The sequence below is a fragment of the Escherichia sp. MOD1-EC6475 genome (assembly GCF_003046645.1).
Classification (GTDB): Bacteria; Pseudomonadota; Gammaproteobacteria; order Enterobacterales; family Enterobacteriaceae; genus Escherichia; species Escherichia ruysiae.
Genome location: NZ_PZKQ01000031.1, coordinates 1 through 98,096 on the forward strand (window position 1 = coordinate 1; position 98,096 = coordinate 98,096).

The 98,096-nt window shown below is 51.0% G+C and carries 97 protein-coding genes, 1 tRNA gene and 5 pseudogenes; 60 read left to right on the forward strand and 43 right to left on the reverse strand.

All coding sequences use genetic code 11. The annotated features are described in order from the left end of the window. The 8 genes from A7589_RS11010 to A7589_RS11045 all read left to right on the forward strand — a co-directional run. Window positions 1-186, forward strand: a 186-nt coding sequence (locus A7589_RS11010) for an IS1 family transposase (protein ID WP_235613311.1), incomplete at its 5' end; no start/stop codon positions are given. 104 nt (window positions 187-290) lie between these two features. Continuing rightward, entirely contained in the window at window positions 291-692 is a 402-nt protein-coding gene (locus A7589_RS11015; protein WP_000220145.1) for a YjfI family protein, read from the forward strand. Between the two features lie 18 nt (window positions 693-710). Beyond that, a complete protein-coding gene (locus tag A7589_RS11020; protein ID WP_000511940.1) occupies window positions 711-1,409 on the forward strand; it encodes a PspA/IM30 family protein in 699 nt (232 codons plus the stop codon). Between the two features lie 50 nt (window positions 1,410-1,459). Next, on the forward strand, window positions 1,460-2,119 hold the full coding sequence (locus A7589_RS11025) for a YjfK family protein (RefSeq protein ID WP_105282472.1): 660 nt from the start codon (window positions 1,460-1,462) through the stop codon (window positions 2,117-2,119). Window positions 2,120-2,136: 17 nt separating this feature from the next. After that, window positions 2,137-2,535 (forward strand): DUF350 domain-containing protein, encoded by a 399-nt coding sequence (locus A7589_RS11030; protein ID WP_000547757.1) that lies wholly within the window; start codon window positions 2,137-2,139, stop codon window positions 2,533-2,535. A 9-nt stretch (window positions 2,536-2,544) separates the two neighbouring features. Then, window positions 2,545-3,183, forward strand: coding sequence for a DUF1190 domain-containing protein (locus A7589_RS11035; RefSeq protein WP_000101664.1), 639 nt, complete (start codon window positions 2,545-2,547; stop codon window positions 3,181-3,183). Window positions 3,184-3,185: 2 nt separating this feature from the next. Beyond that, window positions 3,186-4,349 (forward strand): glutathionylspermidine synthase family protein, encoded by a 1,164-nt coding sequence (locus A7589_RS11040; RefSeq protein WP_000943939.1) that lies wholly within the window; start codon window positions 3,186-3,188, stop codon window positions 4,347-4,349. Window positions 4,350-4,432: 83 nt separating this feature from the next. After that, on the forward strand, window positions 4,433-6,058 hold the full coding sequence (locus tag A7589_RS11045) for an isovaleryl-CoA dehydrogenase (RefSeq protein WP_010357341.1): 1,626 nt from the start codon (window positions 4,433-4,435) through the stop codon (window positions 6,056-6,058). Window positions 6,059-6,174: 116 nt separating this feature from the next. Here A7589_RS11045 and yjfN read toward each other — a convergent pair whose 3' ends face one another. Further along, on the reverse strand, window positions 6,175-6,450 hold the full coding sequence (gene yjfN, locus A7589_RS11050; protein WP_000811566.1) for a DUF1471 family protease activator YjfN: 276 nt from the start codon (window positions 6,448-6,450) through the stop codon (window positions 6,175-6,177). 148 nt (window positions 6,451-6,598) lie between these two features. Next, on the reverse strand, window positions 6,599-6,928 hold the full coding sequence (gene bsmA / locus A7589_RS11055) for a biofilm peroxide resistance protein BsmA (RefSeq protein WP_000254627.1): 330 nt from the start codon (window positions 6,926-6,928) through the stop codon (window positions 6,599-6,601). Window positions 6,929-7,109: 181 nt separating this feature from the next. On the opposite strand from bsmA, the gene yjfP reads away from it, so the two are divergent. Continuing rightward, complete coding sequence (gene yjfP / locus A7589_RS11060; RefSeq protein ID WP_000571045.1) at window positions 7,110-7,859, forward strand: esterase; 750 nt, start codon at window positions 7,110-7,112, stop codon at window positions 7,857-7,859. Here yjfP and ulaR read toward each other — a convergent pair. Both ulaR and ulaG read right to left on the reverse strand, forming a co-directional pair. Then, complete coding sequence (gene ulaR, locus A7589_RS11065) at window positions 7,856-8,611, reverse strand: HTH-type transcriptional regulator UlaR (protein WP_000133631.1); 756 nt, start codon at window positions 8,609-8,611, stop codon at window positions 7,856-7,858. The genes yjfP and ulaR overlap by 4 nt on opposite strands. A 108-nt stretch (window positions 8,612-8,719) precedes the next feature. Beyond that, window positions 8,720-9,784, reverse strand: a complete 1,065-nt coding sequence (gene ulaG / locus A7589_RS11070; RefSeq protein ID WP_010357344.1) for an L-ascorbate 6-phosphate lactonase — start codon at window positions 9,782-9,784, stop codon at window positions 8,720-8,722. A 354-nt stretch (window positions 9,785-10,138) separates the two neighbouring features. On the opposite strand from ulaG, the gene ulaA reads away from it, so the two are divergent. Genes ulaA through ulaF form a run of 6 tightly spaced genes read left to right on the forward strand, consistent with a single transcriptional unit; the run spans window position 10,139 to window position 14,545 of the window. Next, a complete protein-coding gene (gene ulaA, locus A7589_RS11075) occupies window positions 10,139-11,536 on the forward strand; it encodes a PTS ascorbate transporter subunit IIC (protein WP_001355100.1) in 1,398 nt (465 codons plus the stop codon). 15 nt (window positions 11,537-11,551) lie between these two features. Next, window positions 11,552-11,857, forward strand: coding sequence for a PTS ascorbate transporter subunit IIB (gene ulaB / locus A7589_RS11080; protein ID WP_000218362.1), 306 nt, complete (start codon window positions 11,552-11,554; stop codon window positions 11,855-11,857). A gap of 9 nt (window positions 11,858-11,866) precedes the next feature. Then, complete coding sequence (gene ulaC, locus A7589_RS11085) at window positions 11,867-12,331, forward strand: PTS ascorbate transporter subunit IIA (protein WP_000776505.1); 465 nt, start codon at window positions 11,867-11,869, stop codon at window positions 12,329-12,331. Window positions 12,332-12,344: 13 nt separating this feature from the next. Beyond that, on the forward strand, window positions 12,345-12,995 hold the full coding sequence (gene ulaD, locus A7589_RS11090; protein ID WP_000056749.1) for a 3-keto-L-gulonate-6-phosphate decarboxylase UlaD: 651 nt from the start codon (window positions 12,345-12,347) through the stop codon (window positions 12,993-12,995). A 9-nt stretch (window positions 12,996-13,004) separates the two neighbouring features. Next, a complete protein-coding gene (gene ulaE, locus A7589_RS11095; protein ID WP_000949498.1) occupies window positions 13,005-13,859 on the forward strand; it encodes an L-ribulose-5-phosphate 3-epimerase UlaE in 855 nt (284 codons plus the stop codon). Beyond that, on the forward strand, window positions 13,859-14,545 hold the full coding sequence (ulaF, locus tag A7589_RS11100) for an L-ribulose-5-phosphate 4-epimerase UlaF (protein ID WP_001170834.1): 687 nt from the start codon (window positions 13,859-13,861) through the stop codon (window positions 14,543-14,545). Before ulaE ends, ulaF begins: the two co-directional genes overlap by 1 nt. Window positions 14,546-14,672: 127 nt before the next feature. Here the strand turns inward: ulaF and yjfY are convergent, their stop codons facing one another. Next, window positions 14,673-14,948 (reverse strand): DUF1471 family protein YjfY, encoded by a 276-nt coding sequence (yjfY, locus tag A7589_RS11105; RefSeq protein WP_000492914.1) that lies wholly within the window; start codon window positions 14,946-14,948, stop codon window positions 14,673-14,675. A 326-nt stretch (window positions 14,949-15,274) separates the two neighbouring features. Here yjfY and rpsF point away from each other — a divergent pair, with 326 nt between their 5' ends. The 4 genes from rpsF to rplI are packed head-to-tail and all read left to right on the forward strand — an operon-like array spanning window position 15,275 to window position 16,714. Next, the gene (gene rpsF, locus A7589_RS11110) at window positions 15,275-15,670 is read left to right on the forward strand and encodes a 30S ribosomal protein S6 (RefSeq protein ID WP_001216676.1); all 396 of its coding nucleotides are present in this window, start codon (window positions 15,275-15,277) and stop codon (window positions 15,668-15,670) included. A gap of 6 nt (window positions 15,671-15,676) precedes the next feature. Then, complete coding sequence (gene priB / locus A7589_RS11115; protein ID WP_016159978.1) at window positions 15,677-15,991, forward strand: primosomal replication protein N; 315 nt, start codon at window positions 15,677-15,679, stop codon at window positions 15,989-15,991. Between the two features lie 4 nt (window positions 15,992-15,995). Beyond that, window positions 15,996-16,223 carry a 30S ribosomal protein S18 gene (gene rpsR / locus A7589_RS11120; protein WP_000135199.1) on the forward strand — a complete coding sequence of 76 codons (228 nt, stop codon included), beginning with the start codon at window positions 15,996-15,998 and terminating at the stop codon, window positions 16,221-16,223. A gap of 41 nt (window positions 16,224-16,264) precedes the next feature. Next, a complete protein-coding gene (gene rplI / locus A7589_RS11125) occupies window positions 16,265-16,714 on the forward strand; it encodes a 50S ribosomal protein L9 (RefSeq protein ID WP_001196062.1) in 450 nt (149 codons plus the stop codon). A gap of 100 nt (window positions 16,715-16,814) precedes the next feature. Here rplI and A7589_RS11130 read toward each other — a convergent pair whose 3' ends face one another. From A7589_RS11130 to A7589_RS11155, 6 genes are all read right to left on the reverse strand, one after another. Continuing rightward, window positions 16,815-18,092: an MFS transporter gene (locus A7589_RS11130; protein WP_001033619.1), complete on the reverse strand. Its 1,278-nt coding sequence runs from the start codon at window positions 18,090-18,092 to the stop codon at window positions 16,815-16,817. Between the two features lie 92 nt (window positions 18,093-18,184). Beyond that, a complete protein-coding gene (locus A7589_RS11135) occupies window positions 18,185-20,257 on the reverse strand; it encodes an FAD-dependent oxidoreductase (RefSeq protein ID WP_108188834.1) in 2,073 nt (690 codons plus the stop codon). Further along, window positions 20,254-21,795 carry an acyl CoA:acetate/3-ketoacid CoA transferase gene (locus tag A7589_RS11140; RefSeq protein WP_001226968.1) on the reverse strand — a complete coding sequence of 514 codons (1,542 nt, stop codon included), beginning with the start codon at window positions 21,793-21,795 and terminating at the stop codon, window positions 20,254-20,256. The genes A7589_RS11135 and A7589_RS11140 overlap by 4 nt, the downstream gene beginning before the upstream one ends. A gap of 9 nt (window positions 21,796-21,804) precedes the next feature. Further along, window positions 21,805-22,581, reverse strand: a complete 777-nt coding sequence (locus A7589_RS11145; protein ID WP_016159981.1) for an enoyl-CoA hydratase/isomerase family protein — start codon at window positions 22,579-22,581, stop codon at window positions 21,805-21,807. Between the two features lie 9 nt (window positions 22,582-22,590). Beyond that, window positions 22,591-23,433: a sugar phosphate isomerase/epimerase family protein gene (locus A7589_RS11150; RefSeq protein ID WP_001205236.1), complete on the reverse strand. Its 843-nt coding sequence runs from the start codon at window positions 23,431-23,433 to the stop codon at window positions 22,591-22,593. Window positions 23,434-23,442: 9 nt separating this feature from the next. Further along, window positions 23,443-24,234, reverse strand: coding sequence for a 3-ketoacyl-ACP reductase (locus tag A7589_RS11155; RefSeq protein ID WP_108188835.1), 792 nt, complete (start codon window positions 24,232-24,234; stop codon window positions 23,443-23,445). Window positions 24,235-24,445: 211 nt separating this feature from the next. On the opposite strand from A7589_RS11155, the gene A7589_RS11160 reads away from it, so the two are divergent. Continuing rightward, window positions 24,446-25,093: a TetR/AcrR family transcriptional regulator gene (locus tag A7589_RS11160; protein WP_021551493.1), complete on the forward strand. Its 648-nt coding sequence runs from the start codon at window positions 24,446-24,448 to the stop codon at window positions 25,091-25,093. On the opposite strand, the gene ytfB is transcribed toward A7589_RS11160, so the two are convergent. Next, a complete protein-coding gene (gene ytfB / locus A7589_RS11165) occupies window positions 25,077-25,715 on the reverse strand; it encodes a cell division protein YtfB (protein WP_001119466.1) in 639 nt (212 codons plus the stop codon). The genes A7589_RS11160 and ytfB overlap by 17 nt on opposite strands. A gap of 216 nt (window positions 25,716-25,931) precedes the next feature. On the opposite strand from ytfB, the gene bamJ reads away from it, so the two are divergent. Then, a complete protein-coding gene (gene bamJ / locus A7589_RS11175; RefSeq protein WP_000211237.1) occupies window positions 25,932-26,552 on the forward strand; it encodes a BamJ family beta-barrel-assembly machinery protein in 621 nt (206 codons plus the stop codon). Window positions 26,553-26,860: 308 nt separating this feature from the next. Next, the gene (cycA, locus tag A7589_RS11180) at window positions 26,861-28,273 is read left to right on the forward strand and encodes a D-serine/D-alanine/glycine transporter (protein ID WP_000228361.1); all 1,413 of its coding nucleotides are present in this window, start codon (window positions 26,861-26,863) and stop codon (window positions 28,271-28,273) included. A 44-nt stretch (window positions 28,274-28,317) separates the two neighbouring features. Here cycA and ytfE read toward each other — a convergent pair whose 3' ends face one another. From ytfE to qorB, 3 genes are all read right to left on the reverse strand, one after another. Continuing rightward, the gene (gene ytfE, locus A7589_RS11185) at window positions 28,318-28,980 is read right to left on the reverse strand and encodes an iron-sulfur cluster repair protein YtfE (protein WP_000331457.1); all 663 of its coding nucleotides are present in this window, start codon (window positions 28,978-28,980) and stop codon (window positions 28,318-28,320) included. A 107-nt stretch (window positions 28,981-29,087) separates the two neighbouring features. Further along, window positions 29,088-30,053 (reverse strand): DMT family transporter, encoded by a 966-nt coding sequence (locus tag A7589_RS11190; protein WP_010355954.1) that lies wholly within the window; start codon window positions 30,051-30,053, stop codon window positions 29,088-29,090. Window positions 30,054-30,161: 108 nt separating this feature from the next. Then, window positions 30,162-31,022: an NAD(P)H:quinone oxidoreductase gene (gene qorB, locus A7589_RS11195; RefSeq protein WP_000560594.1), complete on the reverse strand. Its 861-nt coding sequence runs from the start codon at window positions 31,020-31,022 to the stop codon at window positions 30,162-30,164. Window positions 31,023-31,110: 88 nt separating this feature from the next. Here qorB and A7589_RS11200 point away from each other — a divergent pair, with 88 nt between their 5' ends. Next, on the forward strand, window positions 31,111-31,491 hold the full coding sequence (locus tag A7589_RS11200; RefSeq protein ID WP_010355951.1) for a winged helix-turn-helix transcriptional regulator: 381 nt from the start codon (window positions 31,111-31,113) through the stop codon (window positions 31,489-31,491). Between the two features lie 128 nt (window positions 31,492-31,619). Here A7589_RS11200 and cpdB read toward each other — a convergent pair whose 3' ends face one another. Beyond that, window positions 31,620-33,563, reverse strand: coding sequence for a 2',3'-cyclic-nucleotide 2'-phosphodiesterase (gene cpdB / locus A7589_RS11205; protein WP_105282478.1), 1,944 nt, complete (start codon window positions 33,561-33,563; stop codon window positions 31,620-31,622). A gap of 170 nt (window positions 33,564-33,733) precedes the next feature. On the opposite strand from cpdB, the gene cysQ reads away from it, so the two are divergent. Continuing rightward, a complete protein-coding gene (cysQ, locus tag A7589_RS11210; RefSeq protein ID WP_000893402.1) occupies window positions 33,734-34,474 on the forward strand; it encodes a 3'(2'),5'-bisphosphate nucleotidase CysQ in 741 nt (246 codons plus the stop codon). On the opposite strand, the gene A7589_RS11215 is transcribed toward cysQ, so the two are convergent. Beyond that, on the reverse strand, window positions 34,464-35,021 hold the full coding sequence (locus A7589_RS11215; RefSeq protein ID WP_000175264.1) for a YtfJ family protein: 558 nt from the start codon (window positions 35,019-35,021) through the stop codon (window positions 34,464-34,466). The two genes, cysQ and A7589_RS11215, sit on opposite strands and share 11 nt — an antisense overlap. Window positions 35,022-35,345: 324 nt before the next feature. Between A7589_RS11215 and A7589_RS11220 the strand changes: the two genes are divergently transcribed. Continuing rightward, window positions 35,346-35,552: a DUF1107 domain-containing protein gene (locus A7589_RS11220; protein ID WP_000689228.1), complete on the forward strand. Its 207-nt coding sequence runs from the start codon at window positions 35,346-35,348 to the stop codon at window positions 35,550-35,552. Window positions 35,553-35,611: 59 nt separating this feature from the next. Here A7589_RS11220 and paeA read toward each other — a convergent pair whose 3' ends face one another. Beyond that, a complete protein-coding gene (gene paeA, locus A7589_RS11225) occupies window positions 35,612-36,955 on the reverse strand; it encodes a polyamine export protein PaeA (protein ID WP_000935031.1) in 1,344 nt (447 codons plus the stop codon). 187 nt (window positions 36,956-37,142) lie between these two features. Then, a complete protein-coding gene (gene msrA, locus A7589_RS11230) occupies window positions 37,143-37,781 on the reverse strand; it encodes a peptide-methionine (S)-S-oxide reductase MsrA (RefSeq protein ID WP_016159990.1) in 639 nt (212 codons plus the stop codon). Between the two features lie 205 nt (window positions 37,782-37,986). On the opposite strand from msrA, the gene tamA reads away from it, so the two are divergent. From tamA to A7589_RS11250, 3 genes are read left to right on the forward strand one after another with little or no spacing between them, the layout of a single operon-like run. Continuing rightward, a complete protein-coding gene (gene tamA, locus A7589_RS11240) occupies window positions 37,987-39,720 on the forward strand; it encodes an autotransporter assembly complex protein TamA (RefSeq protein ID WP_108188836.1) in 1,734 nt (577 codons plus the stop codon). Next, on the forward strand, window positions 39,717-43,496 hold the full coding sequence (gene tamB, locus A7589_RS11245; protein WP_108188837.1) for an autotransporter assembly complex protein TamB: 3,780 nt from the start codon (window positions 39,717-39,719) through the stop codon (window positions 43,494-43,496). The genes tamA and tamB overlap by 4 nt, the downstream gene beginning before the upstream one ends. Window positions 43,497-43,498: 2 nt before the next feature. After that, on the forward strand, window positions 43,499-43,843 hold the full coding sequence (locus A7589_RS11250; RefSeq protein WP_001219162.1) for a gamma-glutamylcyclotransferase family protein: 345 nt from the start codon (window positions 43,499-43,501) through the stop codon (window positions 43,841-43,843). A gap of 375 nt (window positions 43,844-44,218) precedes the next feature. On the opposite strand, the gene ppa is transcribed toward A7589_RS11250, so the two are convergent. Further along, window positions 44,219-44,749 carry an inorganic diphosphatase gene (ppa, locus tag A7589_RS11255; RefSeq protein WP_000055074.1) on the reverse strand — a complete coding sequence of 177 codons (531 nt, stop codon included), beginning with the start codon at window positions 44,747-44,749 and terminating at the stop codon, window positions 44,219-44,221. Window positions 44,750-45,057: 308 nt separating this feature from the next. Between ppa and ytfQ the strand changes: the two genes are divergently transcribed. The 5 genes from ytfQ (at window position 45,058) to A7589_RS11285 (ending at window position 50,299) form a co-directional block, all read left to right on the forward strand. Further along, on the forward strand, window positions 45,058-46,014 hold the full coding sequence (gene ytfQ / locus A7589_RS11265; RefSeq protein ID WP_000265933.1) for a galactofuranose ABC transporter substrate-binding protein YtfQ: 957 nt from the start codon (window positions 45,058-45,060) through the stop codon (window positions 46,012-46,014). Window positions 46,015-46,227: 213 nt separating this feature from the next. Continuing rightward, on the forward strand, window positions 46,228-47,730 hold the full coding sequence (ytfR, locus tag A7589_RS11270; protein ID WP_000205783.1) for a galactofuranose ABC transporter, ATP-binding protein YtfR: 1,503 nt from the start codon (window positions 46,228-46,230) through the stop codon (window positions 47,728-47,730). Window positions 47,731-47,743: 13 nt separating this feature from the next. Then, the gene (ytfT, locus tag A7589_RS11275) at window positions 47,744-48,766 is read left to right on the forward strand and encodes a galactofuranose ABC transporter, ATP-binding protein YtfT (RefSeq protein WP_123058199.1); all 1,023 of its coding nucleotides are present in this window, start codon (window positions 47,744-47,746) and stop codon (window positions 48,764-48,766) included. Continuing rightward, entirely contained in the window at window positions 48,753-49,757 is a 1,005-nt protein-coding gene (gene yjfF, locus A7589_RS11280; protein ID WP_000596003.1) for a galactofuranose ABC transporter, permease protein YjfF, read from the forward strand. The genes ytfT and yjfF overlap by 14 nt, the downstream gene beginning before the upstream one ends. A 26-nt stretch (window positions 49,758-49,783) precedes the next feature. Next, window positions 49,784-50,299, forward strand: coding sequence for a DUF2569 domain-containing protein (locus A7589_RS11285; RefSeq protein WP_000263318.1), 516 nt, complete (start codon window positions 49,784-49,786; stop codon window positions 50,297-50,299). A 39-nt stretch (window positions 50,300-50,338) separates the two neighbouring features. Here A7589_RS11285 and fbp read toward each other — a convergent pair whose 3' ends face one another. Beyond that, complete coding sequence (gene fbp, locus A7589_RS11290) at window positions 50,339-51,337, reverse strand: class 1 fructose-bisphosphatase (RefSeq protein ID WP_000853756.1); 999 nt, start codon at window positions 51,335-51,337, stop codon at window positions 50,339-50,341. 175 nt (window positions 51,338-51,512) lie between these two features. Between fbp and mpl the strand changes: the two genes are divergently transcribed. Beyond that, entirely contained in the window at window positions 51,513-52,886 is a 1,374-nt protein-coding gene (mpl, locus tag A7589_RS11295; RefSeq protein WP_001219776.1) for a UDP-N-acetylmuramate:L-alanyl-gamma-D-glutamyl-meso-diaminopimelate ligase, read from the forward strand. A gap of 85 nt (window positions 52,887-52,971) precedes the next feature. On the opposite strand, the gene yjgA is transcribed toward mpl, so the two are convergent. Beyond that, window positions 52,972-53,523 carry a ribosome biogenesis factor YjgA gene (gene yjgA / locus A7589_RS11300; protein WP_000166265.1) on the reverse strand — a complete coding sequence of 184 codons (552 nt, stop codon included), beginning with the start codon at window positions 53,521-53,523 and terminating at the stop codon, window positions 52,972-52,974. Between the two features lie 93 nt (window positions 53,524-53,616). On the opposite strand from yjgA, the gene pmbA reads away from it, so the two are divergent. The 4 genes from pmbA to A7589_RS11325 all read left to right on the forward strand — a co-directional run bounded on the left by pmbA (window position 53,617) and on the right by A7589_RS11325 (window position 56,125). Continuing rightward, window positions 53,617-54,969, forward strand: coding sequence for a metalloprotease PmbA (pmbA, locus tag A7589_RS11305; protein ID WP_001162191.1), 1,353 nt, complete (start codon window positions 53,617-53,619; stop codon window positions 54,967-54,969). 55 nt (window positions 54,970-55,024) lie between these two features. Continuing rightward, window positions 55,025-55,411 carry a cytochrome b562 gene (gene cybC / locus A7589_RS11310; RefSeq protein WP_001232262.1) on the forward strand — a complete coding sequence of 129 codons (387 nt, stop codon included), beginning with the start codon at window positions 55,025-55,027 and terminating at the stop codon, window positions 55,409-55,411. Window positions 55,412-55,602: 191 nt separating this feature from the next. After that, complete coding sequence (locus A7589_RS11320) at window positions 55,603-55,845, forward strand: type II toxin-antitoxin system RelB/DinJ family antitoxin (protein ID WP_000212715.1); 243 nt, start codon at window positions 55,603-55,605, stop codon at window positions 55,843-55,845. After that, window positions 55,835-56,125 carry a type II toxin-antitoxin system RelE family toxin gene (locus A7589_RS11325; protein WP_001105430.1) on the forward strand — a complete coding sequence of 97 codons (291 nt, stop codon included), beginning with the start codon at window positions 55,835-55,837 and terminating at the stop codon, window positions 56,123-56,125. Before A7589_RS11320 ends, A7589_RS11325 begins: the two co-directional genes overlap by 11 nt. On the opposite strand, the gene nrdG is transcribed toward A7589_RS11325, so the two are convergent. From nrdG to treR, 5 genes and pseudogenes are all read right to left on the reverse strand, one after another. Beyond that, window positions 56,126-56,590 (reverse strand): anaerobic ribonucleoside-triphosphate reductase-activating protein, encoded by a 465-nt coding sequence (gene nrdG / locus A7589_RS11330; RefSeq protein ID WP_001106233.1) that lies wholly within the window; start codon window positions 56,588-56,590, stop codon window positions 56,126-56,128. It lies immediately after the preceding gene. 187 nt (window positions 56,591-56,777) lie between these two features. After that, the gene (nrdD, locus tag A7589_RS11335; RefSeq protein WP_000187804.1) at window positions 56,778-58,916 is read right to left on the reverse strand and encodes an anaerobic ribonucleoside-triphosphate reductase; all 2,139 of its coding nucleotides are present in this window, start codon (window positions 58,914-58,916) and stop codon (window positions 56,778-56,780) included. A gap of 393 nt (window positions 58,917-59,309) precedes the next feature. Beyond that, on the reverse strand, window positions 59,310-60,965 hold the full coding sequence (gene treC / locus A7589_RS11340; RefSeq protein WP_000183358.1) for an alpha,alpha-phosphotrehalase: 1,656 nt from the start codon (window positions 60,963-60,965) through the stop codon (window positions 59,310-59,312). Between the two features lie 49 nt (window positions 60,966-61,014). Then, window positions 61,015-62,436, reverse strand: a complete 1,422-nt coding sequence (gene treB, locus A7589_RS11345; protein ID WP_108188838.1) for a PTS trehalose transporter subunit IIBC — start codon at window positions 62,434-62,436, stop codon at window positions 61,015-61,017. A gap of 118 nt (window positions 62,437-62,554) precedes the next feature. After that, a pseudogene (gene treR / locus A7589_RS11350) lies at window positions 62,555-63,505 on the reverse strand (trehalose operon repressor TreR); the annotation flags it as partial. Window positions 63,506-63,676: 171 nt separating this feature from the next. On the opposite strand from treR, the gene mgtL reads away from it, so the two are divergent. Next, a complete protein-coding gene (gene mgtL, locus A7589_RS11355) occupies window positions 63,677-63,730 on the forward strand; it encodes a mgtA regulatory leader peptide MgtL (protein WP_001387276.1) in 54 nt (17 codons plus the stop codon). Window positions 63,731-63,870: 140 nt separating this feature from the next. Further along, a complete protein-coding gene (mgtA, locus tag A7589_RS11360; RefSeq protein ID WP_000471854.1) occupies window positions 63,871-66,567 on the forward strand; it encodes a magnesium-translocating P-type ATPase in 2,697 nt (898 codons plus the stop codon). Window positions 66,568-66,612: 45 nt separating this feature from the next. Here mgtA and A7589_RS11365 read toward each other — a convergent pair whose 3' ends face one another. From A7589_RS11365 to pyrL, 5 genes are all read right to left on the reverse strand, one after another. Then, window positions 66,613-67,068, reverse strand: a complete 456-nt coding sequence (locus tag A7589_RS11365) for a transposase (protein ID WP_001130090.1) — start codon at window positions 67,066-67,068, stop codon at window positions 66,613-66,615. A 66-nt stretch (window positions 67,069-67,134) separates the two neighbouring features. Then, the gene (locus A7589_RS11370; protein ID WP_000047542.1) at window positions 67,135-67,521 is read right to left on the reverse strand and encodes an enamine/imine deaminase; all 387 of its coding nucleotides are present in this window, start codon (window positions 67,519-67,521) and stop codon (window positions 67,135-67,137) included. Window positions 67,522-67,593: 72 nt separating this feature from the next. Further along, on the reverse strand, window positions 67,594-68,055 hold the full coding sequence (gene pyrI, locus A7589_RS11375; RefSeq protein WP_000148581.1) for an aspartate carbamoyltransferase regulatory subunit: 462 nt from the start codon (window positions 68,053-68,055) through the stop codon (window positions 67,594-67,596). A 12-nt stretch (window positions 68,056-68,067) separates the two neighbouring features. Further along, window positions 68,068-69,003, reverse strand: coding sequence for an aspartate carbamoyltransferase (pyrB, locus tag A7589_RS11380; RefSeq protein WP_000013052.1), 936 nt, complete (start codon window positions 69,001-69,003; stop codon window positions 68,068-68,070). 2 nt (window positions 69,004-69,005) lie between these two features. Then, window positions 69,006-69,140, reverse strand: a complete 135-nt coding sequence (gene pyrL, locus A7589_RS11385; RefSeq protein WP_001296693.1) for a pyr operon leader peptide — start codon at window positions 69,138-69,140, stop codon at window positions 69,006-69,008. 260 nt (window positions 69,141-69,400) lie between these two features. Here pyrL and tabA point away from each other — a divergent pair, with 260 nt between their 5' ends. Beyond that, a complete protein-coding gene (gene tabA / locus A7589_RS11390) occupies window positions 69,401-69,853 on the forward strand; it encodes a toxin-antitoxin biofilm protein TabA (protein WP_000583474.1) in 453 nt (150 codons plus the stop codon). A 45-nt stretch (window positions 69,854-69,898) separates the two neighbouring features. Here the strand turns inward: tabA and argF are convergent, their stop codons facing one another. Beyond that, window positions 69,899-70,903 carry an ornithine carbamoyltransferase gene (gene argF, locus A7589_RS11395; RefSeq protein WP_000012938.1) on the reverse strand — a complete coding sequence of 335 codons (1,005 nt, stop codon included), beginning with the start codon at window positions 70,901-70,903 and terminating at the stop codon, window positions 69,899-69,901. Between the two features lie 161 nt (window positions 70,904-71,064). Between argF and rraB the strand changes: the two genes are divergently transcribed. After that, complete coding sequence (gene rraB / locus A7589_RS11400; protein ID WP_000002947.1) at window positions 71,065-71,481, forward strand: ribonuclease E inhibitor RraB; 417 nt, start codon at window positions 71,065-71,067, stop codon at window positions 71,479-71,481. A 45-nt stretch (window positions 71,482-71,526) separates the two neighbouring features. Here rraB and A7589_RS11405 read toward each other — a convergent pair whose 3' ends face one another. Then, window positions 71,527-72,030, reverse strand: coding sequence for a GNAT family N-acetyltransferase (locus tag A7589_RS11405; RefSeq protein ID WP_108188839.1), 504 nt, complete (start codon window positions 72,028-72,030; stop codon window positions 71,527-71,529). A 192-nt stretch (window positions 72,031-72,222) separates the two neighbouring features. Between A7589_RS11405 and A7589_RS11410 the strand changes: the two genes are divergently transcribed. Continuing rightward, window positions 72,223-73,410: a YjgN family protein gene (locus tag A7589_RS11410; RefSeq protein ID WP_001014716.1), complete on the forward strand. Its 1,188-nt coding sequence runs from the start codon at window positions 72,223-72,225 to the stop codon at window positions 73,408-73,410. Window positions 73,411-73,459: 49 nt separating this feature from the next. Here the strand turns inward: A7589_RS11410 and valS are convergent, their stop codons facing one another. The 3 genes from valS to pepA all read right to left on the reverse strand — a co-directional run bounded on the left by valS (window position 73,460) and on the right by pepA (window position 78,431). Beyond that, entirely contained in the window at window positions 73,460-76,315 is a 2,856-nt protein-coding gene (gene valS / locus A7589_RS11415; RefSeq protein ID WP_000416371.1) for a valine--tRNA ligase, read from the reverse strand. Next, a complete protein-coding gene (gene holC, locus A7589_RS11420) occupies window positions 76,315-76,758 on the reverse strand; it encodes a DNA polymerase III subunit chi (RefSeq protein WP_000786391.1) in 444 nt (147 codons plus the stop codon). Before holC ends, valS begins: the two co-directional genes overlap by 1 nt. Window positions 76,759-76,919: 161 nt before the next feature. After that, window positions 76,920-78,431, reverse strand: a complete 1,512-nt coding sequence (gene pepA / locus A7589_RS11425; protein WP_000397162.1) for a leucyl aminopeptidase — start codon at window positions 78,429-78,431, stop codon at window positions 76,920-76,922. Between the two features lie 153 nt (window positions 78,432-78,584). Between pepA and ytgA the strand changes: the two genes are divergently transcribed. The 3 genes from ytgA (at window position 78,585) to lptG (ending at window position 80,880) form a co-directional block, all read left to right on the forward strand. After that, window positions 78,585-78,635, forward strand: coding sequence for a protein YtgA (gene ytgA, locus A7589_RS23250; RefSeq protein WP_211180521.1), 51 nt, complete (start codon window positions 78,585-78,587; stop codon window positions 78,633-78,635). A gap of 62 nt (window positions 78,636-78,697) precedes the next feature. Beyond that, window positions 78,698-79,798 carry an LPS export ABC transporter permease LptF gene (lptF, locus tag A7589_RS11430; RefSeq protein WP_000584137.1) on the forward strand — a complete coding sequence of 367 codons (1,101 nt, stop codon included), beginning with the start codon at window positions 78,698-78,700 and terminating at the stop codon, window positions 79,796-79,798. Continuing rightward, window positions 79,798-80,880: an LPS export ABC transporter permease LptG gene (gene lptG, locus A7589_RS11435; protein ID WP_001182249.1), complete on the forward strand. Its 1,083-nt coding sequence runs from the start codon at window positions 79,798-79,800 to the stop codon at window positions 80,878-80,880. The genes lptF and lptG overlap by 1 nt, the downstream gene beginning before the upstream one ends. 121 nt (window positions 80,881-81,001) lie before the next feature. Here the strand turns inward: lptG and A7589_RS11440 are convergent, their stop codons facing one another. Together A7589_RS11440 and A7589_RS11445 are read right to left on the reverse strand one after the other, a co-directional pair. After that, a complete protein-coding gene (locus tag A7589_RS11440) occupies window positions 81,002-82,504 on the reverse strand; it encodes a helicase HerA-like C-terminal domain-containing protein (protein WP_001294529.1) in 1,503 nt (500 codons plus the stop codon). A 116-nt stretch (window positions 82,505-82,620) separates the two neighbouring features. Then, window positions 82,621-82,752 (reverse strand): annotated as a pseudogene (locus A7589_RS11445) (alcohol dehydrogenase); the annotation flags it as partial. Between the two features lie 152 nt (window positions 82,753-82,904). Between A7589_RS11445 and A7589_RS11455 the strand changes: the two are divergent. Both A7589_RS11455 and A7589_RS11460 read left to right on the forward strand, forming a co-directional pair. Then, a tRNA-Leu gene (locus A7589_RS11455) sits at window positions 82,905-82,989 on the forward strand. A 163-nt stretch (window positions 82,990-83,152) separates the two neighbouring features. Then, window positions 83,153-84,418, forward strand: coding sequence for a tyrosine-type recombinase/integrase (locus tag A7589_RS11460; protein ID WP_023142081.1), 1,266 nt, complete (start codon window positions 83,153-83,155; stop codon window positions 84,416-84,418). A 38-nt stretch (window positions 84,419-84,456) separates the two neighbouring features. Here A7589_RS11460 and A7589_RS11465 read toward each other — a convergent pair whose 3' ends face one another. The 4 genes from A7589_RS11465 to sid form a co-directional block, all read right to left on the reverse strand. After that, window positions 84,457-86,223 carry a GmrSD restriction endonuclease domain-containing protein gene (locus A7589_RS11465; RefSeq protein ID WP_063081156.1) on the reverse strand — a complete coding sequence of 589 codons (1,767 nt, stop codon included), beginning with the start codon at window positions 86,221-86,223 and terminating at the stop codon, window positions 84,457-84,459. 416 nt (window positions 86,224-86,639) lie between these two features. Next, the gene (locus A7589_RS11475; RefSeq protein ID WP_000446131.1) at window positions 86,640-87,212 is read right to left on the reverse strand and encodes a phage polarity suppression protein; all 573 of its coding nucleotides are present in this window, start codon (window positions 87,210-87,212) and stop codon (window positions 86,640-86,642) included. Between the two features lie 73 nt (window positions 87,213-87,285). Next, a complete protein-coding gene (locus A7589_RS11480) occupies window positions 87,286-87,786 on the reverse strand; it encodes an ogr/Delta-like zinc finger family protein (protein ID WP_000638635.1) in 501 nt (166 codons plus the stop codon). Continuing rightward, window positions 87,783-88,517: a capsid size-determining scaffold Sid gene (sid, locus tag A7589_RS11485; protein ID WP_001283027.1), complete on the reverse strand. Its 735-nt coding sequence runs from the start codon at window positions 88,515-88,517 to the stop codon at window positions 87,783-87,785. The genes A7589_RS11480 and sid overlap by 4 nt, the downstream gene beginning before the upstream one ends. A 552-nt stretch (window positions 88,518-89,069) precedes the next feature. On the opposite strand from sid, the gene A7589_RS11495 reads away from it, so the two are divergent. The 12 genes and pseudogenes from A7589_RS11495 to A7589_RS11550 form a co-directional block, all read left to right on the forward strand. After that, a complete protein-coding gene (locus A7589_RS11495; protein WP_001149156.1) occupies window positions 89,070-89,336 on the forward strand; it encodes a helix-turn-helix transcriptional regulator in 267 nt (88 codons plus the stop codon). Between the two features lie 2 nt (window positions 89,337-89,338). Next, a pseudogene (locus A7589_RS23675) lies at window positions 89,339-89,665 on the forward strand (ash family protein); the annotation flags it as partial. 24 nt (window positions 89,666-89,689) lie between these two features. Then, the gene (locus tag A7589_RS23680) at window positions 89,690-89,887 is read left to right on the forward strand and encodes a host cell division inhibitor Icd-like protein (RefSeq protein ID WP_001365039.1); all 198 of its coding nucleotides are present in this window, start codon (window positions 89,690-89,692) and stop codon (window positions 89,885-89,887) included. Next, window positions 89,880-90,167, forward strand: coding sequence for a derepression protein (locus tag A7589_RS11505; protein ID WP_001244665.1), 288 nt, complete (start codon window positions 89,880-89,882; stop codon window positions 90,165-90,167). Before A7589_RS23680 ends, A7589_RS11505 begins: the two co-directional genes overlap by 8 nt. Further along, complete coding sequence (locus A7589_RS11510; protein ID WP_000459294.1) at window positions 90,160-90,615, forward strand: hypothetical protein; 456 nt, start codon at window positions 90,160-90,162, stop codon at window positions 90,613-90,615. Before A7589_RS11505 ends, A7589_RS11510 begins: the two co-directional genes overlap by 8 nt. A 135-nt stretch (window positions 90,616-90,750) precedes the next feature. Continuing rightward, the gene (locus A7589_RS11515; RefSeq protein ID WP_000856729.1) at window positions 90,751-91,071 is read left to right on the forward strand and encodes a DUF5375 domain-containing protein; all 321 of its coding nucleotides are present in this window, start codon (window positions 90,751-90,753) and stop codon (window positions 91,069-91,071) included. A gap of 14 nt (window positions 91,072-91,085) precedes the next feature. After that, on the forward strand, window positions 91,086-93,419 hold the full coding sequence (locus tag A7589_RS11520; RefSeq protein WP_108188840.1) for a primase-helicase zinc-binding domain-containing protein: 2,334 nt from the start codon (window positions 91,086-91,088) through the stop codon (window positions 93,417-93,419). Between the two features lie 120 nt (window positions 93,420-93,539). After that, window positions 93,540-93,962 (forward strand): hypothetical protein, encoded by a 423-nt coding sequence (locus A7589_RS23255; protein ID WP_225087906.1) that lies wholly within the window; start codon window positions 93,540-93,542, stop codon window positions 93,960-93,962. A 127-nt stretch (window positions 93,963-94,089) separates the two neighbouring features. Then, window positions 94,090-94,680, forward strand: a pseudogene (locus A7589_RS11530) (DUF4942 domain-containing protein); the annotation flags it as partial. 69 nt (window positions 94,681-94,749) lie between these two features. Continuing rightward, a complete protein-coding gene (locus A7589_RS11535) occupies window positions 94,750-95,145 on the forward strand; it encodes a DUF6088 family protein (protein WP_000152740.1) in 396 nt (131 codons plus the stop codon). Then, window positions 95,138-96,085 (forward strand): annotated as a pseudogene (locus tag A7589_RS11540) (nucleotidyl transferase AbiEii/AbiGii toxin family protein). The gene A7589_RS11535 and the pseudogene A7589_RS11540 overlap by 8 nt, the downstream one beginning before the upstream one ends. 488 nt (window positions 96,086-96,573) lie before the next feature. Further along, a partial coding sequence (locus tag A7589_RS11550) for an AAA domain-containing protein (RefSeq protein ID WP_286174496.1) occupies window positions 96,574-98,096 on the forward strand: 1,523 nt, incomplete at its 3' end.

Sequence of the window (98,096 nt, forward strand, 5' to 3'; positions counted from 1 at the left end):
GGGGGCCGGGGGGAGGGGAGGCGGGGGGGGAGGAGGGGGCGGGAGGCGGAGCGGGGTGAGCGGGATAAGCTGGGGCGGAGACAACAGGTGGCGAGGCTGGGGCGGGAGTCGGTGTGGTGCTCAAAATCGGTGGAGCTGCATGACAAAGTGGTCGGGCAGTATCTGAACATAAAACGCGAGCAGTAAGTTGGAGGCATTACCGTTTTTTTTTATCTATAGCTGGTAAGATAATTACGCTCTATAAATATTCATTTTATTAATAATTAAATTTAATCTATATGGAATAATATATGACATGGAATCCGTTGGTGCTGGCGGCGGCGCTGCAAGCTGTACCTGAACAAAATATTGATATAACAAATAGCGAAAACGCATTAATTATTAAAATGAATGATTATGGCGATTTGCAGATCAATATTCTTTTTACTTCTCGCCAGATGATTATCGAAACCTTCATTTGTCCGGTTTGTTATATCAGCAATCCAGATGAATTTAATACCTTTCTATTAAGAAATCAGAAGATTATGCCGCTGTCATCGGTAGGGATCTCCAGTGTGCAACAGGAAGAGTATTACATCGTTTTCGGGGCGTTATCGCTTAAATCTTCCCTTGACGACATTCTGCTGGAGATAACCACACTGGTGGATAACGCCTTGGATCTGGCTGAAATTACTGAAGAATATTCACACTAATTACAAGGATTCGTATGTATGGGGATTTTAAAAAGTTTATTTACGCTGGGTAAATCATTTATCGCACAGGCGGAAGAGTCCATTGAAGAAACCCAGGGTGTGCGGATGCTGGAACAACATATTCGCGACGCTAAAGCTGAACTGGATAAAGCCGGAAAATCTCGCGTCGATCTGCTGGCGCGAGTGAAATTAAGCAACGACAAACTGAAAGATTTACGCGAACGTAAAGCGGGTCTGGAAGCCCGTGCGCTGGAAGCGTTGAGTAAGAACGTTAATCCGTCGTTGATTAACGAAGTTGCTGAAGAAATCGCGCGTCTTGAGAATCTCATTACCGCTGAAGAACAAGTATTGTCGAATCTGGAAGTCTCCCGCGATGGCGTAGAAAAAGCGGTTGCGGCGACGGCACAGCGTATTGCCCAATTTGAACAACAAATGGAAGTCGTTAAGGCCACTGAAGCTATGCAACGTGCGCAGCAGGCTGTGACGACATCTACAGTCGGCGCGTCTTCCAGCGTTTCGACAGCGGCAGAGTCATTAAAACGCCTGCAAACGCGTCAGGCTGAACGTCAGGCTCGACTGGATGCCGCCGCACAGCTGGAGAAAGTCGCAGACGGTCGCGATCTTGACGAAAAGCTGGCGGAGGCCGGAATTGGCGGCACCAATAAAAGCAGTGCCCAGGATGTGCTGGCGAGACTGCAACGCCAACAGGGTGAGTAATTTTTTTGCCAGCCTCACTGCAAGGCTGGCAACTATTTTAAGGATAAAATATGTCTGGTTTTTTCCAGCGCCTGTTTGGCAAGGATGATAAGCCTGCTATCGCTCGCGGTCCGCTGGGACTCCATCTCAATAGTGGTTTCACGCTCGACACGTTAGCGTTTCGTTTGCTGGAAGAGGCATTGCTGATCGAGTTACCGGGTGAAGAATATACCGTGGCCGCCGTCAGCCGCATCGATCTGGGCGGCGGTAGCCAGATTTTCCGCTATTACACTTCCAGCGATGAATTTCTGCAAATCAACACCACCGGCGGCGAAGATATTGATGACATTGATGATATCAAGCTCTTTGTCTATGAAGAGAGCTACGGTATCAGCAAGGAAAGCCACTGGCGCGAGGCGATCAACGCCAAAGCGATGGGGGCGATAACCCTAAACTGGCAGGAAAAACGCTGGCAGCGATTTTTTAACAGCGAAGAACCGGGATATATCGAACCCGTCTACATGCTGGAAAAAGTAGAAAATCAAAACCATGCCAAATGGGAAGTGCATAATTTTACCATGGGCTACCAACGGCAGGTGACCGAAGATACTTACGAATATTTGCTGTTAAATGGTGAGGAATCATTTAACGACCTCGGCGAGCCGGAGTGGCTATTTTCTCGCGCGCTGGGTGTCGATATCCCACTGACATCACTTCATATTATTGGTTAATTACAGGGACGTTTATAATGCATATACTGGATTCACTCCTTGCTTTTAGCGCCTATTTTTTTATCGGCGTAGCTATGGTGATTATCTTTCTTTTTATCTATTCCAAAATTACTCCGCATAATGAATGGCAGTTGATCAAGAATAATAACACTGCGGCGTCGCTGGCGTTCAGTGGCACGTTGTTGGGTTACGTTATTCCATTATCCAGTGCGGCAATCAATGCGGTGAGTATTCCAGATTATTTTGCCTGGGGCGGAATCGCACTGGTGATTCAGTTACTCGTTTTTGCTGGCGTCAGACTTTATATGCCGGCATTAAGCGATAAAATTATTAATCACAACACTGCGGCAGGAATGTTTATGGGAACCGCCGCGCTGGCTGGCGGTATTTTTAACGCAGCTTGTATGACATGGTAATGGACGATCATGGCCAGAAAACGCAAATCAAGAAATAACAGTAAAATTGGTCACGGAGCGATCAGTCGCATTGGTAGACCGAATAATCCTTTTGAACCGCGTCGCAATCGCTACGCACAAAAATACTTAACGTTGGCGCTAATGGGCGGTGCTGCTTTTTTCGTATTGAAAGGATGTGCCGATAGTAGCGACGTCGATAACGACGGCGACGGAACGTTTTATTCGACAGTGCAGGATTGTATTGATGATGGTAATAATTCAGACATCTGTGCGCGTGGCTGGAACAATGCCAAAGCGGCATTTTATGCCGATGTTCCGAAGAATATGACTCAGCAGAATTGTCAGTCTAAGTACGAAAATTGCTACTACGACAATGTTGAACAGAGTTGGATCCCGGTCGTTTCTGGATTTTTGTTAAGCCGGGTGATTCGTAAAGATCGCGATGAGCCGTTCGTCTATAACAGCGGAGGATCCTCATTTGCTTCGCGCCCCGTCTGGCGCAGCACTTCCGGTGATTACTCCTGGCGCTCCGGTTCTGGTAAAAAAGAGTCTTACTCCTCGGGCGGCTTTACCACCAGAAAAGCCTCAACGGTTTCTCGCGGCGGCTATGGTCGTTCTTCCAGCGCCCGTGGGCATTGGGGAGGGTAATTATGCTGAGACATAACGTCCCTGTACGGCAGGATCTTGACCAGATTGCCGCCGACAACGGTTTCGACTTTCATATCATCGATAATGAGATCTATTGGGATGAGAGTCGAGCCTATCGCTTTACTCTGCGCCAGATAGAAGAGCAGATCGAAAAACCAACCGCAGAGTTACATCAGATGTGTCTTGAGGTGGTGGAGCGTGCCGTTAAAGATGAACAGATCCTGACGCAACTGGCGATCCCGCCGTTGTACTGGGATGTGATCGCTGAAAGCTGGCGTGCGCGCGATCCTTCGCTGTATGGCCGTATGGATTTTGCCTGGTGTGGTAATGCGCCGGTGAAGCTGCTGGAGTACAACGCCGATACGCCGACTTCGTTGTATGAGTCGGCATATTTCCAGTGGCTATGGCTGGAGGATGCGCGGCGCAGCGGCGTTATTCCACGTGACGCCGATCAGTACAATGCCATTCAGGAACGCCTGATCTCGCGCTTTAGCGAGCTTTATAGCAGGGAGCCGTTTTATTTTTGCTGCTGTCAGGATACCGACGAAGACCGGACTACCGTGCTGTACTTGCAGGACTGTGCTCAGCAGGCAGGGCAGGAGTCACGGTTTATTTATATTGAAGATCTCGGTCTGGGCGTCGGCGGCGTGTTGACCGATCTTGATGATAACGTCATCCAGCGCGCATTTAAGCTGTATCCGCTGGAGTGGATGATGCGTGACGATAATGGTTCTTTGCTGCGCAAGCGCCGTGAGCAATGGGTGGAGCCGCTATGGAAAAGCATATTGAGCAATAAAGGGTTAATGCCGCTGCTGTGGCGTTTCTTCCCTGGGCATCCTAACCTTCTGGCATCCTGGTTTGAGGGCGAAAAACCGCAGATTGCCGCTGGCGAAAGCTACGTACGTAAACCGATCTACTCGCGCGAAGGTGGTAACGTCACCATTTTCAACGGTCAGAATAATGTCGTTGACCATGCTGATGGTGATTACGCCGATGAACCGATGATCTACCAGGCGTTTCAACCGCTGCCGCGATTTGGCGATAGCTACACACTGATTGGTAGCTGGATTGTCGATGATGAAGCGTGCGGAATGGGGATCCGTGAAGATAACACGCTGATCACTAAAGACACCTCGCGTTTTGTTCCGCATTACATTGCTGGTTAAGAATGTTTTAGCAATCTCTTTCTGTCAGGAATCCGTGGCAGTGACCATACTAATGGTGACTGCCATTGATGGAGGGAGACACAGTGCACTGGCAAACTCACACCGTTTTCAATCAACCGATACCATTAAATAACAGCAACTTATACCTGTCTGATGGCGCGCTCTGCGAAGCGGTAACGCGTGAAGGTGCTGGCTGGGATAGCGATTTTCTTGCCAGTATTGGTCAGCAACTAGGAACGGCTGAATCCCTTGAACTGGGGCGGCTGGCAAATGTGAATCCGCCTGAATTGTTGCGCTACGATGCGCAGGGACGCCGTCTGGACGATGTGCGTTTTCACCCTGCCTGGCACCTGCTGATGCAGGCGTTATGTACCAATCGGGTGCACAATCTGGCCTGGGAAGAAGACGCTCGCTCTGGCGCATTTGTGGCGCGGGCGGCGCGTTTTATGTTACACGCGCAGGTTGAGGCCGGATCGTTATGCCCGATAACCATGACCTTTGCCGCCATGCCATTGTTGTTACAGATGCTACCTGCGCCGTTTAAGGACTGGAGCACGCCGTTGTTGAGCGATCGCTACGATTCCCACCTATTACCCGGCGGGCAAAAACGCGGCCTGTTGATTGGCATGGGAATGACGGAAAAGCAGGGCGGCTCTGATGTTATGAGCAATACCACTCGGGCAGAACGTCTGGAAGATGGCTCTTATCGGCTGGTGGGGCATAAATGGTTTTTCTCGGTGCCGCAAAGCGATGCGCATCTGGTGCTGGCGCAGACCACGGGTGGTTTGTCCTGCTTTTTTGTGCCGCGCTTTCTGCCTGATGGGCAACGGAATGCGATTCGCCTGGAGCGGCTGAAAGACAAGCTGGGTAATCGCTCCAACGCCAGTTGCGAAGTGGAGTTTCAGGATGCCATCGGTTGGTTATTGGGTCAGGAAGGAGAAGGTATTCGCCTGATCCTGAAAATGGGCGGGATGACGCGTTTTGATTGCGCCTTGGGTAGCCATGCCATGATGCGCCGTGCATTCTCGCTGGCGATTTATCATGCACATCAACGCCATGTTTTTGGTAATCCATTGATCCAACAGCCCCTTATGCGTCATGTCTTAAGTCGCATGGCACTTCAGCTTGAAGGGCAAACGGCGTTGCTGTTTCGTCTTGCGCGAGCGTGGGATCGGCGTGCCGATGCTAAAGAAGCCCTGTGGGCGCGCCTATTCACTCCAACGGCGAAGTTTGTGATTTGCAAAAGTGGTATGCCGTTTGTGGCCGAAGCGATGGAGGTGCTGGGCGGCATTGGTTATTGCGAGGAGAGCGAGCTGCCGCGTCTTTACCGGGAGATGCCGGTAAATAGCATCTGGGAAGGCTCTGGCAACATCATGTGTCTGGATGTTCTGCGTGTGCTCAATAAGCAGGCTGGTGTATACGATTTACTGGCGGAAGCGTTTATGGAAGTGAAAGGGCAGGATCGCTATTTTGATCGCGCGGTTCGTCGATTACAGCAGCAACTGCGCAAACCGACTGAAGAGCTTGGGCGAGAGATCACTCATCAGCTATTCCTGCTGGGTTGCGGCGCACAAATGTTGAAATATGCTTCACCGCCAATGGCGCAGGCGTGGTGTCAGGTGATGTTAGATACGCGCGGCGGCGTACGATTGTCAGAGCAGATCCAGAATGATTTATTACTGCGGGCGACGGGAGGTATGTGTTTGTAAGCGTTCATGCGTGATGCGATGCTGTTTTCGCTTCACTAAATGAAGTGTATGAGATTTGTAGGCCGGATAGGGCGCAGGCGCCGCATCCGGCATTGTTCATTCGATGTTGATGACATTCATGCATACAGTATCGCCTGTACACGCCAGTTATCGGGCTGCTGGTCTTCGTACATGGTAATAATGCGATACCATGACGCCCCCTGTTCATCGGCCTTTAACGCCACGATACGTTCCACGTCCTGCGGATCCCCTGAAATATTGCTAACCGAGATCTGACCTATTTCATTCAGGCCCGTCACGCAGTCAGCACTGGCGAATTCTGCAGACTGTGCCGTGGCGCTCGCAGGATAAGTCACTAATTGTAGCGAGGGTGAGGCAAGTAATTGTTTCATCGTCAGCTCCATTTTTCGTTTCCCCACATGTTGCAGGGCATTCCATCGCGGTAATAAACGCCCGAGCTTCCAGTCGGTAATTTATTGTGCACAGGTAAACGCATAGGGACGCAAAGCAATGTAAAGCTTACTATGTAAGTTGTCTGATTTATTTACGGTATAAAATGGCTTGTGAATACCACTGTCCTGTCACGATGGTTTCATCCACCATGACGACAACGTAATAATCAGCTTTTGCAGCGACAGCTTTCGCCCTGATTTCTGCTAATGCGTCATCCGGAGAACCCCGAACCATCGTGCTTACGCTACCTATTCGCTGCAACCCCTGGGTTTGGTCGCGGCGAATTTCTTGCGGATGGTCTGTTACTGGTGGTGCTGGCTGTGGCGTACCTTGCAGTGCGCTACAGGCGCTTAACATCAACACCAATAATAAACTGGCAAACCGGGAAATAACGCTATTACGTTTCCTGCTAACCATAGTGTAGTGCCTTATTAATTTAACTTTGGGGGAATGTTCCCGAATTGTTACCTGGTACGCGATTTTCGAATGAAAACGTGGCGAAAGCGTAATCCACATCTCAACATTATGAACTAATACTGCCAGCAGAAACTTGTGCTAAGGATTTGTTCATGTCATACCAGACCCAAAGGAGAAACAGATGATTGAATTAGAATCGCGCGTGCTGGCAGATATTCCCGTTCTTCACGCTTATCCCACAGGGCAAAAAGAAACCCCGTTACCATGCGTGATTTTTTATCACGGCTTTACTTCATCCAGCCTGGTGTATAGCTATTTTGCCGTCGCGCTGGCGCAGACTGGTTTGCGGGTGATTATGCCGGATGCGCCCGATCACGGTAGCCGTTTTAGTGGCGACGCACCGCGACGGTTAAATCAATTCTGGCAAATCTTGCTACAAAGTATGCAGGAGTTCACTACCTTACGTGCGGCAATAGCCGAAGAAAAATGGCTGCTTGATGAACGTCTGGCGGTTGGTGGCGCATCGATGGGCGCGATGACGGCGCTGGGGATTACCGCTCGCCACCCAACGGTGAAATGTACTGCCAGTATGATGGGCTCGGGCTATTTCACATCGCTTGCCCGTTCACTGTTTCCACCGCTAATACCTGAAACGGCAGCACAACAGAATGAATTTAATAATGTTATTGCGGCACTGGTGGAGTGGGAAGCGACAAACCACCTGGAACAACTCGGGGACAGGCCGCTCCTGCTGTGGCATGGCCTTGACGATGATGTAGTGCCTGCCGACGAATCACTACGTTTGCAGCAGGCATTAAGAGAAACGGGACGGGATAAACAGTTAACCTGTTCATGGCAGCCAGGCGTGCGCCACCGTATTACACCCGAGGCGTTAGATGCCGCTGTGACATTTTTCCGCCAACATCTTTAAACACGCAGAATGCTGACCCCTTGCGCTTCCAGTTGTTGCAGGATTTCTGGGTTAGCATTTTTGCCGGTGATCAGCATATCGATTTGATCGGCACGGCTAAAGAGCATCCCCGCGCGTTCGCCAATCTTGCTGCTATCAACCAGTACCACCAGTTTCCCTACTACACTCAGCATTTTCTGTTCTGCCATCGCCGTCAGCATATCAGTTTTATACAATCCTTCCGCTGTTAGTCCTTTGCCACTGGTAAACATCCAGTGCCCGGCATAGAGGCTGTTTTCGCTGCCCTGTGGGCTTAAGGTGATGGACTGACTTTTGTTGTATTGCCCGCCCATGATGATCACGCTGTCATGTTCCTGATCGATCAGGTAATTCGCCAGCGGCAGATAATTAGTGATAATTTGCACTGGCTTGCCACACATTTCCCGCCCAAGCAGGAATGCGGTGGAACCGCAGTTGATGACCACGCTTTCGCCCGGATTGACCAGCTGCGAGGCCGCTTTAGCGATACGTACCTTTTCATCGTGATTTTGCGCCTGATGCAGATTCATCGGCGTCCAGCGCGGTCGCTGCTGGGTAATGGCTTCTGCGCCATTGCGCACTTTTTTCAGTTTGCCGCTTTCGTCGAGTTTATTGATATCACGCCGCGCGGTAGCTGGCGAAATTCCCAGACGCTCAACGACTTTCTCAACAGTCACAAAGCCCAGTTGTGCGAGCATTTCCAGGAGGATTTGATGTCTTTGTGCTTCAGTCATGAGCTATTCCGATAAAATTTGATTTTTTTAGATGATATTTGAAATAGCCAGGAAATACTACGCCGGATAGCGCGAACATCTCTACGCTATCCGGTATAAACGACACGATTACAGGAACGATTTGAACGGCAGATCCGGTTCAATAGTGAAGCAATCGTCAAAACCACGCGGATAGTGGTACTCGAAGTTGTCTTTATCCAGTGGCCAGGTGAACTTGCCACCAACCTGCCAGATAAACGGCTTGAAGCCATACTTCAGGCGGTCTTTTTTCATTTCCCACAGCACGCGGATCTCTTGCGGATCGGCCTGGAAGTTTGACCAGATATCGTGGTGGAACGGGATAACCACTTTCGCATTCAGGGCTTCACCCATACGCAGCATATCGGCACTGGTCATTTTGTCGGTAATACCGCGCGGGTTCTCACCGTACGATCCTAACGCCACGTCGATCTGATGCTCGTTACCGTGCTTCGCATAGTAGTTAGAGTAGTGGGAATCGCCGCTGTGATAAAGGGAACCGCCAGGCGTTTTGAACAGGTAGTTCACCGCGCGATCGTCCATACCATCTGGCAGTACGCCCGCCGCTTTTTGATCCGCAGGCAGGGTAATCAGTGCAGTACGATCAAACGCGTCAAGCGCATGAATTTCAATGTCTTTCACTTTTACTACATCGCCTGGTTTGACCACGATGCAACGTTCTTTCGGCACGCCCCAGCCAATCCATAAATCCACGCAGGTTTTCGGCCCGATAAACGGTACGTCATCAGCGCAGTTTTGTATCACGGCGGCTGCCACGTTCACGTCGATATGATCGTTGTGATCGTGCGTCGCCAGCACGGCGTCGATTTGGCGAATAGCAAACGGATCTAGAACAAACGGCGTGGTACGCAGGTTTGGTTGCAGTTTTTTCACGCCCGCCATGCGCTGCATCTGGTGACCCTGTTTCATCAGCGGGTTGCCGTGGCTTTGTTTGCCAGTACCGCACCAGAAATCGACGCAAACGTTGGTGCCACCTTCTGATTTCAACCAGATCCCGGTACAGCCGAGCCACCACATCGAGAATGTGCCTGGTGCGACCTGCTCCTGTTCAATTTCTTCATTCAGCCAGCTACCCCACTCCGGGAAAGTACTCAGGATCCAGGATTCACGGGTGATACTTTTCACTTTACTCATCGCCATTTACCTTCATGATGGTTCAATTCGAATCAATAATTGATTTGTTTTGATTAATCCTGACACTATTTTTTCAGGAAGGCAATGACCATTTTTTGACTTTTGGCCTGGGAAGTTGTTGTGAATTTTGGCTGTGGAAAGATTTAATGGAATGTGCAATAAAGTTAACTTAATGAATTTAAATGATTAATTGTTTCTTTATGTGAATCGCATACTTTCGTTGTGGAATTATTTGCGTGTCGCGTCACATTTAATCATAAATAATCTTGTTGTGATTACTTTTGAAAATTAGAGTGAGTACACAACATTCCGGGTGTGTGGAATACCCGGTTACCTCTTCTTCAGGAGATCGTTATGGAGATCCTCTACAACATCTTTACCGTGTTTTTTAACCAGGTCATGACCAATGCCCCATTGTTGCTGGGTATTGTGACCTGTCTGGGCTACATCCTGCTGCGCAAAAGTGTCAGCGTGATTATCAAAGGTACGATTAAAACCATTATTGGTTTCATGTTGTTGCAGGCAGGATCCGGCATCCTTACCAGCACCTTCAAACCGGTAGTGGCGAAAATGTCGGAAGTTTATGGCATTAACGGTGCGATTTCAGATACCTATGCCTCAATGATGGCGACCATCGAACGTATGGGTGATGCCTATAGCTGGGTGGGTTATGCGGTGCTGTTGGCTCTGGCGTTGAACATCTGTTACGTGCTGCTGCGTCGAATTACTGGCATTCGTACCATCATGCTGACTGGTCACATTATGTTCCAGCAGGCAGGGCTGATTGCGGTAACGCTGTTTATCTTCGGCTACTCCATGTGGACGACCATTATCTGCACTGCGATTCTGGTTTCGCTCTATTGGGGCATCACCTCCAACATGATGTACAAGCCGACTCAGGAAGTGACGGACGGCTGCGGTTTCTCCATTGGTCACCAGCAGCAGTTTGCATCATGGATTGCCTACAAAGTCGCGCCGTTCCTGGGCAAGAAAGAGGAGAGTGTTGAAGACCTCAAACTGCCAGGTTGGCTGAATATTTTCCACGACAACATTGTCTCCACGGCGATTGTGATGACCATCTTCTTTGGCGCCATTCTGCTTTCCTTCGGTATCGACACCGTACAGGCGATGGCAGGCAAAGTGCACTGGACGGTCTATATCCTGCAAACCGGTTTCTCCTTTGCGGTAGCGATTTTCATCATCACTCAGGGCGTGCGCATGTTTGTGGCGGAACTCTCTGAAGCGTTTAACGGTATCTCCCAGCGCCTGATCCCGGGTGCGGTTCTGGCGATTGACTGTGCGGCTATCTATAGCTTCGCGCCGAACGCCGTGGTCTGGGGCTTTATGTGGGGCACCATCGGTCAGCTGATTGCGGTTGGCATCCTGGTTGCCTGCGGCTCTTCGATCCTGATTATTCCTGGCTTTATCCCAATGTTCTTCTCCAACGCCACTATCGGCGTGTTCGCTAACCACTTTGGCGGCTGGCGCGCGGCGCTGAAGATTTGTCTGGTGATGGGGATGATCGAAATCTTTGGCTGTGTCTGGGCGGTGAAACTCACCGGTATGAGCGCCTGGATGGGCATGGCGGACTGGTCAATTTTGGCACCGCCGATGATGCAGGGCTTCTTCTCCATCGGTATCGCTTTTATGGCCGTCATCATTGTCATTGCACTGGCTTATATGTTCTTCGCTGGCCGCGCACTGCGCGCAGAAGAAGATGCAGAAAAACAACTGGCAGAACAGTCTGCTTAATAAGGAGTTTTGATTATGACCGTACGTATTCTGGCTGTGTGTGGCAACGGACAAGGTAGTTCCATGATCATGAAGATGAAAGTGGATCAGTTTTTAACCCAGTCGAACATCGACCACACGGTAAACAGCTGCGCGGTTGGCGAATACAAAAGCGAGTTGAGCGGCGCGGATATCATCATCGCTTCTACGCATATTGCGGGCGAAATCACCGTTACCGGCAACAAATATGTCGTTGGTGTGCGCAACATGCTCTCTCCTGCCGACTTTGGCCCGAAACTGCTGGAAGTGATCAAAGAACATTTCCCGCAGGACGTGAAGTAAGGACGCGCCATGAAATTACGTGATTCGCTGGCGGAAAATAAATCCATTCGTCTGCAGGCCGAAGCTGAAACCTGGCAGGACGCGGTGAAAATCGGCGTTGATCTGCTGGTGGCTGCGGATGTCGTCGAGCCGCGTTACTACCAGGCGATTCTGGATGCGGTTGAACAGCACGGCCCGTACTTCGTGCTCGCACCAGGCCTGGCAATGCCGCACGGACGCCCGGAAGAGGGCGTTAAGAAAACCGGCTTTGCACTGGTGACGCTGAAAAAGCCGCTGGAGTTCAACCACGAAGATAACGACCCGGTAGATATCCTCATCACCATGGCGGCGGTCGATGCCAACACTCACCAGGAAGTGGGCATCATGCAAATCGTCAACCTGTTTGAAGATGAAGAGAATTTCGACCGTTTACGCGCCTGCCGTACCGAGCAGGAAGTACTGGATTTAATTGACCGCACTAACGCGGCTGCTTAAGAAGGAATTGAAGATGTCATTACCCATGTTGCAAGTCGCGCTGGACAACCAGACTATGGATAGCGCCTACGAAACCACTCGCCTGATTGCCGAAGAAGTCGACATTATCGAAGTGGGCACCATTCTGTGCGTGGGCGAAGGCGTGCGTGCGGTTCGCGATCTGAAAGCACTCTACCCGCATAAAATTGTGCTGGCAGACGCCAAAATTGCCGATGCGGGCAAAATCCTTTCTCGTATGTGCTTCGAAGCCAACGCTGACTGGGTGACCGTGATTTGCTGCGCGGATATCAACACCGCCAAAGGCGCGCTGGACGTGGCGAAAGAGTTTAACGGTGATGTGCAGATTGAACTGACCGGTTACTGGACCTGGGAACAGGCGCAGCAGTGGCGTGACGCAGGCATTGGGCAGGTGGTTTATCATCGCAGCCGTGACGCGCAGGCCGCCGGCGTGGCCTGGGGCGAAGCGGACATTACCGCGATCAAACGCCTTTCCGATATGGGCTTCAAAGTGACCGTCACCGGTGGCCTGGCGCTGGAAGATCTGCCGCTGTTCAAAGGCATTCCGATTCATGTGTTTATCGCAGGTCGCAGCATCCGTGATGCCGCTTCTCCGGTTGAAGCCGCACGTCAGTTCAAACGTTCCATCGCCGAACTGTGGGGCTAAGGAGCGGATATGTTGTCCAAACAAATCCCGCTTGGCATCTATGAAAAAGCACTCCCCGCCGGGGAGTGCTGGCTGGAACGGCTGCAACTGGCAAAAACGTTAGGCTTCGATTTTGTCGAGATGTCGGTGGATGAAACTGACGATCGCCTGTCGCGCCTCGACTGGAGCCGCGAGCAGCGTCTGGCGCTGGTGAATGCGATTGTTGAAACCGGCGTGCGCGTGCCGTCCATGTGCCTTTCTGCTCATCGTCGTTTCCCGCTGGGCAGTGAAGATGACGCGGTGCGGGCGCAGGGGCTGGAGATCATGCGTAAAGCTATCCAGTTCGCCCAGGACGTCGGCATTCGCGTGATCCAGCTGGCGGGCTATGACGTTTACTATCAGGAAGCCAATAACGAAACGCGTCGTCGTTTTCGTGACGGTCTGAAAGAGAGCGTTGAGATGGCAAGCCGCGCGCAGGTGACGCTGGCAATGGAGATCATGGATTACCCATTGATGAACTCCATCAGCAAGGCGCTGGGCTACGCGCACTATCTCAACAACCCGTGGTTCCAGCTCTACCCGGATATCGGCAACCTGTCGGCGTGGGACAACGATGTGCAGATGGAATTGCAGGCCGGAATAGGGCATATCGTCGCGGTGCATGTGAAAGACACCAAACCGGGCGTCTTCAAAAACGTGCCCTTTGGTGAAGGCGTGGTGGATTTCGAACGTTGCTTTGAAACGCTCAAACAGAGTGGTTATTGCGGGCCTTACCTGATTGAGATGTGGAGTGAAACGGCGGAAGACCCGGCGGCGGAAGTGGCGAAAGCGCGTGATTGGGTGAAAGCGCGCATGGCCAAAGCAGGTATGGTGGAGGCGGCATAATGCAAAAGCTGAAACAGCAGGTGTTTGAAGCCAATATGGATCTGCCGCGTTACGGGCTGGTGACCTTTACCTGGGGCAACGTTAGCGCCATTGATCGCAAGCACGGGCTGGTGGTGATCAAGCCCAGCGGTGTCGCCTACGAAACCATGAAAGCGGACGATATGGTGGTGGTCGATATGAGCGGCAAGGTGGTGGACGGTCAGTATCGCCCCTCATCAGACACCGCGACGCATCTCGAACTCTACCGCCGTTACCCGTCGCTTGGCGGCATCGTGCATACCCACTCCACTCATGCCACCGCATGGGCGCAGGCGGGGCTGGCAATTCCGGCGTTAGGCACCACGCACGCTGACTACTTCTTTGGCGACATCCCGTGTACGCGTGGATTAAGCGAAGAAGAGGTGCAGGGCGAGTATGAACTGAACACCGGCAAAGTGATTATCGAAACGCTGGGCGATGCCGAGCCGCTGCATACACCGGGAATTGTGGTGTATCAGCACGGACCATTTGCCTGGGGGAAAGATGCTCACGATGCGGTGCATAACGCGGTCGTGATGGAAGAAGTGGCGAAGATGGCGTGGATTGCGCGCGGCATTAACCCGCAGCTTAATCCCATCGACAGCTACCTGATGAATAAACACTTCATGCGTAAGCATGGTCCCAATGCCTATTACGGGCAGAAGTAAAACACGTGCTGCGGAAATTTCCTTCTTCGGGAGATAACTGGTCTGATTCCGCAGCCGTTTTCAAAAAAAGCCCCCTGAGAAGGGGGCAAAGCAAACTATGGCAATGTTTCGTTGGTTATACCTGGTGCTAGCGATAAATATCCGCGCTGGCGTGCATGTTGCCGTTACTCCCCGGTTCCCGCATCAGAATCACGTGGTAGTACGTTGCGCCTTGCGCATCTGTCTCTTCATTCAGTGCCTGGCGAGCTTCACTTTCAGTGGCGAAGTTATGGTTGATATAAATCACGCCTAAGCTCTGTACGTCGTCCATATTTCTGGCCTGGTGGTTATTAATTTCAATGGCTGCCCATGTATTTGCACTTAGCAAAAGCACAGCCAGAAGGGCTAAAACACGGCTGAACATAGATACCTCCTCGACGGCTGTCTTTGTGTGCTCTCCTCTGTGATGATCTTCTGATTTAATTTTAATCAATGATAAAGAAGTTGATGGTGACCATTTCTGATGCAGTTGTTCAAAAAAACACCGTAATGGAATGTGATGAACTTCAAATCAGCGGGTTAGTACGATTTGGCGAAAGGTGAGATTTATTTGTCGGCTGGCCTTGAGTTTAGCGGGGTATACCAGTACTATAACGCGTCATTTTTCAGCCGCCCTTTAACACGTTCCTTGCCTCCATGGGCTGCGGCTGACCCAGACAGGAGGCTGAATAATCCGTAAGGAGCAATTCGATGCGTCATTACGAAATCGTTTTTATGGTCCATCCTGACCAGAGCGAACAGGTTCCGGGCATGATCGAGCGCTACACTGCTGCCATCACTGGTGCAGAAGGCAAGATCCACCGTCTGGAAGACTGGGGCCGCCGTCAGCTGGCTTACCCGATCAACAAACTGCACAAAGCTCACTACGTTCTGATGAACGTTGAAGCGCCGCAGGAAGTGATCGATGAGCTGGAAACTACCTTCCGCTTCAACGACGCCGTTATCCGTAGCATGGTAATGCGTACTAAGCACGCCGTTACCGAAGCATCTCCGATGGTTAAAGCGAAAGACGAGCGCCGTGAGCGTCGCGATGACTTCGCAAACGAAACCGCTGATGATGCTGAAGCTGGGGATTCTGAAGAGTAATTTCTGATGACCAACCGTCTGGTGTTGTCCGGCACCGTGTGCAGGACTCCCCTTCGAAAGGTCAGTCCATCAGGAATTCCTCACTGCCAGTTCGTGCTTGAGCATCGTTCTGTGCAGGAGGAAGCCGGTTTTCACCGGCAGGCGTGGTGCCAAATGCCCGTTATCATTAGCGGACACGAAAACCAGGCCATTACTCACAGTATAACGGTCGGCAGTCGCATAACCGTTCAGGGGTTCATTTCATGCCACAAGGCAAAGAACGGACTGAGCAAAATGGTTTTGCATGCCGAGCAGATTGAATTGATAGATTCTGGAGACTAGCCATATGGCACGTTATTTCCGTCGTCGCAAGTTCTGCCGTTTCACCGCGGAAGGCGTTCAAGAGATCGACTATAAAGATATCGCTACGCTGAAAAACTACATCACCGAAAGCGGTAAGATTGTCCCAAGCCGTATCACCGGGACCCGTGCAAAATACCAGCGTCAGCTGGCTCGCGCTATCAAACGCGCTCGCTACCTGTCCCTGCTGCCGTACACTGATCGCCATCAGTAATCGGTCACGGTCCATTAATACGACTTTGAGAGGATAAGGTAATGCAAGTTATTCTGCTTGATAAAGTAGCAAACCTGGGTAGCCTGGGTGATCAGGTAAACGTTAAAGCGGGCTATGCTCGTAACTTCCTGGTACCGCAGGGTAAAGCTGTTCCAGCTACCAAGAAAAACATTGAATTCTTCGAAGCACGTCGCGCTGAACTGGAAGCTAAACTGGCTGAAGTTCTGGCAGCAGCTAATGCTCGCGCTGAGAAAATCAATGCACTGGAAACTGTTACCATCGCGTCTAAAGCTGGCGACGAAGGTAAACTGTTCGGTTCCATCGGTACTCGCGACATCGCTGACGCTGTAACTGCAGCTGGCGTTGAAGTGGCTAAGAGCGAAGTTCGTCTGCCGAACGGCGTTCTGCGTACCACTGGCGAACACGAAGTGAGCTTCCAGGTTCACAGCGAAGTATTCGCGAAAGTGATCGTAAACGTAGTAGCTGAATAATTCGTTATTCAACGAGACGTAAAAACGCCGACCATTGGTCGGCGTTTTGCTTTATAGCGAAAGCGTTACAACTGGAGTATAACGCTCTGATATCTATTAATTAGCTTGTCGCTAGCTGTACTTGCGGTTCTTCATCTTTAACTTTGATAAGCGTCCACAATGCAATAGCGCCAATAATGTCAAAGAAAGCCAGAGCAATAAAGAACGGTGCGAAGCCGATAATGTGAACGAATGCCCCGATGAACAGGTTGAAAATCAACTGACCGCTCCACGCACAGGCTCCAGCCATACCCACTGCGGTAGCCACTTCGTCTTTTTTGAACAGATCGCCGCCCAGAGTTGCTGCCACAGTAGAAAGGCATTGATGCGAGAACGCGCCAATACTAATCAGTAACACGGCAATGTAGGGATTTTCGACAATACTCACCAGACCAATCGTCATCATAATGACGGCAGCGATAGTGAAGGTAATTCTTCGTGAATTGATTAAACTCACGCCGCGATCATGGAAGAACTTCGCGACAAAACCACTGGCTAAACAGCCAAGGTCGCCCAACAGGAAAGGTAGCCAGACGAACATCGCAATTTCTTTCAGGCTAAAATGCAGCGTTTCAACAAAGAAAATTGGCACCCAGAAGTTAATGGTTCCCCATGCCGGGTCAGCGAGAAAACGCGCGATGCCAATCCCCCAGAAATTACGTTGGCTGAGGATATGCTTGATTGATGTTTTTTCTTTCTTATCTGTTTTAAGATGCTGTTCTTGCCCTGATTCAATATAGTGGCGCTCTTCATCAGAAAGGCGTTTGGCATCTTTTGGATCTTTATAACAAAAGAACCAAAATAAAGCCGCGAGCAAAGCAAGGCTACCTGAGACAATAAACGCAAATTGCCAGCTATGAAACATAATGCACCAGGCAATTAGCGGTGGTGCAAGCATCGCGCCGAGTGAGGTGCCCATATTGAAAACACCTGTTGCCACGCCACGCTCTTTTGCCGGGAACCATGTTGATGCGGTTTTTACACCGGCCGGAATTGCCGACGCTTCGCTGAAACCCATCAGGGCGCGCATAAATGCCAGACCTGACCATGTTCCGGTCAGCGCATGACCCATTGTTGCCAGCCCCCATACTGCGGCGCAAATCGCAAAACTCAATTTCAGACCAACAGTGTCAATAAAGAATCCCATTACCGGTTGACCCAATGTATAGGCCAACTGGAATGCACTGACAATCCATGAATATTGCTCTTTGGTTATTCCAGTTGTCTCCATAATAGTTGGAGCTGCAATACCTAACGCCGTTCTGTCCAGATAATTGATTACAGTGATAAAGCATACGAGGGCAATCATATGCCACCGGTAATTCTTTATTTTATTCATGTTTAAACCTTTTAATTATATTAATAAACCCTGGTTGTTGGTAATTCCGTGTAATAGTTAATAAAAATCAGGTACAGAGAACATATTAAAAATTATTGTGTGTAAATCTCTCCCTTTAGAAAATCTGGCCAGTTTTTTTCAAAGTAAATACCATTAATACGCGGTAGCACACGTAACGACTTCACTTCAGTAATAAAAGAGTCTTGTGAATAATGAATAGTTAATTTGTTATTTTTATCGTCAGCGAGTTCAGAGCGAAAATGCCATTCTTCTTTTGCACCCTGACGAGTTTGCGGTAGACATTCGCCTTGTGGATCAATAACCATCCGCGCCCCACGGCTGCCGCCGCCTGCATCAATATAATGCGTCAACTGTGTCAATACGGCGGCAGACGTCAGCGCCATATGCCGCCACATAAATAGCTCGGCAATTTCGCCAACATGGTTGATGGTCAAACCGTGTTGTTGCACAAACTCACTTAACAGCAGGGCGTCACGGGCGGCGTGACGAACTTTATCGGCATGACAAATAAATCCGGCGTAATCAGACATTCGCGCCTGGATTTTTTCTTTCACCGCAGCCAGCGCCATTCCATTTTCGTTTGCCAGCGCCTGAGTGATGATCTCTCTGATTGAATTTAGTGCCGGAGATGCCAATTGTGCGACATCATCTTCAACAGATCGCTTTTGTGTGCAGCCAATAAAACGCGCCAGACGCACGGCAAAAACTTGTCCGGCATTCAGCGCCGCGCCGCCAGGTCGGGTAACACCGTGAGTTCCGGCGACTTCTCCCACCGCAAAACAACCGGGCAGAGAAGTTTGCCCCCAGATATCAACCTCAATGCCGCCATTCATATGCTGATTATTCATGGCAAACTGCAACGGCTGTGTGGTGAGATCGTAACCGTGCATCTTATACAGCGAGATGGACAGCGGATTCATTCGTTGCAGGCGTTCGATGGGCGATGGCGCCAGAGCATCGTTATTTTCCAGATACGTGCGAACGTCGTCGTCCAGTCGATCTAATGAGAATGGCAAATCACCAGGCACCGCTTCAGGATTTCGCTTGAAATCCATAAAAACCTGGCGGCCTGATTGCTGCTCTTGCGCCACTGCCATATCCAACAAGCTGGAGCCAAAACCCATCACCCGCGTGGCGTGGAACGGCCACTGATAGCCTTTACGGAAGATGTTTGAAGCCAGTTCCTGGGTGGTGCGATAGTAATCCGCGAGGAAGTTATACTCGTTGCCCTCGGCATCCACGGAATAGATATACGGGATCACCTGCACATAGGTGCCGGACAAATTCCACGGAAACGTGCTGCGCGGCGTGCCTATACCAAACTGGCTTTCGGTCAGATTGGTTAGCGTCAGACCTTCTTCCAGCGCCAGCCCCAGCGAGCCAAAGCATTTATGCGGATAAACACTGTCGCGATAAAGCTCGCCCGGCCCGCCTGTTGCCAGTACCACATTGGGCGCAGTGACAATTGCCAGCCCCCACGGGTTATGGGCGCGGGAACCGGTTGCGAGGATAGCCCCGGCCACACGATCTTCGCCGTTTTCACCGCGTTGATGCAGCAGTTTAATCACCGTTGCACTGGTCAACAGTGGGATGGCGAGGCGCTGCACTTCTTCGAGCAATACTTTCACCATCAGACGAGAAGTGCGCGGCCCACAGGAGGTTGCGCGTCCGGCTTCGTCATGGTCGGTCTGATAACGGAGAATTGCACCATAGCGATCTTCCGGTAATTCCAGACCGAGATATTGCAGCCCGCCAAGGGTATGTAGGGAACCGACCGCTTCGACATACGCCGTGTCGTGATCCATCGCACCGCCGCTCGCCAGTGCTTCAGCAAGTTTTGCGAAGTTATCGCCGTTGCCCGCCGTTGCGGCGGTAAACAGCGTCTGTTTATCGGAACCGGAGCAGGCCGATGTTCCCATGTATAACCCGGCGGTGGCGATTAGCACATTTTGCTGGCGACGTTTCAGTTCAACCGCCGCACGTAATCCTGCCGCGCCGCTACCAACGACCAGAGCATCAACTTGCCAGAGTGGGTAATCAACACCGTCCACCGTGACAATTGACGTTGGCTCTGCTGACACAAAACCCTTCGGGAAAGTGACGTGCGTCAGCGCATCGAGGATGGCGTCATCAGTCTGGCTCATGCGTCCTCCATTGGCGTAAACAGGCTACTTTCCATCAGGCGCGGCTGGTTGATAATTGGACGGAAAGCCATGAACGGCAGAATGTCGCGGTCAATCTCCACGCCCGGCGCGATTTCAATTAATTCAACGCCTTCTGCCGTTAACTGGAATACCGCACGTTCAGTGATATACAGTACTTCCTGACCGCTTTGCTGTGCGTAGGCGGCGCTAAAGGTGATTTTTTCCACCTGAGTAACCAGTTTAGGGATTTGACCTGACTGGGCGATATGCAAGCCATCTGGTGTTACATCAATCTTGCTGCCTTTGGCGTCGAACGTGCCGCAGAACACCACCTTACGGGCGTTTTGCGCAATTTCGAGAAATCCACCGGGGCCGATTAAATTGCCGTTCAGGTGTGAGACGTTGACGTTACCATGTTGATCCATCTCGCCCATGCCGAGGAAAGTAATGTCGATGCCGCCGCCGCTGTAGAACTCGAATTGATCCAGCGAAGGGATAATGGCGTCGGCGTTACGGGCGCAGCCGAAAAACGCGTCATCCAGCATCATACCGTTATGCACGCCTTGCTCGACGCTTAGCCATAAACTTTGGTAAGGAACGCCTTCACGCAGCGCAACCCCAGGAATACCGCCGGGGATACCAAAGCCAAAGTTGGTTGAAGCGCCTGCCACCAGCTCGCGCGCTGCCCGACGGGCAATTAAGCGACGTACCGGATGACTAACCAGTTCAATAGCGTCGTTAGAACCCAGACGGCGATGTTGACCGCTGATCGTCAGGTCGTAACCGCCAAGATAGGTTTGCGGTTGTTCGCGGTATTCAACGATGCCATCAACCAGAATCCCCGGTAATTTGACCCGACGTGGTTCAATAGCGCCAGCTTCCAGTACATCGCGCACCTGTACGAACACTTTGCCACCGCTGTTGTGTGCTGCCAGCGCCATCGAATAGCTATCCATATCAATCGCTTCTTCTTCGAGGCTGACGTTGCCACGCGGGTCGGCATAAGTGCCCCGCAAAATGGCATAGTCCACTTTGAAAGGGCGATAGCGGAGTTTGGTTTCGCCATCAATTTCGATCAGTTCTACCAGATCCTCGGTGGTGCAAGCGTTCGACTTTCCGCCGCCATTGCGTGGATCAACAAATGATCCCAGGCCAACGTGGGTAAAAAGTCCCGGACGTCCGGCACCAATTTCCCGCAGCAATGCCTGAATCACACCGCCTGGGAAGCAGTAGGCTTCAATGGCATTGTTCTTCACCAGTTCCTGCATTTTGGGCGACCAGGTAAAGTGTCCGGCAATAATGCGTTTGAGCATTTCAGCATGAGCGAAGCGGTTCGTGCCTTTGCAGTCGCGATCGCCAATGCCCAGCGAGTGGATTAGCGTCAGGTCGCGTGGATGTCCGGTTTGCAGGAAGCGCGCTTCAATGGCTGCCAAAATATGGTCGGCTTCCACCATGCCGCCGCCGTTACCGCTAATGGCAATGGTTGCACCATCCTGAATTTGCGCCGCCAGTGCCTCGGCGGTTGTTATCTTACGCATACAATTTCCTTATTGATTATGGAAGCTCACGCTACTTTTTTCGGCAAATGCCTGCGTCGCCTGCTGGCAATCCTGAGTGGCGGACATTAATCCAGCCAGTAACTGGTGTGGGTATTCAGCGTGTTTATTTTCCAGTGCCAGAATCAGCTGCTTAATATGCGCCAGTGCCACCGGACCACATTTTTCCAGCTGCGCTAACTGGTTCGCCATCCAGCTTTCCACCTGTTCTTTTTCTACTACTTCATCAATTAAATTCGCCGCCTGGGCTTCATGCGCCGTCAGACGTTTACCTAGCATCAGCATCTGGCGACCGACCACCGGGCCGACCTGATTAAGCACGCGTTCAATGCCCATCCAGCCAGGCACCATGCCGAGCATGACTTCCGGGTTAGAAAATTTCGCGCTGGGGCGAGCGATTCGAATATCGCAGCACAAGGCAAGTTCAATACCGCCGCCGATGGTATGACCGTTGAGATTCGCAACCGTTAATTGCGGTAAATTGCGCAGGCGATTAAAAACGTCATTACCGCGTTTAATCCATTTTCTGCCCATATCTAATGGCGAATAGGCCGACCACGATTTAATATCACCGCCCGCACAAAAGAATTTATCGCCGGTTGCCGTTAATTCGACTAATCGTAATGTGGTGTCGTTTTCAATTTCATTTAAATAATGGTCGAGAGATTCAATCATCTCTTCGTTAATAGCATGACATTTATCTTCACGGTTCAACGTCAGACGGCAGGAAGCCGCCGCTCTGCTGAACAGAACGGGTTGGTCACTCATGATTATTCCTTAGCAATAATGCGCGATGCGATCGACGCTAATATCCAGCGTGCTGTTAATATCTTTCTGCCACCAGTACGGTGAGAATATTTCCAGTTCAATAGCGCCATTAAATCCGGCGTTTTCAACCAGTCGACGAATTGACGGAATATTTATCACGCCATCTCCCGGCATTCCCCGGTCATTGACCAGATCGGTGGTCGGCACTAACCAGTCGGAAACATGAAATGCGAGAATACGTTTTCCGGCGCGCCGGATCTGGCTGGCCAGATCCGGATCCCACCAGACATGGTAAACATCCACAGCCACGCCGAGGCCAAATTCGCCATCGGGATCGAGTTCATCACACCAGTCCAGCGCCTGGCGTAACGTGCACAAACAAGAGCGATCGGCGGCGGTCATTGGGTGCAGTGGCTCCAGCGCAATCGGCACGCCAACTTCTTTCGAATGTGGCAGTAACTGGCGTATCCCTTGTTTCACCTGTTCCCGTGCTTCATACAGATCTTTTGTGCCCTGGGGTAAGCCGCCAACCACCTGCATATAACAGGCGGCGTTCAGCACCGCTGCGTCGTCCAGCGCCCGGCGGTTATCATCAATCGCCAGTTTGCGCTCTGCCAGCGTCGGCGCGGTGTAGTAGGTGCTACGACATAAACCGGAAACGCTCATGTTACTGGCGGCAAGCTGACGGGCGATCTGCTGAAGATCTTCGCCCTGCAACTCTCTGCGCCAGGGGGCGATCGCACCTATACCGCGTGCGGCGCAGGCATCAATAATGGCGGGTAGCGGGGTTTTATAGCCCAGCGTCGCGGTATTGATGCTGAATAAATCCGGGCGTTGTAACAGATCTCTCATGGTTCAGCCTCAGAAACGCGGCATACTTAAGCCACCGTCGATGGCGACGGCCTGACCACAGGTGTAAATCAGTTTGCCTTCCGCCATCGCGCGGACAGTGGAGGCGATATCAGCCGGATAACCCCAACGTCCCCACGGCACCAGTCCCTTAGCGATCAGTTCGTCGTAATAAGCCGTTGCCGGAATAGTCATATCGGTTTTGATTAGACCAGGGCGCACTTCATAGACGCCAATTTGTTCGTTGCAAAGGCGAGCGGCAAACAGACGAGCAGCGGCAGAAACGACGGTTTTAGCGATGGTATATTCGCCGCGATTCATCGCCAGCATGATGGCGTTGATTGAGCTGACAAAAATAATCGAGCGGTGCGGGAATTCTGTTTCTGGTTTTGGCTGTGCGAGCAGACGTTTACTGAATGCCTGTGCGAGGAAGAACGGCGCGCGGGTGTTAATAGCAATGTTTTGGTCGAAACTGTCTGGTTCGAGGTCGAGGAGATCACCGCGTTTTTTCACAGAAATGCCCGCGTTATTGAGCAGGCAGTCCAGACGCCCCCACTGATTTTGCGCCGCGTCGAGCATCTCTTCATGCAGGGAGAGATCGCCAACATCGGCAGAGAAGCAAATCACTTCCACGCCTTCTGCCATACATTCCTGTTGCGTGGCATGTAATTTTTCTACGCTGTCGGCATCGGGGCGATCGTTAATCAACAGATTAAATCCGCCACGGGCAAGCTCCAGCGCACACCCCTTACCAATGCCACGTGCGGCTCCAGTGATGACGGCAACAGGACGAGTGGATTTCATACAATAGCTCTCTTTTTGAATATTGTTTCCCTAAGTGACGATTAGCTTGCGACGTGCGGCAAGAAAGATCAACCATCTGGTTGGTTGATATGCGATAGTGATCACAGGACATTTGATAACCCGATGAAAGTACGAGTTTTTAGCCTTTTTACTGGAGCTTCTAATTAATCGGGTTAAGATAGTCATCTTGAAGAGGTCGTGGGGAAGCGTTATGTATCTTGATACCAGCAACGTACAGAGCCTGAAGGAAAAGCTGCTGTTATGTGCGGTTAATGAATTTGCCGAATATGGTTACGAAGGAGCCAGAGTCGATAATATTGTTAAGGCCGCAGGGTGCAGTAAACAGACGGTTTATCACCACTTTGGTAATAAAGAAAATTTATTTATCGAAGTGCTGGAATATACCTGGAACGATATTCGACAAAAAGAAAAATCCCTGGATGTTTCAGGTCTTCCTCCACAAAAAGCAATTGAAAAAATCATCGATTTTACCTGGGATTATTACATTGCTAACCCCTGGTTTTTAAAAATTGTGCATAGTGAAAACCAGAGTAAAGGTGTGCATTATGCAAAATCACAGCGTCTTTTAGAAATTAACCATGCGCACTTGCAGTTAATGGAATCTTTGTTGGCTGAAGGGAAGAGACTCAATATTTTTAAGGCTGATATCGACCCGTTGCAGGTGAATATTAATATTGCCGCGCTCGGGGGATATTATTTGATCAACCAGCATACGCTTGGCCTGGTTTATCACATCAGTATGGTTTCACCGCAGGCGCTGGAAGCCAGACGTAAGGTCATCAAAGAGACGATCCTTAGCTGGCTTCTCGTTGACCCTTCATCTACCGCGCACGAATAAAACTGCCATCCGGCTGGCGGGTAAACAGAACCTGTTGATTATTCCCCGTATCAATGGTTAAGCCCGTCACTACGCCGCTGGCGTTCTGGCGGATTTGTACCAATTGCCCATTTTGCAAATTACTTAGCGGCTTGCCCGCGCCTTCGACCTGCGCCATCGCATAGACATCGGTAGCGGGTAGTCCGTGGTCGCGGAACAATTGCGCCATCGTTTTACCCGGTTCGACACGATAAGAGCGCCACTGATTATCAATTCCACCATCTGGCTGGAAAGGTTGCGTTTGCGAAGTTTGTGGCTGATCTTCCGGCTGGCCTTCCTGTATCGGTTCAGGGGCGACCGGAGCCACCTGATCAGGATCATTTTGTGGGGTAACTAATTGCGCCCGCAGTTGTTCTTCCGTTGGCGGTTGTGATTGCGACTGAATATCCAGCTGCGCTTCACGCGTCACCACCGGCGCGTTGGGCGTATCATCAGACGGAAGCAGAAAACCGACCACCAATACAATGGCGGCAATAATGATCCCCCGACGATGCATCGGCGGCAGCGGGTCCATGAAGCGAAAATTGTCCGGCGCGTGCCAGACTTTCTCCAGGGTTGGTTTTAGTTCAAAGCGCCCGGGCATGGTTTCCTCCTGCTCCGCGTCTTGTTCCTCAATTATAGCCTATGAATAAGCTAACGCTATGATGTCCGTGGTAAACCCGCCTTTATTATATTCATACGGGATATTGCTATTGTTTCTTTTTCCCCGTGATTTGTCATCATTCCCGCGACAAAGTTTTACCCAAGGAAGTGTGGCTGATATGCTGCCGCTACTTTATACCCGAAGAAAGGAAATACGATGACCACTCCAACTTTTGATACCATCGAAGCGCAAGCAAGCTACGGTATTGGTTTGCAGGTAGGGCAACAACTGAGTGAATCTGGTCTGCAAGGGCTGCTGCCAGAAGCACTGGTTGCGGGCATTGCCGATGCGCTGGAAGGTAAACATCCGGCTGTTCCGGTTGATGTGGTGCACCGCGCGCTGCGTGAAATTCACGAACGTGCTGATGCCGTTCGTCGTCAGCGTTTCCAGGCGATGGCTGCCGAAGGTGTGAAATACCTCGAAGAAAACGCCAAAAAAGAGGGCGTGAACAGCACCGAATCTGGCCTGCAATTCCGCGTGATCAATCAGGGCGAAGGCGCAATTCCTGCGCGCACCGACCGCGTTCGCGTTCATTACACCGGTAAGCTGATCGACGGTACTGTATTTGACAGCTCCGTTGCCCGTGGTGAGCCGGCTGAATTCCCGGTTAACGGCGTGATCCCAGGCTGGATTGAAGCACTGACTCTGATGCCGGTGGGTTCTAAATGGGAACTGACCATCCCGCAGGAACTGGCTTATGGCGAGCGTGGCGCAGGCGCGTCCATCCCTCCGTTCAGCACCCTGGTGTTTGAAGTCGAACTGCTGGAAATCCTCTAAGCAGCGCATTCTGTTCCCCTCGAGCCAGAGGGGAGCAGGCATTCAGCAATAACCCCTTCAGTTTGCCAAACGACGCTATTTTGTGTTGCAAAGACCACGTAAGCGTGTATTTTTGTGAGCTGTTTCGCGTTATCACCGTGATATGACACTCACTTTAAACATTAAATTAACATTAGATCTAAATCTTAGTATTCATCCCGCGTATTGTTACCTAATATCGATGAGTCCCGATACAGATTCGTCGTATCATAGACTGACTAAAGGCCGCAGAGCCTGAACAACACAGACAGGTACAGGAAGAAAAAAACATGGTAGATCAGGTAAAAGTCGTTGCCGATGATCAGGCTCCGGCTGAACAGTCGCTACGGCGCAATCTCACAAACCGACATATTCAGCTTATTGCCATTGGCGGTGCCATAGGTACAGGGTTGTTTATGGGTTCCGGTAAAACAATTAGTCTTGCCGGGCCGTCGATCATTTTCGTTTATATGATCATCGGTTTTATGCTCTTTTTCGTGATGCGGGCAATGGGGGAATTGCTGCTTTCGAATCTGGAATATAAATCTTTTAGTGACTTCGCTTCCGATTTATTGGGTCCGTGGGCAGGATATTTCACCGGCTGGACTTATTGGTTCTGTTGGGTAGTTACTGGTATGGCGGATGTTGTCGCTATTACCGCTTATGCGCAGTTCTGGTTCCCGGGGCTTTCTGACTGGGTTGCTTCGTTATCCGTGATCATTCTGTTACTGGTTCTAAACCTCGCCACGGTAAAAATGTTCGGTGAGATGGAGTTCTGGTTTGCGATGATCAAAATCGTCGCCATCGTGTCGCTGATTGTCGTTGGTCTGATCATGGTGATGATGCACTTCCAGTCTCCGACCGGTGTGGAAGCGTCGTTCGCGCATTTGTGGAATGACGGTGGCTGGTTCCCGAAAGGCTTAAGCGGCTTCTTTGCCGGATTCCAGATAGCGGTTTTCGCTTTCGTGGGGATTGAGTTGGTCGGTACAACGGCTGCGGAAACGAAAGATCCGGAGAAATCACTGCCACGCGCAATTAACTCCATTCCGATCCGCATCATTATGTTCTACGTCTTCGCGCTGATTGTAATTATGTCCGTGACGCCGTGGAGTTCTGTGGTCGCGGAGAAAAGCCCATTTGTTGAACTGTTTGTGCTGGTGGGGCTGCCTGCGGCGGCAAGCGTGATTAACTTTGTGGTGCTGACCTCTGCGGCTTCTTCTGCTAACAGTGGCGTATTTTCTACCAGCCGTATGTTGTTTGGTCTGGCACAGGAAGGCGTCGCGCCGAAAGCGTTCGCTAAACTCTCTAAACGCGCAGTACCAGCGAAAGGGTTGACCTTCTCCTGCATCTGTCTGCTCGGCGGCGTGGTGATGTTGTATGTGAATCCAAGCGTGATTGGCGCGTTCACGATGATCACGACAGTTTCCGCGATTCTGTTTATGTTCGTCTGGACGATTATCCTTTGCTCATACCTTGTGTATCGCAAACAGCGTCCTCATCTGCATGAGAAATCAATCTACAAGATGCCGCTCGGCAAGCTGATGTGCTGGGTATGTATGGCGTTCTTTGTGTTCGTGGTCGTGTTGCTGACACTGGAAGATGACACTCGCCAGGCGCTGCTGGTTACCCCGCTGTGGTTTATCGCGCTGGGGTTGGGCTGGTTGTTTATTGGTAAGAAGCGGGCTGCTGAACTGCGGAAATAACCGCATTATCATGCTGGATGGCGCAATGCCATCCAGCTTTTAGATCACTCACCCGCCAGCGCGCGCGGGAACAGTACATTGTTTTCCAGGCTGATATGCTCCATCAGGTCATCAATCAATTCATTGATACCGTTATACATCGCTTTCCAGGTGGTGCAGGCTTCTGGCGGCGGTGTGACGTTATTGGTAGTGTGTTTGATCACTTCCAGCAGTTCGCCCGCTTCATCGTGCTCGCTTTCCATTACGCTGATTGGCCCCATTGCCTGGCTGCCCATGCCTTGTTTGATCATCGGGAAGAGGATCTGCTCTTCTTTCATCATGTGGCTGGAAAGCTCTTCATGCAGCATGGTCAGGTATTTTGTCAGCCCTTTTGGCACGCTCGGTTTGTCGGCGTGAACGCGCTCGACTTTAGTCGCTTGCAGAATCAGCTCCGGCAGTTGCTCGCGGTGACGATCGTGGTAGCGCACGATGATATGGTCGATGATTTCTGCCAGCGGGGCGCTACGCCAGTCTTTCTCAATCGGTTGTTCAGCAAGCTTTGCCAGTTCAGCTTCAATGACCTCAACATCCAGCTCTTTACGTGCCGCCGCGCGCGCCAGCGTCTGCTTACCGCCGCAGCAGTAATCCATATCATATTTACGAAACAGAGCCGAAGCGCGAGGAATAGAGAGCGCCAGTTCACCTAAAGGTTGGTCGCGATAAGCCATAGCTGATACCTCATTCTTAATAAGATAAGATGTATTTTAGATGCATCTTTAAGTTAAAAGCTATAACCCTTACGTAGCAGAGGCTTATTTAACTCACAGCCAGCATGTCAACTTTCTGAGACAGATTCAGTTAAAGGCTTTTCCGGTTTTGCTCTGACTGCAATGACCACACCAACCACTAACAGCGCGATACCGCCCAGCGTCATCAGCGGCGGTATTTGCTGACGCAGCAAAAAGGTGTACAGCAAACCTGCCAGCGTTTCGAAAACAATCAACGGTCCGAGGATAACCGTCGGTAATCGCTGGCTGGCGACGTTCCAGCAAAGTGCGCCAACCCATGAGCAAAGCACGGCGATAGCAATCATCAGGCTAATAAATACCAGCGGACGGGGGCCAAAAGGTAGGGAGAAGTCCGGCGTTTGCGTATTTAGCCAGTAACAAGCGACGAAATAGCCGATGAGCGAAACCGGCAGCGTGACCAGCGCCTGCGCCGTCGCCCACATCATTGGATGTTTGTCTGGGTTTTCCCGCAGCCAGCGGGCGTTGCGTAGGGCATACCACGCCCAGCAGACCACGGAAACTAACGCCAGCACGATACCCGAGGTATAACGTGCCCAGTCAAAATTGGGGAGTCCGTGGTTTAACTCAGCAATATTCACACACGCCAGGCCGATGCCAATACAAACCAGCGCCGGAGCGAGTTTTCCCCATGCGAGTTTGCCGTCGCGCTGGCTATAAAGCAGATTGGCGAAGACAGGAATAACCACCGGCAGGGTGCCGATAATCATCGTGGAAACAGGCGCGCCGGTACGTTGAATGGCACTGGCAAGGCAAAAATAATAAATCAGGTTGCCCATCATGGTGAGCATCAAGGCGGTAAACCAATCGCGACGCGCCAACTGACGCAGACGCACGCGCCCCAGCCAGGCAATGGGTAGCGCAATTAACCCTAACGCCAGATAACGCCCCATCGACTGCAACATCGCCGGGTATTCCGGCACGATCAACGGCCCGACAAAAATAAGCCCCCACATCAACCCTGCTAGCAGGGCGTACAGCACGCCGCTAATCATCACTGGCATCCACTGGTCTGTCAGAAGAAATGTTCAGGAAGCAGACATGGTTGCTCCCGGCATCCCGTCATTATCAGAGAGGATGCGGGAGGATGCCACTTTAATTAACTAGTTATTAACATTAAAAAGATTGCTTACGCTTTCGGCTAACGTTGTCGTTGGGCGACCAATCAATTTGCTCAGCGTTTTGCTGTCATCAAACAGACCACCTTTCGATGCGCCAACGTCAGAATCAGCCAGCATGTCCGCCAGTCCGACAGGAAGACCAACGCCTTTCAGCGCAGTGGCGAAATCGGCTTCGCTCAGGTTCTGGTAGGTAACCGGCTTGCCGCTCTGTTTGGTCAGCTCTGCCGCTAACTGTGTCAACGTCCAGGCACTATCGCCCGCCAGTTCGTAAACCTTGCCTTCGTGACCGGCTTCGCTAATCACGCGCGCGGCAGCGGCTGCATAATCTACCCGCGTTGCTGAGGCAATTTTGCCATCGCCCGCCGCACCGATGAATACGCCGTGCTCCAGTGCTGCCGGGGCGCTGGCGAGGTAGTTCTCGGTATACCAGCCGTTGCGCAGCAGGGTATAAGCGATGCCAGAATTAGCCAGCATTTTCTCCGTCTCGATATGCTCAGCAGCCAGGCCGAGCGGAGATTTATCTGCGTGCAGCAGACTGGTGTACGCAATAAATTTCACGCCAGCCGCCTTTGCGGCATTAATAACATTACGATGCTGCGGGGCACGTTGACCCACTTCGCTGGAAGAGATCAGCAGCAGTTTTTCCACGCCCTGTAGCGCAGATGTCAGTGCGGCTTCATCGCCGTAGTCAGCCTGACGCACGGTAATGCCTTGCGCGCTCAATGCCTGGGCTTTTGCCGGATTACGTGCGATAGCCACTATTTGGCTGGCAGGGACGGTTTTCACCAGGGACTCAATAACATAGTGACCAAGTTGGCCGGTTGCGCCGGTAATAGCGATCATGGGAAGTCTCCATCGTTTTGTCTTGTGTTTAAATACGCTACCACCTAAACTTACTTTTAGTAAGTACGTACAAAAAGGTAAGTGTGAAATGAGTCAGGTTAGTCTGTCGCAACAACTGAAAGAGGGAAATCTCTTCGCTGAACAGTGCCCGTCGCGCGAGGTGCTGAAACACGTTACCAGCCGTTGGGGGGTATTGATTCTGGTGGCGCTGCGTGAAGGCACTCATCGTTTCAGCGACCTGCGCCGTAAAATGGGCGGGGTGAGTGAAAAGATGCTTGCGCAGTCGTTACAGGCGCTGGAGCAGGATGGGTTTCTTAACCGTATCTCGTATCCGGTGGTGCCGCCGCATGTGGAATATAGCCTCACGCCGCTGGGCGAGCAGGTGAGTGAAAAGGTTGCTGCGCTGGCGGACTGGATTGAGATTCATCTGCCAGAGGTGCTGGCGGTGCGGGATGAACGTGCGGCATAACTGCCGGATGCGCTGCGCTTATCCACCCTGCGCTTCATGACTTGTAGGGCGGATAAGATACGTCAGCATCGCATCCGCCAATAAGTGCCGGATGCGGTTGATGATTTGTAGGTCGAAAAAGATGTGTATTACTGACTCAAATCCACCTGATAAATCGCAAATCCGATATCATCGGTCGCGACTTTTTTCATCGGATATTGCCCTTTCTCTTTAATAAACGCAGCGGCTTTATCTGACGGAGAAGTTTCGAAACGGATATCCAGTTTCTTATCGCCGGGAATCGGTGCTAAACGCCAGTTGTTATCTGCCGCCGGGTGAATTTCCCCCGCACGCTTCGACTCTTCTGCAATCCACGCTGCCAGCACCGAGCGGTTTTCATCCGGTGAAGCAAAAGCAATATGGCTGTCACCCGTACCGGCAAATTTGCCGCCGTAAGCGCGATAGTTATTGGTGGCAACGAGGAACATGGCATTCGGATCAATCGGTTTGCCATTAAAGGTCAGGTTCTTAATCCTTTCCGCATTAGCATTAACCACCTGACATTCGCCGTCATAGCGGGCGGGCTGGGTGACGTCAATCTGGTAATTCACGCCATCAATAACATCAAAGTTATAGGTGCGGAAACCATCCCAGTTGATGAGTGACTGTGGTTTCGTGCTGTTGGGGTCAATCTGATTAAACTGTCCGGCAGAGCACTCCAGCCACTCTTTCACCTCTTTACCGCTGGCTTTCACCACGATCAGCGTATTGGGGTAGAGATAGAGATCGGCGGCGTTGCGGAAGGTAAGCTGGCCTTTTTCCACTTCAACATAGCTGGCTGGGTCGTTTTTGCGACCGCCAACTTTAAACGGCGCAGCAGCAGAGAGCACCGGCAGTTTTGCCAGATCGGGATCGCCCTGGATGTAATGTTCGACATACGCTTTTTGTGCGTTGTTCACCACCTGCACGGTCGGATCGTCCTGCACCAGCGCCAGATAGCTATACATATTGTCGGCAGATTTTCCAATCGGCTTGCTGACAAACTGGCGTGTGGCGTTGTGATCGGCTTTAAGCGTATCGACCAGTTTGCTATCTTCCGCCGCAAGGGATTTTTTATTGGCGATGTCGTAAATCGGCCGTGCTTCCGCTTTCGCCTGCGTCACCTGCCATTTTCCGCTGTCATTATCGAGTTGCAGATCAACCACGCCGAGATGATCGCCCCACATGCCAGGCATCACTGCTGGAACACCGTTAATCGTGCCTTTGGCGATATCTACGCCTTTGATATCAGCAAAATCTTTACTCGGGAAAACGGCGTGAGCATGACCAAACATAATGGCGTCAACGCCCGGAATTTCACTGAGATAATAAACTGAGTTTTCCGCCATCACTTTATACGGATCAGCAGACAAGCCAGAGTGCGCCAGAACGACAACAACATCGGCACCTTTCTCGTGCATTTCCGGCACGTACTTGCGTACCGTTTCAGTGATATCGTTAACGGTAACTTTGCCGGATAAATTGGCCTTATCCCATCCCATGATCTGTGGTGGTACAACACCGATGTAGCCAATCTTAAGCGTCTGTTTATTGCCGTCTTTATCGACCACTTCGGTGTCTTTAATTAAATACGGTGTAAACATCGGCTGTTTGGTTTTAGCGTCGATGACGTTGGCATTCACATAGGGGAATTTTGCTCCAGCCAGCGCATTTTTCAGATAATCCAGACCGTAGTTAAATTCATGATTGCCGAGTGTGCCAACGGTATAATCCAGCGTATTCAGCGCCTTATAGACCGGATGAACATCACCTGCTTTTAATCCTTTCGCCGACATGTAATCTGCCAGCGGGCTACCCTGGATCAGGTCACCGTTATCGACCAGTACGCTATTTTTCACTTCGTTGCGCGCGTCATTAATCAGGCTCGCGGTACGTACCAGTCCAAATTTTTCTGTGGATGTATCTTTGTAATAATCGAAATCCATCATGTTGCTATGCAAATCAGAGGTTTCCATTATGCGGAGATCGACTGTTGCCGCATTCACACTGGCGGCAATCAGCGTAGCAAGAAGCGTTGCACTAAACTTAACCATCTGGGCATCCTTTTATGAACAAGAAGATGAGACGTCTTTCATACGGAGCGTGAAGGATGCCATAAATAATAAATCAGGAAACGATGACGCCATCACAGTTGGCGGATTCTGTAACGATAGGGTATAAGTAAAACAACAAGTTAACACCACTGAAACAAAAGAGGTGGAGAATGTTAGAACAAGTATGTCAACTCGCACGGAATGCGGGCGATGCCATTATGCAGGTCTACGACGGGACAAAACCGATGGACGTCGTCAGCAAAGCGGATAACTCACCGGTGACGGCGGCGGACATTGCCGCGCACACCGTAATCATGGACGGTTTACGTACCCTAACGCCGGATATTCCGGTTCTTTCCGAAGAAGATCCTCCCGGTTGGGAAGTCCGCCAGCACTGGCAACGTTACTGGCTGGTAGATCCGCTGGACGGCACCAAAGAGTTTATTAAACGAAATGGTGAATTTACCGTTAACATTGCGCTGATCGACAAAGGCAAACCGGTATTAGGTGTGGTGTATGCGCCGGTAATGAACGTAATGTACAGCGCGGCGGAAGGCAAAGCCTGGAAAGAAGAGTGCGGCGTGCGCAAGCAGATTCAGGTACGCGACGCCCGTCCGCCGCTGGTGGTCATCAGCCGTTCCCATGCGGATGCTGAGCTGAAAGAGTATCTGCAACAGCTTGGTGAACACCAGACGACATCCATCGGCTCTTCATTGAAATTCTGCCTGGTGGCGGAAGGTCAGGCGCAGCTCTACCCGCGTTTCGGGCCGACGAATATTTGGGATACCGCTGCCGGCCATGCCGTGGCTGCAGCTGCCGGAGCACACGTTCACGACTGGCAGGGCAAACCGCTGGATTATACTCCGCGCGAATCCTTCCTGAATCCTGGATTCCGGGTTTCTATTTATTAAGCAATTTATGCAGCAAGTCCATGACTTGCTGCACTTCTTGCTGGGTTAACGCCCCGTCCTTCGCCCATTGCACGCGACCGTCTTTATCCAGCACGGCAATGGCGGAACTCTCTTCATCCAGTTGCCAGGCTCCGCGCGCGACGCCATTGCTGTCGACAATAAACTGCGACCACGGATAGAGCTTTTTATTGCTCTCCAGGCTGCTGCGTACAAACATACCGGAACCAGGGATTGCGTCGTCGGTGTTGACAATGGTGGTCGTCTGGTAGCGATCGTGCGGCAATTTCGCCGATTTAATTGCTTCAATCAGCGTCGCATTTTTCTCTTTTGCGGAGGTGCGACCGGCAATATGTTGCAGTACTCGCACTTTTCCCGCTAACTGCGCACTGTTCCAGGTTTTGTAGCTAAACTGATCTTTATCAAACACCAACTCGCCACGATCGGTAATACCAATCGGCGGTACGCGCTGACCAGTTTCGAATTTATGTGCGGAGGCCATCATCGGCAGTAGCAAGCAAGTCAGCGCGAGAATCTTGCGTAGGGTCATAGTGTTTCCTTCTTATCGTATGCAGGTGATCCGACCACTTGGGTCTGGCTTTTAATCATATGTGCTATTTATCGAATTTCCCGCAAGTGCGGTGCCAGTTTGCGGACAAGCGCACAAATCATATGAAAAATGAATGTTTATACTGAAGATTGTGGTTAGGAGAAAAGATAATTCTGAATAATTGTAACAGTAGGGTAAAAAAAATTATACACGCTGGAAACATTACCCCGATAGTCTATAGTCATTAGGCATTAAAATTTGCGCCTCATAATAGTTGGGCCGATTGTGGCACCGCAAAGGCGTAATACTCAGCAGGAGACAACAATGAAAATTTTCCAACGGTACAACCCACTTCAGGTGGCGAAGTACGTGAAGATCCTGTTCCGTGGACGGTTATACATCAAGGACGTTGGCGCTTTTGAATTTGATAAGGGTAAGATTCTTATCCCAAAAGTGAAGGATAAACTGCATTTGTCAGTGATGTCCGAAGTTAACCGTCAGGTTATGCGTCTGCAAACAGAGATGGCTTAACCAAGTGCTATGCAGTAATAAGACGGCTCCTGATTCAGGAGCCGTTGATGTTTCTGGGGTTATGCGACGCTTTCTTCTTTATCTTTGGCGTCAGGCAGTTTTGGCGAAAGGGCGGTGGCTTTACTGTCGATTCGCGTAACCAGTAGCTGGTCGATGCGGTAGTTATCAATGTCCACCACTTCAAATTTGTAACCGGAGAACTTCACCGAATCAGTGCGTTTCGGGATCTTACGCAACATAAACATCATAAAGCCGCCGATGGTTTCGTAGTTGCCCGACTGCGGGAACTCGTCGATATCCAGCACGCGCATCACGTCGTCAATCGGCGTACCGCCATCGATTAGCCATGAGTTCTCATCACGCGCTACAATCTGTTCTTCCAGTCCCTGACCAACCAGATCGCCCATCAACGTGGTCATCACGTCGTTGAGGGTGATGATTCCCACCACCAGTGCGTACTCGTTCATGATTACCGCAAAGTCTTCACCCGCAGCCTTAAAACTTTCCAGCGCCTCAGAGAGGGTCAGCGTATCAGGCACAATCAGCGTGTTACGAATTTGCACGCCGCTGTTCAGTGCCAGGCTTTGATTGGCCAGCACGCGGTTCAGCAGATCTTTTGAATCGACATAACCGATAATGTGATCGATATCTTCATTACAGACGAGGAATTTCGAGTGCGGATGCTCCGCCACTTTATTCTTCAGGCTTTGCTCATCTTCATGGAGATCGAACCAAATCACGTTTTCACGTGGCGTCATGGAAGACGGCACGGTACGGGATTCCAGTTCAAACACGTTTTCGATCAGTTCGTGTTCCTGTTTACGCAATACACCAGCCAGTGCACCGGCCTCCACTACTGCGTAGATGTCATCAGATGTGATGTCATCTTTACGTACCATTGGCAATTTAAAGATACGGAAGATCATGTTCGCCAGGCCGTTGAAAAACCACACCAGAGGGGTGCAGACGAACAGGCAGAAGCGCATCGGGTTGATGATACGCAAAGCCACAGCTTCTGGCGCAATCATACCGATGCGTTTCGGGGTTAAATCCGCAAACAGAATAAACATGCCAGTCACTAACGAGAAAGAGAGAATAAAGCTCAGTTGCTCAGAGAGTTCCGCCGATATATAGCGGGAGAACAGGCTATTAAAAGCCGGAGAGAACGCCGCATCACCGACGATACCGCCGAGTATTGCCACCGCGTTCAGACCAATTTGCACCACGGTAAAGAACATGCCGGGATTTTCCTGCATATCCAGAACGCGCTGGGCGTTTATATTGCCTTCATCAGCCAGCAGTTTAAGTTTGATTTTGCGTGAGGCGGCAAGCGAGATCTCGGATATCGAGAAGAACGCACTCACAGCGATCAAGCAGAGTATGACTAAAATACTGTTTAACATATCTTATCCGACCGTTCAGGTCAGATCCTCGGAAGGGGAAGTTGATTAATTTGTGCGAAATACACATTGAAAGCCGGCTCGAAGAGAGTGAACCGACATTTTCAGTGGCTAGTATAGCGTAAGGTACTGTAAAGTCGCCAGAGGGTTAAATTTTTGCTTCATTTCGCTTTAGTTCTGCCTTTTATTGCTACGCTTCAGGCGGCAGGCAAACGCCGATCCCACCAATTCCGCAATAACCATACGGGTTTTTATGCAGATATTGCTGGTGGTCATCTTCGGCATAATAAAACGGTGTCGCGTTGGCGATCTCGGTGGTTATTTGACGATCGTCATCGGCGGCAAGCATCGCGGCCTGAAAACGTTCCAGACTGGCGCGGGCGGCAGCATCCTGTTCTGGTGTTAGCGGATAAATCGCGGAACGATACTGCGTGCCATGGTCATTGCCCTGACGCATCCCTTGTGCGGGATCGTGATTCTCCCAAAATACTTGTAACAGTTGTTCGTAGCTGATCACTGACGGATCGTAAACCACGCGTACCGCTTCGGCGTGGCCGGTATCACCAGAACACACTTCCCGATAAGTCGGGTTTGGCGTGTAACCGCCGGTATAACCTGCGGCGGTGCTGTAAACACCGGGAAGTTGCCAGAAAAGGCGTTCCACGCCCCAGAAACAGCCCATAGCAAAAATGGCGATTTCCATTCCGTCAGGCACATTTGTCATTGAGTGACCATTGACTGCATTCAGCGTGGCTACGGGCATCGGGGTATTACGTCCAGGAAGGGCATCGGCGGGGGAAACCAGATGCTTTTTATCAAATAAACTCATGGTATCGCTCTCCCGAAAATCGGTCTTTGGGGTTTAGGTTGTAACAAGAGACGTATTTGCACACAATAACTCTCGTGAATGTGTATAAAGTAAAACATAAGAAATATTTTGGATTTAGTCTGCTTTTAAATCCATATTGCTGGTTTTTTGTTAAGCCGTTTAACGGGGTTCCAGGGGCAGGAACAAAGGATATTCAGGAGAAAATGTGCGCTATATCCGACAGTTATGTTGTGTAAGCTTACTCTGTTTTGGTGGTTCTGCTATCGCCGCGAACGTCCGTCTACAGGTCGAAGGGTTATCAGGGCAGCTGGAAAAAAATGTTCGTGCACAGCTTTCTACGATTGAAAGTGATGAAGTGACGCCAGACCGGCGATTTCGCGCGCGTGTCGATGATGCCATCCGCGAAGGCCTGAAGGCGCTGGGCTATTACCAGCCGACCATTGAATTTGATCTTCGCCCACCGCCAAAGAAAGGGCGACAGGTTTTGATCGCCAAAGTCACGCCCGGCGTGCCCGTTTTGATTGGCGGCACCGATGTTGTGCTGCGCGGTGGAGCACGGACCGATAAAGACTATTTGAAGTTGTTCGATACTCGCCCGGCTATAGGCACGGTGCTGAATCAGGGCGACTACGAAAATTTCAAAAAGTCCTTAACCAGCATCGCGTTGCGCAAAGGCTATTTCGATAGTGAATTTACCAAAGCCCAGTTGGGTATTGCACTTGGCTTGCATAAAGCCTACTGGGATATTGATTACAACAGTGGCGAACGCTACCGCTTTGGGCATGTGACCTTTGAAGGCTCACAGATCCGCGATGAGTATCTGCAAAACCTTGTTCCGTTTAAAGAAGGTGATGAATACGAGTCAAAAGACCTTGCAGAGCTGAACCGCCGTCTCTCCGCCACTGGTTGGTTTAACTCGGTGGTGGTTGCACCGCAGTTTGATAAAGCGCGAGAAACAAAAGTATTGCCACTTACCGGCGTCGTTTCGCCGCGCACGGAAAACACGATTGAAACCGGGGTCGGGTACTCCACAGACGTAGGTCCACGTGTCAAAGCCACGTGGAAAAAGCCGTGGATGAACTCTTACGGTCACAGCCTGACCACCAGCACAAGTATCTCTGCACCGGAACAAACCCTCGATTTTAGCTATAAAATGCCGCTGCTTAAGAACCCGCTGGAACAATATTATCTGGTACAGGGCGGTTTTAAGCGCACTGACCTGAACGATACCGAGTCTGACTCCACTACGCTGGTGGCTTCTCGCTACTGGGATCTCTCCAGCGGCTGGCAGCGTGCCATTAACCTGCGCTGGAGTCTCGACCACTTTACCCAGGGTGAAATTACCAACACCACGATGCTGTTTTATCCTGGGGTGATGATTAGCCGCACGCGTTCTCGTGGTGGCCTGATGCCAACCTGGGGCGACTCGCAACGCTACTCTATCGACTACTCCAACACGGCCTGGGGTTCAGATGTCGATTTCTCCGTTTTCCAGGCGCAGAACGTCTGGATCCGCACACTGTACGATCGCCATCGTTTTGTTACACGCGGCACGCTGGGCTGGATTGAAACCGGTGATTTCGACAAAGTACCGCCGGATCTGCGTTTCTTTGCCGGGGGCGACCGTAGCATTCGTGGCTATAAATACAAATCTATCGCCCCGAAATACGCCAATGGTGACCTGAAAGGGGCATCGAAACTGATAACCGGATCGCTGGAGTACCAGTACAACGTGACCGGAAAATGGTGGGGGGCGGTGTTTGTTGATAGCGGCGAAGCGGTAAGCGATATTCGCCGCAGTGACTTTAAAACCGGCACCGGGGTTGGTGTGCGCTGGGAATCACCAGTCGGGCCGATCAAGCTCGATTTCGCCGTTCCGGTCGCTGACAAAGACGAGCATGGTTTACAGTTTTACATCGGTCTGGGGCCAGAATTATGAGTTTATGGAAAAAAATCAGCCTCGGCGTGGTTGTCGTCCTCTTATTATTGCTGGGGGCGGTGGCATTTCTGGTGGGCACTACCAGTGGTTTGCATCTGGTATTTAAAGCGGCAGATCGCTGGGTGCCAGGGCTGGACATCGGTAAGGTGACTGGCGGCTGGCGCGATCTCACCTTGTCTGATGTTCGTTATGAGCAGCCAGGCGTAGCGGTAAAAGCAGGCAATCTGCATCTGGCAGTCGGGCTGGAGTGCCTGTGGGACAGCAGTGTTTGCATTAACGATTTGGCGCTGAAGGATATTCAGGTCAACATCGACAGCAAAAAAATGCCCCCTTCAGAGCAGGTTGAAGAAGAGGAAGACAGCGGCCCGCTGGATCTCTCCACGCCGTATCCCATTACCCTGACGCGGGTGGCGCTGGATAACGTCAATATCAAAATTGATGATACTACGGTGTCGGTGATGGACTTCACCTCCGGTCTGAACTGGCAGGAGAAAACCCTGACCCTGAAACCGACATCGCTGAAAGGCCTGCTAATTGCCCTGCCGAAAGTGGCGGAAGTGGCGCAGGAAGAAGTGGTCGAACCGAAGATTGAAAATCCGCAGCCGGATGAAAAACCGCTCGGCGAAACGCTCAAAGATCTCTTTTCTCGCCCGGTATTGCCGGAAATGACCGACGTGCATTTGCCGCTCAATCTGAACATTGAAGAGTTTAAGGGCGAGCAATTGCGCGTGACGGGCGATACGGACATTACCGTGCGCACCATGCTGCTGAAAGTGAGCAGTATCGACGGCAATACCAAACTGGACGCGCTGGATATTGATTCCAACCAGGGGATCGTTAACGCCAGCGGTACGGCGCAGCTGTCCGGTAACTGGCCGGTGGATATCACCCTCAACAGCACACTGAACGTGGAGCCGTTGAAGGGTGAAAAAGTGAAGCTGAAAGTAGGCGGTGCGCTGCGCGAACAACTGGAGATTGGCGTTAACCTTTCCGGTCCGGTTGATATGGATCTGCGTGCCCAGACGCGGCTGGCGGAGGCTGGACTGCCGCTTAACGTCGAAGTGAACAGCAAACAGCTTTACTGGCCGTTTACCGGCGAGAAGCAGTATCAGGCGGACGATCTGAAACTGAAACTCACCGGCAAAATGACCGATTACACGCTCTCTATGCGCACGGCAGTGAAGGGACAGGAGATCCCGCCAGCCACCATTACCCTCGACGCGAAAGGTAATGAACAGCAGGTGAATCTCGACAAACTCACCGTCGCGGCGCTGGAAGGGAAAACTGAGTTGAAAGCGTTGCTCGACTGGCAGCAGGCAATTAGCTGGCGTGGTGAGTTAACGCTTAACGGCATTAACACCGCGAAAGAGTTTCCGGACTGGCCGTCGAAACTCAATGGTTTGATCAAAACGCGCGGCAGCCTGTACGGCGGCACATGGCAGATGGAGGTGCCGGAGCTGAAGCTGACCGGTAACGTTAAACAGAACAAAGTGAACGTTGAAGGTACGCTGAAAGGCAACAGTTATATGCAGTGGATGATCCCTGGTCTGCATCTGGAACTGGGATCAAACAGTGCCGAAGTGAAAGGCGAACTGGGAGTAAAAGATCTCAATCTTGATGCCACGATCAACGCGCCAGGTCTGGATAACGCGCTGCCAGGACTGGGCGGTACAGCGAAAGGGTTGGTGAAGGTTCGCGGTACGGTGGAAGCACCGCAGTTGCTGGCGGATATCACCGCGCGCAGCCTGCGCTGGCAGGAACTCTCCGTGGCGCAGGTTCGCGTGGAAGGCGATATAAAATCCACCGATCAGATTGCGGGTAAACTCAACGTGCGCGTTGAGCAAATTTCGCAGCCGGATGTGAATATCAACCTCGTCACCCTGAATGCGAAAGGCAGCGAAAAGCAGCACGAGCTACAACTGCGGATTCAGGGTGAGCCGGTTTCCGGACAGCTCAATCTGGCGGGTAGCTTTGATCGTAAAGAAGAACGCTGGAAGGGAACACTTAGTAATACCCGCTTTCAGACGCCAGTCGGGCCGTGGGCGCTGACCCGCGATATTGCGCTGGATTACCGCAATCAGGAGCAAAAAATCAGCATCGGGCCGCACTGCTGGCTTAACCCGAACGCGGAACTGTGCGTGCCGCAAACCATTGATGCCGGGGCTGAAGGGCGTGCGGTGGTGAATCTCAATCGTTTCGACCTGGCCATGCTGAAACCGTTTATGCCGGAAACGACTCAGGCAAGCGGTATCTTCACGGGGAAAGCGGACGTTGCCTGGGACACCACCAAAGAGGGGCTGCCACAGGGCAGCATCACCCTTTCCGGGCGTAACGTGCAGGTGACGCAAACCGTCAACGATGCGGCGCTGCCGGTGGCGTTTCAGACGCTGAATCTGACGGCGGAGTTGCGCAACAACCGCGCCGAACTGGGCTGGACCATCCGCCTGACTAATAATGGTCAGTTCGATGGACAGGTGCAGGTGACTGATCCGCAAGGCCGCCGCAATCTTGGTGGCAACGTGAATATTCGCAACTTTAACCTCGCGATGGTAAACCCCATCTTTACCCGTGGGGAAAAAGCGGCGGGGATGGTGAGTGCTAATTTACGTCTGGGCGGTGATGTACAAAGCCCGCAGCTTTTTGGTCAGCTCCAGGTTACGGGTGTGGATATCGATGGCAACTTTATGCCGTTTGATATGCAGCCGAGCCAGCTTGCGGTCAACTTTAACGGTATGCGCTCGACGCTTGCGGGCACCGTGCGAACCCAGCAAGGTGACATTTACCTGAACGGGGATACAGACTGGAGTCAGATTGAAAACTGGCGCGCGCGGGTAACGGCAAAAGGCAGTAAGGTGCGGATCACCGTACCGCCGATGGTGCGCATGGATGTGTCGCCAGATGTCGTATTCGAAGCCACACCAAGCCTGTTTACCCTTGATGGTCGCGTTGACGTACCGTGGGCGCGCATTGTGGTGCATGATTTGCCAGAAAGTGCGGTGGGCGTCTCCAGCGATGTCGTGATGCTCAACGATAATCTGCAACCGGAGGAGGCGAAAACTGCGTCGATTCCGATTAACAGCAACCTGATTGTCCACGTCGGCAACAACGTGCGCATTGATGCCTTTGGTCTGAAAGCGCGGCTGACGGGCGATCTCAATGTCGTACAGGACAAACAGGGGCTGGGGCTGAACGGACAGATCAACATACCGGAAGGGCGCTTCCATGCCTATGGTCAGGATCTGATCGTTCGCAAAGGCGAGTTGCTGTTCTCTGGTCCACCGGATCAACCGTATCTTAATATCGAAGCAATTCGTAACCCGGATGCTACAGAAGATGACGTAATCGCCGGTGTTCGCGTCACTGGACTGGCGGATGAACCGAAAGCGGAGATTTTCTCTGACCCGGCGATGTCGCAACAGGCTGCGTTGTCTTACTTGTTGCGTGGACAAGGGCTGGAGAGCGATCAGAGCGACAGTGCGGCGATGACCTCGATGCTGATTGGTCTGGGGGTTGCACAAAGTGGTCAGATTGTGGGTAAAATCGGCGAGACATTTGGCGTAAGTAATTTAGCTCTCGACACCGAGGGAGTAGGCGACTCCTCCCAGGTGGTGGTCAGCGGCTATGTACTACCAGGTCTACAAGTGAAATACGGCGTGGGGATATTTGACTCTATAGCAACACTCACGTTACGTTATCGCCTGATGCCAAAGCTATATCTGGAAGCCGTGTCTGGTGTAGATCAGGCACTGGATTTGCTCTATCAGTTCGAGTTTTAGCGATGCGAATATTTGTCTACGGCAGTTTACGTCACAAACAAGGCAACAGCCACTGGATGACCAATGCCCAGTTGCTGGGCGATTTCAGTATCGATAACTACCAGTTGTATAGCCTGGGCCACTATCCAGGCGCAGTTCCGGGAAACGGAACGGTACACGGTGAAGTTTATCGTATTGACAACGCCACGCTGGCCGAACTTGATGCCTTGCGCACCAGGGGCGGTGAATACGCGCGCCAGTTGATTCAGACGCCGTACGGGAGTGCATGGATGTACGTTTATCAACGACCCGTCGATGGATTAACGCTGATTGAAAGCGGCGACTGGTTAGACAGGGATAAGTCATAATATAAACACGCCACCTTCGGGTGGCGTTGTTTTTTCGAGGTATCTCGCATTCTTTTTTGTAATTCCCCCACCTTTTGATTTTCTCTCCGAGCCGCTTTCCATATCTGTTAACGCATGAAAAACTCTGCTGGCGTTTACAAATGCGCAGGGGTAAAACCGGGGCACGCTTTGAACGGTGAGTATGAGTGAGGTCGGCTAACTTCCAGCAAGTGGCTATGAACAGCAAAATGGTGGTCGAGTTTAGCTTGTTCTTACCGTTCAAGCCTTTCAACTGCTGAGAATAATGATAGTGGAATAGATAGTTTATATATTGCGGGCATAAAAAAACCCTTACTAACCGAAGCCCGGCGTTCAGGGTTATTGCGCTAGAAGAACTTATTTATTCTTTGCGCGCTCGAAGGAAGCAACGATTTCAGCTTTAGCGGCTTCGGCGTTATCCCAGCCGTCAACTTTAACCCACTTGCCTTTTTCGAGGTCTTTGTAGTGCTCGAAGAAGTGAGCGATCTGAGCCTTCAGCAGTTCCGGCAGATCGTTAACGTCTTTGATGTGATCGTATTCTTTGCTCAGCTTGCTGTGCGGAACAGCAACCAGTTTCGCATCTTCACCGGCTTCGTCGGTCATTTTCAGAACGCCAACCGGACGGCAACGGATCACAGAACCCGGCTGCAGCGGGTACGGAGTCGGAACCAGTACGTCAACCGGGTCACCGTCCAGAGACAGGGTGTGGTTGATGTAACCGTAGTTGCACGGATAGAACATCGCGGTGGACATGAAGCGGTCAACGAACAGTGCGCCGCTCTCTTTGTCGATTTCGTATTTGATCGGATCTGCGTTAGCCGGGATCTCAATAACAACGTAGATGTCTTCCGGCAGATCTTTACCCGCAGGGACGTTGAGTAAGCTCATGTCTGTTTCCTTTAAAATATGTGGCAAACAAGTGCCGAGTATTATAGCCAACTCGCGCCGAATGTCTTCGCTTGTTTTCGTCCTCATATTCCTTTTTCGCCAGTTTTAAGACGGCTCGTGGAGCAGGAACATCCATAACCGTAGCCGCATTTTTCATAGTGATATGAAAGCGATTACAAACTTGTGATTAACGTTTTATTTACTTTTTTGAAGTGTGATGTAACGCAATCCGTTACATAACGAATTGTCTATAGTTTTTTCGCGAACATCTTTTCACCAATAATAACTATCCCGACGAGGACAACCCTATGTGGAAACGCTTACTTGTAGTCTCTGCAGTCTCGGCAGCCATGTCGTCTATGGCGTTGGCCGCTCCATTAACCGTAGGATTTTCGCAGGTCGGATCAGAATCCGGCTGGCGCGCCGCAGAAACCAACGTGGCGAAAAGTGAGGCCGAAAAACGTGGTATCACGCTAAAAATTGCCGATGGTCAGCAAAAGCAGGAAAACCAGATTAAAGCGGTACGTTCCTTCGTTGCACAAGGGGTAGATGCGATCTTTATCGCTCCAGTGGTGGCGACGGGTTGGGAGCCGGTATTAAAAGAGGCGAAAGATGCCGAAATTCCGGTCTTTTTGCTCGACCGTTCCATTGATGTGAAAGACAAATCTCTCTATATGACCACTGTCACCGCTGACAACATTCTTGAAGGTAAGCTGATTGGTGACTGGCTGGTAAAAGAAGTGAATGGCAAACCATGCAACGTGGTGGAGTTGCAGGGCACCGTTGGGGCAAGCGTTGCCATCGACCGTAAAAAAGGTTTTGCCGAAGCCATTAAGAATGCGCCAAATATCAAAATCATCCGCTCGCAGTCCGGTGATTTCACCCGCAGTAAAGGCAAAGAAGTTATGGAGAGCTTTATCAAAGCGGAAAACAACGGCAAAAACATCTGCATGGTTTACGCCCATAACGACGACATGGTGATTGGCGCAATTCAGGCAATTAAAGAAGCGGGTCTGAAGCCAGGCAAAGATATCCTCACGGGTTCCATTGACGGCGTGCCGGACATCTACAAAGCAATGATTGATGGCGAAGCGAATGCCAGCGTTGAACTGACGCCAAACATGGCCGGCCCGGCCTTCGACGCGCTGGAGAAATACAAAAAAGACGGCACCATGCCTGAAAAGCTGACGCTGACCAAGTCCACCCTTTACCTGCCTGATACCGCAAAAGAAGAGTTAGAGAAGAAGAAAAACATGGGGTATTGAGGGGCATCAATACCTGATGCCGACTTGTGGGCCGCCGGATAAGGCGTTTATGCCGCATCCGGCGGTTGTACAGCACCGGACTTAACACCGTGCACAATCTGTCCCCCTCGCCCCTTCGGGGAGAGGGTTAGGGTGAGGGGGACAAACGGCGCAGCTCTTAACATCAGGCACGATCTATTCCCAGACTTTTAGAGCGTGGCTAAGGGGGAAACCATGACGACCGACCAACACCAGGAAATCCTCCGTACCGAAGGATTAAGTAAATTTTTCCCCGGAGTCAAAGCGTTAGACAACGTCGACTTCAGTCTACGGCGCGGTGAAATTATGGCGCTGCTCGGTGAAAACGGAGCCGGTAAATCGACGCTGATCAAAGCACTTACCGGTGTCTACCACGCCGATCGCGGTACTATCTGGTTGGACGGTCAGACTATCTCACCAAAAAACACCGCCCACGCACAACAGCTAGGCATCGGCACCGTCTATCAGGAAGTCAACCTGTTACCCAACATGTCGGTAGCCGACAACCTTTTTATCGGCCGCGAACCTAAACGTTTCGGCCTGCTACGCCGTAAAGAGATGGAAAAGCGCGCTACCGAACTGATGGCATCTTATGGCTTTTCCCTCGACGTGCGTGAACCACTCAACCGCTTTTCGGTGGCGATGCAGCAAATCGTTGCCATTTGCCGGGCCATCGATCTCTCCGCCAAAGTGCTGATCCTCGATGAACCCACCGCCAGTCTCGATACTCAGGAAGTAGAGTTGCTGTTTGGCCTGATGCGCCAGTTGCGCGATCGCGGCGTCAGCTTGATCTTCGTTACGCACTTTCTCGATCAGGTTTATCAGGTCAGCGATCGGATCACTGTCTTACGCAACGGCAGCTTCGTTGGCTGTCGGGAAACCCGCGAGCTACCGCAGATCGAACTGGTCAAAATGATGCTTGGGCGCGAACTCGACACCCACGCGCTACAACGTGCCGGACGGACATTACTTAGCGACAAACCCGTTGCTGCGTTTAAAAATTACGGCAAGAAAGGAACGATCGCGCCGTTTGATCTCGAAGTGCGCCCGGGCGAGATCGTCGGACTGGCAGGCTTGCTGGGATCGGGTCGTACCGAAACCGCTGAAGTTATCTTCGGAATCAAACCCGCCGACAGCGGCACTGCGCTGATCAAAGGCCAACCACAAACGCTACGATCGCCACATCAGGCTTCGGTACTGGGCATTGGTTTTTGCCCGGAAGACAGAAAAACCGATGGCATCATCGCCGCCGCCTCGGTGCGCGAAAATATCATCCTTGCCTTACAAGCCCAGCGCGGCTGGCTACGACCGATCTCTCGCAAAGAACAGCAAGAGATTGCCGAACGTTTTATCCGCCAGCTTGGCATTCGCACCCCTTCCTCCGAACAGCCAATAGAGTTCCTCTCTGGTGGCAATCAGCAAAAAGTGTTGCTCTCACGCTGGCTGCTGACTCGTCCGCAATTTCTGATCCTCGACGAGCCAACGCGCGGTATTGACGTGGGCGCCCACGCCGAGATCATCCGCCTGATTGAAACACTTTGCGCCGACGGTCTGGCTTTATTAGTAATTTCTTCCGAACTGGAAGAGCTGGTGGGCTATGCCGATCGGGTGATCATCATGCGCGATCGCAAACAGGTGGCGGAAATCCCGCTGGCAGAACTCTCCGTTCCGGCGATCATGAACGCCATTGCGGCGTAAGGAGAACAGTGTGATGCCTCAATCTCTCCCTGACACCGCGTCGTCGAAAAGGCGTTTTCGCTGGCCGACGGGAATGCCTCAACTGGCGGCGCTATTGCTGGTGCTGCTGGTCGATAGTCTGGTCGCCCCACATTTCTGGCAGGTGGTGCTTCAGGATGGGCGTTTGTTCGGTAGCCCTATCGACATTCTTAACCGTGCGGCTCCCGTTGCGTTACTGGCGATTGGCATGACGCTGGTGATCGCCACTGGTGGGATTGATCTCTCCGTAGGCGCGGTGATGGCTATCGCCGGAGCTACAACTGCCGCGATGACGGTCGCGGGATTCAGCCTGCCGATTGTTTTGTTAAGCGCCCTGGGCACCGGCATTCTGGCAGGATTGTGGAATGGCATTCTGGTGGCAATCCTCAAAATTCAGCCGTTTGTCGCCACTCTGATCCTGATGGTTGCCGGGCGCGGCGTGGCGCAATTGATCACCTCCGGGCAGATCGTCACTTTCAACTCACCAGATCTCTCGTGGTTCGGCAGTGGATCGCTGCTGTTCCTGCCAACGCCAGTCATTATCGCCATGCTGACGCTTCTCCTGTTCTGGCTGTTGACTCGCAAAACGGCGCTGGGGATGTTTATTGAAGCCGTTGGTATCAACATTCGGGCAGCAAAAAATGCCGGAGTGAACACTCGGATCATCGTCATGCTCACCTACGTGTTGAGTGGGCTGTGTGCGGCAATTGCGGGCATTATCGTGGCTGCGGATATTCGCGGTGCGGACGCCAATAACGCCGGATTATGGCTGGAACTGGACGCCATTCTCGCGGTTGTGATCGGCGGTGGATCGCTGATGGGCGGGCGTTTTAACCTGCTGCTTTCGGTAGTGGGGGCGCTGATCATTCAGGGAATGAACACCGGGATTTTACTTTCGGGCTTTCCGCCAGAGATGAACCAGGTGGTGAAAGCGGTGGTGGTGCTTTGCGTGCTGATTGTTCAGTCGCAACGCTTTATCCGTCTGATTAAAGGAGTACGTAGTCATGATAAAACGTAACTTACCACTGATGATCACCATCGGCGTTTTTGTGTTGGGCTATCTCTACTGCCTGACGCAGTTTCCCGGTTTTGCTTCTACGCGAGTGATCTGCAATATCCTGACCGATAACGCCTTTTTGGGGATCATCGCCGTCGGTATGACCTTTGTGATCCTCTCTGGCGGTATCGATCTCTCCGTCGGTTCGGTGATCGCTTTTACCGGCGTGTTTCTGGCAAAGGTGATTGGCGACTTTGGAATTTCACCACTCTTGGCCTTCCCACTGGTACTGGCGATGGGCTGTGCATTCGGCGCATTTATGGGGCTTTTGATCGACGCGCTGAAGATCCCGGCATTCATCATTACCCTGGCGGGAATGTTTTTTTTGCGTGGCGTCAGCTACCTCGTTTCGGAAGAATCGATCCCGATTAACCATCCCATTTATGACACACTCTCTGGCCTTGCGTGGAAAATTCCCGGCGGCGGTCGCTTAAGCGCGATGGGGCTGCTGATGCTGGCGGTCGTGGTTATCGGTATTTTTCTCGCACATCGCACCCGCTTTGGTAATCAGGTGTATGCCATTGGTGGCAACGCTACATCAGCGAATCTGATGGGGATTTCCACCCGCAGCACCACGATTCGCATTTATATGCTTTCCACCGGACTGGCGACACTGGCGGGGATTGTCTTCTCTATTTACACCCAGGCCGGATACGCGCTGGCTGGCGTAGGTGTGGAACTGGACGCTATCGCCTCCGTGGTGATTGGCGGTACACTTTTAAGCGGCGGCGTTGGGACAGTATTAGGAACGCTGTTTGGCGTGGCGATTCAGGGACTCATTCAGACTTACATAAACTTTGACGGTACGCTGAGTTCATGGTGGACGAAAATCGCTATCGGAATTTTGTTGTTTATTTTTATTGCCTTACAGCGTGGGTTAACGGTGCTGTGGGAGAATCGTCAGAGTTCGCCAGTAATAAGAGTGAGTCCGGAAAATACAATAAAAGAGTAAATTCACTGATATATAAGGATATTTTTATGTGGGCAAAGGAAGGTGAGGGTTTAAGTACAACATGCAAAAGTTGTGGTGTGGATGTTTTACCACCTGATGATTATTGTAGAAGCTGTGATGATAAAAAACTTACGGGGATTGGCGGTTGGCTGTATTTACCTGCTATTTCTTTAGTGCTGGTGATTATTTCGAGCATTTATTCTTTTGTACGAACATGGGGGCTTGCTCAGAGTAGTCAGGAAGAACCGCTCAGAACTCTGCTTTATCTGGAAGTGGCTGGATTTGCCACGATATTTCTGTTGGTAAGTTATACTACCTTTTTGTTTTTTAATAAGAAACGCCAACTTCCGCACTACTATATTGCCCTTCTTCTGGCGCTCTTCGCATTGAATGTTGCTGATATCTGGGGAGCAGTACAATTTCTTCATGCCACAATTGATTTTTTAGACGCATGGGGTGTGCTGAAAAATATCATTCATCTGGCTATCTGGGTCCCCTATTTCCGAGTCTCTAAACGAGTCAAATTAACTTTTGTTAATTAGAACGCAAAAACGCCGGAACAATCCGGCGTTTTTAGACCATTACGCGTCCGGGAACTCACGGATAAAGCGTTCGACATCTTCAACCATATGGTTATTGCCGACGAAGAAAGAACGGCGCTGGTGCAGGGTTTCCGGGATGATATCCAGAATACGCTCTTTGCCATCGCTCGCTTTACCGCCTGCTTGTTCCGCCAGGAATGCCATCGGGTTGCACTCATACAGCAAACGTAGTTTACCGTCTGGGTGGCTGGCGGTGCTTGGGTAGAGATAAATTCCACCTTTCAGCAGGTTACGGTGGAAATCCGCAACCAGTGAACCGATATAACGCGAGGTATACGGGCGGTTGGTGGATTTATCTTCTTCCTGGCAGAATTTAATGTACTTCTTCACCCCATTAGGGAACTTAATGTAGTTTCCTTCGTTGATGGAGTAGGTTGAGCCTTTCTCCGGGAAGCGCATCCGTTCCTGGCACAGGCAGAAAACGCCGAGTGAAGGATCATAGGTAAAGGCGTGAACACCGCATCCTGTGGTGTAAACCAGCATGGTAGAGGAGCCGTATACCACGTAACCTGCGGCAACCTGTTTGTTGCCAGGCTGGAGGAAATCTTCTTCCGTTACCGGCGTACCGACAGGTGTAACGCGGCGGTAGATGGAGAAAATCGTACCGACAGAGACGTTAACATCGATGTTGGACGAGCCATCCAGTGGGTCCATCAGCACAACGTATTTTGCGTGTTCACAGCCTTCAAAGACGACAATCTCATCTTCTTCTTCAGATGCAATGCCCGCAACGATATCGCGCGCTTTCAATGCGGCTTTCAGTTTTTCATTAGCGAACAGGTCGAGTTTCTGTTGAACCTCGCCCTGCACGTTCTCAGCACCGCTGGCACCCAGGATATCAACCAGTCCTGCTTTGTTGATATCGCGATGGATAATCTTGGCGCCCAGTTTTATTGCCGACAGCAAAGCAGTGAGCTCACCGGTAGCATGAGAAAACTCGTGCTGCTTTTCGACAATAAATTCACCTAACGTTTTCATAAAACTTTCCCTGCAATGTTTATGGAGTAAAGCGACCGCAACAATCTTAACAAATAATCTGAATGTTGCGCTCAGGTGAATCGCGCCAGCAAATTACGGATTATCCTGAAATGCGTTTCTCACTTGCCCGACATATGCGTAAAATGAGCGGTAGATTAAAAAAGGATAATGACGTATGCGCATTCATATTTTAGGAATTTGTGGCACGTTTATGGGTGGTCTGGCGATTCTGGCGCGCCAGTTGGGCCATGAAGTAACGGGTTCGGACGCTAATGTGTATCCGCCGATGAGCACCTTACTTGAGAAGCAAGGCATTGAACTGATTCAGGGTTACGATGCCAGCCAACTCGATCCGCAGCCGGATCTGGTGATTATTGGTAATGCCATGACCCGTGGAAATCCGTGTGTGGAAGCGGTACTGGAAAAAAACATTCCGTATATGTCGGGGCCGCAGTGGCTGCACGATTTTGTGCTGCGCGACCGCTGGGTGCTGGCTGTTGCCGGTACACACGGCAAAACCACCACGGCGGGAATGGCGACCTGGATTCTGGAACAGTGTGGCTATAAACCGGGTTTTGTTATTGGCGGTGTGCCTGGAAACTTTGATGTTTCGGCGCGTCTGGGCGAAAGTGACTTCTTTGTTATCGAAGCGGACGAGTATGACTGCGCCTTCTTCGACAAACGCTCCAAATTTGTCCATTACTGCCCGCGCACGCTGATCCTCAATAATCTTGAGTTCGATCACGCCGATATCTTTGATGACCTGAAAGCGATCCAGAAACAATTCCACCATCTGGTGCGTATTGTTCCTGGGCAGGGTCGTATTATCTGGCCGGAAAACGACATCAACCTGAAACAGACCATGGCGATGGGTTGCTGGAGTGATCAGGAACAGGTAGGCGAGCAGGGACGCTGGCAGGCGAAAAAGCTGACCACCGATGCTTCCGAATGGGAAGTCTTGCTGGATGGCGAAAAAGTGGGCGAAGTGAAATGGTCGCTGGTTGGCGAACATAACATGCACAACGGTCTGATGGCGATTGCTGCGGCTCGTCATGTTGGTGTTGCGCCGGCAGATGCTGCTAATGCGCTGGGGTCGTTTATCAACGCTCGTCGTCGTCTGGAGTTGCGCGGTGAAGCGAATGGCGTGACGGTGTATGACGATTTTGCCCATCACCCGACGGCGATTCTGGCAACGCTGGCGGCGCTGCGCGGTAAAGTCGGTGGTACGGCGCGTATTATTGCCGTGCTGGAACCGCGCTCAAACACCATGAAGATGGGCGTCTGCAAAGACGATCTGGCACCGTCGTTAGGCCGTGCCGATGAAGTCTTTCTGCTGCAACCGGCGCATATTCCGTGGCAGGTAGCTGAAGTGGCAGAAGCCTGTATTCAGCCTGCGCACTGGAGTGGTGATGTCGATGCGTTGGCAGATATGGTGGTGAAAACCGCCCAGCCTGGCGACCATATTCTGGTGATGAGCAACGGCGGTTTTGGTGGTATTCATCAGAAACTACTGGATGGTCTGGCGAAGAAGGCGGAAGCTGCGCAGTAATTCTGAAGCTTCAGCCTGGAGTAGCATTGCCGGATAAAGCGTTTACGCCGCATCCGGCAAACCATACTCACATCAACAACACAACTTACCCTTCGTTCTCTGCCAGCTCGCGCAGATACTGGAAAATCTGTCGCGCGGATTTCGGCGGCTTATTCCCTTCTTTCTCTTTCTTCGCGTTGCGGATCAGAGTACGCAGTTGCTGGCGATCGGCATCAGGCCACAAGTTCAATACGTCAGCGATGGCATCATCACCGTGGTCGATCAAACGATCGCGCAGGTTTTCCAGTTTATGGAACAGCACCACCTGCTGGTTGTGGCGGTTTTTCAGCTTATCCAGCGCCTGACGGATAGGCTCTACGTCGCGCTGGCGCAGCATCTTACCGATGAGCTGCAACTGGCGGCGGCGACCTTCCATCTTAATACGCTGGGCTAACTCGATAGCCGCACGCAGATCCGCATCTAACGGGATCTTATCCAGCGCGTTTTTCCCCAGATCAACAATTTCCGCGCCCAGGCGTTTTAACTCCTCGGCATCGCGTTTAATTTCACTTTTACTGACCCAGATAATTTCATCGTCTTCGTCTTCGATATCATCACCGGGAACGTCGTCGAGCCAGTCTTCGGGCTGCTTAGTCATGTCAGGCTCCTTAAAAAAAGAGGCTAATGTTACCAGTTAAGATGCGCACTGAAAAACGGTTCTCTGTTAGACTTCAGAGAAACTCTCTACATTATGGCACTTGCAATGAAAGTAATCTCTCAAGTTGAAGCGCAGCGCAAGATTCTGGAAGAAGCAGTTTCGACTGCGCTGGAGTTGGCCTCAGGCAAATCGGACGGTGCGGAAGTTGCCGTCAGCAAGACCACCGGCATTAGCGTAAGCACGCGCTATGGTGAAGTGGAGAATGTCGAATTCAATAGCGATGGCGCGCTGGGGATCACCGTTTATCACCAGAATCGCAAAGGTAGCGCATCATCCACCGATTTAAGCCCGCAGGCTATTGCCCGCACCGTACAGGCGGCGCTGGATATTGCTCGTTATACCTCGCCAGATCCTTACGCAGGTGTGGCAGATAAAGAACTGCTGGCCTTTGACGCACCGGATCTCGATTTATTCCATCCTGCAGAAGTTTCCCCGGATGAAGCTATTGAACTGGCGGCTCGTGCTGAACAGGCGGCATTGCAGGCGGACAAACGCATCACCAATACCGAAGGCGGCAGCTTTAACAGCCACTACGGCGTAAAAGTTTTTGGCAACAGCCACGGCATGTTGCAGGGATACTGCTCAACGCGTCATTCACTCTCCAGCTGTGTGATTGCCGAAGAAAATGGCGATATGGAACGTGATTACGCCTACACCATTGGCCGCGCGATGAGCGATCTACAAACGCCAGAGTGGGTTGGGGCAGACTGCGCTCGCCGCACTTTATCGCGCCTGTCACCGCGTAAACTCTCCACCATGAAAGCGCCGGTGATTTTTGCCAATGAAGTCGCAACCGGATTGTTTGGTCATTTAGTTGGTGCAATTGCCGGTGGCGCGGTCTACCGTAAATCCACCTTCCTGCTCGACTCGCTGGGTAAACAAATTCTGCCGGACTGGCTGACCATTGAAGAACATCCGCATCTGCTGAAAGGGCTGGCCTCTACGCCATTCGACAGTGAAGGGGTGCGCACCGAGCGTCGCGATATTATTAAAGATGGCATCCTGACCCAGTGGCTGCTGACCAGCTATTCCGCGCGTAAACTGGGGCTGAAAAGCACCGGACACGCAGGTGGTATTCACAACTGGCGTATTGCCGGGCAAGGACTCAGCTTTGAGCAGATGCTCAAAGAAATGGGCACCGGCCTGGTAGTGACGGAACTGATGGGCCAGGGCGTGAGTGCAATTACCGGTGATTATTCCCGTGGTGCAGCGGGCTTCTGGGTCGAGAATGGCGAAATTCAATATCCGGTTAGTGAAATCACTATCGCAGGTAATTTAAAAGATATGTGGCGCAATATTGTCACCGTCGGTAACGATATTGAAACACGCAGCAATATACAGTGTGGTTCTGTACTGTTGCCGGAGATGAAAATCGCCGGGCAGTAAAAAAACTGGCGCGACCTGCCGCGCCGAATCTTCATAATAAAAAAGGAAGTGAGCAATGCGTAAAAGCCTGTTAGCTATTCTTGCAGTCTCCTCGTTGGTATTCAGTTCGGTGTCGTTTGCCGCTGAGCTGGAAGACAATATGGAAACCCTCAATGACAATTTAAAAGTGGTCGAAAAGGCGGATAACGCGGCACAAGTCAAAGACGCGTTAACCAAAATGCGCGCTGCGGCGCTGGATGCGCAAAAAGCGACGCCGCCGAAGCTGGAAGGTAAATCACCAGACAGCCCGGAAATGAAAGACTTCCGCCACGGTTTTGACATTCTGGTCGGTCAGATTGACGACGCGCTGAAGCTGGCTAATGAAGGTAAAGTCAAAGAAGCACAGGCCGCCGCAGAGCAACTGAAAACGACCCGCAACGCCTATCACCAGAAGTATCGTTAATTCCTTATTGGGCGGTGAAACGTTACCGCCCAACGCTTTCTTCTCCCTTCGTAAAATCACCGCAATATCTATCTTCACCACGGCATATTCCTGCGTGTCGTCCTCATTTTTGCGAGGCGTTTTCCAGAAATGAATGTAATGCATATGTAATGCTATAATGCATTACACTTTTCATAATTACCGGAGGCATAATGGCCACACTTAACGTCCGCCTGGATGACAAACTGAAAAATGAGGCTTATGCGGTGCTGGAAAAATTAAATATCACGCCTACTGAAGCAGTGCGGCTGCTGTTTCAATACGTTGCGGAAAATGGACGAATGCCGGTAAAAACGCTCACTGTCAGTGATAGTGAAGAAGCCTTGTTACGCACTGTCAGGGAACGACTGGCCAACCCACAAGAGGCCATTAAGGTCCGACTGGATGAACTATGAGCTGGCTTTTGATCTGCGGGCGCTGAAAGAGTGGCAAAAACTGGGCGTGACAGTCCGGGAACAATTTAAAAAAAAGCTTGAGGATGTGCTGAAAAGACCGCGCAATCCATCGGCTAAACTGCGGGATTTACCGGACTGCTACAAAATTAAGCTGCACACACTGGGATATCGCTTGGTTTATCAGGTTAACGATAAAGAGTTGCTCGTGTTGGTGATAGCTATTGGTAAGAGAGAGAACTCAGCCGTTTATGAAGACGCGACTAAACGGCTGGATGAGTGATTAACGCAAATGATGCACCACCTGATTGCTGCTGCCGCGCCAGATCAGGGAAGGGTCTTTTAAATCCTGCACAAATTTGCCGTCGACCAGCACGTTAATCAGATCAACAACCTGCATTTGCGCAGCATTGAGTTCGTCGAGTTTATAGCCTGTCCACACCCAGATATCTTTACCCGGACACTCGGCGCGGATGCGTTGTACCAGTTTCAGAATATCCGGCACGTTTTGCGGATGCAGCGGATCGCCGCCGGAGAGGGAAATACCCTGGCGTTTGATACGAGTGTCATTCAGATCGTTGATGATCTGGTCTTCCATTGCTTTGGTAAATGGCTGACCGGAATTTACCCGCCAGGTGCTTTTGTTATAGCAACCGGGGCATTCATGAACACACCCGGAGACAAACAGAGTGCAGCGAGTGCCGGGGCCGTTGACGATGTCGACAGGATAGTACTGATGATAATTCATTTTCGCTTCTCAATTGACGCCATGACTGCTCTGGTGCGTACGGGGCGAAGTCCTCTGAGGCTTACGCATTTGCCACCTTGCGACGACACCAACTGGCTAGAGGCAACTCATTATGTCGGGAGTCAAGAAGGGGCACGGAACGGTCCCCTCTCCCTGAGGGAGAGGGTTAGGGTGAGGGGGGGAAGGCTTAACCGATCTGCCCATTACCCAAATGTTTAACGCGGCGCTTAACTTCTTCCTGCTTACCGGCGTTAAACGGACGCGCATCCGGGCTACCTAAATATCCGCACACGCGGCGAGTTACCGACACACGGGAGGTGTCATGGTTACCACATTTCGGGCAGGTGAAGCCTTTGCTGGTGCACTCAAACTCACCGGTAAAGCCACATTCATAGCATTCATCGATCGGCGTATTGGTGCCGTAATACGGTACATGCTGATAGCTGTAATCCCAGACATCTTCCAGCGCCTTCAGGTTGTGCTGAACGTTTGGATACTCGCCGTAGCAAATGAAACCACCGTTAGCCAGCGGCGGGTAAGGTGCTTCAAAGTCGATCTTGTCGTACGGGTTCACCTTTTTCTCCACATCAAGGTGGAAACTGTTGGTGTAGTAACCTTTATCGGTCACGCCCGGCACCACGCCAAACTCAGCGGTATCGAGACGGCAGAAGCGGTCGCACAGGTTTTCACTTGGCGTGCTGTAAAGGCTGAAACCGTAGCCAGTCTCTTCTTTCCACTGATCAACCGCCTGACGCAGACGTTCAACAATCGCAATACCTTTCGCGCGAAGCTGCTCGTTGTCATAAACATGCTCGCCGCCGAACAGCGCGTTAATGGTTTCGTGGATACCGATGTAACCCAGCGAAATAGACGCACGACCGTTTTTGAAGATTTCAGAAACATCATCGTCGGCATTCAGGCGTACACCGCAGGCACCTTCCATATAAAGGATTGGAGCCACGCGCGCTTTCACGCCCTCAAGACGAGCGATACGGGTCATCAGCGCCTTACGTGCCAGCACCAGACGTTCATCCAGCAACTTCCAGAAGGTGGCTTCATCGCCTTTCGCTTCCAGCGCAATACGTGGCAGGTTCAGGCTGATCACGCCGAGGTTGTTGCGACCATCGTGGATCTGCTCGCCGTTTTCGTTTTCCCATACGCCGAGGAAGCTGCGGCAACCCATCGGGGTTTTAAACGAACCGGTGACTTTCACTACCTGATCGTAGTTCAGGATATCCGGATACATGCGCTTGCTTGCGCACTCCAGCGCCAGCTGTTTGATGTCGTAGTTCGGATCGCCTTTTTTATGGTTCAGGCCATCGCGAATCGCAAACACCAGTTTCGGGAACACGGCGGTTTTGCGGTTTTTACCCAGGCCTGCGATACGGTTACGCAGGATGGATTCCTGAATCAGGCGCGACTCCCAGCTGGTGCCCAGACCAAAGCCAAAGGTTACAAACGGTGTCTGACCGTTGGCGGTGTGCAGGGTATTTACTTCGTACTCCAGCGACTGGAAGGCGTCGTAGCACTCTTTGATAGTACGAGAGTTGGCGTAGCCTTCGGCGTCCGGGATGCTCCACTCTTCTGCGGTCTTGCGGTGTTTGTTGTAGCTGGCGGTGACAAACGGAGCCAGCACTTCATCAATACGGTTAATGGTGGTGCCGCCATAAATATGGCTGGCAACCTGGGCGATAATCTGCGCAGTTACTGCGGTGGCGGTGGAGATCGACTTCGGTGGTTCGATCTCGGCGTTCCCCATCTTAAAGCCCTGGGTCAGCATACCTTTCAGGTCGATCAACATGCAGTTGAACATCGGGAAGAACGGCGAGTAATCGAGGTCGTGGTAGTGAATATCGCCACGCTCATGCGCCTGCACCACGTCACGCGGCAACAGGTGCTGGCGTGCATAGTGTTTAGCAACAATACCGGCCAGCAGGTCGCGCTGGGTTGGAATTACCTTGCTGTCTTTGTTGGCGTTTTCATTGAGCAACGAAGAGTTGGTCTGTTCGACCAGACCTCGGATCTCCTGGTTCAGGCGACCGCGTTTTTCACGTTCGATGTCGCGATCGTGACGGTACTCAATGTAAGCACGAGCCAGTTGTTTGTACGGGCCTGACATCAGCTGGTTTTCAACTGCGGTCTGAATTTCGTTAATATCGACCTGGTTGCGGCCTTGCATTTGCTCGCTGACGACGGCGGCAACAGTGGCACAATAATCTGCATCATCGACTTCCGCTGCTTTAGCTGCACGCAGAATGGCTTCTTTGATGCGCTCTGATTTAAACGGCACTTTGCAGCCGTCTCGTTTCATCACATGCGGTGTCATGATCGCTCCATATTTTTAAGAACAGGTTATACACAGAAAGTTGGGAAGTGCGCCCCGCTTTATTTAGCTCTTTTTACGGGGAGTTACTGCAATCCCAATCCGCTTTATCCACAATTTTGTCGGCTTTGTTGGCGTGTGTCTTGGTGCAAATATAGTCGACGGATACAACATATTGGGTTGAGAGGCATTTTAAAGTCTATATATAGTGCTTTGCATTAAGGATGTTTGAGGTTTTTTTGATTTAGCTCAAAGTAAAAAGCAGAGTGTACGGATGACGGGCGCTACAGCGATGTGTAAATTTTTTAATAATTTTCTGTTCAAAAAACCAACAAAAACAACGCTCTGACAGGTAAGGCCCCGGAAATACTCGCTTTACCGGGGCCTGGCGAAGAATTATCTCTGCAACCACCAGACAGCCTCAAAAGGTCGCAATGTCATGGCTCCCGGTTGAGAGGCGGCTTCTTCATAGTTATGCATTAATAGTTGCCAGTCGCCGCTGATTTGCGTTGGTTGCCAGGGCTGCACGTCACGGCTAAGGTTGGCTATCACCAATAAAGTTTGCCCCAGCCATTCACGGCGATAGCACCACAATACAGGGCTGTTTGGCAGGAGATCCTGGTAATTGCCCCATGTCAGAATGGGTTCTTGTTTACGCAGCGTGATTAACTTCTGGTAGGTGTAAAACACTGAGGATTCATCGGCCAGCGCAGCTTCCACGTTGATTTCGCGATAGTTATCACTCAGACCAATCCACGGCTCGCCGGTAGTAAACCCTGCGTTATCGCCGTTGCTCCATTGCATTGGCGTGCGGCTGTTATCGCGGGATTTACTGGCGAGGATTGCCAATAGCTCTTCGGCGTCACGCCCATCGTTGCGCAGCTCGGCAAACATATTGAGGCTCTCCACGTCGCGGTAATCGGTAATGCGCGTGAAATGCGGATTAGTCATGCCAATCTCCTCACCCTGGTAGATATACGGTGTTCCCTGCATACCATGCAGTACCATCGCCAGCATTTTTGCCGCAGGCTCACGGTAGTCACCTTCATCGCCAAAGCGAGAAACAATGCGCGGCTGATCGTGGTTACACCAGAACAAAGCATTCCACGCAACGTTGTGCATTCCCTGTTGCCAGTGGCGGAACAATGTTTTTAACGCCACAAAGTCAGGTTTAGCCAGCGTCCATTTTTCACCGCCGGGGTAATCGACCTTCAGGTGATGAAAATTAAAGGTCATCGACAATTCACTGCCTGTCAGTGCCGCGTATCGCTGGCAATGTTCAAGGCTGGTGGAGGACATTTCACCCACAGTCATTAATCCGCGTGGCGTAAAGACATCGCGGTTCATTTCGTGCAAAAACTCGTGTGCTCGTGGCCCGTCGGTGTAGAAGCGACGCCCGTCGCCATCCAGATCGTTGGGGAAGTTCTGGTCTTTGGAAATCAGATTCACCACATCCAGGCGCAGCCCGTCTACCCCGCGATCGGCCCAGAACTCACAGACTTTTTTCAGTTCTGCGCGTACTGCTGGGTTTTCCCAGTTGAGATCGGCCTGTTCTGGTGCAAACAGATGCAAATAATACTGTTCGCTTTCTGCGTGCCAGCGCCAGGCATTGCCGCCGAATTTAGAACGCCAGTTATTCGGTGGTATTCCTGGTTCGCCATCACGCCAGATATAAAACTGACGGTAAGGACTTTCTTTGTTCAGTGCCTCGCGAAACCAGGCGTGTTGGGTAGAAGTATGGTTAAACACCATATCAAGGATAATGCGAATACCGCGCGATTTCGCCTGCGCCACCAGTTCGTCAAAATCGTCCAGCGTACCGTAGGTGGGATCAATCGCCGTATAGTTCGCTACGTCGTAACCGTTATCGACCTGTGGGGAGACATAAAAAGGTGTCAACCAGATAGCATCGACGCCCAGTTTTTGTAGGTAGTCGAGGCGCAGAGTGACTCCTCGCAGATCGCCGGTGCCGCTGCCCGTGGTGTCCTGAAAACTCTTTGGATAAATCTGGTAGATAACGCCGTTTTGCCACCAGTGGGGAAGATTAGTCATTACGTCATTCCTGCAAATGCGAGGGGGCGCAAGTGCGCCCCGAAGAAAATTAAACAATGTTCAGCGTGCCCAGGCGGTGTTTTCGCTGGTAGATAAACGAGGTGAGCACAATCGGGATGATGATGGCGATAGCCATGGCCAGCGCAAATACCTGCCAGTAGCTCGGCTGAATGGAGAGAATACCAGGCAGACCACCGACGCCGATGCCATTCGCCATAACGCCGTTCAGGCCGCAGAGCAACCCTGCCAGACCGGAACCAATCATCGCGCACAGCATCGGGAAGCGATATTTCAGGTTGATGCCGTACATTGCCGGCTCAGTGACTCCAAGATAAGCTGAGATCGCCGCTGGAACCGAAATTTCCCGCTCGTTCTGTTTACGGCTGGCGATAATAATTCCTACCACTGCCGACGCCTGAGCAATATTCGAAAGGGCAATCAGCGGCCAGACTGGCGTACCGCCCATGCTTTGAATCATCTGCATATCAATGGCAAGCGTGGTCTGGTGTACGCCGGTAATGACCAGCGGCGCATAGAGGAAGCCAAACAACGCTGCGCCAATCGGAGCAAAGCTGCCAGTCATCAGGTGACGTACCGCAAAGGCAACGCCATCGCCAATCATGCGACCAAACGGACCAATCAGCGCATGGGCGAGGAACACTGCGAGGATCAGCGAGCAGACCGGTACAACCACCAGATAGAGATAATCCGGCACGATGCGCTTAAGGCGAGCTTCAATAAAGCCCAGCGCCAGCCCAGCTAACAGTGCCGGGATCACTTGCGCCTGATAACCTACTTTCGCAATACTGAACATGCCAAAGTCCCACACTTCCGGCACCTGCTGCCCGAGCAGATAGGCGTTCATCAGTTGTGGAGAAACCAGCGTTACGCCAAGCACAATACCGAGGATCGGCGTGCCGCCCATTTTTTTCACCGCCGACCAGCAAATCCCGACCGGCAGGTAGAAGAAGATCGCCTCACCGATCAACCACAGAAAATCGTAGATCGTTTGCAGGGAAGGGTACATTTGCGCCAGCGTCTGGCCGTTGCTCATCGGCAGATCGCCGATAACATTGCGAAAACCGAGGATCAAACCGCCGCTAATCAGCGCGGGCAGCAATGGGAAGAAGATCTCCGCGAAATGGGAGATCAACTGCTCATGCCATTTCATATTCTGCCTGGCGGCTTTTTTCACCTGCTCTTTATCGACCTGCGCCTGACCAGTCGTTGCCAATAACGCTTTGTAGTAATCGCCAACGTTGGTGCCAATCACCACCTGAAATTGTCCTGCATTGGTGAAACAGCCTTTCACCATGGGGAGTTGTTCAATTTCTTTTGGTCTGGCATTGGCTGGTTGGTTGAGGACAAAGCGCAGGCGAGTAATACAGTGGCTGACCGTCGCGATATTGCCGCGCCCGCCGACCAGTTCAATCAACCGATCGATATCCGTTTGGTTCACTTTGCTCATCATAAGGCCCCGTGGCAGATGACATATTTGGTTGACGGCAGAATATAGTGGGAAGGAAAAATTAAAAATGGGAACGTTCCCGAAACACAGCGAAGATCACAATTTATCGTTCAGGAAACGATCAGGACAGGGTGGCGGGGATGATGATTTGTTGCGGTTCGCTGCGCCCGGTTATCTGCTCAATCAACTGGCAGGCCGCCTGGCGTCCGGCTTCTGCGTAGCCTGGGTCAGCGGTGACGATCTCCGGATGGAGGAACTTCATCAACGGTGTATTACCAACGCTCGCCAGCTGTAAGGTATCGATGCGTTGCTCTTGCAGGTATTTACTTGCGCCAAGTGCCAGCGTGTCAGTTGCGCACAGCAACGCGGTGGTTTCAGGGGTAATGACTTTTGCCACGTTCTCATAACCTTGCTTCATGGCGAGGCCAGGCAGAGCGGCGACGGGATGCAGTTTATGCGCTTTGCAGAACGCCAGATAGGCTTCGTGACGTCGTTTACCGGTCGTCACGTCGCTGTGCGGTACGCCGAGATAACTGATATTGCGATGCCCCTGGTCATACAGTCGTTGCATCAGGATTTTGATCGCCCCTTCGTCGTCATAACAGACTGAAGCAAAGCCCTTTGCGTCGCGTGCCAGCAGCACCAGCGATGACTGCCAGTGGGCTAACATCTCTTCGGTTATACCGGTAAAACCAAACAGTACCACGCCGTCGATATTACGACGTTTCAAAACGCCCAGATGTTCGGCAACTAATTGTGGGGAAAACTGGCTTTCCATCATGATGGGGTCGTAACCCTGTTCATAGAATGCTGGCAGCATGGTCTGAACCGCGAGATTTTCTGAGAGCGAATCCAGGCGGGTCACGATGATGGCGACCACTTTATCGCTTTGCCCACGCATGGCGCGCGCAGAGCGGGAAGGGGAAAATCCATGCTGATTCATCACCGCTTCAACACGCTCGCGCGTACGCTGGCTTACGCCGCTTTCGTTATTCAGCACCCGGGAAACAGTGGATTTTCCCACGCCGCTCAAGCGCGCGATGTCTTTGATGGTCAGCCGATTTTGCATCCTGTTATCCCGTAACTTGTTGTTTAATTATTAGAGACTAACTTTACCCTCGCATTCAGCAATGGGCAAAGTCTGGTTTATCGTTTGTTTAGTTGCCGACAGGTATTATATCGGCATAAATGCTACGAATATTATTGGATTCGCGGCGCTATTTATTCACTTACCGGAGGTTATATGGAACCTGATCCCACGCCTCTCCCTCGACGGAGATTAAAACTTTTCCGGTAAGCCTGTCTTTTCACGGCGTTACCGGATGCGTAAGGCCGTGACGTTTTAACGTCCCTGCTCAGTTTTATTACCTTCAGGTAAGGCTTCGCCACGCCTGAAGATATTTCTGCACTGTTCCTGACAGCGCGGAGGGACTCCCTATGTTTAAAGAAATTTTTACCCGGCTCATTCGCCATTTACCTTCCCGTCTGATCCGTCGCGATCCACTACCGGGTGCGCAGCAGACAGCGAATGCACCAATCCCGCCTTCCTTAAGCGCGCATTGCATGAAAATGGCGGTGATGCCCGAAGAAGAATTATGGAAAACGTTCGACACCCACCCGGAAGGGTTGAATCAGGCGGAAGTGGAAGTTGCCCGTGAAAAACATGGCGAAAATAAATTACCTGCGCAACAACCGTCACCGTGGTGGGTACATTTGTGGGTCTGCTATCGCAACCCCTTTAATATTTTGCTCACGATCCTTGGCGGCATTTCTTACGCCACAGAAGATTTATTTGCCGCTGGCGTTATCGCGTTAATGGTGGCTATTTCTACGTTGCTGAACTTTATTCAGGAAGCACGTTCCACCAAAGCGGCAGATGCCCTGAAAGCGATGGTCAGTAATACCGCGACGGTGCTGCGCGTAATTAACGACAAAGGCGAAAATGGCTGGCTGGAGATCCCGATCGACCAGTTGGTGCCCGGCGATATTATTAAACTGGCGGCGGGGGATATGATCCCGGCAGATTTACGTATCTTGCAGGCGCGGGATCTGTTCGTTGCTCAGGCATCGTTAACCGGTGAGTCTCTGCCCGTTGAAAAAAACGCGACCACGCGCCAGCCGGATCACAGCAATCCGCTGGAGTGTGACACCCTGTGTTTTATGGGCACCACAGTGGTGAGCGGCACGGCACAAGCGATGGTGATTGCCACAGGTGGCAACACCTGGTTTGGTCAACTGGCGGGGCGTGTCAGTGAGCAGGAAAGTGAGCCGAATGCCTTTCAGCAAGGGATCAGCCGCGTCAGTATGCTGCTGATTCGCTTTATGCTGGTGATGGCGCCCGTGGTGCTGTTAATCAATGGTTACACCAAAGGCGACTGGTGGGAAGCGGCGCTGTTTGCGCTTTCGGTAGCGGTAGGTTTAACGCCGGAAATGTTGCCGATGATTGTCACCTCAACGCTGGCGCGTGGCGCAGTCAAGCTGTCGAAACAGAAAGTGATCGTCAAACATCTGGATGCCATTCAGAACTTTGGCGCTATGGATATTCTGTGTACCGATAAAACCGGCACCCTGACGCAGGATAAAATTGTGCTGGAGAATCATACCGATATCTCCGGTAAAACCAGCGAACGCGTGCTGCATAGCGCGTGGTTGAACAGTCATTACCAGACTGGGCTTAAAAACCTGCTTGATACAGCGGTGCTCGAAGGTACGGATGAAGAGTCGGCGCGCTCGCTGGCCAGCCGTTGGCAGAAAATTGATGAGATTCCGTTTGATTTTGAGCGTCGCCGGATGTCGGTGGTAGTGGCAGAAAATACCAAACACCATCAACTGGTGTGCAAAGGTGCATTGCAGGAAATCCTCAATGTGTGTTCGCAGGTACGTCACAATGGCGAGATTGTGCCGCTCGATGACACCATGCTGCGTAAGATTAAGCGGGTTACTGATACGCTTAATCGTCAGGGGCTGCGTGTGGTAGCGGTGGCGACGAAATACCTGCCAGCGCGTGAAGGGGATTACCAGCGGGCAGATGAATCCGACCTGATCCTCGAAGGATATATTGCTTTCCTTGATCCGCCCAAAGAGACAACCGCTCCGGCACTGAAGGCATTAAAAGCGAGTGGCATTACCGTAAAAATCCTCACTGGCGACAGTGAGTTAGTGGCGGCGAAAGTGTGCCATGAAGTGGGACTGGACGCGGGAGAGGTGGTTACTGGTAGTGATATTGAAACTCTAACTGACAACGAACTGGCAAGTCTCGCGCAGCGTACCACGCTGTTTGCCCGCCTGACGCCGATGCATAAAGAACGCATCGTAACGTTGCTGAAGCGCGAAGGGCATGTGGTTGGCTTTATGGGCGATGGTATTAATGATGCGCCCGCCTTACGTGCTGCGGATATCGGCATTTCTGTGGACGGCGCGGTAGATATTGCCCGTGAAGCAGCGGATATCATTCTGCTGGAAAAAAGCCTGATGGTGCTGGAAGAGGGGGTTATTGAGGGACGTCGCACTTTCGCCAATATGCTGAAATACATCAAAATGACGGCGAGCTCTAACTTCGGTAATGTGTTCAGCGTGCTGGTGGCGAGTGCTTTTTTGCCCTTCCTGCCGATGTTGCCGTTACACTTGCTTATTCAGAACCTGCTGTATGATGTGTCACAGGTGGCGATCCCGTTTGATAACGTAGACGATGAGCAAATTCAAAAGCCGCAGCGTTGGAATCCGGCGGATCTGGGACGCTTTATGATCTTCTTCGGACCGATCAGTTCGATCTTCGATATTCTGACGTTTTGCCTGATGTGGTGGGTATTTCATGCCAACACGCTGGAAACGCAAACGCTGTTCCAGTCGGGCTGGTTTGTGGTGGGGTTACTGTCACAAACGCTGATTGTGCATATGATCCGTACCCGCCGTGTACCGTTTATTCAGAGCTGCGCATCGTGGCCATTAATGATCATGACCGTGATCGTGATGATTGTCGGGATCGCGTTACCGTTTTCGCCGCTGGCCAGTTATCTGCAACTGCAGGCGCTGCCGTTAAGCTATTTCCCGTGGCTGATTGCGATTCTGGCAGGGTATATGACGTTAACCCAGTTAGTGAAAGGATTTTATAGCCGTCGTTACGGCTGGCAATAAGTGAGTGCTGAGACTGATCGATAAATATTCTTACTGGTCAGTCTCCTACGAAAAGACCTGAACAAAAAAATAAATTACTGCAAAAATAAAAAAACAAATAAACGTCCAGCTCAAATTATAAAGGGCGCTATAGCTTTTATTTACCGAACGAGAGAGAAAGATGTCTTCTTTTTTAATGTGTCTGGAGGAGATGTTGCGATACAGGCGGATATAATAAACACAATAAAGTAATAAAGGCGGTATTACCCATCCACCTGTTGGTTTGCCAAATATAAGCGTGAGTATAATGGAGACAGCAAAGAAAAGCAGAAAGACGATTTGCGCTTTGGATTCTATTTTTTTTAATTCGCTTCTGATGCCTTCAGCGTGCTGTTCTTGCCAGCGCCGCAGCGTGCTAATACTAAATTGATAGTGTTCACATAGCTCCTTATTAGACGTACCTTCTTTTGACCGCTGTAAAATTTCAGCAATTTGTTCATTCGTGAAACGGGATTTAGCCATCTTCAACCCTCCGTGGTTGAATCAGATAATCCAGGCGCGATTCCTGGATTATCTTTCTGACAGAGATTAGCGACGAACAGCGATCGCTTCGATCTCAATCTTCACGTCTTTTGGCAGACGAGCAACTTCAACGCAAGAACGTGCCGGGAAGGTAGCGTTGTGTTCGGTGAAGAAGGCTTCGTAAGTCGCATTTACGGTTGCGAAGTCGTTCAGATCTTTCACAAACACGGTGGTTTTAACGATGTCGCCCACTTTCAGGCCAGCCGCTTCCACGATCGCTTTCACGTTATCCAGTGACTGACGCGCTTGTGCTGCTACGTCTGCCGGTACTTCGCCAGTTTTCGGGTTTACCGGGATCTGACCGGAGGTGATGATCATACTGCCCAGATCAACGCCCTGAACATAAGGTCCGATAGCTGCCGGTGCATTTTCCGTAGCGATAGTTTTGCTCATGATTTCTCCTTTATTACAGCGGTAAAAAGTCTGGCTCATTATAGGGAGCCAGACTTTTATTACCAACCGCAATTAATTGGCCAGCACCACATTATGGGAAAACTCTTTTTCGCAGTATTTGCATTTGAGCGCGATGTCATTGGCGCGTTTTCGCACTGCAAAGCTGGAAGAAACCGGTTCGGCATGGCTGATACAGTTGCTGTTCGGGCAGACCAGCACATTGTCGATGCGCTCCGGCAGGCTGGGGCGCGATTTACCAACCACTTCATAATTGTCGATACGATTTACTGTGGCTTGCGGTGCGTACAGCGCCAGTTGGTCTACCTGATCTTCACTCAAAAAGGTATTTTCGATTTTGATCAGATCCTTACGACCCATCTCGCCAGAAGGCAGGTTCAGGCCGATGGTGATACGCTGATCCGTTTCGGTCAGCTTGAACAGACTCAACAGCTTAAAACCGATCTGGGCGGGGATATGGTCAATTACCGTGCCGCGTTTAATAGCTTCAACCTGCAATTTATTATCGTGTGTCATCTCAATTTCCCCTTACAGTACCAGATCGCGATTCAGAACCAGCGCCAGTAACGCCTGGCGAGCGAAAATCCCGTTGCCTGCCTGCTGGAAGTACCAGGCGTGCGGCGTTTTATCAACATCCGTCGCAATTTCATCAATACGCGGCAGCGGATGCAGTACTTTCATATTGGCTTTGGCGTTGTGAAGGTCACTGGCGCGCAGGACAAACTGCGCTTTTACGTTAGCGTATTCGGACGGATCCAGGCGTTCTTTTTGCACGCGGGTCATATACAGAATGTCCACTTCCGCCATCACTTCTTCAATGGAACTATGCAGGCTCCAGGCGATACCTTTTTCATCAAGCATGTCCAGAATGTACTGCGGCATTGCCAGCGCGTCCGGCGCGATGAAGTAAAAACGGTTGCCGTCGAACTTCGCTAACGCCTGAGTCAGGGAGTGAACGGTGCGGCCATATTTCAGGTCGCCGACCATTGCGACGCGAAGATTGTCCAGACGTCCCTGGGTTTCCTGAATGGTGAACAGATCCAGCAAGGTTTGCGTCGGATGTTGGTTGGAACCATCACCGGCGTTCAGCACCGGCACATTGCCGGAAAACTCGGTCGCCAGGCGCGCCGCACCTTCCTGTGGATGGCGCATCACAATTGCATCGACGTAAGTGCTGATAACCGAGATGGTATCAGCCAGCGTTTCACCTTTTTTTCCCAGTGAGGTGTTTGCGCTGTCAGAGAATCCCACCACACTAGCGCCCAGGCGGTGCATCGAGGTTTCGAAAGAGAGACGGGTACGGGTTGATGCTTCGAAGAAGCAGCTGGCAATCACTTTATGTTTCAACAACTCTGGTTGCGGGTTTGCTTTCAGTTTCGCCGCTGTCGCCAGCACCAGATTAAGGTCATCGCGACTAAGGTCATTTATGGAAATGATGTGTTTTTGATATAGCGGATTAGCCATGTTTATCTCCTGACGCCTGGGCAAAAAAAAGCCCCTCGATTGAGGGGCTGGGAATGGGTGATCAACGGGAAGAAAAACGGCAGGCCAGCGTCTTTTTTCAGACGCGGTAAGACAAAATGTCGAACACACTGAACCATACATCCTCCCGGCAAATTGTCCGGCATTATACTCAGCCAGAAAGTGGGATCAAGCGATTAATGCAAGAAATTCCGCAGGTAAACGATTGTTGTGAATTTATATGCTTCAAATTTGAATTTATAACGAAATGAGTTTGGAGGGAATGTGGGTGGAAAAATATGCGCTGGTGCAATCAGGCGGCAAAAAATGCTGGTATGGCAGTAAGGAATTACGTATAACAAGAGAAATGAAACGATGTTTTAATTGAGGGAATGAAAAAATGATCATCGGAAATATTCATAATCTCCAGCAATGGTTGCCAGAAGAGTTACGCCAGGCGATTGAGTATATTAAAGCGCACGTTACGGCAGAAACGCCAAAAGGTAAGCACGACATCGAAGGCAACCGCCTATTTTATCTTATCTCTGAAGATATGACCGAGCCGTATGAAGCACGCCGTGCGGAGTACCATGCCCGCTATCTCGATATTCAGATTGTGCTAAAAGGGCAGGAAGGCATGACCTTCAGCACACAACCTGCGGGCACGCCGGATACCGATTGGTTAGCCGATAAAGACATCGCCTTTTTGCCAGAAGGTGTTGAGGAGAAAACAGTTATCCTCAATGAAGGCGACTTTGTCGTGTTCTATCCGGGTGAAGTACACAAGCCACTGTGCGCAGTGGGCGAGCCAGCCCAGGTTCGCAAAGCGGTTGTGAAAATGCTGATGGCGTAAGTGGATTATGCTGGAGGCGACGTTACGCCGCCTCCGGTACTGGCGTTATTGGGCGAGCGTCGCAACCATTACCGCTTTGATGGTATGCATGCGGTTTTCCGCCTGATCAAAAACAATACTGGCGGCAGATTCAAAGACCTCATCCGTCACTTCCATCCCACCGTGCAGGCCAAACTCTTCTGCCATCTTTTTACCTAGCGTCGTTTGGTCGTCATGAAACGCGGGCAGGCAGTGCAGAAATTTGACGTCTGGATTACCGGTCAACTGCATCATTTTGCTATTCACCTGATAATCACGCAGCAATGCAATACGTTCTGCCCATTTCTCTTTCGCTTCCCCCATCGACACCCACACATCGGTGTAAATAAAGTCGGCCCCTTTAACGCCTGCTGCGATATCTTCTGTCAGCGTAATATTCCCGCCATTTTGCTGCGCCAGGGCGCGGCATTCCGTAACCAGCGAAGCTTCCGGCCAGCACGCTTGTGGCGCTACCAGGCGTAAATCCAGACCGGTCAACGCCGCAGCTTCCAGCATTGAGTTACCCATGTTGTTGCGTGCATCTCCGGCATAAACCAGCGTCATCTCATTGAAAGCTTTACCTGGTAAATGCTCCTGCATGGTCAGCAGATCCGCCAGAAGCTGTGTAGGATGAAACTCATTGGTCAGGCCGTTCCATACTGGCACACCCGCATATTCCGCCAGCGTTTCGACAATCTCCTGACCATAGCCGCGATACTGAATACCGTCATACATGCGACCAAGTACGCGGGCGGTATCTTTAATCGACTCTTTATGGCCAATCTGGCTGCCGCTTGGGCCGAGATAAGTGACACGTGCGCCCTGGTCATATGCGGCAACTTCGAAAGAGCATCGGGTACGAGTCGAGTCTTTTTCGAAGATGAGCGCGATATTTTTACCTGTGAGTCTGGCTTCTTCTTTACCGCTTTTCTTATCGGCTTTCAGCTTCGCAGCTAATTGCAGCAGGCTGTTGAGTTCAGCTGGCGTGAAATCGAGTAATTTCAGGAAATGTTTATGATAAAACCCGGACATAGATCCCTCCTGTGGTTAACGCTGTAATGAATTAAAATTCAATTTATATGGATGATTATTCATTTGCAAGCCTAAAACATAAATCTTTGTCACAAAGGTGGAGGCAATGTCAGTGGTGTGTGACAATAAGAGTATCGGCAGGACATTAAGAGGAATGAGCCATGGCAAACCCGGAACAACTGGAAGAACAGCGTGAAGAAACGCGTTTGATTATTGAAGAATTACTGGAAGATGGCAGCGATCCGGACGCGCTGTACACCATCGAACATCACCTTTCCGCAGACGATCTGGAAACCCTGGAAAAAGCAGCGGTTGAAGCGTTTAAACTCGGTTACGAAGTGACCGATCCGGAAGAGCTGGAAGTGGAAGATGGCGATATCGTAATTTGCTGTGACATCCTCAGCGAATGCGCGTTGAATGCCGATCTTATCGACGCCCAGGTTGAGCAATTGATGAACCTGGCAGAGAAATTCGACGTTGAATACGACGGTTGGGGCACTTACTTTGAAGATCCTAACGGCGAAGACGGCGACGATGAAGATTATGTCGACGAAGACGATGACGGTGTTCGTCACTAATTAATTGATTAAAATGCCCGCTAGTACACACTAGCGGGCATTTTTTTAGAGTTTACGCAGCATCCGCACTTCACAATCGACATGGCCCGTGCAACCAAGTGCGTAATCGATATGTTGAAAACCTAAATGTTCATACAAACCAATCGCTTCTTTTAAAAAAGCGGTCGTTTCCAGATAGCAGCGTTTGAAGCCCATTTCTCGCGCCTGCTCCATCGCCATTAAGGCCAGTTTTTTCGCCAGTCCTTTACCGCGAATAGCAGGAAGAAAATACATCTTTTGCAGCTCGCAAATGTCCGATTCACTACCTGCTAATGGCGCAATCCCGCCGCCGCCCACCACTTCGCCATTGTGTTCAACTACCCAATACGCATGACCAGACTGACTATACACTTGATACAATTCGTCGAGATTGGGATCGGCGACGGTGTAGCCTTTATCAGCGGTAAGACCGTATTCTGCGGATACCTGGCGGATGACGCTGGCGATGGCGGGATTATCGGCGGCAGTAAGTTTGCGCAAACGGAGCGCGGGAGAAGCGACAACATTCATAGCATAGCTCAATTTCAAATGTATGATTTATAGCTCACTTTAATACCACCCTCGCTTATGCGGTGCAAGAAGAAGATAAATCAGAAAATATTAAGCATATATCTCTTTGAGAAAGCGTATTCTAGGCGTACCAGTATCAATTTACTGGGATTATTATCTATATGAATGGAATTTATTTTAGGGATATGATTCATGAATGGTGTAAACGTCGGGAAAGATAATTCTCGTCACTCATTTGTTTTTACAGGCAAAGGTGGTGAGTATTTTCTTATTTGTCTTGTGAATTTTTTACTGACAATTATTACTCTGGGAATATATGGGCCGTGGGCATTGGTGAAATGCCGTCGTTATATTTATCAACATGTGACACTCAATGGGCAACCATTTAGTTATAAGGGAACTGGTGGTGCCATTTTCGTTAGCATGTTCCTTATTATGGTCGTTTATCTTCTCAGTATTTCTTGTTTTTCAGGCCAGCACTTTGTTCTTGGTTTTCTCCTGTTTGCTCTCTTGATCTGCGGTATTCCTTGCATGGCAGTGAAGAGTCTGCAATATCAGACGAACATGACCTCACTGAATGGCATTCGCTTTGGCTTTAACTGCTCGATGCTCCGTGCATGGTGGGTCATGTTAGGTCTGCCTGTTCTGTTGGCGTTAGCTTTTTGGTTCGCACTGTATCTTATTGCGCAAGTGACGACATCGATAGGAGGATTATTCTTTAACTTAGTCGCGTTAAGTTTGCTTTCTGCCATCGGGCTGGGTGTCGTCCATGGTATAACCTATAGTAAATGGATGCCATTGCTGGGTAACAATGCAACTTTTGGCATTCATAAGTTTTCTGTTCAGGTAAACGTAAAAGAATGCATTAAAGGATGTACACTCGCAATATTAACTATGGCTCCTTTCATCATTGTGATTGGTATTATGATTGCGCCAGTATTCCAGCAGTTAATAATGATGAGCATGTTGGGGCAGTCTGATGCAGGAAGTGAGCTTGTATTGCAATATTACCCGCAGATTACGGCTTCCTACTTCCTGTATTTTGTTGCGATTCTTGTGTTTTCTATTTATCTCTATGTCACGTTACGCAATCTGTTTCTGAATAATTTAACGCTGGCAAATGGAACAATTCGTTTTCATTCGTCCATTACCACGTTCGGTATGCTTCTGCGCATGTTTGCAGTATTAATGGGAGCCTCAATCACCTGTGGCCTGGCTTACCCCTGGTTGAAAATGTGGATGATTAGCTGGATTGCCAACAATACCCACGTTCAGGGTGACCTTGATTCGCTGGAGTTAACCAATGATGACAAACCGCAGGATAGCGGTCTGTTAATGTGGATTTCTCGCGGTATTATGCCGTATGTTCCGTTTATCTAAATAAAAAGGCCGGAGTATGCTCCGGCCTTCATTTTCTTTACTGTATTGATTACAGTGCAGCGATAACAGCCTGCTGTTCAATCAGCTTCGCTTTCGCTTCTGCATAGCCTTCCAGCTTCTCACGCTCTTTAGCGATGACCGCTTCCGGTGCGCGGGCGACAAAGCCTTCGTTCGCCAGCTTGTTCTCGATACGGCTGATTTCACCTTCAATCTTCGCCACTTCTTTCGCCAGACGCGCCAGCTCATCTTCTTTGTTGATGAGGCCTGCCATCGGGATCAGCAACTCTGCGCCGTCGACGATCTTAGTAACGGAAACCGGACCTTTGTCATCGGCAGGCAGCACGGTGATGCTTTCCAGACGCGCCAGCGTTTGCAGGAAGCCACGGTTTTCATTCACGCGACGCTCTGCATCCGCACTGCAACCACGCAGCAGCAGCTCCAGCGGTTTGCCCGGCGCGATGTTCATTTCTGCACGGATGTTACGTACCGCAACGATCGCTTGTTTCAGCCACTCGGTATCGGCCAGTGCGGCTTCATCAACCTGAGATGCATCGTACTGCGGGAACGGCTGCAGCATGATGGTGTCAGCGGTGATGCCGCAAAGCACTTTTACGCGCTGCCAGATAGTTTCGGTGATGAACGGAATGATCGGATGCGCGAGGCGCAGCAGACCTTCCAGCACGGTCACCAGCGTATGGCGAGTACCACGCAGTTCGGCTTCGGTGCCACCGTTCATTACCGGCTTGGTCAGCTCCAGATACCAGTCACAGAACTGGTTCCAGGTGAATTCATACAGAATGCCAGCAGCGATATCGAAGCGGAAGCTATCCAGTGCTTCGCGGTATGCTTTGATGGTCTGGTTGAACTCCGCCAGAATCCAGCGATCCGCCAGCGACAGCGTCATTTCGCCGCCGTTGAAGCCGCAATCCTGACCTTCTGTGTTCATCAGCACAAAGCGGCTGGCGTTCCACAGTTTGTTACAGAAGTTACGGTAACCTTCCAGACGCTTCATATCCCAGTTGATGTCACGACCAGTAGAAGCCAGCGCCGCCAGGGTGAAGCGCAGGGCGTCAGTACCGTGCGGCTCAATGCCGTTCGGGAACTGCTTCTCGGTGCGCTTACGGATTTTGTCCGCCAGCTGCGGCTGCATCATGTTGCCGGTACGTTTTTCCAGCAGTTCAGGCAGCGAAATACCGTCGACCATATCCAGCGGGTCAATAACGTTACCCTTGGATTTGGACATCTTCTGGCCTTCGTCGTCACGAATCAGGCCGGTCATGTAAACAGTGTGGAACGGCACCTGCGGTTTGCCATTTTCATCTTTGATGAAGTGCATGGTCATCATGATCATGCGGGCAATCCAGAAGAAGATGATGTCGAAGCCAGAAACCATCACGCTGGTTGGGTGGAACTGACGCAGGGCGTCGGTGTTTTCCGGCCAGCCAAGAGTAGAGAAGGTCCACAGCGCGGAAGAGAACCAGGTGTCGAGAACGTCTTCGTCCTGACGCAGCGCGACGTCCGCACCGAGGTTATTTTCTTGACGCACTTCATCTTCGTTGCGGCCAACATAAACGTTACCCGCTTCGTCGTACCATGCCGGGATACGGTGACCCCACCACAGCTGACGAGAGATACACCAGTCCTGAATATCGCGCATCCAGGAGAAGTACATGTTTTCGTACTGCTTCGGTACGAACTGAATGTCGCCGTTCTCAACTGCTTCAACCGCCGGTTTCGCCAGCACGTCGGCACGAACGTACCACTGGTCGGTCAGCATCGGTTCGATAACCACGCCGCCACGGTCGCCGTAAGGAACGGTCAGGTCGTGCGGTTTAATTTCTTCCAGCAGGCCGAGTGCGTCAACCGCAGCAACGATCGCTTTACGTGCAGCAAAACGTTCCAGTTTCTGGAACTCTGCCGGGATCTCACTGGAATAAACGTCGGATTCATTGCCTTTGGTATCGAACACCTGGGCGCTTTCACGGATATCGCCGTCGAAGGTCAGAATGTTGATCATCGGCAGGGCGTGACGTTTACCCACTTCATAGTCGTTAAAGTCGTGTGCCGGAGTGATCTTCACGCAGCCGGTGCCTTTTTCCATGTCGGCGTGTTCGTCGCCAACGATCGGAATACGACGGTTAACCAGCGGCAGAATGACATATTTGCCAATCAGATCTTTATAACGCGGATCTTCCGGGTTAACAGCCACGCCGGTATCGCCCAGCAGGGTTTCCGGACGGGTAGTCGCAACCACCAGATAATCTTTACCATCTGCGGTCTTCGCACCGTCAGCCAGCGGATAGCGGATGTGCCACATAGAACCTTTCGATTCGCGGTTTTCCACCTCCAGGTCAGAGATAGCGGTGCGCAGTTTCGGATCCCAGTTTACCAGGCGTTTGCCACGGTAAATCAGGTCTTCTTTATACAGACGAACGAAAACTTCTTTCACCGCATTGGACAGGCCTTCGTCCATGGTGAAGCGTTCACGCTCCCAGTCCACTGAGTTGCCGAGACGACGCATCTGACGGGTAATGGTGCCGCCGGATTCTGCTTTCCATTCCCAGATTTTGTCGATGAAGGCTTCGCGGCCATAGTCGTGACGGGTTTTACCTTCTTCTGCGGCAATCTTGCGCTCAACGACCATCTGGGTAGCGATCCCGGCGTGGTCAGTACCGACCTGCCACAGGGTGTTTTTGCCCTGCATGCGCTGATAGCGGATCATGGTATCCATGATGGTTTGCTGGAAGGCGTGACCCATATGCAAACTGCCGGTGACGTTCGGCGGCGGGATCATGATGCAGAAACTTTCCTGGCTTTCATCGCCATTAGGCTTAAAGTAGCCCTGCTTTTCCCAGTGCTCGTAAAGCGGCTGTTCGATATCTTGTGGGTTATATGTCTTTTCCATTATTTCCAGGTTGCCGTATTCAGGTTGAAACCAGCCACGCGGTAGGCTTTATAGCGTTCGCGCGCCAGTTGTTTCAGAGAATCTTCATAAGGAACGAAGTCTACCACTTCTGTGAAAGCGGTGGCAAAATCTGCAAAGCTTGTTCGCAGACTAATCAATATATCACGCGGGCTGCTGCTACGTTTTTGCGGCCAGGCAATCTCCACCGGCGCACCGCCGCGCGGTCCTTCTCCCGCTAAATTATGCGGAACAAAGCTTTCTGCCGGACGCGCCCACAGGGCTTCATCCAGCCGGTAAGCCTGCTTTTCATCTTCACAGGCGATGAGCACGCGCTTACCGCTGCGCCAACGTTCTGCGGCAATTTCACACACCAGTTGCTCAACGGCGCTTAAGCCATCGACGGTGGCGTCATTGTCCAGAAGGTAGAACGTCGCGTTTTTCATATATGGGGCTTCTTGTGGTGGATTTAAATACGCATCAGGTATACACCGCAGCGCCTGATGCGACGCTGTTGTGTCTTATCAGGCCTACGAGTTCAGTGCTGTGTGTAGGTCGGATAAGGCGCTCACGCCGCATCCGACAATAACAGCCTTGCCTGACGCAATTACTCTTCGCCGTTAAACCCAGCGCGATTCAGCAGGAACTGTGCCAGCAACGCTACCGGACGACCGGTTGCGCCTTTTGCCTTTCCAGAACGCCATGCGGTTCCCGCGATATCCAGGTGCGCCCAGTTGTACTTACGGGTAAAGCGCGACAGGAAGCAACCTGCGGTAATCGCCCCGCCAGGACGCCCGCCAATGTTCGCCATATCAGCAAAATTGGATTCCAGCTGTTCCTGATACTCATCACCCAGCGGTAAACGCCATGCGCGGTCGCCAGACTGTTCAGACGCGGCAATCAGCTCATGGGCCAGCGGATTATGGTTCGCCATCAGGCCGGTGATGTGATGACCCAGCGCGATTACGCAGGCACCGGTCAACGTCGCTACGTCAATTACCGCTTCCGGCTCAAAACGCTCAACGTAAGTTAACACATCGCACAGCACCAGACGGCCTTCGGCGTCGGTGTTTAGTACTTCAACGGTTTGACCGGACATGGTGGTTAACACATCACCCGGACGATAGGCACGACCGCCTGGCATGTTTTCGCACCCTGCCAGAACGCCGATAACGTTAATCGGCAGTTGCAGCTCCGCGACCATCCGCATCACGCCGTAAACCGCCGCCGCGCCGCACATATCGTACTTCATCTCATCCATGCCTTCTGAAGGCTTGATCGAGATACCGCCGGAGTCGAAGGTTAAACCTTTACCCACCAGCACAATCGGGCGCGCATCTTCTGACGCATTACCTTTGTACTCAATCACCGACATCAGCGATTCGTTTTGTGAACCCTGACCAACTGCCAGATAGGAGTGCATCCCCAGCTCTTTCATCTGCTGTTCGCCGATAACGCGGGTGATGACATTCTTGCTGTAGCTGTCAGCCAACTGGCGCGCCTGAGAGGCGAGGTAAGCGGCGTTACAGATATTCGGTGGCATATTGCCGAGATCTTTCGCGGCTTTGATCCCGGCAGCAATCGCCAGACCGTGCTGGATCGCGCGCTCACCGCTGGTCAGTTCGCGGCGGGTCGGCACGTTGAAGACCATCTTACGCAGCGGACGACGCGGCTCGGTCTTGTTTGTTTTCAGCTGGTCAAAGCTGTAGAGCGTCTCTTTTGCCGTCTCGACCGCCTGACGCACTTTCCAGTAGTTGTTGCGACCTTTGACGTGCAGCTCGGTCAGGAAACAGACAGCTTCCATTGAACCAGTATCATTCAGTGTATTAATGGTTTTCTGAATAACCTGCTTGTACTGACGCTCATCCAGCTCACGTTCTTTGCCGCAACCAATAAGGAGGATGCGCTCGGAGAGCACATTTGGCACATGGTGCAGCAACAGGGTCTGCCCCGGTTTTCCTTCCAGTTCGCCCCGACGCAGCAGGGCGCTGATGTACCCATCACTGATCTTATCGAGCTGTTCTGCAATCGGAGAAAGGCGACGTGGTTCGAAGACGCCCACGACGATGCAGGCACTCCGCTGTTTCTCCGGGCTACCGCTTTTTACACTAAACTCCATGCACTACGCTCCTGAATCTTAAAGACAACGGCGGTGGCTACAGATAGAATTGCAAGCTTTCGTAACTCATGTCCGCTGTTGCGATGACTTCGTGTTAATCTTAACGTTATTACGGCATTGGCACGTCAGAACAAAATCTGAGAGGTGAATCCGTTGAGTATAATTATCTTAGCGACGATTTCGACGACTCAAGAGAATAAATGACGTTTAAGCCATGAAACAAGCTAAAATCCTGCAAAAGACGAGTTTTTACGGGCGTATTTAAAGTGATAATCATAAGATATCTGGTTCGGGAGACGCTCAAAAGCCAGCTGGCGATACTCTTCATCTTGCTTTTGATCTTCTTCTGTCAAAAGTTAGTGAGGATACTCGGCGCAGCGGTTGACGGCGACATTCCGGCGAACCTGGTGCTCTCCCTTCTCGGGTTGGGCGTGCCGGAAATGGCGCAGCTTATCCTGCCATTAAGCCTGTTCCTCGGGCTGCTGATGACGTTGGGTAAACTGTATACCGAAAGTGAAATTACGGTAATGCATGCCTGCGGCCTGAGCAAAGCGGTTCTGGTGAAAGCGGCAATGGTTCTCGCGGTGTTCACGGCGATTGTCGCGGCGGTTAACGTCATGTGGGCGGGGCCGTGGTCATCGCGTCATCAGGATGAGGTGTTAGCCGAAGCGAAAGCTAACCCTGGCATGGCTGCGCTGGCGCAAGGGCAATTCCAGCAAGCGACCAATGGCAGCTCGGTGCTGTTCATCGAAAGCGTTGACGGCAGCGATTTCAAAGATGTGTTCCTCGCGCAAATTCGACCAAAAGGTAATGCACGACCTTCTGTGGTGGTGGCCGATTCCGGACATTTAACTCAGTTGCGGGATGGCTCTCAGGTGGTGACTCTCAACCAGGGAACGCGTTTCGAAGGCACTGCACTATTACGTGATTTCCGCATTACTGACTTCCAGGATTATCAGGCGATCATTGGTCACCAGGCGGTGGCGCTCGACCCGAACGATACCGACCAGATGGACATGCGCACGTTGTGGAACACCGACACCGATCGCGCCCGTGCGGAGCTAAACTGGCGTATCACGCTGGTATTCACCGTGTTTATGATGGCGTTGATGGTCGTACCGCTGAGTGTGGTTAACCCACGTCAGGGACGCGTACTGTCGATGTTGCCTGCGATGCTGCTGTATCTGCTTTTCTTCCTGATCCAGACCTCCCTGAAATCGAACGGCGGCAAAGGTAAGCTGGACCCGACGCTGTGGATGTGGACTGTTAACCTGATTTATCTGGCTTTGGCGATTGTTCTCAACCTTTGGGACACCGTGCCGGTCCGCCGCCTGCGCGCCAGTTTTTCGCGTAAAGGAGCGGTGTGATGCAACCTTTTGGCGTACTTGACCGCTATATCGGTAAAACTATTTTCACCACCATCATGATGACGCTGTTCATGCTGGTGTCGCTCTCCGGCATTATCAAATTTGTCGATCAGCTGAAAAAAGCCGGGCAGGGGAGTTACGACGCGTTAGGCGCAGGAATGTATACTCTGCTGAGCGTGCCGAAAGATGTGCAAATCTTCTTCCCGATGGCGGCTCTGCTGGGGGCATTGCTGGGTCTTGGGATGCTGGCGCAGCGCAGCGAACTGGTGGTGATGCAGGCTTCTGGTTTTACCCGTATGCAGGTGGCGTTGTCGGTAATGAAAACCGCCATTCCGCTGGTCCTGCTGACGATGGCGATTGGCGAATGGGTCGCACCGCAGGGCGAGCAGATGGCACGTAACTACCGTGCACAGGCGATGTACGGCGGCTCGTTGCTCTCTACCCAGCAAGGCTTATGGGCGAAAGATGGCGACAACTTTGTCTACATTGAGCGGGTTAAAGGTGATGAAGAGTTAGGGGGTATCAGTATTTATGCCTTTAACGAAAATCGTCGTCTGCAATCTGTGCGCTATGCCGCTTCCGCGAAGTTTGATCCTGAACATAAAGTCTGGCGTCTGTCGCAGGTTGATGAATCTGACCTGACTAATCCAAAACAAATCACCGGTTCACAGACCGTGAGTGGCACCTGGAAAACCAACCTCACTCCAGACAAACTGGGCGTGGTGGCGCTGGATCCGGATGCACTCTCCATCAGCGGTTTGCACAACTATGTGAAGTATCTGAAGTCGAGCGGTCAGGACGCTGGACGTTATCAGCTCAACATGTGGAGCAAAATCTTTCAGCCGCTATCCGTGGCGGTGATGATGCTGATGGCACTGTCGTTCATCTTCGGCCCACTGCGTAGCGTGCCGATGGGCGTGCGCGTGGTTACTGGTATCAGCTTCGGTTTTGTGTTCTATGTACTGGATCAGATCTTCGGCCCGCTGACGTTGGTTTACGGCATCCCGCCGATCATCGGCGCACTGTTGCCAAGTGCAAGTTTCTTCTTAATCAGCCTGTGGCTGTTAATGAGAAAATCGTAACCAGATGAGTGAAGAAAGGGAGCGAAGGCTCCCTTTCAGATTTTTGATAAAGTCAAATACGAGCTCGATCGGTCCCCTCGCCCCTTTGGGCTGAGGGGGAGGGGCACAGACAGCACCTGACTTACCTTCTTCTTCCCCCAAGTAAACTCCCTAGCACACCGCGTATAATCTGGTTCGTGACCTGGCGGGCGGCACTTTTCGCCATAGTCTGCACTACGCCATCTTTCTTTCCGCCACGCGGTCCGGTAGTGCCAAACAAAATGTCCTTTAACCCACCGAGAATACCGTCATCCACAGCCATCTCTTTTCCTTTGGCTGGTGGATTATTTTGCTGTTCGGTACTGGTTTGCACTCCTTTTTGCAGCATCTCATAGGCAGATTCCCGATCCACGTCATCTTCATACTTGCCATATACCGGCGAGTGATTAATCAGGCCGTTACGCTCATCTTCCGTCACCGGTCCCATCCGTGAACAAGGCGCAATCACCATTGCACGCTCCACCACAGAAGGACTACCTTTCGCATCCAGAAATGAGATCAACGCTTCGCCGGTTCCCAGCTCCTGGATTGCCTTTTCTGTATCAAACACTGGATTGGGTCGCATGGTTTGCGCTGCCGTCTTCACTGCTTTCTGGTCTTTCGGCGTAAATGCACGCAGAGCGTGTTGAACGCGATTCCCCAACTGCCCGAGTACGTTGTCGGGTATATCCGAAGGGTTTTGCGAGACAAACCAGACGCCCACGCCTTTCGAGCGGATAAGCCGTATTACCTGCTCAATTTTATCCAGCAGCACTTGCGGTGCATCGTTAAACAGCAGATGCGCTTCGTCGAAGAAAAAGACGAGTTTCGGTTTATCCAGATCCCCCGCTTCCGGCAGTTGCTCATACAACTCTGAAAGCATCCACAGCAGACTGGCAGCGTACAGTTTTGGCATCTGGTAGAGCTTTTCGGCGCTAAGGATATTGATAACGCCTTTACCGTTAGTATCGGTACGCATCCAGTCTTTGATATCCAGCATTGGCTCGCCAAAGAAATGCGTCGCTCCTTGCTGCTCCAGCGACAGTAATCCGCGCTGGATTGCACCAACAGATGCGTTACTGATATTGCCATACTGATTCTGGAATGATTTGGCGTTATCTCCGATGTACTGGGTAATGGCCCGAAGATCCTTAAAGTCGAGCAACAACAGTCCCTGATCGTCAGCAATGCGGAAGATGATATCCAGCACACCAGTTTGCACGTCGTTGAGATTTAACAGTCGTGCAAGCAACAGCGGCCCCAGATCGGAGACCGTAGCCCGTACTGGATGACCTTTCTCACCAAAAATATCCCACACCACCACTGGATTCGCATGTGGTTGCCAGTCGTTGACGCCGATACTTTTCAACCGAGCGAGCAGTTTTTCCGAGGTCGTACCTTCCTGTGCAACCCCGGTCAAATCGCCTTTCACATCGGCCATAAACACGGGTACACCGATTTCTGACAGTGATTCCGCTAGTTTTTGCAGCGTGACAGTTTTACCCGTCCCCGTTGCGCCAGTAATCAGCCCGTGACGGTTAGCCATAGCGGGTAATAAAAACAGTTCCGTGTCAGGCGTGCGTGCAATTAAAAGTGGTTCGCTCATGAGATTTCCTCCAGTTCCCTGCCTGGAGTATAGGCACGGTTGAAAAGTTTTCACCACTAAATTCAGCCGATTGCGAGATGTCTTAAAGGCCGGGCAGAATCGGCCTGGTAAAGGGATTAGAAGTCGGCTTTCAGGACCACGCGGCAGCGCGCCTTACCGTCACGTACATGCTGGATGGCATCGTTAATTTTCGACATTGGGAACAGTTCGGTTGTTGGTGCGACTTTGCTGCGGGAAGTGTAGAGCATGGTCGGGCAGGTGCCTGGAGTGTGACAGAGGTTACACATCGTGGAAGACAATGCTGAAATTTTCAGCACTTAGCGAGGCAGGCGTAAGCTGGCGCTTGCATGGTGACGCGTGACAGGTATAATCCACAACGTTTTCCGCATACCTCTTCAGTGCCGAAGTGGCGAAATCGGTAGACGCAGTTGATTCAAAATCAACCGTAGAAATACGTGCCGGTTCGAGTCCGGCCTTCGGCACCATTAGTTCTTCCAAGACCATCCGAGAAAGTCCAATTATTCCTTAAAAATCAATTATTGCAGCGATTTTTACGTCCTGAGTCGTCCGAGGTTGTCCGTTGAAATCCGGATGCCATTGGGGGCATAATTGGGGGCATCTTAACTTCGATTAGAAATGTGCCCCCAAATGAAGCTCAGCGCCAGACAGGTCGAGACCGCAAAACCAAAAGACAAAACCTACAAAATGGCCGATGGCGGCGGTTTGTACCTTGAGGTTTCGGCCAAAGGATCAAAATATTGGCGTATGAAATACAGACGCCCCTCTGACAAAAAAGAGGATCGCCTCGCTTTTGGTGTTTGGCCTACTGTGACGCTTGCTCAGGCAAGAGCAAAACGCGATGAAGCCAAAAAGCTATTAGTGCAGGGCATTGATCCAAAAGCCGAACAGAAAGAGGCTCAGGCCGAGAACTCGGGGGCATATACTTTCGAAACCATTGCTCGTGAATGGCATGCTAGTAACAAGCGATGGAGTGAAGACCATCGATTGCGCGTTCTTCGCTATCTTGAACTTTATATCTTTCCATATATCGGTTCATCTGACATTCGCCAGCTCAAAACCAGCCACCTGTTAGCCCCTATTAAAAAGGTTGATGCCAGTGGCAAGCATGACGTTGCACAGCGTCTTCAGCAGCGTGTCACGGCTATTATGCGTTATGCCGTACAGAACGATTATATCGACTCTAATCCAGCCAGTGACATGGCCGGTGCGTTATCGACAACCAAAGCGCGACATTACCCTGCCTTACCCTCCAGCAGGTTACCTGAGTTTCTTGCTCGCCTTGCTGCATATCGTGGGCGTGTAATGACACGAATTGCGGTTGAGCTTTCGTTACTTACTTTTGTGCGTTCCAGCGAGTTACGTTTCGCGCGTTGGGGTGAATTCGACTTCGATAAATCTCTTTGGCGCATACCTGCAAAACGAGAAGAAATTAAGGGGGTGCGTTATTCGTACCGTGGCATGAAGATGAAAGAGGAGCATATCGTTCCGCTTAGTCGGCAGGCGATGATTTTGTTAGAGCAGCTTAAGCAGATTAGTGGTGATAAGGAGTTACTTTTTCCGGGTTATCATGACGCAACTAAGGTTATGAGTGAAAACACAATAAACAGCGCATTGCGTGCGATGGGATATGACACAAAAACCGAGGTCTGCGGGCATGGGTTCAGGACGATGGCGCGTGGTGCGTTGGGTGAGTCAGGTTTATGGAGCGATGATGCTATAGAGCGGCAGTTGAGCCATTCAGAGCGAAATAATGTGCGGGCAGCTTACATTCATACTTCTGAACATTTGGATGAAAGACGATTGATGGTTCAATGGTGGGCAGACTATTTAGATCATAACAAATCAGAATCTATAACTCCCTATGAATATGCGGCATTGAAAAGCATATTATAGTAAAAAGAGGAAGGTTATACCCTCCTCTTATAAATTAATTAGAAACGTTGTGCGATTCTTGCAACTTGAATACCATTAGCAAGTTTCGTGTTATCTGCATCACGCCAATACACGTTATCACCAACAGATGATATATTTTGCTGTGGTGGGATAGTTATAATTAATAATCCAAGACCATAGAAATCATTAAAATCCATGGTGGAAAGAACTTGACTTTTGAGTGGTTCACTAAGATCTGAATTTCTTATCGCTGTAGCCCATTTTGAAAAATAGTCTTCCAAGCTAATACCCATCTTAGCCGCTTCTCTTTTAACACCAACAACATACCTTGAACCAATCTTTATCGGTTCAATTCGATCTAGTTGTGAAACTAAATCTGCATGCTGTTCTTGATCGGTCACTCCAATTATTATTTTCCCTGTGCTACCTTTTCCATTATTAGCCATGGCGCAAATGGTGTTTATTATTCTCTCTGTAACTTCTAAGTTTTCTTCTCTTTGCCCGTGTAACTGTAGAATTCCTTGTTTTAACTCATAAGAAGCTAATTCAATTTCGGATCTTCTAATTACACCTTCTATATCAATAGTTGAATGATTGTTATAGATTGGCAATGGTTCACTACTCACGACAAAGCAATCACCTATTACCCCTTTGACAGCATTGATATTTGTTCGTCTTCCTGTAGATGAACCAGCTCTTCTACCGACGGTAATTCGACTTACTATATTGTTAATGTTTTGTTTTAACTCGGCATAATTGCTAATTTTCTTATTGTCTTTAACTATCAATTCAAAAAATGCAATGAATAAAATACTGAATACAGCAGGGAAACCGTTTGTATTAGTTTCTTCGAATATTTGATCTCGTAATTTTACGAACTCGCCTTCATTACAAGTTTTTAATATTTCGTCAAGGCAGTACTTAAATTCCTCTGTGAATTTTTTTGGATCATACACATCTAATGCAGCATTGATTCTTATGCTTTCATCATGGTTACTATCATATATCTTATCTAAAGCGTCTTTAGAACGTTCTATTAAAGATCCTCCAATGATGCAGGCTGCTATATCTGCAATGCATTGTTCATCCATACTATCTCTTAAATCTGTTGAACGTAATATTCCGTGCTTAACCCAAAATGTTTCCTCTGCTTGAATCTCATAGCCGTGTTTCATAGATGGTAAATCTATGCTGATAGCGGGCATGTCACCTAATAGGATGTTATCCTTAGAAACATCACCACGTATTGAGCAAGCAATATTTCTTACCATATGTGAGAAGTTGTTTTCTACACCTGCTTGCCTTCTCTCTTGATCACTAAGGCGATGTCCGTAGGAGTTAATTCTATCAAAAACATCATTTATTTCACCTTCGCTTGCATTTCTCATAATAGATAATGCAAGAGTGTAATCTAAAATTGTACCTACTTCTCTTTGAGATAATTTTTTTTCGTCGTCATTAGGTATGAATCCCCCTTCATCAGCCCTAGTTTGTGCTGTCGGGAAAAATTGCAAATTAAACAAAAAGCCATCTATTGAAGTGTATCTTGTTTCAATGAATGACATGATGGCATGTAGCCTTTGTAAGCCATCTATTATTTCATATGTGCCGGGTTCGCTTTCTCTTTCTGCAATTAAAATTGCAGGTATTGGATATTTACGTAATATCGAATCTATAAGTTTTTGCTTTTCTTCCAAAGTCCAAACTAACTTTCTCTGATAACGTCTATTAACGTATAGTTTTCCTTCAATGAACCAGTTATAGATTGATTGGATTGGTGTAGGTTGTGATGCTAACTCAGCCATGGCTTCTCCTTGAACATTAAATGTTTCCTCAATATATTACTTGCTTATAAAATTAGCAATTTCCATATTGTATAACTCCTTATGACCTTTGCCACTTTTAAGCAAAGGGTTTCATAGTATTTTCGTGAGACCTTGCTCACGCTATACAGAATTCTGTATGAAGCATTACTATCATATACTTTACGTCAGCTATTTGTTTATGAAGAAATAGCATCTCTCTTTGAACGCGCGCAGTGCTTTCCCCGCCTCGCCCGCCCGCTTTGCGGGGCGGTTTTAATGCAGTTGCACTGACACGCTCAGGCCGCGCCGGGAATGGCGCGGTCTGCAGAAAATGAGGCAGGAAAACGCATGCAAAGCCATGCACCTTATCGATGCATGGCTTTTTTCAGTAAAAACAGGCGGATTTTCGGGGAATTTTACACAGACTGATGTGATGCCAGTTGCGCACTTTTACGCGAAAAAATCATGTTCTGCGCAGGAGTGAATTTTTCACGGCTGTCATCCACCGAAGCCGCGTCAGGCCTGAATCCGATGGTCGTTAAAATGTCGCTATCCTGTGCGGAATAATTAATTTTTTCCCCCTTCGCAAGCCAGGACAGAAGGGCTTCACGCAGGGCATCTGTGGCACGCTGTATGGCACAGTTTCGGGCAATGGCCGTCAGCTCACTGTAGCCCATCAGCTCCGGTGCCAGTGCCGCCGCCAGTGCTGTGCCGTGCTGCTGCATAAAATCATTCAGCCGGTCGCGGATGCTGATGTGCTGAACGGCTTCATGCGAACGAATATAACGACCGGCGGCCTGATTCACCTGCCATTTTCTGACTTCGATAATATTGCGTAATTCGTCCAGGCGACTGACGTTTCTGCCTTCTCCTGACAGAAGCCGCAGGTATTCCTGTTCGGCCGCTGCCAGCTCATTTTTGCGTTGCAGCCATGCTGCTTTGTTATTCTGACAGGTGTCAAAGGCCTGCTGTAAGGCTGTGCTTTCCATCGTTATCTCTTTCTCATCATGCTGAAGAATAAAAATACGGTGTGCGGCGACGGCCGGTGTTAACCGGCAGCCCTCATTCCAGACGCAGCGAATATGATTGTGTTTTTAAGCGTACTGGCGGCAGTTCCTGTTTTTCATGCAGGCTTTCTGCCAGTTCGTCCGGCGTGACCGGGCGGACAATGAAACGGTTGATGGTCTGAAGCGTTTTAAACACCAGACCACAGCCCGGATCCGTGCACACATAAAAACGCTCGGTGACTTCCTGAGACAGACGCCGCGATGTTCTTGACAGTGCAAGGCCTTTACATCTCCGACAACAATATCCGGTAACAAGCATTCTTTTCGGGCGTTTCATACTGCCGGAGGCTGACGTCAGTGAATCGCGGTATCTCTGTTTGCCTGAAATGTATTCCATTCCTGAATCTTTACTGTCAGAGAAAAAGCTTTCACTCGCTTCAAATGTCGCAGAGCAATAAATATTCCGGCACTGTGCAATCATTATCTTGGTGCCATCGTCCATGAAATGTGCGCGGCGGGTGTGAGCAACATGTCCACACGACGGGCAGTAAATCATGACAGCAGTCCTCTGGCCTTAAGCTCTGCACCCTGCTGGTCTATTTTGTCCTGCCACACCTTGCGCTGTGCCGGTGTGCCTGCCACCTCATAATCCATGTGCGGGAGTGTTGCCGCTGACAGTCCGGTCAGCCGGAGAACCGGCTCGCCGGTGAGGCTGATTTGCATCTGTTTAATTTTCTGTTCCAGCGATGATTTCACCTGCTGCATGACAGCTTTATCGGGTGCGACGTAGCCCTGATGGCCGGTGGTGTTGGCGAGCGGATTTTCCTGTACCAGGATACTCAGATGCATTGCCCGGACAAGCGCCTCACAGGTTTCATTCAGGGCGTGTTCCAGCTCATGCTCTGCATACAGACTCAGAAGGTGATGATGTGCCTTCCGGTAGGCGGTGGCCGTGCTGTCACACGCCCCTTTCAGGCGTTCACGTTCGAAATTCAGCACCACGGCCAGATTGTCATATTCCTGTACCAGCTCCCGGCGTGCCACGCGCTCAATGTGGCGCTGTTTCAGCTCGTCGCTCAGGACACCACCGGCTGCACGAAAGGCCGTGCGCCAGTCGTCAGCGTCGTTTCCGTCGGCCTGCGTCAGCGCATTTTTTTCCTGCTCTGCCCGTTCAATGGCCGTGACGGTCTCATCCATCAGGCGGGCGTTCTCAAGATGAGCGGCTCTGGCCTTTTCCAGTTGTGCCAGCGCGGGTTGCAGATATTCAGGGATGGTGTTGTCAGACATTTTCCGGCTCCTCGTCACTTCAGGTTGAGAAAATTGTGACGTACACCGGACAACAACACGACGCATTGCAGATGTGCCAGCCCTGACACAGGAGACTCATCCTCAGACCGGCAAGCCAGGAAAAGGTCGCAGGAAAAACCGGCTTACTGTTTGTTTTTTTATATTTTACTGTTCACCTCTGTTCACCATAAGAAAAAAGATAAGTAATACAGTAAGTTAAAGGGTGAACAATCGCAGTAATGACTGTTCACCGTCTGTTCACCACTGTTCACCCGTTGATGGGCTTTTTGTGCTGTTTATTACTGTTTGTTTTTATTAATTCGCCGGGAATGAATAAGAAAAAACGATTTGTATTTCACTATAATTTTTTCCAGCTCCTTCCAGAGCGTTTTAAAGCTATCTGGCGCTGATGTGCAAAAAACACACAGCAATTGTAAGGCTGCCGGAACAAATCCCCCCTGTTGCGTCTGCTGAAAATATTCACAAAATAAAGCGCTACCCGAAGCCGGACGGACTTATCCGGTGCTGTATGGACATTAACGAGGTAGCCCGATGCAAGCTGTTTTTTCTTCCCCGTCTCCTGCCCCTGTGACGCCACTGATGCCGCTGCCGGACATCACGCAGGAGCGTTTTTTACGTCTGCCGGAAGTGATGCACCTGTGCGGCCTGTCACGCTCGACCATCTATGAACTCATCCGTAAGGGGGAATTTCCGCCGCAGGTGAGTCTTGGCGGTAAAAATGTGGCCTGGCTGCACTCTGAAATCACCGCATGGATGGCCGGGCGCATTGCCGGACGCAAACGGGGGTACGACGCATGATGATGCCCGCTCTGCAAAAAGTCCCTTTTTCTGGCTTGCCTTTTTCCGGCATTTGCGGATATAGTTTCTCCGCTGCCGCAAAATCGGCAGCCGGGCGTAGGAACCCGAGTTACTTCAAGGCGACATATGACGCGCCATGCGTCTTTTTTTACGTCGTTGCTTCGGCACACCTGTTTTTCTGGCTGTGGTTTTTAAACCGTAGCCTCTGTCAGATAATGGTGGTCCGGGCGGGGCAGCCTTCGGGCTGGCCGGTTTCCTTGAAGGCCGGTATTCCTACCCCCGTCCGGGCTACCACCCATGAGCGTAGGAACTCCAGTGGTAGCTGTAACTGTTACTTCAAGGAGGCTGCCATCATGGCTACAACCCTTACCCCCTCACACCCTGAATTTGTCTTTGTGTTTGCGGCTGTCCGTCGCGCAGACCGTCATCCCCGTATCTGCATGCTTCGCACCGTCGCCGGTGATGAACGCAGCGCCCGCCGTTCCCTTGTCCGTGACTATGTGCTCTCCCTTGCTGCCCGTCTGCCGGTGGTGGAGGTGTCCCGTGCGTAATAAAAAAGCCCCTCAGACCGTCTCAGCGCGTCATGACGCCCGTGAACACCTCAGCATTGAGGCTTACCATAAGCTCAACCGCGCCAGCGCCGTATCCCAGTTTGTTGGGGGTGATTTGATTCACCGAGAACTCTCCGGCCTGCATCAGCTCTACATTCCGCATATTTTCAGCTACCTGAATGAAGATATTGATTTTGTGCTGAATGAGCTGAAAGCCAAAGGCCTGTGCCGCGATTTTCTCGCCCAGCAGAAAGACCGGGGAGACAGGACGCATGTTTGATTTTCCCCAGCCCGGTGAGATTTACCGTTCTGCCGGTTTTCCCGATGTGGCCGTAGTCGGCATTCTGGAAGACGGTATTCCGTGGGAAATGCCGTACCGCTGCCCGGACATTGTCTGGAACCCGTACCGCCGTAAATTCAGTATCCTTGTGCGTATCCTCGCCGACGGGCGCACCACAGACATCCCGCTGGGGCGTTTTCTGCGGGAATTTACCTGTGACCGTCCTGACCTGTTTAAACGCAGCCCCGTAAACCGGCATGCGGTACTGAAAGAAATGGCCGGAGACCCGGAATTACAGAAATGGCGGGAGAAATATCTGGATATTTACCCGCAGGACCCTGTTCCGGTCAGCCGGGCGGCACCGGTGGCGCGGGAATGGCGGGAAATTCCCCGCACGGAGCCTGACCCGGAAATCACCCCGGATAACAGTTACCGCAATTATCTGTAATTAAAAAACGACACCCGAAAAATTAAATGTGCGTATTCGCGCAGGGATACGCACGTCTTCAGGAGACGCAGATATGCCTTATCAGTTAATGCAACCGGCACGGAATGCAGTCATCTGTCACAGGGAGGAAAGCAAATGAAAACACCCTTACCGCCCGTCTTACGCGCTGCCCTTTACCGTCGCGCTGTCGCCTGTGCCTGGCTGACCGTGTGCGAACGTCAGCACCGCTACCCGCATCTCACCCTTGAGTCACTGGAGGCGGCCATCGCCGCTGAGCTGGAAGGCTTTTATCTGCGCCAGCACGGTGAGGAAAAAGGGCGTCAGATAGCCTGTGCCCTGCTGGAAGATTTAATGGAATCCGGCCCCCTGAAGGCCGCGCCGTCGCTGTCCTTTCTCGGGCTGGTTGTGATGGATGAACTCTGTGCCCGTCACATAAAAGCGCCGGTACTGCACTGAAGGAGAACAACACCATGAAAATGAACGTAACCGCCACCGTCAGCCATGCACTCGGCCACTGGCCGCGTATTCTCCCGGCGCTGGGGATTCAGGTGCTGAAAAACCGTCATCAGCCCTGTCCGGTCTGTGGCGGGAGTGACCGCTTCCGTTTTGATGACAGGGAGGGGCGCGGCACCTGGTACTGCAATCAGTGTGGTGCCGGTGACGGCCTGAAACTGGTTGAAAAGGTGTTTGGTGTTTCCCCGTCCGACGCGGCCGCAAAGGTGGCTGCCGTGACCGGTAGCCTGCCACCGGCTGACCCGGCAGTGACGGCCGCCGCCGTTGCTGAAACAGACGCTGCCCGGAAGAACGCTGCCGCACTGGCACAAACCCTGATGGCAAAAACCCGTCCCGGAACCGGTAACGCCTACCTGACCCGCAAGGGCTTTCCCGGCCGGGAATGCCGGATGCTGACCGGCACACACAGAGCCGGTGGCGTGAGCTGGCGCGCCGGTGACCTTGTGGTGCCACTGTATGACGACAGCGGCGAACTGGTTAACCTTCAGTTAATCAGTGCTGACGGCCGTAAGCGCACCCTGAAAGGCGGGCAGGTCAGGGGCACCTGTCACACCCTTGAAGGACAGAACCAGGCCGGAAAACGTCTGTGGATAGCGGAGGGATACGCGACCGCACTTACCGTGCATCACCTGACCGGTGAAACGGTGATGGTGGCGCTTTCTTCCGTGAACCTCCTTTCTCTGGCCAGCCTTGCCCGGCAGAAGCACCCCGCCTGTCAGATTGTCCTTGCCGCTGACCGTGACCTCAGCGGTGACGGCCAGAAAAAAGCCGCCGCAGCCGCAGATGCGTGTGAAGGTGTTGTTGCCCTGCCGCCGGTCTTCGGTGACTGGAATGATGCCTTCACGCAGTACGGCGGGGAGGCCACCCGTAAGGCCATTTACGATGCCATCCGGCCACCGGCTGAAAGCCCGTTCGACACCATGAGCGAAGCAGAGTTTTCCGCCATGAGTACCAGCGAAAAGGCCATGCGTATCTATGAGCATTACGGCGAGGCGCTCGCGGTCGATGCCAACGGCCAGCTTCTGTCCCGCTATGAAAATGGTGTCTGGAAGGTGCTGCCGCCACAGGACTTTGCCCGGGATGTGGCCGGGCTGTTTCAGCGTCTGCGCGCGCCGTTCTCCTCCGGGAAGGTGGCCTCCGTGGTGGACACCCTGAAGCTGATTATTCCGCAGCAGGAAGCCCCCTCCCGCCGCCTGATTGGCTTTCGTAACGGCGTGCTCGACACGCAGAACGGCACGTTCCATCCGCACAGTCCGTCACACTGGATGCGCACCCTGTGCGATGTGGATTTCACCCCGCCGGTGGACGGTGAAACGCTGGAGACCCACGCCCCCGCGTTCTGGCGCTGGCTTGACCGTGCCGCCGGTGGCCGTGCGGAAAAACGCGACGTGATTCTGGCCGCACTGTTTATGGTGCTGGCAAACCGCTACGACTGGCAGCTCTTTCTGGAGGTGACCGGTCCCGGCGGCAGCGGCAAAAGTATCATGGCCGAAATAGCCACCCTGCTGGCCGGTGAGGATAACGCCACGTCGGCCACCATCGAGACGCTGGAATCCCCGCGTGAACGTGCCGCGTTAACTGGCTTCTCACTGATACGCCTGCCGGACCAGGAAAAATGGAGCGGCGACGGAGCCGGACTCAAGGCCATCACCGGCGGCGATGCAGTGTCCGTTGACCCGAAATACCGGGATGCGTACTCCACGCACATCCCGGCGGTGATTCTGGCCGTGAACAATAACCCGATGCGCTTCACCGACCGCAGCGGCGGCGTGTCACGCCGGCGGGTGATTATTCACTTCCCGGAACAGATAGCCCCGCAGGAGCGCGACCCGCAGCTTAAGGACAAAATCACCCGCGAGCTGGCGGTCATCGTGCGTCACCTGATGCAGAAGTTCAGCGACCCGATGCTCGCCCGGTCACTGCTTCAGTCCCAGCAGAACTCAGACGAGGCGCTGAACATCAAACGGGATGCCGACCCGACGTTTGATTTTATCGGCTATCTGGAAACCCTGCCGCAGACCAGCGGCATGTATATGGGGAACGCCAGTATCATCCCGCGTAATTACCGTAAATACCTCTATCACGCCTATCTGGCCTACATGGAGGCAAACGGCTACCGGAATGTACTCAGTCTGAAAATGTTCGGGCTGGGGCTGCCGGTGATGCTGAAGGAATACGGACTGAATTACGAGAAGCGCCATACCAAACAAGGGATACAGACCAACCTGACACTGAAAGAGGAAAGCTACGGCGACTGGCTGCCAAAATGTGACGACCCTGCAACAACCTGACCCACCTGACCGGCATCTGCCGGTCTTTTTTTTATCCCGACCTCCCCCGAAGGTGAACAATCCACTGTTCACCCTTCACCGTATATTCACCCGTTATCACACTGAAATTAAAAGAGAAAAATGAAAGGTGAACAGTGTGAACAATCAAATCAAAAAAAACTTTTTTCTCCCTGTGTGATTTTCAGTACGGGGGGATTAATCACCGGTATGAGTCACACCGGCAGAATGCCGGAGGTGAAGAATCGAATGTTCACCCTTCACCCATTATTCACCACCTATCATACTGAAATAAAAGGAGAAAAAAGAAAGGTGAACAGTGTGAACAGTTCTTTCGAAAAAAAAATTTTTATGTGGATAAAAGATGCACTGGTTTGGATCCGGGCTACGGATCCAAACTTACTGATTAAAAATTATTTAACTTTCCGATTTATTGATGGGCTGAAAATAGATTGGTCAGAAAAACAGTGGGGGCACAAAAGGGGGCATATTTCATTGTTGTGTTTTATTATTTGTTTTTTATCATTAACTTATTTTAATGTTTGAGTCCGGCCTTCGCACCAAAAGTATGTAAATAGACCTCAACTGAGGTCTTTTTTTATGCCTCAAATCCGCGCCACACAAGGCTTTTCCAGCTTTTCTCCTCAACTGAAGTCAACCTGACTCAACCCACATCACCCGCAATATCGATCGCAGCATCTGGCGCGATCTCATGCTGAAGTCCGGGATGTTGACTCTGATGTATGCCGACGCTCGCAGTCAGTGGGCAAAGAACCTGGAGGAGGGCGATCTCCCGGCGATTAGCGAAGCCAACATCCTGAGTACCTTTGAACAACTTCACCACAATAAGCAGGATGTTTTCGAACGTGGGATTATCAATGTATTTAAGGGATTGAGCTGGGATTACAAAACCAATAATCCCTGTTATTTCGGTAAGAAGATTATCGTTAACAATCTGGTGAAGCATGACAGATGGGGCTACAGCCTGAACTGGGGCTGGCGAGGAGATCAACTCGCCGATCTGGAACGGATGTTCTATCTGCTGGATGGGAAGACCATTCCCGATAACCGGCATGATGTTGCGATTTGGTTTATGGACTTCGTTAGTTCTCACCCGCATGAGCAGGTATTTGATGACGATTTATTTGTCATCCGCTATTACCAGAAAGGCAGTGGGCATATCACATTCAAGCGACTGGATCTGGTGGATAAGATGAATGACATTGTGGCGAAGCACTATCCGTCAGCGTTATCAGCAAAATGAATGTCGTATGTTTGCTATCTAAAATGTCGTATTTTTGCTACTCTTTATGCAATGACTCAGGAGGCGAATATGACGATAAAAGCACGCATTCAGTCACGACTGAAACGTTCTAAACGTTACGTATTCACTCGTGACGACTTTAAAGATATTGCAGGCTACGATCAGGTTGGTCGGGTATTGCGCGATCTTGTCAGGGAAGGGCAACTGTTGAAGGTTGGTTATGGCGTATATACCAAAGCACGGCGGAACAGTATTACAGGTAAGGTAATGCCAGCGGCTCCCGGAGGCTCTTCAGCGGTGATTGTCGAAACGCTGGAACGCCTGAAAGTACGCTATCGTTTTGCTGGTGCAACGCAGGCATACAACAGCGGTACTTCTACGCAGATCCCAGCTTCACCGGAGATAAAAACCCCCCGGCGTTTTAAACGCGTATTATCTGTAGGGAACAGCAGATTAAATGGATGATTTAACCACTCTTTTTTCTGAAGTGGCTGACGCGCTTGGTATTGAGTCTGTCGCAATTGTGGAAAAAGATCACTATATCGTTGAGCTTTTGCAATTACTTAAACCTCTGGTGTTCGATACTCATCAATTGGTGTTTGCCGGAGGAACTGCTCTGGCAAAATCAGGTGTCGCACTTAATCGCATGTCGGAAGATGTGGATATCAAACTGGTGCCTAAGGATGCATTTCAGACACTTTCCCGCACTCAGCGAAAAAATACCCGTAAAGAAATTGTTCAGGCAGTTTCCAGTGCAATAGCTTCATCGGGTGTGTTCAATTTTGATGATGATTACCCAAAAGTGACGCGGGATGAATATCGTTATAATGACATACCTGTTCGTTATCCACAGCGAGTGGTGTAGGCACCTTGTTTGCGTCCTTTTATCCGGCTGGAACTGATGGAAGCAAAGTTACTGTAGCCCTCTGAATTACGGGATATTCATTCACTGGTAACAGGGATCACGGGAAAAGCGGCTATTGTTTCAGCGTTTCCATGCGCAACTATCATTAGCACACAGGCTGAAAAGCTGGTGGCGATGTTACGTCGTACTGCGGCAGTTGTGCGAGATGTTGAGCGATTTGATGATGCATCGCTGGTACGTCATATCTACGATACAAACTGTATTGTTGAGACGAGTCATGTTGATATGAGTCTGCTCGTTGATTTTGTTCAACAAACTATTGAGCAGGACATTCAGCGTTACGGCAACCAGTACCCGCAGTTTTGCGCGTGTCCAGTTGATGAGTTAAAAATGGGACTGGATGAGTTGGCGAACAATCCTCTCTACCAGATGCGCTATCAGCAGTTTGTTTCTCCAATGGTGTATGGAGAGCGAAAGATCACATGGGATGAGGCTTACTCCAGGTTTAGGAGCTTAGCGTTATCCATCCTGAATACTTGATATACAGCATTTGTCTTTACTTGAAATTCCGATAAACATTGTGAAGCGTTAAAGTACCGACTGATTATTCAGGTTGTTGATTTCTCAGAGAATCGCGCTGAGTATACAAAGTGATTTTTGGGTTAATAAATCACATTAATTTCAATGAATTATGTTTGAAAGAGCGGTGCGGCCTTGCACCCCATCGTATGCAAATCAAGTCGCTCAAGGGCGGCTTTTTTTGTGTCTAAAATCCGCACTATACAAATCTTTTCCGCTGTTTTTTTCAACTAACGTCAACCTGATTCAATCCATATTAAATCCCTTAAGAATATCGAACCAGGTATGTATGCGCTCATTTATTAAGGATTCAGCCCTTTCAGAAAATCTAATCCATCCTCCAGGCACAATATTTATTGCGATCGCGCTCGCATCGTGGACAATGTTTAATCATAAATAATATTTACATTAATGAAATCAATGATTTCTATTATGTCACGGAATGGAAAATGGACAGCAATACGTTGGGATTTACTTCATACTGGCGCAACTCCTTAGCTGACGCCGAATCTGGTAAAGGAACGTTTTCACGTAAAGATACCGACTCATTCACTCGGTGGATAAACATCACCGCAGGGCAGTTGGATGACGAGACTATTCGGGCATTTTTTGACGGTGAAGGGGAGTCGGTAAAAACCGTTGAAGTCGTGTTACGACCCCAGGTGTGGAACCGCATAGTAAAACATGGCAAAGAACAAACGGCAGGTGCACCCGCAATTATCACGCCACTGGTTACTTCCGCTCTCCTGAATAGAGAAGGTTTTTTGTTCCCTGCTGCTTCAGCTACTATTCCCCGCGATCTGCTTGAACCTCTCCCTTCCGGCCATTTTTCTATTGGTGAGTTGGCGCAATATGACAAATACAAAACTACGCATAACACAGCCACTATTAATGAAGATGAACCGGAACATTATGAAGAAACTGACGAAGAGAAAGCGGAGCGCCATGCCAGGTATCGCCAGCATTGGCAAAATTATCTTCAACAATCAAACAACCTTTTAAGAAACGTTGCTGGAAATTGGGTTGCTACACCTGAGCCATATGAACGGGCTGGATATGGTTATATTGTCAAAGCGAGCCAGCATGTAGGGGCCAGTGTTCATATCCTGCCTATGTATGATCATCTGCTGATGAGCCAGGTTAAGGTTCCGTTATTAACGCGTTTTGCCTCAAATGAGATGGCCCCGGTGGAGCCACTTCTCGCTAAGAATGCTATGTTCTGCGAACGTCTGGGGCATTCTGGCGATAAGTTCCCGCTGGCTGTGGCGCAGCGCGATGCCCTGAGCCATTATCTGACTCAACGACCAGGCGATATGCTCGCTGTCAATGGTCCCCCGGGAACCGGTAAAACCACGCTGGTGCTTTCTATTATTGCCACCGAATGGGCAAGAGCTGCACTTAATCAAACTGAACCTCCTGTAATTATTGCCACATCAACTAACAATCAGGCCGTCACCAATATTATTGAAGCCTTTGGAAAAGACTTCTCTACTGGTTTTGGCGTAATGGCTGGACGTTGGTTGCCGGAGGTAAAAAGCTATGGCGCTTATTTTCCGTCTAAAAGCCGTAAGATTGAGGCTGCGAAAAAATACCAGACTGAAGATTTTTTTAACCGCGTTGAATCCCTGGAATACCTGGCAAATGCCCGGGCCTTTTACCTTGAAAAAGCTGAGGTGGCTTTTGGCGTCGGGGAGTGCAATTCCCCAGAGCATGTAGTGAAGCTTTTGCATGAGCGTTTAACTTCACAGTTTATGCAACTTCAGCAAATCGAACCCGCATGGCGCAGACTCAAAAATATCCGCCATGAACGGCGAGCCATCAGTGAGAATCTCGACCAGTATCTTAAGGACAAAAACACACTCCTTTTTAATATTGGCAATGAAATTTCACTTTTAGCCAGAGGTAAAAAGCAGTGGCAGCAATACCGTGCTGATGAGTCGCTTGTGTATGCGATTGGATTTGCCCCTATATT

Excerpts from the sequence above, each read along its gene's own strand:
- A7589_RS11480 (WP_000638635.1), bottom strand. The coding sequence starts at position 87,786 with ATGATTTACTGCCCGTCGTGTGGACATGTTGCTCACACCCGCCGCGCA.
- pyrL (WP_001296693.1), bottom strand. The coding sequence starts at position 69,140 with ATGGTTCAGTGTGTTCGACATTTTGTCTTACCGCGTCTGAAAAAAGAC.
- A7589_RS11410 (WP_001014716.1), top strand. The coding sequence starts at position 72,223 with ATGAATGGTGTAAACGTCGGGAAAGATAATTCTCGTCACTCATTTGTT.
- ytfQ (WP_000265933.1), top strand. The coding sequence starts at position 45,058 with ATGTGGAAACGCTTACTTGTAGTCTCTGCAGTCTCGGCAGCCATGTCG.
- A7589_RS11215 (WP_000175264.1), bottom strand. The coding sequence starts at position 35,021 with ATGACCCTACGCAAGATTCTCGCGCTGACTTGCTTGCTACTGCCGATG.
- ppa (WP_000055074.1), bottom strand. The coding sequence starts at position 44,749 with ATGAGCTTACTCAACGTCCCTGCGGGTAAAGATCTGCCGGAAGACATC.
- nrdD (WP_000187804.1), bottom strand. The coding sequence starts at position 58,916 with ATGACACCGCATGTGATGAAACGAGACGGCTGCAAAGTGCCGTTTAAA.
- mpl (WP_001219776.1), top strand. The coding sequence starts at position 51,513 with ATGCGCATTCATATTTTAGGAATTTGTGGCACGTTTATGGGTGGTCTG.
- bsmA (WP_000254627.1), bottom strand. The coding sequence starts at position 6,928 with ATGGTTAGCAGGAAACGTAATAGCGTTATTTCCCGGTTTGCCAGTTTA.
- A7589_RS11370 (WP_000047542.1), bottom strand. The coding sequence starts at position 67,521 with ATGAGCAAAACTATCGCTACGGAAAATGCACCGGCAGCTATCGGACCT.
- A7589_RS23255 (WP_225087906.1), top strand. The coding sequence starts at position 93,540 with ATGAAAGGTGAACAGTGTGAACAATCAAATCAAAAAAAACTTTTTTCT.
- A7589_RS11285 (WP_000263318.1), top strand. The coding sequence starts at position 49,784 with ATGTGGGCAAAGGAAGGTGAGGGTTTAAGTACAACATGCAAAAGTTGT.
- treB (WP_108188838.1), bottom strand. The coding sequence starts at position 62,436 with ATGATGAGCAAAGTGAACCAAACGGATATCGATCGGTTGATTGAACTG.
- A7589_RS11200 (WP_010355951.1), top strand. The coding sequence starts at position 31,111 with ATGAGTCAGGTTAGTCTGTCGCAACAACTGAAAGAGGGAAATCTCTTC.
- tamB (WP_108188837.1), top strand. The coding sequence starts at position 39,717 with ATGAGTTTATGGAAAAAAATCAGCCTCGGCGTGGTTGTCGTCCTCTTA.
- A7589_RS11150 (WP_001205236.1), bottom strand. The coding sequence starts at position 23,433 with ATGAGAGATCTGTTACAACGCCCGGATTTATTCAGCATCAATACCGCG.
- yjfN (WP_000811566.1), bottom strand. The coding sequence starts at position 6,450 with ATGAAACAATTACTTGCCTCACCCTCGCTACAATTAGTGACTTATCCT.
- A7589_RS11160 (WP_021551493.1), top strand. The coding sequence starts at position 24,446 with ATGTATCTTGATACCAGCAACGTACAGAGCCTGAAGGAAAAGCTGCTG.
- A7589_RS11405 (WP_108188839.1), bottom strand. The coding sequence starts at position 72,030 with ATGAATGTTGTCGCTTCTCCCGCGCTCCGTTTGCGCAAACTTACTGCC.
- cybC (WP_001232262.1), top strand. The coding sequence starts at position 55,025 with ATGCGTAAAAGCCTGTTAGCTATTCTTGCAGTCTCCTCGTTGGTATTC.
- yjfY (WP_000492914.1), bottom strand. The coding sequence starts at position 14,948 with ATGTTCAGCCGTGTTTTAGCCCTTCTGGCTGTGCTTTTGCTAAGTGCA.
- holC (WP_000786391.1), bottom strand. The coding sequence starts at position 76,758 with ATGAAAAACGCGACGTTCTACCTTCTGGACAATGACGCCACCGTCGAT.
- A7589_RS11365 (WP_001130090.1), bottom strand. The coding sequence starts at position 67,068 with ATGGCTAAATCCCGTTTCACGAATGAACAAATTGCTGAAATTTTACAG.
- cpdB (WP_105282478.1), bottom strand. The coding sequence starts at position 33,563 with ATGGTTAAGTTTAGTGCAACGCTTCTTGCTACGCTGATTGCCGCCAGT.
- A7589_RS11320 (WP_000212715.1), top strand. The coding sequence starts at position 55,603 with ATGGCCACACTTAACGTCCGCCTGGATGACAAACTGAAAAATGAGGCT.
- nrdG (WP_001106233.1), bottom strand. The coding sequence starts at position 56,590 with ATGAATTATCATCAGTACTATCCTGTCGACATCGTCAACGGCCCCGGC.
- qorB (WP_000560594.1), bottom strand. The coding sequence starts at position 31,022 with ATGATCGCTATTACCGGCGCAACCGGCCAACTTGGTCACTATGTTATT.
- pmbA (WP_001162191.1), top strand. The coding sequence starts at position 53,617 with ATGGCACTTGCAATGAAAGTAATCTCTCAAGTTGAAGCGCAGCGCAAG.
- ulaR (WP_000133631.1), bottom strand. The coding sequence starts at position 8,611 with ATGACTGAAGCACAAAGACATCAAATCCTCCTGGAAATGCTCGCACAA.
- A7589_RS11020 (WP_000511940.1), top strand. The coding sequence starts at position 711 with ATGGGGATTTTAAAAAGTTTATTTACGCTGGGTAAATCATTTATCGCA.
- valS (WP_000416371.1), bottom strand. The coding sequence starts at position 76,315 with ATGGAAAAGACATATAACCCACAAGATATCGAACAGCCGCTTTACGAG.
- A7589_RS11515 (WP_000856729.1), top strand. The coding sequence starts at position 90,751 with ATGAAAACACCCTTACCGCCCGTCTTACGCGCTGCCCTTTACCGTCGC.
- ulaE (WP_000949498.1), top strand. The coding sequence starts at position 13,005 with ATGTTGTCCAAACAAATCCCGCTTGGCATCTATGAAAAAGCACTCCCC.
- fbp (WP_000853756.1), bottom strand. The coding sequence starts at position 51,337 with ATGAAAACGTTAGGTGAATTTATTGTCGAAAAGCAGCACGAGTTTTCT.
- A7589_RS11135 (WP_108188834.1), bottom strand. The coding sequence starts at position 20,257 with ATGAGCCAGACTGATGACGCCATCCTCGATGCGCTGACGCACGTCACT.
- A7589_RS11475 (WP_000446131.1), bottom strand. The coding sequence starts at position 87,212 with ATGGAAAGCACAGCCTTACAGCAGGCCTTTGACACCTGTCAGAATAAC.
- ytfE (WP_000331457.1), bottom strand. The coding sequence starts at position 28,980 with ATGGCTTATCGCGACCAACCTTTAGGTGAACTGGCGCTCTCTATTCCT.
- cysQ (WP_000893402.1), top strand. The coding sequence starts at position 33,734 with ATGTTAGAACAAGTATGTCAACTCGCACGGAATGCGGGCGATGCCATT.
- A7589_RS11145 (WP_016159981.1), bottom strand. The coding sequence starts at position 22,581 with ATGAGTGACCAACCCGTTCTGTTCAGCAGAGCGGCGGCTTCCTGCCGT.
- treC (WP_000183358.1), bottom strand. The coding sequence starts at position 60,965 with ATGACTAATCTTCCCCACTGGTGGCAAAACGGCGTTATCTACCAGATT.
- A7589_RS11510 (WP_000459294.1), top strand. The coding sequence starts at position 90,160 with ATGTTTGATTTTCCCCAGCCCGGTGAGATTTACCGTTCTGCCGGTTTT.
- A7589_RS11130 (WP_001033619.1), bottom strand. The coding sequence starts at position 18,092 with ATGAATAAAATAAAGAATTACCGGTGGCATATGATTGCCCTCGTATGC.
- A7589_RS11220 (WP_000689228.1), top strand. The coding sequence starts at position 35,346 with ATGAAAATTTTCCAACGGTACAACCCACTTCAGGTGGCGAAGTACGTG.
- rraB (WP_000002947.1), top strand. The coding sequence starts at position 71,065 with ATGGCAAACCCGGAACAACTGGAAGAACAGCGTGAAGAAACGCGTTTG.
- ulaC (WP_000776505.1), top strand. The coding sequence starts at position 11,867 with ATGAAATTACGTGATTCGCTGGCGGAAAATAAATCCATTCGTCTGCAG.
- bamJ (WP_000211237.1), top strand. The coding sequence starts at position 25,932 with ATGACCACTCCAACTTTTGATACCATCGAAGCGCAAGCAAGCTACGGT.
- ytfT (WP_123058199.1), top strand. The coding sequence starts at position 47,744 with ATGCCTCAATCTCTCCCTGACACCGCGTCGTCGAAAAGGCGTTTTCGC.
- A7589_RS11460 (WP_023142081.1), top strand. The coding sequence starts at position 83,153 with ATGAAGCTCAGCGCCAGACAGGTCGAGACCGCAAAACCAAAAGACAAA.
- A7589_RS11140 (WP_001226968.1), bottom strand. The coding sequence starts at position 21,795 with ATGCGTAAGATAACAACCGCCGAGGCACTGGCGGCGCAAATTCAGGAT.
- ytfR (WP_000205783.1), top strand. The coding sequence starts at position 46,228 with ATGACGACCGACCAACACCAGGAAATCCTCCGTACCGAAGGATTAAGT.
- A7589_RS11250 (WP_001219162.1), top strand. The coding sequence starts at position 43,499 with ATGCGAATATTTGTCTACGGCAGTTTACGTCACAAACAAGGCAACAGC.
- yjfF (WP_000596003.1), top strand. The coding sequence starts at position 48,753 with ATGATAAAACGTAACTTACCACTGATGATCACCATCGGCGTTTTTGTG.
- A7589_RS11015 (WP_000220145.1), top strand. The coding sequence starts at position 291 with ATGACATGGAATCCGTTGGTGCTGGCGGCGGCGCTGCAAGCTGTACCT.
- A7589_RS11025 (WP_105282472.1), top strand. The coding sequence starts at position 1,460 with ATGTCTGGTTTTTTCCAGCGCCTGTTTGGCAAGGATGATAAGCCTGCT.
- msrA (WP_016159990.1), bottom strand. The coding sequence starts at position 37,781 with ATGAGTTTATTTGATAAAAAGCATCTGGTTTCCCCCGCCGATGCCCTT.
- pepA (WP_000397162.1), bottom strand. The coding sequence starts at position 78,431 with ATGGAGTTTAGTGTAAAAAGCGGTAGCCCGGAGAAACAGCGGAGTGCC.
- rplI (WP_001196062.1), top strand. The coding sequence starts at position 16,265 with ATGCAAGTTATTCTGCTTGATAAAGTAGCAAACCTGGGTAGCCTGGGT.
- A7589_RS11440 (WP_001294529.1), bottom strand. The coding sequence starts at position 82,504 with ATGAGCGAACCACTTTTAATTGCACGCACGCCTGACACGGAACTGTTT.
- priB (WP_016159978.1), top strand. The coding sequence starts at position 15,677 with ATGACCAACCGTCTGGTGTTGTCCGGCACCGTGTGCAGGACTCCCCTT.
- ulaD (WP_000056749.1), top strand. The coding sequence starts at position 12,345 with ATGTCATTACCCATGTTGCAAGTCGCGCTGGACAACCAGACTATGGAT.
- A7589_RS11030 (WP_000547757.1), top strand. The coding sequence starts at position 2,137 with ATGCATATACTGGATTCACTCCTTGCTTTTAGCGCCTATTTTTTTATC.
- paeA (WP_000935031.1), bottom strand. The coding sequence starts at position 36,955 with ATGTTAAACAGTATTTTAGTCATACTCTGCTTGATCGCTGTGAGTGCG.
- argF (WP_000012938.1), bottom strand. The coding sequence starts at position 70,903 with ATGTCCGGGTTTTATCATAAACATTTCCTGAAATTACTCGATTTCACG.
- A7589_RS11035 (WP_000101664.1), top strand. The coding sequence starts at position 2,545 with ATGGCCAGAAAACGCAAATCAAGAAATAACAGTAAAATTGGTCACGGA.
- yjgA (WP_000166265.1), bottom strand. The coding sequence starts at position 53,523 with ATGACTAAGCAGCCCGAAGACTGGCTCGACGACGTTCCCGGTGATGAT.
- ulaA (WP_001355100.1), top strand. The coding sequence starts at position 10,139 with ATGGAGATCCTCTACAACATCTTTACCGTGTTTTTTAACCAGGTCATG.
- pyrI (WP_000148581.1), bottom strand. The coding sequence starts at position 68,055 with ATGACACACGATAATAAATTGCAGGTTGAAGCTATTAAACGCGGCACG.
- cycA (WP_000228361.1), top strand. The coding sequence starts at position 26,861 with ATGGTAGATCAGGTAAAAGTCGTTGCCGATGATCAGGCTCCGGCTGAA.
- mgtA (WP_000471854.1), top strand. The coding sequence starts at position 63,871 with ATGTTTAAAGAAATTTTTACCCGGCTCATTCGCCATTTACCTTCCCGT.
- A7589_RS11190 (WP_010355954.1), bottom strand. The coding sequence starts at position 30,053 with ATGATTAGCGGCGTGCTGTACGCCCTGCTAGCAGGGTTGATGTGGGGG.
- ytfB (WP_001119466.1), bottom strand. The coding sequence starts at position 25,715 with ATGCCCGGGCGCTTTGAACTAAAACCAACCCTGGAGAAAGTCTGGCAC.
- pyrB (WP_000013052.1), bottom strand. The coding sequence starts at position 69,003 with ATGGCTAATCCGCTATATCAAAAACACATCATTTCCATAAATGACCTT.
- A7589_RS11535 (WP_000152740.1), top strand. The coding sequence starts at position 94,750 with ATGACGATAAAAGCACGCATTCAGTCACGACTGAAACGTTCTAAACGT.
- yjfP (WP_000571045.1), top strand. The coding sequence starts at position 7,110 with ATGATTGAATTAGAATCGCGCGTGCTGGCAGATATTCCCGTTCTTCAC.
- rpsF (WP_001216676.1), top strand. The coding sequence starts at position 15,275 with ATGCGTCATTACGAAATCGTTTTTATGGTCCATCCTGACCAGAGCGAA.
- rpsR (WP_000135199.1), top strand. The coding sequence starts at position 15,996 with ATGGCACGTTATTTCCGTCGTCGCAAGTTCTGCCGTTTCACCGCGGAA.
- A7589_RS11465 (WP_063081156.1), bottom strand. The coding sequence starts at position 86,223 with ATGGCTGAGTTAGCATCACAACCTACACCAATCCAATCAATCTATAAC.
- sid (WP_001283027.1), bottom strand. The coding sequence starts at position 88,517 with ATGTCTGACAACACCATCCCTGAATATCTGCAACCCGCGCTGGCACAA.
- ulaB (WP_000218362.1), top strand. The coding sequence starts at position 11,552 with ATGACCGTACGTATTCTGGCTGTGTGTGGCAACGGACAAGGTAGTTCC.
- tabA (WP_000583474.1), top strand. The coding sequence starts at position 69,401 with ATGATCATCGGAAATATTCATAATCTCCAGCAATGGTTGCCAGAAGAG.
- ulaG (WP_010357344.1), bottom strand. The coding sequence starts at position 9,784 with ATGAGTAAAGTGAAAAGTATCACCCGTGAATCCTGGATCCTGAGTACT.
- A7589_RS11495 (WP_001149156.1), top strand. The coding sequence starts at position 89,070 with ATGCAAGCTGTTTTTTCTTCCCCGTCTCCTGCCCCTGTGACGCCACTG.
- A7589_RS11325 (WP_001105430.1), top strand. The coding sequence starts at position 55,835 with ATGAACTATGAGCTGGCTTTTGATCTGCGGGCGCTGAAAGAGTGGCAA.
- A7589_RS23680 (WP_001365039.1), top strand. The coding sequence starts at position 89,690 with ATGGCTACAACCCTTACCCCCTCACACCCTGAATTTGTCTTTGTGTTT.
- ulaF (WP_001170834.1), top strand. The coding sequence starts at position 13,859 with ATGCAAAAGCTGAAACAGCAGGTGTTTGAAGCCAATATGGATCTGCCG.
- lptG (WP_001182249.1), top strand. The coding sequence starts at position 79,798 with ATGCAACCTTTTGGCGTACTTGACCGCTATATCGGTAAAACTATTTTC.
- A7589_RS11520 (WP_108188840.1), top strand. The coding sequence starts at position 91,086 with ATGAAAATGAACGTAACCGCCACCGTCAGCCATGCACTCGGCCACTGG.
- A7589_RS11040 (WP_000943939.1), top strand. The coding sequence starts at position 3,186 with ATGCTGAGACATAACGTCCCTGTACGGCAGGATCTTGACCAGATTGCC.
- A7589_RS11155 (WP_108188835.1), bottom strand. The coding sequence starts at position 24,234 with ATGAAATCCACTCGTCCTGTTGCCGTCATCACTGGAGCCGCACGTGGC.